This window comes from Pseudomonas sp. HMSC057H01 (assembly GCF_001836405.1).
Classification (GTDB): domain Bacteria; phylum Pseudomonadota; class Gammaproteobacteria; order Pseudomonadales; family Pseudomonadaceae; genus Pseudomonas; species Pseudomonas aeruginosa.
In genome coordinates this window covers 56,090-165,611 of the sequence record NZ_KV828413.1, presented here as the reverse complement: position 1 = coordinate 165,611, position 109,522 = coordinate 56,090, and the positions used below count along the sequence as shown (strand labels likewise).

General features: G+C 67.6%; 101 protein-coding genes and 2 pseudogenes. 67 read left to right on the top strand and 36 right to left on the bottom strand.

Features of this window, described 5'->3' with window-relative positions; genetic code table 11:
- The 9 genes and pseudogenes from vgrG1b to HMPREF2581_RS07250 all read left to right on the top strand — a co-directional run.
- Window positions 1-614, top strand: a pseudogene (gene vgrG1b / locus HMPREF2581_RS07290) (type VI secretion system spike protein VgrG1b); the annotation flags it as partial.
- A 27-nt stretch (window positions 615-641) separates the two neighbouring features.
- Complete coding sequence (locus tag HMPREF2581_RS07285) at window positions 642-1,091, top strand: DUF6484 domain-containing protein (protein WP_003136987.1); 450 nt, start codon at window positions 642-644, stop codon at window positions 1,089-1,091.
- 16 nt (window positions 1,092-1,107) lie between these two features.
- Window positions 1,108-2,220 (top strand): DUF2169 family type VI secretion system accessory protein, encoded by a 1,113-nt coding sequence (locus HMPREF2581_RS07280; RefSeq protein WP_016254347.1) that lies wholly within the window; start codon window positions 1,108-1,110, stop codon window positions 2,218-2,220.
- Window positions 2,217-3,254, top strand: coding sequence for a 3-oxoacyl-ACP synthase (locus HMPREF2581_RS07275; protein ID WP_003136990.1), 1,038 nt, complete (start codon window positions 2,217-2,219; stop codon window positions 3,252-3,254). The genes HMPREF2581_RS07280 and HMPREF2581_RS07275 overlap by 4 nt, the downstream gene beginning before the upstream one ends.
- Window positions 3,254-4,345 carry a PAAR-like domain-containing protein gene (locus tag HMPREF2581_RS07270; protein WP_003136992.1) on the top strand — a complete coding sequence of 364 codons (1,092 nt, stop codon included), beginning with the start codon at window positions 3,254-3,256 and terminating at the stop codon, window positions 4,343-4,345. Before HMPREF2581_RS07275 ends, HMPREF2581_RS07270 begins: the two co-directional genes overlap by 1 nt.
- Before the next feature lie 10 nt (window positions 4,346-4,355).
- The gene (locus HMPREF2581_RS07265) at window positions 4,356-5,276 is read left to right on the top strand and encodes a beta propeller repeat protein (protein ID WP_003136994.1); all 921 of its coding nucleotides are present in this window, start codon (window positions 4,356-4,358) and stop codon (window positions 5,274-5,276) included.
- Between the two features lie 9 nt (window positions 5,277-5,285).
- Window positions 5,286-6,518 carry a TIGR02270 family protein gene (locus HMPREF2581_RS07260; RefSeq protein ID WP_003136996.1) on the top strand — a complete coding sequence of 411 codons (1,233 nt, stop codon included), beginning with the start codon at window positions 5,286-5,288 and terminating at the stop codon, window positions 6,516-6,518.
- A gap of 375 nt (window positions 6,519-6,893) precedes the next feature.
- Window positions 6,894-7,622: a carbonic anhydrase gene (locus HMPREF2581_RS07255; protein ID WP_003083701.1), complete on the top strand. Its 729-nt coding sequence runs from the start codon at window positions 6,894-6,896 to the stop codon at window positions 7,620-7,622.
- Window positions 7,623-7,832: 210 nt separating this feature from the next.
- Window positions 7,833-9,404 (top strand): SulP family inorganic anion transporter, encoded by a 1,572-nt coding sequence (locus HMPREF2581_RS07250; RefSeq protein ID WP_003136999.1) that lies wholly within the window; start codon window positions 7,833-7,835, stop codon window positions 9,402-9,404.
- Here HMPREF2581_RS07250 and HMPREF2581_RS07245 read toward each other — a convergent pair.
- A complete protein-coding gene (locus HMPREF2581_RS07245; protein WP_016254346.1) occupies window positions 9,391-10,029 on the bottom strand; it encodes a hypothetical protein in 639 nt (212 codons plus the stop codon). The two genes, HMPREF2581_RS07250 and HMPREF2581_RS07245, sit on opposite strands and share 14 nt — an antisense overlap.
- 371 nt (window positions 10,030-10,400) lie before the next feature.
- Between HMPREF2581_RS07245 and coxB the strand changes: the two genes are divergently transcribed.
- From coxB to HMPREF2581_RS07225, 4 genes are read left to right on the top strand one after another with little or no spacing between them, the layout of a single operon-like run.
- The gene (coxB, locus tag HMPREF2581_RS07240) at window positions 10,401-11,525 is read left to right on the top strand and encodes a cytochrome c oxidase subunit II (RefSeq protein ID WP_003101203.1); all 1,125 of its coding nucleotides are present in this window, start codon (window positions 10,401-10,403) and stop codon (window positions 11,523-11,525) included.
- Window positions 11,526-11,534: 9 nt separating this feature from the next.
- Entirely contained in the window at window positions 11,535-13,127 is a 1,593-nt protein-coding gene (gene ctaD, locus HMPREF2581_RS07235; protein WP_003083723.1) for a cytochrome c oxidase subunit I, read from the top strand.
- A 10-nt stretch (window positions 13,128-13,137) separates the two neighbouring features.
- Window positions 13,138-13,692, top strand: a complete 555-nt coding sequence (locus tag HMPREF2581_RS07230) for a cytochrome c oxidase assembly protein (protein ID WP_003083725.1) — start codon at window positions 13,138-13,140, stop codon at window positions 13,690-13,692.
- Between the two features lie 10 nt (window positions 13,693-13,702).
- Window positions 13,703-14,590, top strand: a complete 888-nt coding sequence (locus HMPREF2581_RS07225) for a cytochrome c oxidase subunit 3 (RefSeq protein WP_003083728.1) — start codon at window positions 13,703-13,705, stop codon at window positions 14,588-14,590.
- Between the two features lie 15 nt (window positions 14,591-14,605).
- Here HMPREF2581_RS07225 and HMPREF2581_RS07220 read toward each other — a convergent pair whose 3' ends face one another.
- Window positions 14,606-14,815, bottom strand: a complete 210-nt coding sequence (locus HMPREF2581_RS07220; protein WP_003110653.1) for a twin transmembrane helix small protein — start codon at window positions 14,813-14,815, stop codon at window positions 14,606-14,608.
- A 15-nt stretch (window positions 14,816-14,830) separates the two neighbouring features.
- Between HMPREF2581_RS07220 and HMPREF2581_RS07215 the strand changes: the two genes are divergently transcribed.
- The 5 genes from HMPREF2581_RS07215 to senC all read left to right on the top strand — a co-directional run bounded on the left by HMPREF2581_RS07215 (window position 14,831) and on the right by senC (window position 18,917).
- Window positions 14,831-15,625, top strand: a complete 795-nt coding sequence (locus HMPREF2581_RS07215; protein WP_003119510.1) for an SURF1 family protein — start codon at window positions 14,831-14,833, stop codon at window positions 15,623-15,625.
- Window positions 15,600-16,178, top strand: coding sequence for a hypothetical protein (locus HMPREF2581_RS07210; RefSeq protein WP_003101218.1), 579 nt, complete (start codon window positions 15,600-15,602; stop codon window positions 16,176-16,178). The genes HMPREF2581_RS07215 and HMPREF2581_RS07210 overlap by 26 nt, the downstream gene beginning before the upstream one ends.
- Before the next feature lie 64 nt (window positions 16,179-16,242).
- Window positions 16,243-17,316 carry a COX15/CtaA family protein gene (locus tag HMPREF2581_RS07205; RefSeq protein WP_003137003.1) on the top strand — a complete coding sequence of 358 codons (1,074 nt, stop codon included), beginning with the start codon at window positions 16,243-16,245 and terminating at the stop codon, window positions 17,314-17,316.
- A 25-nt stretch (window positions 17,317-17,341) separates the two neighbouring features.
- On the top strand, window positions 17,342-18,256 hold the full coding sequence (gene cyoE, locus HMPREF2581_RS07200; RefSeq protein WP_003083746.1) for a heme o synthase: 915 nt from the start codon (window positions 17,342-17,344) through the stop codon (window positions 18,254-18,256).
- A gap of 25 nt (window positions 18,257-18,281) precedes the next feature.
- A complete protein-coding gene (gene senC, locus HMPREF2581_RS07195) occupies window positions 18,282-18,917 on the top strand; it encodes a cytochrome c oxidase copper chaperone SenC (protein ID WP_003083748.1) in 636 nt (211 codons plus the stop codon).
- A 39-nt stretch (window positions 18,918-18,956) separates the two neighbouring features.
- On the opposite strand, the gene HMPREF2581_RS07190 is transcribed toward senC, so the two are convergent.
- Complete coding sequence (locus HMPREF2581_RS07190; RefSeq protein ID WP_003083750.1) at window positions 18,957-19,409, bottom strand: GNAT family N-acetyltransferase; 453 nt, start codon at window positions 19,407-19,409, stop codon at window positions 18,957-18,959.
- 131 nt (window positions 19,410-19,540) lie between these two features.
- Here HMPREF2581_RS07190 and HMPREF2581_RS07185 point away from each other — a divergent pair, with 131 nt between their 5' ends.
- The 7 genes from HMPREF2581_RS07185 (at window position 19,541) to HMPREF2581_RS07155 (ending at window position 25,349) form a co-directional block, all read left to right on the top strand.
- Complete coding sequence (locus HMPREF2581_RS07185; protein ID WP_003083753.1) at window positions 19,541-20,014, top strand: winged helix-turn-helix transcriptional regulator; 474 nt, start codon at window positions 19,541-19,543, stop codon at window positions 20,012-20,014.
- Window positions 20,015-20,269: 255 nt separating this feature from the next.
- Window positions 20,270-20,998 (top strand): SDR family oxidoreductase, encoded by a 729-nt coding sequence (locus HMPREF2581_RS07180; RefSeq protein WP_003083755.1) that lies wholly within the window; start codon window positions 20,270-20,272, stop codon window positions 20,996-20,998.
- 24 nt (window positions 20,999-21,022) lie between these two features.
- Window positions 21,023-21,610, top strand: a complete 588-nt coding sequence (locus HMPREF2581_RS07175; protein ID WP_003083757.1) for a 2-hydroxychromene-2-carboxylate isomerase — start codon at window positions 21,023-21,025, stop codon at window positions 21,608-21,610.
- Between the two features lie 229 nt (window positions 21,611-21,839).
- Entirely contained in the window at window positions 21,840-23,189 is a 1,350-nt protein-coding gene (locus tag HMPREF2581_RS07170) for a C4-dicarboxylate transporter DctA (protein WP_003137006.1), read from the top strand.
- A gap of 48 nt (window positions 23,190-23,237) precedes the next feature.
- Window positions 23,238-23,924 (top strand): FadR/GntR family transcriptional regulator, encoded by a 687-nt coding sequence (locus HMPREF2581_RS07165; protein ID WP_003083762.1) that lies wholly within the window; start codon window positions 23,238-23,240, stop codon window positions 23,922-23,924.
- Window positions 23,925-24,024: 100 nt separating this feature from the next.
- Window positions 24,025-24,759 (top strand): GntR family transcriptional regulator, encoded by a 735-nt coding sequence (locus HMPREF2581_RS07160; protein ID WP_003110658.1) that lies wholly within the window; start codon window positions 24,025-24,027, stop codon window positions 24,757-24,759.
- Window positions 24,760-24,938: 179 nt separating this feature from the next.
- Window positions 24,939-25,349 (top strand): aegerolysin family protein, encoded by a 411-nt coding sequence (locus HMPREF2581_RS07155; protein WP_003110659.1) that lies wholly within the window; start codon window positions 24,939-24,941, stop codon window positions 25,347-25,349.
- A gap of 31 nt (window positions 25,350-25,380) precedes the next feature.
- Here HMPREF2581_RS07155 and HMPREF2581_RS07150 read toward each other — a convergent pair whose 3' ends face one another.
- From HMPREF2581_RS07150 to HMPREF2581_RS07135, 4 genes are all read right to left on the bottom strand, one after another.
- Window positions 25,381-26,289, bottom strand: a complete 909-nt coding sequence (locus HMPREF2581_RS07150; protein ID WP_003083769.1) for a LysR family transcriptional regulator — start codon at window positions 26,287-26,289, stop codon at window positions 25,381-25,383.
- Window positions 26,290-26,588: 299 nt separating this feature from the next.
- Window positions 26,589-26,870 carry a type II toxin-antitoxin system toxin ParE gene (gene parE, locus HMPREF2581_RS07145; protein ID WP_003083773.1) on the bottom strand — a complete coding sequence of 94 codons (282 nt, stop codon included), beginning with the start codon at window positions 26,868-26,870 and terminating at the stop codon, window positions 26,589-26,591.
- Window positions 26,867-27,094 (bottom strand): CopG family ribbon-helix-helix protein, encoded by a 228-nt coding sequence (locus tag HMPREF2581_RS07140; protein ID WP_003137009.1) that lies wholly within the window; start codon window positions 27,092-27,094, stop codon window positions 26,867-26,869. Before HMPREF2581_RS07140 ends, parE begins: the two co-directional genes overlap by 4 nt.
- A gap of 175 nt (window positions 27,095-27,269) precedes the next feature.
- Entirely contained in the window at window positions 27,270-27,893 is a 624-nt protein-coding gene (locus HMPREF2581_RS07135) for a hypothetical protein (RefSeq protein ID WP_003137011.1), read from the bottom strand.
- Window positions 27,894-27,993: 100 nt separating this feature from the next.
- On the opposite strand from HMPREF2581_RS07135, the gene HMPREF2581_RS07130 reads away from it, so the two are divergent.
- Both HMPREF2581_RS07130 and HMPREF2581_RS07125 read left to right on the top strand, forming a co-directional pair.
- On the top strand, window positions 27,994-28,494 hold the full coding sequence (locus HMPREF2581_RS07130) for an LEA/WHy family protein (RefSeq protein ID WP_003137013.1): 501 nt from the start codon (window positions 27,994-27,996) through the stop codon (window positions 28,492-28,494).
- Window positions 28,495-28,565: 71 nt separating this feature from the next.
- Window positions 28,566-28,907 (top strand): zinc ribbon domain-containing protein YjdM, encoded by a 342-nt coding sequence (locus HMPREF2581_RS07125; protein ID WP_003101229.1) that lies wholly within the window; start codon window positions 28,566-28,568, stop codon window positions 28,905-28,907.
- A gap of 81 nt (window positions 28,908-28,988) precedes the next feature.
- Here HMPREF2581_RS07125 and gabP read toward each other — a convergent pair whose 3' ends face one another.
- The 4 genes from gabP to bauA all read right to left on the bottom strand — a co-directional run bounded on the left by gabP (window position 28,989) and on the right by bauA (window position 33,795).
- Window positions 28,989-30,416 carry a GABA permease gene (gene gabP / locus HMPREF2581_RS07120; protein WP_003137015.1) on the bottom strand — a complete coding sequence of 476 codons (1,428 nt, stop codon included), beginning with the start codon at window positions 30,414-30,416 and terminating at the stop codon, window positions 28,989-28,991.
- 168 nt (window positions 30,417-30,584) lie between these two features.
- Window positions 30,585-32,078 (bottom strand): CoA-acylating methylmalonate-semialdehyde dehydrogenase, encoded by a 1,494-nt coding sequence (locus HMPREF2581_RS07115; protein ID WP_003101230.1) that lies wholly within the window; start codon window positions 32,076-32,078, stop codon window positions 30,585-30,587.
- An 83-nt stretch (window positions 32,079-32,161) separates the two neighbouring features.
- Window positions 32,162-32,449 (bottom strand): beta-alanine degradation protein BauB, encoded by a 288-nt coding sequence (gene bauB, locus HMPREF2581_RS07110; RefSeq protein ID WP_003083790.1) that lies wholly within the window; start codon window positions 32,447-32,449, stop codon window positions 32,162-32,164.
- On the bottom strand, window positions 32,449-33,795 hold the full coding sequence (gene bauA / locus HMPREF2581_RS07105; RefSeq protein ID WP_003101231.1) for a beta-alanine--pyruvate aminotransferase: 1,347 nt from the start codon (window positions 33,793-33,795) through the stop codon (window positions 32,449-32,451). Before bauA ends, bauB begins: the two co-directional genes overlap by 1 nt.
- Window positions 33,796-33,930: 135 nt before the next feature.
- Here bauA and bauR point away from each other — a divergent pair, with 135 nt between their 5' ends.
- A complete protein-coding gene (gene bauR, locus HMPREF2581_RS07100; protein ID WP_003083805.1) occupies window positions 33,931-34,848 on the top strand; it encodes an HTH-type transcriptional activator BauR in 918 nt (305 codons plus the stop codon).
- Window positions 34,849-34,960: 112 nt separating this feature from the next.
- On the opposite strand, the gene guaD is transcribed toward bauR, so the two are convergent.
- Window positions 34,961-36,331: a guanine deaminase gene (gene guaD, locus HMPREF2581_RS07095; protein WP_003137018.1), complete on the bottom strand. Its 1,371-nt coding sequence runs from the start codon at window positions 36,329-36,331 to the stop codon at window positions 34,961-34,963.
- Window positions 36,332-36,651: 320 nt separating this feature from the next.
- Between guaD and HMPREF2581_RS33290 the strand changes: the two genes are divergently transcribed.
- From HMPREF2581_RS33290 to ahpF, 6 genes are all read left to right on the top strand, one after another.
- Entirely contained in the window at window positions 36,652-37,080 is a 429-nt protein-coding gene (locus HMPREF2581_RS33290; RefSeq protein ID WP_170868949.1) for a hypothetical protein, read from the top strand.
- 408 nt (window positions 37,081-37,488) lie between these two features.
- Entirely contained in the window at window positions 37,489-39,060 is a 1,572-nt protein-coding gene (locus HMPREF2581_RS07090) for an ABC transporter ATP-binding protein (protein WP_003137020.1), read from the top strand.
- The gene (locus tag HMPREF2581_RS07085) at window positions 39,060-40,157 is read left to right on the top strand and encodes an ABC transporter permease (RefSeq protein ID WP_003107144.1); all 1,098 of its coding nucleotides are present in this window, start codon (window positions 39,060-39,062) and stop codon (window positions 40,155-40,157) included. The genes HMPREF2581_RS07090 and HMPREF2581_RS07085 overlap by 1 nt, the downstream gene beginning before the upstream one ends.
- A gap of 22 nt (window positions 40,158-40,179) precedes the next feature.
- The gene (locus HMPREF2581_RS07080; RefSeq protein ID WP_003083821.1) at window positions 40,180-41,106 is read left to right on the top strand and encodes an ABC transporter permease; all 927 of its coding nucleotides are present in this window, start codon (window positions 40,180-40,182) and stop codon (window positions 41,104-41,106) included.
- 164 nt (window positions 41,107-41,270) lie between these two features.
- On the top strand, window positions 41,271-41,834 hold the full coding sequence (gene ahpC / locus HMPREF2581_RS07075) for an alkyl hydroperoxide reductase subunit C (protein WP_003083828.1): 564 nt from the start codon (window positions 41,271-41,273) through the stop codon (window positions 41,832-41,834).
- Window positions 41,835-41,978: 144 nt separating this feature from the next.
- On the top strand, window positions 41,979-43,544 hold the full coding sequence (gene ahpF / locus HMPREF2581_RS07070) for an alkyl hydroperoxide reductase subunit F (RefSeq protein ID WP_003137023.1): 1,566 nt from the start codon (window positions 41,979-41,981) through the stop codon (window positions 43,542-43,544).
- 79 nt (window positions 43,545-43,623) lie between these two features.
- Here the strand turns inward: ahpF and ppk2 are convergent, their stop codons facing one another.
- A complete protein-coding gene (gene ppk2, locus HMPREF2581_RS07065) occupies window positions 43,624-44,520 on the bottom strand; it encodes a polyphosphate kinase 2 (RefSeq protein WP_003137024.1) in 897 nt (298 codons plus the stop codon).
- A gap of 454 nt (window positions 44,521-44,974) precedes the next feature.
- On the opposite strand from ppk2, the gene HMPREF2581_RS07060 reads away from it, so the two are divergent.
- Complete coding sequence (locus HMPREF2581_RS07060; RefSeq protein WP_003137026.1) at window positions 44,975-46,324, top strand: 8-oxoguanine deaminase; 1,350 nt, start codon at window positions 44,975-44,977, stop codon at window positions 46,322-46,324.
- Window positions 46,325-46,430: 106 nt separating this feature from the next.
- Entirely contained in the window at window positions 46,431-47,483 is a 1,053-nt protein-coding gene (locus HMPREF2581_RS07055; protein WP_003137027.1) for a nucleoside hydrolase, read from the top strand.
- A 36-nt stretch (window positions 47,484-47,519) separates the two neighbouring features.
- Here the strand turns inward: HMPREF2581_RS07055 and HMPREF2581_RS07050 are convergent, their stop codons facing one another.
- The 3 genes from HMPREF2581_RS07050 to HMPREF2581_RS07040 form a co-directional block, all read right to left on the bottom strand.
- Window positions 47,520-48,368 carry a nucleoside-specific channel-forming Tsx family protein gene (locus HMPREF2581_RS07050; protein ID WP_003083838.1) on the bottom strand — a complete coding sequence of 283 codons (849 nt, stop codon included), beginning with the start codon at window positions 48,366-48,368 and terminating at the stop codon, window positions 47,520-47,522.
- A 34-nt stretch (window positions 48,369-48,402) separates the two neighbouring features.
- Complete coding sequence (locus tag HMPREF2581_RS07045) at window positions 48,403-49,029, bottom strand: nucleoside 2-deoxyribosyltransferase (RefSeq protein WP_003083840.1); 627 nt, start codon at window positions 49,027-49,029, stop codon at window positions 48,403-48,405.
- 149 nt (window positions 49,030-49,178) lie between these two features.
- Window positions 49,179-49,697, bottom strand: a complete 519-nt coding sequence (locus HMPREF2581_RS07040; RefSeq protein ID WP_003137030.1) for a nucleoside 2-deoxyribosyltransferase — start codon at window positions 49,695-49,697, stop codon at window positions 49,179-49,181.
- Between the two features lie 237 nt (window positions 49,698-49,934).
- On the opposite strand from HMPREF2581_RS07040, the gene HMPREF2581_RS07035 reads away from it, so the two are divergent.
- The 16 genes from HMPREF2581_RS07035 (at window position 49,935) to HMPREF2581_RS06955 (ending at window position 69,895) form a co-directional block, all read left to right on the top strand.
- Window positions 49,935-51,032, top strand: a complete 1,098-nt coding sequence (locus HMPREF2581_RS07035) for a BMP family ABC transporter substrate-binding protein (protein ID WP_003137032.1) — start codon at window positions 49,935-49,937, stop codon at window positions 51,030-51,032.
- A gap of 72 nt (window positions 51,033-51,104) precedes the next feature.
- Window positions 51,105-52,067: an isopenicillin N synthase family dioxygenase gene (locus HMPREF2581_RS07030; protein ID WP_003106716.1), complete on the top strand. Its 963-nt coding sequence runs from the start codon at window positions 51,105-51,107 to the stop codon at window positions 52,065-52,067.
- A gap of 104 nt (window positions 52,068-52,171) precedes the next feature.
- Window positions 52,172-53,122: an adenosine deaminase gene (locus HMPREF2581_RS07025; protein WP_003083850.1), complete on the top strand. Its 951-nt coding sequence runs from the start codon at window positions 52,172-52,174 to the stop codon at window positions 53,120-53,122.
- Between the two features lie 196 nt (window positions 53,123-53,318).
- Complete coding sequence (locus HMPREF2581_RS07020) at window positions 53,319-53,864, top strand: RNA polymerase sigma factor (protein WP_003112642.1); 546 nt, start codon at window positions 53,319-53,321, stop codon at window positions 53,862-53,864.
- Window positions 53,861-54,856, top strand: coding sequence for a FecR family protein (locus HMPREF2581_RS07015; protein WP_003137034.1), 996 nt, complete (start codon window positions 53,861-53,863; stop codon window positions 54,854-54,856). The genes HMPREF2581_RS07020 and HMPREF2581_RS07015 overlap by 4 nt, the downstream gene beginning before the upstream one ends.
- Window positions 54,857-55,003: 147 nt before the next feature.
- Window positions 55,004-57,391, top strand: a complete 2,388-nt coding sequence (locus HMPREF2581_RS07010) for a TonB-dependent siderophore receptor (protein WP_003137036.1) — start codon at window positions 55,004-55,006, stop codon at window positions 57,389-57,391.
- A gap of 287 nt (window positions 57,392-57,678) precedes the next feature.
- Window positions 57,679-58,596: a pca operon transcription factor PcaQ gene (pcaQ, locus tag HMPREF2581_RS07005; RefSeq protein ID WP_016254344.1), complete on the top strand. Its 918-nt coding sequence runs from the start codon at window positions 57,679-57,681 to the stop codon at window positions 58,594-58,596.
- Between the two features lie 134 nt (window positions 58,597-58,730).
- Window positions 58,731-59,450, top strand: coding sequence for a protocatechuate 3,4-dioxygenase subunit beta (pcaH, locus tag HMPREF2581_RS07000; protein ID WP_003102187.1), 720 nt, complete (start codon window positions 58,731-58,733; stop codon window positions 59,448-59,450).
- Between the two features lie 10 nt (window positions 59,451-59,460).
- The gene (pcaG, locus tag HMPREF2581_RS06995; protein ID WP_003137038.1) at window positions 59,461-60,066 is read left to right on the top strand and encodes a protocatechuate 3,4-dioxygenase subunit alpha; all 606 of its coding nucleotides are present in this window, start codon (window positions 59,461-59,463) and stop codon (window positions 60,064-60,066) included.
- Window positions 60,067-60,281: 215 nt separating this feature from the next.
- Complete coding sequence (locus HMPREF2581_RS06990) at window positions 60,282-61,121, top strand: IclR family transcriptional regulator domain-containing protein (protein WP_003137039.1); 840 nt, start codon at window positions 60,282-60,284, stop codon at window positions 61,119-61,121.
- 152 nt (window positions 61,122-61,273) lie between these two features.
- Entirely contained in the window at window positions 61,274-62,425 is a 1,152-nt protein-coding gene (gene triA / locus HMPREF2581_RS06985) for a triclosan efflux RND transporter adaptor protein TriA (RefSeq protein ID WP_003137041.1), read from the top strand.
- Window positions 62,422-63,492, top strand: a complete 1,071-nt coding sequence (triB, locus tag HMPREF2581_RS06980) for a triclosan efflux RND transporter adaptor protein TriB (protein WP_003083872.1) — start codon at window positions 62,422-62,424, stop codon at window positions 63,490-63,492. Before triA ends, triB begins: the two co-directional genes overlap by 4 nt.
- Window positions 63,489-66,536: a triclosan efflux RND transporter permease subunit TriC gene (gene triC, locus HMPREF2581_RS06975; protein ID WP_003137043.1), complete on the top strand. Its 3,048-nt coding sequence runs from the start codon at window positions 63,489-63,491 to the stop codon at window positions 66,534-66,536. Before triB ends, triC begins: the two co-directional genes overlap by 4 nt.
- Window positions 66,537-66,734: 198 nt before the next feature.
- Window positions 66,735-67,673, top strand: coding sequence for a LysR family transcriptional regulator (locus HMPREF2581_RS06970; RefSeq protein WP_003083876.1), 939 nt, complete (start codon window positions 66,735-66,737; stop codon window positions 67,671-67,673).
- Between the two features lie 115 nt (window positions 67,674-67,788).
- A complete protein-coding gene (locus HMPREF2581_RS06965; RefSeq protein WP_003083879.1) occupies window positions 67,789-67,974 on the top strand; it encodes a hypothetical protein in 186 nt (61 codons plus the stop codon).
- Window positions 67,975-68,560: 586 nt separating this feature from the next.
- A complete protein-coding gene (locus HMPREF2581_RS06955) occupies window positions 68,561-69,895 on the top strand; it encodes an OprD family porin (protein ID WP_003112121.1) in 1,335 nt (444 codons plus the stop codon).
- A 28-nt stretch (window positions 69,896-69,923) separates the two neighbouring features.
- On the opposite strand, the gene HMPREF2581_RS06950 is transcribed toward HMPREF2581_RS06955, so the two are convergent.
- Window positions 69,924-70,721 (bottom strand): AraC family transcriptional regulator, encoded by a 798-nt coding sequence (locus HMPREF2581_RS06950; protein ID WP_003083886.1) that lies wholly within the window; start codon window positions 70,719-70,721, stop codon window positions 69,924-69,926.
- A gap of 77 nt (window positions 70,722-70,798) precedes the next feature.
- Here HMPREF2581_RS06950 and HMPREF2581_RS06945 point away from each other — a divergent pair, with 77 nt between their 5' ends.
- The gene (locus tag HMPREF2581_RS06945; RefSeq protein ID WP_003137047.1) at window positions 70,799-72,415 is read left to right on the top strand and encodes a gamma-glutamyltransferase family protein; all 1,617 of its coding nucleotides are present in this window, start codon (window positions 70,799-70,801) and stop codon (window positions 72,413-72,415) included.
- 345 nt (window positions 72,416-72,760) lie between these two features.
- On the opposite strand, the gene HMPREF2581_RS32885 is transcribed toward HMPREF2581_RS06945, so the two are convergent.
- The gene (locus tag HMPREF2581_RS32885; protein WP_123903201.1) at window positions 72,761-73,018 is read right to left on the bottom strand and encodes a hypothetical protein; all 258 of its coding nucleotides are present in this window, start codon (window positions 73,016-73,018) and stop codon (window positions 72,761-72,763) included.
- Window positions 73,019-73,086: 68 nt separating this feature from the next.
- Between HMPREF2581_RS32885 and HMPREF2581_RS06935 the strand changes: the two genes are divergently transcribed.
- The 4 genes from HMPREF2581_RS06935 (at window position 73,087) to HMPREF2581_RS06920 (ending at window position 76,925) form a co-directional block, all read left to right on the top strand.
- Window positions 73,087-73,923 carry an outer membrane protein OmpK gene (locus tag HMPREF2581_RS06935; RefSeq protein WP_003102209.1) on the top strand — a complete coding sequence of 279 codons (837 nt, stop codon included), beginning with the start codon at window positions 73,087-73,089 and terminating at the stop codon, window positions 73,921-73,923.
- 241 nt (window positions 73,924-74,164) lie between these two features.
- Window positions 74,165-75,571 carry a uracil-xanthine permease family protein gene (locus tag HMPREF2581_RS06930; protein ID WP_003083900.1) on the top strand — a complete coding sequence of 469 codons (1,407 nt, stop codon included), beginning with the start codon at window positions 74,165-74,167 and terminating at the stop codon, window positions 75,569-75,571.
- Window positions 75,572-75,663: 92 nt separating this feature from the next.
- Window positions 75,664-76,329 carry a TetR/AcrR family transcriptional regulator gene (locus HMPREF2581_RS06925; protein WP_003137048.1) on the top strand — a complete coding sequence of 222 codons (666 nt, stop codon included), beginning with the start codon at window positions 75,664-75,666 and terminating at the stop codon, window positions 76,327-76,329.
- Between the two features lie 5 nt (window positions 76,330-76,334).
- The gene (locus HMPREF2581_RS06920) at window positions 76,335-76,925 is read left to right on the top strand and encodes an IMPACT family protein (RefSeq protein WP_003137049.1); all 591 of its coding nucleotides are present in this window, start codon (window positions 76,335-76,337) and stop codon (window positions 76,923-76,925) included.
- A 6-nt stretch (window positions 76,926-76,931) separates the two neighbouring features.
- Here the strand turns inward: HMPREF2581_RS06920 and siaD are convergent, their stop codons facing one another.
- From siaD to HMPREF2581_RS06855, 13 genes are all read right to left on the bottom strand, one after another.
- The gene (siaD, locus tag HMPREF2581_RS06915) at window positions 76,932-77,759 is read right to left on the bottom strand and encodes a biofilm formation regulator diguanylate cyclase SiaD (RefSeq protein WP_003083910.1); all 828 of its coding nucleotides are present in this window, start codon (window positions 77,757-77,759) and stop codon (window positions 76,932-76,934) included.
- A 6-nt stretch (window positions 77,760-77,765) separates the two neighbouring features.
- On the bottom strand, window positions 77,766-78,146 hold the full coding sequence (gene siaC / locus HMPREF2581_RS06910) for a biofilm formation regulator SiaD modulator protein SiaC (RefSeq protein ID WP_003083913.1): 381 nt from the start codon (window positions 78,144-78,146) through the stop codon (window positions 77,766-77,768).
- 26 nt (window positions 78,147-78,172) lie between these two features.
- The gene (gene siaB, locus HMPREF2581_RS06905; RefSeq protein ID WP_003083916.1) at window positions 78,173-78,715 is read right to left on the bottom strand and encodes a biofilm formation regulator kinase SiaB; all 543 of its coding nucleotides are present in this window, start codon (window positions 78,713-78,715) and stop codon (window positions 78,173-78,175) included.
- Window positions 78,716-78,723: 8 nt separating this feature from the next.
- A complete protein-coding gene (gene siaA, locus HMPREF2581_RS06900) occupies window positions 78,724-80,715 on the bottom strand; it encodes a biofilm regulation protein phosphatase SiaA (RefSeq protein WP_003083920.1) in 1,992 nt (663 codons plus the stop codon).
- A gap of 262 nt (window positions 80,716-80,977) precedes the next feature.
- On the bottom strand, window positions 80,978-82,027 hold the full coding sequence (locus HMPREF2581_RS06895; RefSeq protein WP_003137050.1) for a protein-glutamate methylesterase/protein-glutamine glutaminase: 1,050 nt from the start codon (window positions 82,025-82,027) through the stop codon (window positions 80,978-80,980).
- A gap of 19 nt (window positions 82,028-82,046) precedes the next feature.
- Window positions 82,047-82,649, bottom strand: coding sequence for a chemoreceptor glutamine deamidase CheD (gene cheD / locus HMPREF2581_RS06890; RefSeq protein WP_003137051.1), 603 nt, complete (start codon window positions 82,647-82,649; stop codon window positions 82,047-82,049).
- Window positions 82,650-82,654: 5 nt separating this feature from the next.
- On the bottom strand, window positions 82,655-83,497 hold the full coding sequence (locus tag HMPREF2581_RS06885) for a CheR family methyltransferase (protein ID WP_003083930.1): 843 nt from the start codon (window positions 83,495-83,497) through the stop codon (window positions 82,655-82,657).
- A gap of 69 nt (window positions 83,498-83,566) precedes the next feature.
- On the bottom strand, window positions 83,567-85,606 hold the full coding sequence (aer2, locus tag HMPREF2581_RS06880) for an aerotaxis transducer Aer2 (RefSeq protein WP_003137052.1): 2,040 nt from the start codon (window positions 85,604-85,606) through the stop codon (window positions 83,567-83,569).
- A gap of 35 nt (window positions 85,607-85,641) precedes the next feature.
- The gene (locus tag HMPREF2581_RS06875; protein WP_003083938.1) at window positions 85,642-86,127 is read right to left on the bottom strand and encodes a chemotaxis protein CheW; all 486 of its coding nucleotides are present in this window, start codon (window positions 86,125-86,127) and stop codon (window positions 85,642-85,644) included.
- Window positions 86,114-88,033: a chemotaxis protein CheA gene (locus HMPREF2581_RS06870; protein WP_003137053.1), complete on the bottom strand. Its 1,920-nt coding sequence runs from the start codon at window positions 88,031-88,033 to the stop codon at window positions 86,114-86,116. The genes HMPREF2581_RS06875 and HMPREF2581_RS06870 overlap by 14 nt, the downstream gene beginning before the upstream one ends.
- Window positions 88,034-88,060: 27 nt before the next feature.
- Window positions 88,061-88,426, bottom strand: a complete 366-nt coding sequence (locus HMPREF2581_RS06865; RefSeq protein ID WP_003083943.1) for a response regulator — start codon at window positions 88,424-88,426, stop codon at window positions 88,061-88,063.
- Between the two features lie 197 nt (window positions 88,427-88,623).
- A complete protein-coding gene (locus HMPREF2581_RS06860; protein ID WP_369810458.1) occupies window positions 88,624-89,643 on the bottom strand; it encodes a methyl-accepting chemotaxis protein in 1,020 nt (339 codons plus the stop codon).
- Between the two features lie 343 nt (window positions 89,644-89,986).
- Window positions 89,987-90,922: a LysR family transcriptional regulator gene (locus HMPREF2581_RS06855; protein ID WP_003137057.1), complete on the bottom strand. Its 936-nt coding sequence runs from the start codon at window positions 90,920-90,922 to the stop codon at window positions 89,987-89,989.
- Window positions 90,923-91,038: 116 nt separating this feature from the next.
- Between HMPREF2581_RS06855 and HMPREF2581_RS06850 the strand changes: the two genes are divergently transcribed.
- Window positions 91,039-91,791 carry a 3-oxoacyl-ACP reductase family protein gene (locus HMPREF2581_RS06850; RefSeq protein ID WP_003083953.1) on the top strand — a complete coding sequence of 251 codons (753 nt, stop codon included), beginning with the start codon at window positions 91,039-91,041 and terminating at the stop codon, window positions 91,789-91,791.
- A gap of 99 nt (window positions 91,792-91,890) precedes the next feature.
- Here the strand turns inward: HMPREF2581_RS06850 and atsA are convergent, their stop codons facing one another.
- The 3 genes from atsA to HMPREF2581_RS06835 all read right to left on the bottom strand — a co-directional run bounded on the left by atsA (window position 91,891) and on the right by HMPREF2581_RS06835 (window position 96,041).
- Window positions 91,891-93,501, bottom strand: coding sequence for an arylsulfatase AtsA (gene atsA / locus HMPREF2581_RS06845; RefSeq protein ID WP_003137060.1), 1,611 nt, complete (start codon window positions 93,499-93,501; stop codon window positions 91,891-91,893).
- A gap of 87 nt (window positions 93,502-93,588) precedes the next feature.
- A complete protein-coding gene (locus tag HMPREF2581_RS06840; RefSeq protein ID WP_003137062.1) occupies window positions 93,589-94,428 on the bottom strand; it encodes an ABC transporter ATP-binding protein in 840 nt (279 codons plus the stop codon).
- On the bottom strand, window positions 94,425-96,041 hold the full coding sequence (locus HMPREF2581_RS06835; RefSeq protein WP_003110981.1) for an ABC transporter permease: 1,617 nt from the start codon (window positions 96,039-96,041) through the stop codon (window positions 94,425-94,427). The genes HMPREF2581_RS06840 and HMPREF2581_RS06835 overlap by 4 nt, the downstream gene beginning before the upstream one ends.
- A gap of 266 nt (window positions 96,042-96,307) precedes the next feature.
- On the opposite strand from HMPREF2581_RS06835, the gene HMPREF2581_RS06830 reads away from it, so the two are divergent.
- On the top strand, window positions 96,308-97,369 hold the full coding sequence (locus tag HMPREF2581_RS06830) for an ABC transporter substrate-binding protein (RefSeq protein WP_003112655.1): 1,062 nt from the start codon (window positions 96,308-96,310) through the stop codon (window positions 97,367-97,369).
- Window positions 97,370-97,391: 22 nt separating this feature from the next.
- Here the strand turns inward: HMPREF2581_RS06830 and HMPREF2581_RS06825 are convergent, their stop codons facing one another.
- The gene (locus HMPREF2581_RS06825; protein ID WP_003137064.1) at window positions 97,392-98,750 is read right to left on the bottom strand and encodes an OprD family porin; all 1,359 of its coding nucleotides are present in this window, start codon (window positions 98,748-98,750) and stop codon (window positions 97,392-97,394) included.
- Window positions 98,751-98,997: 247 nt separating this feature from the next.
- On the opposite strand from HMPREF2581_RS06825, the gene HMPREF2581_RS06820 reads away from it, so the two are divergent.
- On the top strand, window positions 98,998-99,723 hold the full coding sequence (locus tag HMPREF2581_RS06820; RefSeq protein WP_003137066.1) for an acid phosphatase: 726 nt from the start codon (window positions 98,998-99,000) through the stop codon (window positions 99,721-99,723).
- 23 nt (window positions 99,724-99,746) lie between these two features.
- On the opposite strand, the gene HMPREF2581_RS06815 is transcribed toward HMPREF2581_RS06820, so the two are convergent.
- A complete protein-coding gene (locus HMPREF2581_RS06815; protein WP_003137069.1) occupies window positions 99,747-100,664 on the bottom strand; it encodes a LysR family transcriptional regulator in 918 nt (305 codons plus the stop codon).
- Between the two features lie 350 nt (window positions 100,665-101,014).
- On the opposite strand from HMPREF2581_RS06815, the gene HMPREF2581_RS06810 reads away from it, so the two are divergent.
- The 7 genes and pseudogenes from HMPREF2581_RS06810 to HMPREF2581_RS06780 form a co-directional block, all read left to right on the top strand.
- Window positions 101,015-103,387: a TonB-dependent receptor gene (locus HMPREF2581_RS06810; RefSeq protein ID WP_003083968.1), complete on the top strand. Its 2,373-nt coding sequence runs from the start codon at window positions 101,015-101,017 to the stop codon at window positions 103,385-103,387.
- 40 nt (window positions 103,388-103,427) lie between these two features.
- Window positions 103,428-104,330: a TauD/TfdA dioxygenase family protein gene (locus HMPREF2581_RS06805; RefSeq protein ID WP_003110976.1), complete on the top strand. Its 903-nt coding sequence runs from the start codon at window positions 103,428-103,430 to the stop codon at window positions 104,328-104,330.
- Window positions 104,331-104,397: 67 nt separating this feature from the next.
- On the top strand, window positions 104,398-105,297 hold the full coding sequence (locus HMPREF2581_RS06800; RefSeq protein WP_003137071.1) for a TauD/TfdA dioxygenase family protein: 900 nt from the start codon (window positions 104,398-104,400) through the stop codon (window positions 105,295-105,297).
- Window positions 105,298-105,943: 646 nt separating this feature from the next.
- Window positions 105,944-107,062, top strand: a complete 1,119-nt coding sequence (locus tag HMPREF2581_RS06795; protein WP_003083972.1) for a Re/Si-specific NAD(P)(+) transhydrogenase subunit alpha — start codon at window positions 105,944-105,946, stop codon at window positions 107,060-107,062.
- 75 nt (window positions 107,063-107,137) lie between these two features.
- Complete coding sequence (locus tag HMPREF2581_RS06790; RefSeq protein ID WP_003083974.1) at window positions 107,138-107,446, top strand: NAD(P) transhydrogenase subunit alpha part 2; 309 nt, start codon at window positions 107,138-107,140, stop codon at window positions 107,444-107,446.
- Window positions 107,446-108,882 (top strand): NAD(P)(+) transhydrogenase (Re/Si-specific) subunit beta, encoded by a 1,437-nt coding sequence (locus tag HMPREF2581_RS06785; protein WP_003083975.1) that lies wholly within the window; start codon window positions 107,446-107,448, stop codon window positions 108,880-108,882. Before HMPREF2581_RS06790 ends, HMPREF2581_RS06785 begins: the two co-directional genes overlap by 1 nt.
- Window positions 108,883-109,225: 343 nt before the next feature.
- A pseudogene (locus HMPREF2581_RS06780) lies at window positions 109,226-109,522 on the top strand (energy transducer TonB); the annotation flags it as partial.

The following is a 109,522-nucleotide window of genomic DNA, read 5'->3' as shown; positions in this document are numbered from 1 at the left end:
ATCGCACCGAGACCGTGGACAACAACGAGACCATAACCATCGGCGTCGACCGCACCGAGAAGGTCGGTAACAACGAGAAGATCAGTATCGGCGCGAACCGCACCGAGGACGTCGGCAGCAACGAGACCATCAGCATCGGCGTCGACCGCACCGAGAAGGTCGGCAGCAACGAGAAGATCAGCATCGGTGCCAATCGCACCGAGGACGTCGGCAACGACGAGACCATCAGCATCGGCGCGAACCGTAGCGAGTCGGTGGGCAACAACGAGACGATCAGCATCGGCGCCGACCGCAGCGAGTCGGTGGGCGCCAACGAGACCATCGACATAGGCGGCAACCAGAGCACCAGCATCGGCAAGAACGAGTCGCGCAGCGTCGGCCAGGGCCGCGATACCTCGGTGGGCAAGGACGATAGCCTGGACGTGGGCAAGAGCTTCACGCTCAATGCCGGCGACTCGATCACCCTGGTCACCGGTGCCGCCAGCATCCGCATGAAGAAGGACGGCAGCATCGTCATCAGCGGCAAGAACATCACCATCGACGGATCCGGGGCGATCAACATCAAGGCCGACAAGAACGTGGTGGTGAAGGGACGCAAGATCCTCCAGAACTGAAGCGGCGCAGAGCCAGGGAGTCAGCGCATGAGTGTCGAGATCCATCTACCTGGGGCCACGACGGCCCTTCCCGCGCGCCTGGACGGCGTGGTCATCGGCGTCCTCCTCGACGTGCCGGACGCCGCCGCTCCGGTGGTCGCCTATCCCGGTTGCCCGAGCGAGCACGGCCTGGCGGCGGCCACCACCACTCAGCTCAGTCGCGCCGACATCGGCGCCCAGGTAGCGCTGATGTTCGTCGCCGGCGATCCGCGCCAGCCGCTGCTGATCGGCCGCATCCAGCGCCTGCCGCAGGAAGCGCTGGCGCAACTGGACGGCGAGCGCCTGGAGTTCAGTGCCGAACGCGAGATCGTCCTGCGCTGCGGCAAGGCCAGCATCACCCTGACCCGCGCCGGCAAGGTGATCATCCATGGCGCCTACCTCTCCAGCCGCTCCACCGGGGTCAACCGGATCAAGGGCGGTTCGGTGCAGATCAACTGAGCGCGGCGGGCCGGACATGGAACTGTTGAACGCCACCCCGCTGGCCGCCGCCTACAACCAGGGGCTCGACGCCGAAGGCCGGGAGTCGCTGGTGGTGATCGCCAAGGGCAGTTTCGACCTGCCGCTGGACGGTCGCGAGGCGCGCCTGCTGGACGAGCAGCAGGCGCTGCTGATGGTCGATGAATTCTATGGCGAGCCGGGGCTTTCCGCGCCGCGCCGGGAGTGCGAGTTCGTTCCCTTCAAGCCGTTCTGCGATGTGCTGGTGCTGGGCAGCGCCCAGGCGCCCGGCGGGCGGCCGGTACAGCAGTTGACCGCGGGCATCCGCGTCGGCCGGGTGAGCAAGGCGCTGGCGGTGCATGGGCCGCGCCAGTGGGAACCGGGATTGCTCGGTGCCGGCGCGGGCGTCGCGCAGCCGTTCCAGCGCCAGGACATTTCCTACGCCAGTGCCTTCGGCGGCAGCCATGCCTCGCCGGACAACCCTGATTTCATGGATTGCTACATGGCCAATCCGGCCGGATGTGGCTGGTTTCCGCGCAGCGCCGACACCGCCGAGATCGTCGGCACGCCGATGCCGGCCACGGAAAAACTCGGCGAGCCGGTGGACAGCCCCCACGGCCGCTTCACGCCGATGGCGCTCGGCCCGCTCGGTCGCCACTGGCAGGCCCGGGTCGGCTTTGCCGGCCGCTACGACGACGCCTGGCTGGCCGAGCGCTTCCCGTTCCTGCCCGCCGATTTCGACGAGCGTTACTTCCAGTCCGCGCCGGCCGACCAGTGGACCGACCATCTGCGCGGCGGCGAGGAGGTCCTGCTGCTCAACCTCACCGGCGAGGAGCGCGCGGCCTTCCGCGTGCCGCGCAGGGAGGTGCCGGTTACCTTCTTCCTGAAAAAGGGTGGCCACGAAACCGCGCAGGCACGGATCGATACCCTGCTGGTGGACTGCGACGCCCGTCGCGTGGAAGTCACCTGGCGCATTCGCCGGCCGTTGAAGCGCAACCTGTTCGAGATCGCCCAGGTGCTGGTCGGCAGCAAGTCCGCCGCCTGGTGGCGCGCCCGCGAGCTGGGCAAGGACTACTACCCCTCGCTTGCCGCGTTGGCACGCAGCCGCCAGGCCGAGGAGGACGAGGCATGAGCCAGGCCCTGAGCATCGTCGCCTCCGGCATGGTCAGCGCGGTCGGCCTCAGCGCGCCGGCCAGCTGCGCGGCGATCCGCTGCGCCCTGGACAACTTCCAGGAAACCCGTTTCATCGACCAGGGCGGCGAATGGTTGCTTGCCGCCAGCGTGCCGCTGGAGCAGCCCTGGCGCGGCCGCGCCAAGCTGCTGAAGATGGCTGCGCGAGCCATCGACGAGGCCTTGCGCGGCCAGCCCGATCTCGATTGCACGGAGCTGCCGCTGCTGCTCTGCGTCGCCGAGGGCGACCGTCCCGGACGCTGCGCGGGGCTCGACGAGTCTTTCCTGCGTGACCTGGAAGGCGAGCTGGGACGACGCTTCCATCCCTCCTCGGCACTCATCGCCCGTGGCCGGGTCGGTGGCGCGGTGGCCCTGCTCAACGCGCGCAAGCTGATCCAGGGCGGCTGCCGGCAGGTCCTGGTGGCCGGCGTCGACTCCTTCGTCAGCGGCCCGACCCTGGCCGCCTACGAGGCCCGCGAGCGGCTGCTGACCAGCCAGAACTCCAACGGCTTCATTCCCGGCGAGGGCGCCGCCGCCGTGCTGGTCGCCGCGCCGCTCCACGAGGAGGCGCCGCAGCTGCTCTGCATCGGCCTCGGCTTCGGCATCGAGAAGGCCACGGTGGAGAGCGAGGACCTGCCGTTGCGCGCCGACGGCCTGACCCAGGCCGTGCGCGCCGCCCTCGCCGAGGCTGGCTGCGGCCTGGAGCAGATGGACTACCGGCTCACCGACATTTCCGGCGAGCAGTACTACTTCAAGGAGGCCTCGCTGACCCTGAGTCGCAACCTGCGCGTGCTCAAGCCGAAGTTCGACCTCTGGCACCCCGCCGACTGCATCGGCGAATGCGGCGCCGCCATCGGTCCGGCGTTGCTCGCCGTGGCCCTGGCCGCTTCGTGCAAGGGCTACGGCGACGGGCCGAACGTGTTCTGCCACCTGGGCAACGATGCCGGCGAACGCGCCGCCGCGCTGCTCAGCTATCGACGGGTGAGGGCTGCCTGATGGCCAACGAGGTGTACGCCAACAACATGGAGATCTCCTGCAAGGCGGCGAGCGGCAAGTCCATCGCGGCCTTCCCGGATGTCTGCTTCACCCCGCCGCAGGCGCCGCCGACGCCGTTGGGGGTACCGATCCCCTACCCCAATACCGGCCTGTCCAAGGACACCACCAAAGGCACCCGGACCATTCGCATCACCCGCAAGGAGGTGATGCTGAAGAACAAGAGCTACTACAAGACCAGCTACGGCGACGAGCCGGGGCGGGCGCCGAAGAAGGGCATCGTCACCAGCAAAATCAAGGGCAAGGTGTACTTCACCTCCTGGTCGATGAACGTCAAGTTCGAAAGCAAGAACGTGGTTCGCCACCTCGACCTGACCACCCACAACCACGCGTCCTTTCCCGGCAATACGCCACCCTGGATCTATTCCGACAAACAGACCATGGCGCTGCACAAGGATTGCGAGGAGGACGTGCAGAAGGAGAAGACGGCTTGCGCCGGCAAGAAGACCAAGGCGGAGAAGTGCGCCGACGATGGCTGCAAGAAAGCCAGGAAATGCCTGTTGGTTTCCTACAACCAGGGCAAGAGAAAGAGCGGCATCGGCTGCTGTCCCGGCGAACAGCCGCACCACCTGATCGAGGCGCATTGCTTCTACGAGGTGGGCAAGCGCGGCGAGGGCGACAGCATGTTCTTCAACGCGCCTGCGGGCAAGCAGCCGTACAAGGACACCGAGTCGCCCTGCGTGTGCGCCGAAGGGCCCCGGCATGCGGGCGAACACGGCCAGTACCATGCCTTCCAGCAGGCTCTGGAGGCCAAGCACCACGAGAAGTCCGGCGGCTGGACCTACGCGGATGCGCGCAACGCCGGGGTCAAGGCGAACAAGGCGGTGAACGAACAGTGCAACGACAAGTGCACCGCGGCTCAGTTGGACAGTTATCACAAGGAACGCTGTGGGGTGACCGACAGCACGCCGCTCAGGACCGACCCGCAGGCGGGGACACGCTCGGTGGGTACGCTGGACGCCAAGCAAACCGCTGCCCTGCAGGCGGAAATCGGGGCGATGAGCGGCATGTCGGCGGCCGGCGGTTCACTGTAAGGAGTAGAAAGTGTCGTTCGAGAAAAATCATTTCAGCTATCTGCATGGCGTGGTGCAGAGCCGCACGACGATCCGCGCGGTGGCCCAGATCGATCAGTTGACCGAACAGGGAGCGGCCAACGCCACCCTGATCAAGTGGAATCTCTCGTCGCCGCCGCCAGCGGCGTTCAACCTGGCTTGGTACTGCACGCGCATGGCGATCCAGAAGGTTCCGCGTGGTGGCGGCATCGAGCTGATCTACATGGGGCCGGATGGGCACATGGGCTACGGCACCGCCAACGGCGATAGCGAGGCGCCGATCTGGCCGGCCGGTGAAGGGCCGGATGTGTACGGCGTCCTGCGCGACCTGCAGGGCATCGGCGATGGCGTCTATGCGGTGGGCATGGGCCGTCAGGTCTACCGTCGCGACCCGTCGGGCGCGTGGCAGCGAAAGGATGCGGGGACGCTGCAGGACCGCGAGCTGATGGATGTCGTCGGCTTCAACGCTATCCATGGCCTCGACGAAGCGGACCTGTATGCCGTGGGCTACGCCGGTGAGGTGTGGCGTTGCGGCAATGGACGCTGGGAGCATTTGGACAGCCCAACCAATGTAATCCTCAATGCGGTGCACATGCTTCCCGACCGCCGCGTGGTGGTGGCGGGCAAGAACGGCTTTCTGATGATCGGCTCGGCGAGTGCCTGGAAGGTCGTCGAGACCGGGCTGGACGCGCAGATATGGGACGTCCAGTACTTCAACGACGACATCTACCTGGCTACCAGCAATGCGCTTTATCGGCTCGATGCACACCATGTCCCGCAGCAGGTGGACATGCGCCTCTGCGGGCCGGTGACCTGTGGCCAACTGCATGCCGGCGACGGCATTCTCCTGTCCACCGGTCGCAAGCACCAGTGTTGGAGCGACGACGGGAGCGTCTGGCATGACCTCACCTGAGTTGCGCCCATGCTGACTTCCGTGGTGCTCGACCAGCACGCCGAGGAAGCCGCCTTCCTTGCCCTGCTCCGCGACTACGCCGTGCGTGCGCCCCATTACGACCTGGAGGAGCTCGCCGAGCTCGATCAGCGCATCGAGGCGCACCTGGACGGCCTGGCGATCGCCGGCCAGGCCGGCCATGACGCCCTGCTCGAGCAACTCGACGCGCACGCCCAGGGCGAGGCGTTCGCCCTCGCGGTGCTGGCCATGCAGGCAGGAGACGATGCGTTGATCGGACGGATGCGCGCCTGTCTTGCGGCGTCTCCGGAAGCCCGGCGCGGTTTCGCCGCAGCCCTCGGCTGGCTCGACTGGGGCCAGGCGCGGCCCTGGGTGGAGCGCCTGCTGGCCTCGCCCGAGCCGCTGTTCCGCGCCATTGGCCTGGCCGCCTGCGGCATGCACCGGCATGACCCGGGGCCGGCGCTGCTGTCCGCCCTTGGCCACGCCGACCCGGCGGTGCTGGCGCGCGCCGCGCGCACCGCCGGCGAACTGCGTCGGCGCGACCTGATGGCGAATATCCGCGCCTACCGCGCCCACGACGACCCGAGCCTGCGCTTCTGGGCCAACTGGGCCACCGCGCAGATGGGCGACGAGGAGGCGTTAGGGCCATTGCGTGCGTTCGCCGGGCAGCCCGGCCCGTTCCAGCTGCCGGCGACCATGGTGCTGCTCGCCTGGCAGCCGCGTGACACCAGCATGGCCTGGATTCGCCAACTGATGCAGGCGGCGGACACGCGGCGGATCGGCATCCAGGCCACCGGCCTGTTCGGCGATCCGGTGGCGGTGCCCTGGCTGATCCAGCAGATGCGCGACGAGAGTCTGGCGCGGGTCGCCGGCGAGGCCTTCAGCCTGATCACCGGCGCCGACCTGGCGTTGCTCGACCTGGAGCTGGAGGCCTTGCCCGACTACGACCCAGGCCCCAACGACGATCCCGACGACGACAACGTCGCCCTCGACGACGACGAGAACCTTACCTGGCCGGAGGCGGAGCGAGTCTCCGCCTGGTGGCGTGACAACGGCGCGCGCTTCGTCGCCGGGCGCGCCTACCTGCTCGGCGAACCTCTGGGCGAGGCGCGCTGCCGCCAGGTCCTGCGCAACGGCCAGCAACGCCAGCGAATGGCTGCGGCGTGCCTGCTGGCGCGCTTCGTGCCGAACCTGCCGCTGTTCCCCACCGGTGCGCCGGTGCGCCGCCAACTGGACCTGTTCTGATAGCTGGCTGGCACCGGGCGGCCAGGTCATGGCCGCTGGCGCGGTGCGCCGGGTTTTCCCATTCGACGAATTTCCCTGCACGTAGCCAACCGGTTGACTGAAACCTTTCACCACTTATGCGGGGCGAATGGAAATGCCACTCGTTTGCCATGATAGCCTGTCGACATCCTCTGGAAATATCGTGAAAAAAGCTGGCAACGTGCGAGATAGAGGGATTTTTTAATTTATGGTTAAGCTTCGGGCATTAGCGTTGAGCACCAGAAGTGACCGATCGGTCACGTAGGTCGCTCTGCGTTTGTTGTGCCTTTTTCCTATGGGGAAAGCGTCGGCAGACGTGGGAAAATTCAATCGATCCATTCATCGAGGTTCCGAACCATGCCAGACCGTATGCGGGGCGTTAAGTCCGATTCTCCAGAGCAGGAAAGCGCTGACGACGCATTGAAAAGGATTGTCGATGGATTCCAGCATTTCCGCCGGGAGGTCTTTCCCGAGCAGCAGGCGCTGTTCAAGAAGCTCGCCAATAGCCAGCGGCCGCGGGCGATGTTCATCACCTGCGCGGATTCGCGCATCGTTCCCGAGCTGATCACCCAGAGTTCCCCCGGCGACCTGTTCGTCACCCGCAACGTCGGCAACGTGGTGCCGCCCTACGGGCAGATGAACGGCGGCGTCTCCACCGCCATCGAATACGCCGTGCTGGCGCTGGGCGTGCACCACATCATCGTCTGCGGCCACTCCGACTGCGGGGCGATGCGCGCCGTGCTCGACCCGCAGACCCTGGAACGCATGCCGACGGTCAAGGCCTGGCTGCGGCACGCCGAGGTGGCGCGCACGGTGGTGGCGGACAACTGCGACTGCGGCGCCAGCCACGACACCCTCGGGGTGCTCACCGAAGAGAACGTGGTGGCCCAGCTCGATCACCTGCGCACCCACCCCTCGGTGGCCTCGCGCCTGGCCAGCGGGCAACTGTTCATCCACGGCTGGGTGTACGACATCGAGAGTGCGCAGATCCGCGCCTACGACGCCAAGCAGGGTCGCTTCCTGCCCCTCGACGGCGAGCATCCGGTGCCGATGGCCACGCCCGCGCCGCGCTACCTGAACTCGTGATAGCGGCGGCCGTGCGGGCCGCCGGATAACAACAGCGTTTTCGCGTCACCTTTCGCCGTTCCTGCCATGGACGACCTCTGGGAAGCCCCGTTCCGGGGCTGAACGGGTCGCTATTACAAGAAAAAACACACTGCGCACACACAACCGGCGCCGGGCCTGGTCCTGGCGTCGCTCCCTCGTCGTGGAAAAAATTCGCAGGAGAACTGTGCCATGCATGTTTCAAAGGTGTTTCCGTCCCTCCGGGACACGTTGCCGCGGGACCTGATGGCCTCCGTGGTGGTGTTCCTCGTCGCCCTGCCGCTGTGCATGGGCATCGCCATCGCCTCCGGGATGCCGCCGGCCAAGGGCCTGCTCACCGGCATCGTCGGTGGCCTGGTGGTCGGCTTCCTGGCCGGCTCGCCGCTACAGGTCAGCGGCCCGGCGGCCGGCCTCGCGGTGCTGGTCTTCGAACTGGTGCGTACCTACGGGGTGGCCATGCTCGGGCCGATCCTGCTGCTCGCCGGCGCCATCCAGCTGCTCGCCGGGCGGCTGCGCCTGGGCTGCTGGTTCCGGGTCACCTCGCCGGCGGTGGTATACGGGATGCTCGCCGGCATCGGCATCCTCATCGTCCTTTCGCAATTGCACGTGATGCTCGACCTGGCGCCCAAGGCGTCCGGCCTCGACAACCTGCTGGCATTCCCCCAGGCGGCGTTCGCCGCGCTCGGTTCGCTGGGCATGGACAGCGGCCTCGACGCGGCGCTGCTCGGGCTGGGCACCATCGCGGTGATGTGGGGCTGGGACAAGCTGCGTCCGCAACGCCTGCGCTTCCTACCCGGCGCGCTGCTCGGCGTGAGCCTGGCGACCCTGGCCAGCCTCTGGCTGGCGCTGGACGTGCGACGGGTCGAGGTACCGGCCAACCTCGGCGAGGCCATCGACTGGCTACGCCCGGTCGACCTGCTGGCCCTGGCCGATCCCTCCCTGCTGCTGGCGGCGGTGGTGGTGGCCTTCATCGCCAGTGCGGAGACCCTGCTCTCGGCGGCGGCGGTGGATCGCCTGCACGACGGCCCGCGCTCGGACATGGATCGCGAGTTGTCCGCCCAGGGGGTCGGCAACATGCTCTGCGGCCTGCTCGGCGCGCTGCCGATGACCGGGGTGATCGTACGCAGCTCGGCCAACGTCAACGCCGGTGCGCGAACCCGCGCCTCGGCGATCTTCCACGGCCTCTGGTTGCTCGCCTTCGTCCTCCTGCTCGGCAGCCTGCTGCGGCAGATTCCGGTGGCGAGCCTGGCCGGGGTGCTGGTCTATACCGGGGTCAAGCTGGTCGATTTCAAGGCCCTCGGCAACCTCTCTCGCTACGGCCGGATGCCGATGCTGGTGTACGCGGCCACCGCCCTGGCCATCGTCTTCACCGACCTGCTGACCGGCGTGCTGGTGGGCTTCGCCCTGACCCTGCTGAAGCTGGTGCTGAAGGCGGCGCGGCTGAAGATCGCCCTGCGCTACACCGGCGAGCATGAAGCCGAGCTGCGCCTGAGCGGCGCCGCGACTTTCCTCAAGGTGCCGGCGCTGTCGCGGGTGCTCGACGAGGTCAAGCCGGGGACCACCCTGCACGTACCGATGGATAACCTCAGCTATGTCGACCATGCCTGCATGGAGCTGCTCGAGGATTGGGGGCGGATGGCACCGGTGCAGGGCTCGCGCCTGGTGATCGAACCGCGCGCCTTGAAGCGTCGCCTGGAAGGGCGCCTGCGCGGCAGCGTCGGGTTGGGCGGCGCGCGCAATGGCGGGGCGGTCAGCCCAGGCTGAGTTCCACCCCGAGCTGCTTCGACAGGCACGGCCACTGCTGCCAGGCGGCGACCACCCGCGGGTTCTTCAGGTTCTCGCGGTAGGCGCGGGCCGAGTCGGCGTCGAAGGTGGTGGCGTCGAGCATGTTCTCCACTGCATGGTGGACGGCTTCGTCCAGCCGGTTGGCGAAGGGCTCGCCGATCAACTGGTGGGCCACCAGGTTGGCCACGGTGGTGTCCAGTGGGATCAGCGCCTGGCCGAAGTGGGCGATGTAGCGGTCGTTCACTTCTTCCACCAGGCGGTGCGCCAGGTAGGCCTCATCGAGCAGGGCGTCGAGGCCGTCGTGGCCGGCGAGCAACGCCGGCGGGGTGAGGAAGAACTGCTCGGCGACCTTCAGCACCGGCTTGATCCGTTCCTCGATGCCGGCTTCGCGGGCCACGCTGTTGGCGGCGTCGAGCAGGTCCGGTACCTGTTCGACGTAGGCGTGGACGAAGCGGGTGAGTATGTCTTCCGTGTTCTCGCCTTGCGGCTGGATGGTGCGATGCAGGCGGGGCAGGCAGCTGGCTATCAGATCAGCCAGGTGACCGTGGCGGGCTTCGCTGAGGTGCGCCTGCTGGATGAGTTCACGGAGGGCAGCGGTGTTCATGGGTTCTCCCATACAACGGGGATGGTGAAGAAGAGGAGAAACATAGCCGGCGGCGCGCGCCGGCTAAGACGCGATTGTCATAATCGCTTCGTGGTTATGCGAGGATGATATATCAGGCGGCCACCATTCGCCTGCAAAGCCACGCCGCTCGCGGCTTTTAGAGAAGAATCGGCACTTTCCAGCGACGTTTTTACGCTGCGTTGTTATGTCGCAGCCGCTGTCTATACTCCCACTCGAATGCTGAACCTGATGAACCCGGCCTGCCTTGCTGTGTGCCGAGGTGCGACGGTCAAAGTTCGTTGTCTTGGCGGTCCACCCCTTGGCCGTTGGCGTCTGCCGGCGGGATAAAAACAACGATAAGGGGAACCCGAATGCTGCGACATCCACGAGTCTGGATGGGCTTCCTTTTGCTCTCGGCGATCAGCCAGGCGAATGCCGCCTGGACGGTCAACATGGCCCCGGGCGCTACCGAGGTGAGCCGGTCCGTCTTCGACCTGCACATGACCATCTTCTGGATCTGCGTGGTGATCGGCGTGCTGGTCTTCGGCGCGATGTTCTGGTCGATGATCGTCCACCGCCGCTCCACCGGCCAGCAGCCGGCGCATTTCCACGAGAGCACCACGGTGGAAATCCTCTGGACGGTGGTGCCGTTCGTGATCCTGGTGGTGATGGCGGTGCCCGCCACCCGCACCCTGATCCACATCTACGACACTTCCGAGCCGGAGCTGGACGTGCAGGTCACCGGCTACCAGTGGAAGTGGCAGTACAAGTACCTGGGCCAGGACGTCGAGTACTTCAGCAACCTGGCCACCCCGCAGGACCAGATCCACAACCGGCAGGCGAAGGACGAGCATTACCTGCTGGAGGTGGACGAGCCGCTGGTGCTGCCGGTGGGCACCAAGGTGCGCTTCCTGATCACCTCCAGCGACGTGATCCATTCCTGGTGGGTGCCGGCCTTCGCGGTCAAGCGCGACGCCATCCCCGGCTTCGTCAACGAGGCCTGGACCAAGGTCGACGAGCCCGGCATCTACCGCGGCCAGTGCGCCGAGCTGTGCGGCAAGGACCACGGCTTCATGCCGATCGTGGTCGACGTCAAGCCCAAGGCCGAGTTCGACCAGTGGCTGGCCAAGCGCAAGGAAGAGGCGGCGAAAGTCAAGGAACTGACCAGCAAGGAGTGGACCAAGGAAGAACTGGTCGCGCGCGGCGACAAGGTCTACCACACCATCTGCGCCGCCTGCCACCAGGCCGAAGGCCAGGGCATGCCGCCGATGTTCCCGGCGCTGAAGGGCTCGAAGATCGTCACCGGGCCCAAGGAGCACCACCTGGAAGTGGTCTTCAACGGCGTGCCCGGCACCGCCATGGCGGCCTTCGGCAAGCAGCTCAACGAGGTCGACCTGGCCGCGGTGATCACCTACGAGCGCAACGCCTGGGGCAACGACGATGGCGACATGGTCACCCCGAAAGACGTCGTCGCCTACAAGCAGAAACAACAATAGGAGACCGCCATGAGTGCTGTGATCGATACGCCCGACCACCATGCCGGCGACCACCACCACGGACCGGCCAAGGGCCTGATGCGCTGGGTGCTGACGACCAACCACAAGGACATCGGCACCCTCTACCTGTGGTTCAGCTTCATGATGTTCCTGCTCGGCGGCTCGATGGCCATGGTGATCCGCGCCGAGCTGTTCCAGCCCGGCCTGCAGATCGTCGAGCCGGCGTTCTTCAACCAGATGACCACCATGCACGGCCTGATCATGGTCTTCGGCGCGGTGATGCCGGCCTTCGTCGGCCTGGCCAACTGGATGATCCCGCTGATGATCGGCGCGCCGGACATGGCCCTGCCGCGGATGAACAACTTCAGCTTCTGGCTGCTGCCGGCGGCCTTCGGCCTGCTGGTCAGCACCCTGTTCATGCCCGGCGGCGGTCCCAACTTCGGCTGGACCTTCTACGCGCCGCTGTCGACCACCTTCGCCCCGCACAGCGTGACCTTCTTCATCTTCGCCATCCACCTGGCCGGGATCAGCTCGATCATGGGCGCGATCAACGTGATCGCCACCATCCTCAACCTGCGCGCCCCGGGCATGACCCTGATGAAGATGCCGCTGTTCGTCTGGACCTGGCTGATCACCGCGTTCCTGTTGATCGCGGTGATGCCGGTGCTGGCCGGCGTGGTGACCATGATGCTGATGGACATCCACTTCGGCACCAGCTTCTTCAGCGCCGCCGGCGGCGGCGACCCGGTGCTGTTCCAGCACGTGTTCTGGTTCTTCGGCCACCCCGAGGTGTACATCATGATCCTGCCCGCCTTCGGTGCGGTCAGTGCGATCATCCCGACCTTCGCGCGCAAGCCGCTGTTCGGCTACACCTCGATGGTCTACGCCACCGCCAGCATCGCCTTCCTCTCCTTCGTGGTCTGGGCGCACCACATGTTCGTGGTCGGCATCCCGGTCACCGGCGAGCTGTTCTTCATGTACGCCACCATGCTGATCGCGGTGCCCACCGGGGTGAAGGTGTTCAACTGGGTGACCACCATGTGGGAGGGTTCGCTGACCTTCGAGACGCCGATGCTGTTCGCCGTGGCCTTCGTCATCCTGTTCACCATCGGCGGCTTCTCCGGACTGATGCTGGCGATCGCCCCGGCGGACTTCCAGTACCACGACACCTACTTCGTGGTCGCCCACTTCCACTACGTGCTGGTGCCCGGCGCGATCTTCGGCATCTTCGCCTCGGCCTACTACTGGCTGCCGAAGTGGACCGGCCACATGTACGACGAGACCCTCGGCAAGCTGCACTTCTGGATGAGCTTCATCGGCATGAACCTGGCGTTCTTCCCGATGCACTTCGTCGGCCTCGCCGGCATGCCGCGACGGATCCCCGACTACAACCTGCAGTTCGCCGACTTCAACATGGTCTCGTCGATCGGCGCCTTCATGTTCGGCACCACCCAGCTGCTGTTCCTGTTCATCGTCATCAAGTGCATCCGCGGCGGCAAGCCGGCCCCTGCCAAGCCCTGGGACGGCGCCGAGGGCCTGGAGTGGAGCATCCCTTCGCCGGCGCCCTACCACACCTTCAGCACCCCGCCCGAGGTCAAGTGAGGAGCGCGCCATGAGCGATGCCAAGGTCGATACCCGCCGCCTGGTCGGCCGCCTGCTGCTGGTGACCGTGCTGATGTTCGCCTTCGGCTTCGCCCTGGTGCCGCTCTACGACGTGATGTGCCGCGCCCTGGGGATCAACGGCAAGACCGCCGGCAGCGCCTACAGCGGCGAACAGCAGGTGGATGTCGGGCGCGAGGTGAAGGTGCAGTTCATGACCTCGAACAATATCGACATGGTCTGGGAGTTCCGCTCCGCCGGCGACCAGTTGGTGGTGCATCCCGGCGCGGTGAACCAGATGGTGTTCTACGCGCGCAACCCGAGCGACAAGCCGATGACCGCGCAGGCCATCCCGAGCATCGCCCCGGCCGAGGCCGCCGCCTACTTCCACAAGACCGAATGCTTCTGTTTCACCCAGCAGGTGCTGCAACCCGGCGAGAGCATCGAGATGCCGGTGCGCTTCATCGTCGACCGCGATCTGCCCAAGGATGTGCGGCACGTGACGCTGGCCTACACCCTCTTCGATATCACTGCGCGGAAGCCGCCCGTACCGGTTGCGGGACGATAAGGAGAACAACATGGCAAGCCACGAACACTATTACGTCCCCGCCCAGAGCAAGTGGCCGATCATCGCCAGCATCGGCCTGCTGGTGACGGTGTTCGGCCTGGGTACCTGGTTCAACGACCTCACCGCCGGCCACAAGGAATCCCATGGCCCGTGGATCTTCTTCGTCGGCGGGCTGATCATCGCCTACATGCTGTTCGGCTGGTTCGGCAACGTCATCCGCGAGAGCCGCGCCGGACTCTACAGTGCGCAGATGGACCGCTCGTTCCGCTGGGGCATGAGCTGGTTCATCTTCTCCGAGGTGATGTTCTTCGCCGCCTTCTTCGGCGCGCTGTTCTACGTCCGCCACTTCGCCGGTCCCTGGCTCGGCGGCGAGGGTGCCAAGGGCGTGGCGCACATGCTCTGGCCGAACTTCCAGTACAGCTGGCCGCTGCTGCAGACCCCGGACCCGAAGCTGTTCCCGCCGCCGAGCGCGGTGATCGAGCCGTGGAAGCTGCCGCTGATCAACACCATCCTGCTGGTCACCTCCAGCTTCACCGTGACCTTCGCCCACCACGCCCTGAAGAAGAACAAGCGCGGCCCGCTCAAGGCCTGGCTGGCGTTGACCGTGCTGCTGGGGATCGCCTTCCTGATCCTGCAGGCCGAGGAGTACGTGCACGCCTACAACGAGCTGGGCCTGACCCTCGGCGCCGGTATCTACGGCTCGACCTTCTTCATGCTCACCGGCTTCCACGGCGCCCACGTGACCCTCGGCGCGCTGATCCTCAGCATCATGCTGATCCGCATCCTGCGCGGTCACTTCGATGCCGAGCACCACTTCGGCTTCGAGGCCGCCAGTTGGTACTGGCACTTCGTCGATGTGGTCTGGATCGGCCTGTTCATCTTCGTCTACGTGATCTGACCGCCACCGGGGGAATCAGAAATGCCAGGGCGCGTGGCTGTTCAGCTCGCCGCTGTAGAAGCCCCAGGCGACCAGCGCCAGGGTCGCCGCGGCGAGCACCACGCGGACGGTCAGCGAATTGACCACGCGGGAACCATGGCCCTGGTCCTTGACCAGGAAGAACAGGCCGCTGAACAGGCTCACCAGGGTAGCCAGCAGTAGCAGGACGATCGCCACTTTCAACATGATGGGACTCCGGCGATGGGGGGATTCATGCAGTATAGCCAGCGCCTCGGGGAGGCCGGACGCAATGACAGACGCAGCATGCGTGGCGCGTTCCGCCCCGGCCTGCTGCCGACCCTGGTAGTCCTCGGCCTGCTGCCGGTGCTGCTCTGGCTGGGCACCTGGCAGTTGCAGCGGGCCGACGAGAAGCGCGCCCTGCTGGCCAGCTACGAGGCCCGGCGCGGCGCCGAGCCGGTGTCGCCCGGGCAGCTAGAGGGGCTGCGCGACCCGGCGTACGTCCGCGTGCGCCTGCACGGCCGCTTCGACGAGCGGCATACGCTGCTGCTGGATAACCGGCTGCGCAACGGGCAGGCCGGGGTCGAGGTGCTGCAACCCTTCTACGACCAGGCCAGCGGCCTCTGGCTGCTGGTCAACCGCGGCTGGGTCGCATGGACTGACCGACGTTCGCCGCCGACGCTGGAAACCCCCGACCGCGTCCTCCTGCTCGACGCCTGGACCTACCTGCCGCCACCCGGCGGCCTGCACCTGGCCGACGCGCCGGCCGGCGGCTGGCCGCGCCTGGTGACCCAGCTCGACATCCCGGCGCTGTGGCAGGCCTTCGGTCGCGCCGGGCTGCCCTGGGAAATCCGCCTGGAACCGGGCGACGCCAGCTTCGACACCGACTGGCCCCTGGTCTCGATGCCGCCGGAGCGGCACACCGGCTACGCCGTGCAGTGGTTCGCCCTGGCGACGGCCCTGCTCGCCCTCTATCTCTACCTCGGTGTGCGCCGCGCACGGGAGAAAAACCATGAGTCTCGCGATTCCGATGCCTGAACGTCCGCGCCGCGCCCGCGGCCGCCTGCAACTGCTGGCGATCATCGGCCTGGTGGTGGGGCCGATGCTGCTCGCCAGCGCCATGTACAAATGGAATTTCTGGGTGCCACAGGGGCGCAGCTACAGCGGCGCGCTGATCGGCAACGGCCAGACCCCCGCCGACCTCGGCGTGCAGGGACGCAGCCAGGGCGAGCAGTGGCAACTGCTGGTGACCGCGCCGGGCACTTGCGGCGAGGACTGCCAGCAACTGGTCTACCTGGCCCGCCAGGTCAACATCGCCCTCGGCCGCGAAGCCTCGCGCGCCGGCCACGCCCTGGCCGCCAGCGGCGAGCTGCCGGCGGACTTCGCCAACCTGGTGAGGCAGGACTACCCGCGCCTGCAGCGCTACGGCCTGGACCCGGCCCTGTACGACAAGGCCGGCGGCGGCGAGCGGCCGCTGCTGTGGGTGGTCGACCCGCACGGCAACCTGGTGCTGCGCTACGACGCCAAGGCCAACGGCAAGAAGCTGCTGAAGGACGTGCAACTGCTGCTCAAGCTCTCGCATATCGGTTGATCGGCGTGGCCGGCGCGGTTCCCGGCCCGATGAGGACAGAACGACAAGAAAAAGGGGCCCGCGAATGTCAGGCGCAACCCGCAAACCCGGTTTCACCGTCGCCGTGCTGGCGACCCTGCTGGCCGCCGTGGTGGTCCTGCTCGGCGCCTATACCCGGCTGACCCACGCCGGCCTCGGCTGTCCGGACTGGCCAGGCTGCTACGGCTTCGTCCACGTGCCGCTGAGCGAGGCGCAACTGGCCCACGCCGAACTGCACTTCCCCGACGCCCCGGTGGAGGCGCAGAAGGGCTGGAACGAGATGATCCACCGCTATTTCGCCGGCGCCCTCGGCCTGCTCATCCTTGGCCTGGCGTTGCATGCGCTGGTCCGCCGCGGGCGCGACGGCCAACCGCTGAAGCTGCCGCTGCTGCTGCTCGCGGTGGTGATCGCGCAGGCCGCCTTCGGCATGTGGACGGTGACCCTCAAGCTCTGGCCGCAGGTGGTCACCGCCCATCTGCTCGGCGGCTTCACCACCCTGGCGCTGCTCTTTCTCCTCGCCCTGCGCCTCTCCGGACGCTTCGCGGCGCGGCGCTACCCGGCGGCGACCCGCGGCCTGGCGGGGCTGGCCCTGTTCCTGGTGATCGGCCAGATCGCCCTCGGCGGCTGGGTCAGCAGCAACTATGCGGCGGTGGCCTGCATCGACCTGCCCACCTGCCATGGCGAGTGGTGGCCGCGGATGGACTTCGCCAACGGCTTCCACCTGACCCAGCACATCGGCCCCAACTACCTCGGCGGCCAGCTCGACAGCGACGCGCGCACGGCGATCCACATGACCCACCGGATCGGCGCGCTGTGCGTGACCCTGGTCCTCCTGCTGCTCGCCTGGCGCCTGCAGCGCAGCGGCCTGGTCTGGCCGACCGCGCTGATGCTGCTCGGCCTGTCGCTGCAGATCGGCCTGGGCATCAGCAACGTGCTGCTGCACCTGCCGCTGCCGGTGGCGGTGGCGCACAACGGCGGTGGCGCCCTGCTGCTGCTCAGCCTGGTGCTGGTCAACTATCGCCTGCGCGCGCCGGCCAGCGTCCGCGCGCCGGCACCGTCGCCGCAGCGCGTGCGCCGCACGCTGCCGCCGGCGCAAGGTTCGCGGCTGAAGGCCGCCTGACAGACAGAAGGATGGAGGTAAGGATATGGCCACCGTCATCGATCGCCACAGCCAGCCGACCTGGCGCGACTTCCTCGAACTGACCAAGCCCAAGGTCGTGGTGCTGATGCTGATCACCTCGCTGATCGGCATGCTGCTCGCCACCAAGGCGCCGCTGGATGGCTTCGTGCCCTGGCAGGTGCTGATCTTCGGCAACCTCGGCATCGGCCTTTGTGCCGGCGCGGCGGCGGCGGTCAACCATGTGGTGGACCGGCGCATCGACTCGATCATGGCGCGGACCCACAAGCGGCCGCTGGCCGAGGGCCGGGTGTCGCCGAGCATGGCGCTGGGCTTCGCGCTGCTCCTGGCGCTGGCCGGGATGGCCGTGCTGCTGGCCTTCACCAACCCGCTGACGGCCTGGCTGACCCTCGCCTCGCTGCTCGGCTATGCGGCGCTCTACACCGGCTTCCTGAAGCGCGCCACGCCGCAGAACATCGTCATCGGCGGGCTCGCCGGGGCGGCGCCGCCGCTGCTCGGCTGGGTCGCCATCACCGGCCACCTGAGCGCCGAGCCGCTGTTGCTGGTACTGATCATCTTCGCCTGGACCCCACCGCACTTCTGGGCGCTATGCATCCACCGCAAGGACGAATACGCCAAGGCCGACATCCCGATGCTGCCGGTGACCCACGGCGAGCGCTACACCAAGCTGCACATCCTGCTCTATACCCTGGTGCTGTTCGCGGTGAGCCTGATGCCGTTCGTCATCCACATGAGCGGGCTGGTCTATCTGCTCTGCGCCCTGGCCCTGGGCGCGCGCTTCCTCGACTGGGCCTGGGCGCTCTACTGTGACAGCCGGCCACATGCGGCGATAAAGACCTTCAAGTACTCTATCGTCTACCTGTTCCTGCTGTTCATGGCGCTGCTGGTGGACCACTATCTGCCGCTGAAGCTGCTTCTCTGATCCCACTCTAGAGCCTTGCCCACCCATGACTCGAGTCAACAAGACCGTCCTCGTCCTCGTCGCCCTGGTCGCCCTGGTCCTCGGCCTCACCGTGCACAAGGTGCTCACCGCCCAGCGCCAGGCCGATCCCACCGTGCTGCTCGACGCCGGCATCGTGATCCTGCCGCAGACGCGCAAGGTGCCGGCGCTGGAGTTCACCAACCAGGACGGCCAGGCGGTCAGCACCGCCAGTCTCAAGGGTCGCTGGCACCTGCTGTTCTTCGGCTACACCTTCTGCCCCGATGTCTGCCCGACCACCCTCGCCCAGCTCCGCGAATTGCAGGGCAAGCTGCCGCAGGAGGTGCGCGACGACCTGCAGGTGGTATTCGTCAGCGTCGATCCGAACCGCGACACGCCGCAGCAGATCAAGCAATACCTGGGCTACTTCAACGCCGGCTTCCAGGGGCTCACCGGTACTCCGGAGAACATCCAGAAGCTGGCCAACGCCATGAGCATCCCCTACATCCCCGCCGACACCAGCAAGCCCAACTACACCGTCGACCACAGCGGCAACCTGGTGATCATCGGTCCGGACGGCGAGCAGCACGGCTTCATCCGCGCGCCGCTGAACAACGCCAAGCTGGAAGCCCAACTGCCCGGCGTGCTCAAGCCGCAGGCCTGATTCCCTTCCCTCCCCCCACCGTCCGCGGCGCTCCGGGCCTCAGGCCCGGCGCATGCCGATGTGCGGGATGTCGTCTTCCAGGTAGACCTCGGTGACCGCGACGAAGCCATAGCGGCCGTAGTAGGCCTGCAGGTGGGCCTGGGCCGAGAGGTACACCGGGGTATCCAGCCAGAGGCGCTCCGCCGCCTGCAGCGCGCGTTCCATCAACTGGTGACCAAGCCCCTGGCCGCGCGCGGCCGAGGAACTGACCACTCGGCCGATCACCACCTGGCCCTCGTGGCGAACCGGGTCCAGCAGGCGCAGGTAGGCGAGCAACTGGCCGTCGCGCCAGGCCATCAGGTGATGGGTATCGCCGACCAGGTCGAGGCCGTCGACTTCCTGGTAGGGGCATTTCTGTTCCACCACGAAGACCTCGGTGCGCAATTGCAGCAGTGCGTAGAGTTCCTTCAGGGTGAGGTCGGCGTGGTGCTTGCAGGTCCAGTCGAGCGACATGGTCGGGATTCCGGGACAGGGGACAGGAACGCGGTTATGCCATGGGCGGCGGGCCGCTGGAAAGGCGTGGCCGGTCGGTTTCGTTTCAGAACCCACGCGGCTATCCTTTGCCGAACGGCTGGAGGTGTCTCATGCGTTGGGAAGAACTGAGCGAACAACCCTGTTCGCTGGCGCGGGTGCTGGCGATCCTCGGCGATCGCTGGACCCTATTGGTATTGCGCGACTGCTTTCTCGGCGTGCGCCGTTTCGACGACTTCGAGCGCAGCCTCGGCGTGACCCGCCACGTCCTCGCCGACCGCCTCAAGCGCCTTGTCGAAGCGGAGATACTGGCCAAGGTGCCCTACCAGGAACGGCCGCTGCGCGAGGAGTACCGGCTTACCGAGAAAGGGATGGAACTGTACCCGGCCATCCTTTCCCTGGTGAACTGGGGCGACCGCCACCTCGCCGGCGTCGAGGGGCCGCCGCTGGAGCATGTGCACAAGCATTGCGGCCAGCACATGCATGGCGTGCTGGTCTGTTCCGAATGCGGTGAGCCGCTGCACGCGCGGGACGTGACGGTACGCGAGGGGCTGTTCTGGAAGGGGCGCCTGCTGCGGCGCGGCTGAGCGTTCCAGGCCTGGCCGCCGACGCGAATCGGCGGATAACGCCGATGGCGTTACGGCAGGAAGGACGCTGTCGTACCAGGCTCCGCCGACCGGTCCCCGCTCTTCAGGGAGAGGACGTGCCGGGCAGGCCGGGACAGGCAGAGTAATTGGTGCGCGGATATCACTCGAGCCCTTGCCAGTTGACAAGTTCCTTTTAAGAACTAACTATCGTCTCTATTGGGTTCTAAAAAAGAACTAACAAGAGAGGCCTCTGCAATGACCCAGCGCAAAGCGGTTCTGGTAATGGGCGCCGGCGACGCCACCGGTGGCGCCATCGCCCGGCGGTTCGCCCGCGAGGGCTACGTGGCGTGCGTCGCCCGGCGCAACGCGGAGAAGCTGGAGCCGCTGGTGCAGGCCATCCGCGACCAAGGCGGCGAGGCCCTGGCCTGCGGCTGCGACGCACGCCAGGAGCAGCAGGTGATCGACCTCTTCGCCCGCATCGAGGGTGAGGTCGGTGCGCTGGAGGCGGTGATCTTCAACGTCGGCGCCAACGTCTGGTTCCCGATCACCGAAACCACCGAACGGGTCTATCGCAAGGTCTGGGAGATGGCCGCCTTCGGCGGCTTCCTCACCGGCCGCGAGGCGGCGCGGGTGATGCTGCCGCGGCAGCGCGGAACGATCATCTTCACTGGCGCCACCGCCTCGTTGCGCGGCCGCGCGCATTTCGCCGCGTTCTCCGGCGCCAAGTTCGCCCTGCGTGCCCTGGCCCAGAGCATGGCGCGCGAGCTGGGGCCGAAGGGCATCCACGTCGCCCACCCGATCATCGACGGCGCCATCGACACCGACTTCATCCGCGAAACCCTGCCCGAGCTGTACAAGCGCAAGGAGCAGGACGGCATCCTCGATCCCGAGCACATCGCCGAGACCTACTGGCAGATCCACTGCCAGCCGCGCGACTGCTGGGTACACGAACTGGACCTGCGCCCCTGGATGGAAACCTTCTGATCCCCGCCACGGAAAGAGCCACGCATGAGCAAGCAAATCGAGTTCTTCTTCGACTTCGGCAGTCCCACCACTTACCTCGCCTGGACCCAACTGCCGCGCATCGCCGCCGCCCATGGCGCGAGCATCGCCTGGCGGCCGATGCTGCTGGGCGGCGTGTTCAAGGCCACCGGCAACCATTCGCCGATCGAGGTGCCGGCCAAGGGGCGCTACACCCTCCACGACCTGGCGCGCTATGCGAAACGCTACGGCGTGCCGCTGGCCTTCAACCCGGCCTTCCCGATCAACACCCTGACGCTGATGCGCGGCGCCCAGGGCTATCTCGGCGGCGAAGGGTTCCATCCCTACCTGAAAGCGGTGTTCGAAGCGTTGTGGGTACGACAGCAGAACCTCGGCAAGCCCGAGGTGGTCGCCCAGGTGTTGGCGGAGGCCGGGTTCGATCCGGATGAGTTCCTCCGCCTGGTTGGCGACGAGCAGGTCAAGGAGGGGCTCAAGGCGACCACCGAAGAGGCGGTGCGGCGCGGCGTCTTCGGCGCGCCCAGCTTCTTCGTCGGCGACCAGTTGTTCTTCGGCCAGGATCGCCTCGATTTCGTCGCCGAGGCCCTTGCCGGCTGACCTCCCCTTCCCCGCGGCGAGCCGCTCTGGCCCGCCGCCTTGCGCCATCCGAGCGCCCTTCTCCCGGCTGCGGCCCGCGCGTGCCGCGGTTCCTGGCCATTCGTCGCGCCCGCCGATAGCGGCTTGTCAGGCCGACTTCTTTGCGTATAGGCTGAACTGGTCAGACCGGTAATACCACAATAAAAATGCGTTCATCGCCCGCCTCCGCGAGGCCCGATGGAAGCGCCGAATGGAGACTCCTGCGATGTTCATCAAGCGCTGTTCCCGCTCGATATTCCTGCAAGTCGTGATTGGCCTGGTGATAGGCGTCATCTGCGGGGTCGGCATTCCCGACCTGGCCGTGCAGATGAAGCCGCTGGGCGATGGCTTCATCAAGCTGATCAAGATGCTCATCGCACTGATCGTCTTCTGCGTGGTGGTCAACGGCATCTCCGGCGCCGGCGACCTGAAGAAGGTCGGCCGCATCGGCCTGAAGTCGGTGATCTATTTCGAAATCCTCACCACCATCGCCCTGGTCCTCGGCCTGGTGGTCGCCTACAGCCTGGGCCTGGGCAGCGGCGCCAACATCCATCTCAACGAACTGCCCGCCGGCGACGTCGCCCTGTATACCGGGCGCACCCAGGAAATCCATGGCCCCGTGGCATTCCTCATGGGCCTGATCCCGACCTCTGTGTTCAGCGCCTTCGCCGAGAACGACATCCTCCAGGTCCTGCTGTTCTCCGTGCTGTTCGGCAGCGCCCTGAACCTGGTCGGCGAGCAGGCCAGCGGCGTGGCCCGCCTGATCAACGAATTCAGCCACATCGTGTTCCGCATCATGGGCATGATCGTGCGCCTGGCACCGCTCGGCGTGTTCGGCGCGGTGGCCTTCACCACCGCCCGCTACGGCGTCGACTCGCTCAGCCACCTGGGCGCGCTGGTGCTGGTGTTCTACGCCACCTGCCTGGTCTTCGTCATGGCGGTGCTCGGTAGCGTCCTGCGTCTCTCCGGGGTGCGCATGCTGCCGTTCCTGCGCTACTTCCGCGAAGAGCTGATGATCGTGATGGGCACCGCCTCCTCCGACGCGGTGCTGCCGCAGGTGATGCGCAAGCTCGAGCACATGGGCATCCGCAGCTCCACGGTAGGCCTGGTGATTCCCACCGGCTACTCGTTCAACCTCGATGGATTCTCGATCTACCTGACCCTGGCGGTGGTGTTCATCGCCCACGTCACCGGCACGCCGCTGGCGATGACCGACCTGGTCACCATCCTGCTGGTTTCGCTGGTGACCTCCAAGGGCGCCCACGGCATTCCCGGCTCGGCCCTGGTGATCCTCGCCGCCACCCTCACCGCGGTGCCGGCGATCCCGGTGGCCGGCCTGGTGCTGGTGCTTTCGGTGGACTGGTTCATGGGCATCGGTCGCGCGCTGACCAACCTGATCGGCAACTGCGTGGCCACCGTGACCATCGCCCGCTGGGAAAACGACATCGATATGCCGCGCGCGCAGGCCATACTCGACGGGCGCCTGGAGGCGCCGGCCAAGGCCGACGGCGAGCCGCTCAAGCGCAGCGCGGTGGCCGGGGAAGGCAAGCTGCATGGCTGACGCGCCGAGGCGCGTTGCACGTCCGATTGGCAAGTAAAGGGAGGCGACATGTTTTCTTCGTCCAAGCTGGTCAACGCGGTTGCCCAGCGCCTGCTCGACACCATCGAGCAGGGTCGCTGGGTCGCCGGCCAGATGTTGCCCGGCCAGCGCGAGCTGGCTGAGCAGATGGAAATCAGCCGGCCGAGCCTGCGCGAGGCGATCATGGTCCTGGAGACCCTGGGCGTGGTCCGTTCGCTGCCGGGCAAGGGCGTGATGGTCCTCGAACGCAGCGAGCCGCTGCGCGAGGTCGCGGCGCCCGGCGAGGCGACCATGGAAGACGTCCTGCAACTGCGCTATGCGCTGGAGCCGTTCATCGTCGGCATCGTCGCGCAGAGCGCCGGGGCGGCGGAGATCAGCGAACTGCGGCTGTTGCTGCTGGACCTGCGCGAAGCGGTCGAGGATGGCGACCCGCAGGCTCTGGTGGAGGCCTACACGGCCTTCCACCGGCGCCTGGTGAAGCTCACCTCGAACCCGATCTTCCTCAGCGTTTCCGAACAGATCGGCAGCGCCCTGGAACGCAGCGACAACCTGGTCCGCCGCCAGCCGGAATACGCCGAGGAGATCCTCCAGGAACACGACGCCATCCTCCGCGCGATCCGCCAGCACGACAGCGAGCGGGCGAGCCAGGCGATGCGCCAGCACATCCTCAACGAAGGCGCGCGCCTGAACATCGACCTGCGCTTGCCGCAGGTCTGATCGCCCGCGCCAGGGTTCCAACCCGGGTCCGTCGCGGCGCCCGGACGGCTTTCGTCCGCGGCCTGCGATGGCCCACAAGCACGACTCGACAGGTGTGAACATGGTCGGATTCGACGCACGTACCCAGCAGGGCGCCGCGCTGCGCCCCACCAGCCATTTCGTCTACGAAAGCATCTACACGGCGATCCTGGAAAAGCGCCTGGCGCCGGCCGCCAAGCTGAGCAAGGAAACCCTCGGGCAGATCTTCCGGGTCAGCAACGGCACCATCCAGCGTGCCCTCACCCGTCTCGCCGAGGACGGCGCGGTGGTGATGCCGCCGAAGGAGGTCGCCAGCGTCGCCCGCCCGGACGAGCGCCAGGCGCGGCAGGTGCTGGACGCGCGCCTGCTGGTGGAAAGCGAAGTGGTGCGGCAACTGCCCGCGGGGCTGGATCCCGCCGCCCTTGCCGAGCTGCGGGCGCTGGTCGACGAGGAGCAGGCTTGCCTCGCGGCCCGCGACAGCGCCGGGCTGATCCGTCTCGCCGGGCGCTTCCACCTGCGCCTGGCCGAACTGACCGAGAATCCCTTGCTGCAGGGTTTCGTCCGCGGCCTGGTGGCACGCGCCTCGCTGGACATCGCGCTGAACAAGGGGGCGGTCTATACCGCCGAGGCCTGCGCCGCGCAGCGCGCCTTGCTCGATGCCCTGGAGGACGGCGACAGCGCGGCGGCGGCTGCGCTGATGGACGCTTACCTGCGAGGCCTGTTCGCCCGCATGCGCTTCCTGCCGCCACCTACCACCGACCTGCGCGAGGCATTCGGCATGAAGGCCCCTCGTGGGGAAAAACGCCGGAGGGCCTGACCTCCCCGGCCGCCGCCTACCAGATCTGGCAGGCGGTGGTGGCTGGTGGCCAGCCTATAGTGAAGCGGGTCAGGGATGGCGCCGTGCTGGTCGAAGTAGCCAAGGGTCCGTTGTGAGCGCCCGGTCCTGTCCGTGACGTCCTACAGGAAGCTGTGAACGCATGGTTAACGGAGATCGACATGGCATACGCAGAATGGATCGCAGTGAAGGTCGTGGTATCCAAATCCATCGGCACGGTGGGCATCCGCAACGCCACCTTGCAATGGGGCAAGTTCTACCGCTACACCAACAAGGACGACGAGATTTCCACCGAGGAAGTCAGCAGCATGAACGTGCAGGCCGGCAGCCCGCAATGGATCGCCTCCTGCGGACGGGAGAACGCTTCGTCCGGCACCCAGGGCAGCTTCGACTGCTACGACGGCAACACCAAGATGGGCACCTTCAGCTGGGATGACCCGTGGAAATCCGGCGCCACCAACACCTGGGGCTTCACGCCGGCATCGGCGGACTATGCCGGCATCACCAGCGGCGGCAACGCCACGGGCACGGATATCGGCGAGGTCACCCTGACCCTCGGCCGCTTCTCCTGACGGTACCTGGAGCTGGCCGGCAGTCCGTCGGTCAGCTCCAGCGCTCATCCCCGTCCGTGGCGAACGCTCGCCGCAGCGCCTCGATGGCGACCTTCACCTTGGCCGGCTGGGCCTCGCGCCGTGGCGTCACCGCATAGATGCCGAGCCCGGGAATCCTCCACTCCGGCAATAGCTGTTGCAGGCGCCCGTCGTTCAGCGCGTCGCGCACCTCCGGCAGCGGCTGGTAGGACACGCCGAGTCCGTCGAGGGTGAACTGACGCACCGCGAGCATCCCGTTGGCGGCCACCCGTGGCTCCAGGCGCAGTTTGCAGACTTCCCCGCCCGGCCCGCTGAGCGTCAGGTGGTTGAGGTGGTTCGAGGTGTTCAGGGAAATCCAGTCGACCTCGGTCAACTGCTCCGGACGGTTGATGGGCGCCCGTTGGCGCAAATAGGCCGGCGCCGCGCAGAGCACGCTGCTCCAGTCGCCGAGGTGGCGCGCCACCAGGCTGGAGTCGGCGAGATTGCCGACGCGGATCGCCAGGTCGATGCGCTCGGCGACCAGATCGATGCGCTCGTCCTGGAAGAACAGTTGCAGGCGCAACTGGCGGTGGTTCTCCAGCAACGGTTTCAGCGCCTGGGTGATCAGCGTGCCGGAGAACCCCACCGGCGCCGCCAGGCGCAACTCGCCCACCGGCGCATCGCGCCATTCGCCAAGCCGCCGCTCGGCTTCCTCGGCGATCGCCAGCATCTGCGCGCAACTGCGATAGAACGCCTCGCCGGCCTCGGTCAGGGTCAGCCGGCGGGTGGTGCGATGCAGCAAAGTGACCTGGGCGCGGCTCTCCAGCTTGCGGATCTGCTGGCTGACTGCCGAAGGGGTCATGCCCAGGCTCTGGGCCGCGGCTGCCATCGAGCCCTTGTCCACCACAGTGGCGAAGATCGCCATGCCTTTCAGCGAATCCATGCCGGTTCCTCCTTGCGGGAGACTGCGCCTGGGGAAAAATCACCGGAAAAAGCGCGAGAAAGCATGCCCAGCGGGCGAGGTCGTCGGGTTTCGGAAAAATACGGATGCGTATGGGAGCGAAGCATAAGTCAGTTAAAGAACTAATCAGGTTGCAGTGGTCGCAAGTTGGTCGCTCTCATTTGTCTGGTCGAGAAATGTCCATTTCTTGTGAGTTATGGATGTTTTGTCCGAAATAAGTAACTACGTACAAGTCAAGGTAAATATTCGTTTTGAAACATCTTGTAACCGTGTGACCACTTTCAGGGGGTAATTTCGACCCTGTCGATGCGCAAAATCTGGATTTCCTTGCCTTTTACCCGAAAAGGGGCGCTGAACGGCCAGCGCTCCAGGGTCAGGGTGCGTACGCCTGGCACCTCGCTGGGCCGCCCTGCCCCCTGGTTGGCTACCTGCTGCAGCGGTTTCACCTGCTCGACGATGTCCTGGACGGCTTTCAGGGCTTTTTCCGGGCCGATCAGCACGACGTAATGGTCGTAGATGGCGTCCAGGTCGGCGGCCGCCTTGCGGGTCCACTTCAGGCTCATTGCAGCCCCCAGCGCTTCTCGATCTCGGCGTGCTCCAGCAGGCGACCGGCATTGGCATCGGCCAAGCCTTCATCGATGGCAGCGACCTGCCACTGCTGCCTTTCCAGGTACTGCGCGAGCGCCTGCCGCAGGTGATACGGGCGGTCGCGGTGGGTGGCGCGGGCCAGTTCGTCGAGGGCCGCGACCAGGGCGTCATCGGCGCGGAACGAGACTACGGTGCTCATTTTCTGATCAGCTTCGTTTTCGTTGTATACGGTGTTTACAGTGAAAACGAATGTATACGAAAGCCCTCGGGCGAGCAATCGCCAGGCTGTTTCGTCCGACGAAAAAACCTTTATCGATCAGTGGGTTGAATGAGGAGCCCGCCCCGGGCGGGGCGGGCGGAAGGGTAGCGCGGGATTACCAGGCCTGGTTGAAGTGGAAGCCCTGCCTGGGCGAGAAGCGGGTGTTGACGAGCTTGTAGCCTTCCTCGCCGCGTGGCTTGACCAGCGAGACCTGGCCGACCTGCGGTTGGGTGATCTGTTGCAGGGTGGTCAGGCTGGCCTGCTTGAGCACCTCGGGGTTCTTCGCCCAGTCCTTCACTTCGCGTGGCTTGACCTCGACGGTGACCAACCAGCCCTTTTCCACGGCCGGGCCGTAGTCGTCGGGCTTGGCGGGGTCCACCGAACGGACGCTGACGTCGAAGCCGCTGCTGTAGCAGAAGGCCTTCGACTCGGACTTGTAGTCCTCGCGGCCGGCGGGCGTGAGGTCGTAGGAATCGCCGTCGCGGCGCAGCAGGCCGACGCCGACCAGCGCGTCGTAGACCGCGGCGTTGCCTTTCGCCGGGCCGGGGCCGGAGAAGCTGTCGGAGAGCGTCACCGGGAAGGTCTTGAACAGGGTGGAGCTGGCGCAGGCGGGTTTGTCGAAGCCGCGCTCGGCGAGCAGGCGGGCGATCTCCTCGCTGGACGGAGCGGAGTCCGAGCAGGCGGCGAGGAACAACAGTGGGAGGGCGGCGACGAGGCCGCGCAGAACGCGTGTAGGCATGGGCATGTCCTTTGTCCATTGGCGCAGCCGGACCGGCTGCGCGGTGAATTCTAGCGGCTGTGGCACCATGGGCGCACATTCGACCCAAGGAGGAGAACCCATGCGCCTGCCTGCGAACCTCGGCCGCCTGCTGCCGGCCCTGTGCCTGGGCGTCCTGTTGAGCGCCTGCAGCACCTTCGGCCAGCGCGATCCGTTGCGTATCGACCTGGTCGGCCTGGAACCCCTGCCGGGGCAAGGCATGGAGATGCGCTTCATGGTCAAGCTGCGGGTACAGAACCCCAACGACGAGCCGATCGAATACAACGGCATCGCCCTCAACCTCGACGTCAACGGCCAGCCCCTGGCCAGCGGCGTCAGCGACCAGACCGGCGAGGTGCCGCGCTTCGGCGAGCGGGTGGTGAGCGTGCCGCTGACCGTCTCCGCCTTTTCCGCCTTCCGCCAGGCCTGGGGCCTGAGCAACAACGCGCCGACCCGGGGCATGCCCTACGTGGTGAAGGGCAAGCTCGCCGGAGGCCTGTTCGGCACCGTGCGCTTCAGCGAAAAGGGCACCCTCGACTTCTCCGGGCCGGCCGTCGGCGCGCCGAAGACCAAGGGGCTCTGAGGCGGTTCGGCAGGGGAGCGAGAAACCCTATATAATCTGCGGTTTTCGTCCCCTGCTGAAGAGAGAATGCCGTGAGCACGCTGCCGCCCTGTCCCCAATGCAACTCCGAATACACCTACGAGGATGGTGCGCTGCTGGTCTGCCCGGAGTGCGCCCATGAATGGTCGCCGAACGAGGCCGCTACGGCGTCCGATGATGGCAAGGTGATCAAGGATTCGGTGGGCAACGTTCTCCAGGACGGCGATACCATCACCGTGATCAAGGACCTGAAAGTGAAAGGCTCCTCGCTGGTGGTGAAGGTCGGCACCAAGGTGAAGAACATCCGCCTGGTGGACGGCGACCACGACATCGATTGCAAGATCGACGGCATTGGCGCGATGAAGCTGAAATCGGAATTCGTCAGGAAGGTCTGAGACGACCTTGCCTGAAGAAGCCCGGCCATTGGCCGGGCTTTTCTTTGGAGGGCTGTCTGGGTTCTTCCCCCGGTGGTGGACTCAGACCCGCGCCGTCTTCCCGGCGTAGTCCTCGCCGAGGCGCGGCTTGCGTCGCGCGTTGAGCAGCCCGAGGCAGACGGTGAAGATCGTCAGCAGAGCGGTGGCGAACACCTCGTGACGGTGCTCCGGCATGATCAGCATGATGCTCAGCGCGGCGACGATGAACAGGATCACCGCCCAGGTCAGCCAGGGATACAGCCACATGCGGAACTCGATGGGCTGGCCGCTGACCTGCAATTGCTTGCGCATGCGCAACTGGGCCACGGCGATCACCAGGTACACCAGTAGCGCCACGGCGCCGGAGCTGGCGAGGAGGAAGGTGAAGACCTTCTCCGGTGCGAAGTAGTTGACGATGGTGGTGAGGAAGCCCACCGCGGTGCTGGCCAGCACCGCCGGGCGTGGTACGTGGGCGGTGTTGGTCAGCTTGAGCACGCTCGGGGCGTCGCCGCGCTTGGCCAGGGAGAAGACCATCCGCGACGAGGTGTAGATCGCCGAGTTCAGGCAGCTGGCCACGGCGACCAGTACCACCAGGTCGACGATCAGCTTGGCGTGCGGGATGTCCAGCAGCTCCAGGGCGCGCTGGTAGGAGCCGACCTGGATCAGCAGCGGGTCGTTCCACGGCACGATGGAGATCACGATGAAGATCGACACCAGGTAGAACAGGCCGATCCGCCAGATCACCGAGTTGGTGGCGCGGGTGATCTGCTTCGCCGGGTCCTTGGACTCGGCGGCGGCGATGGTGACGATCTCGGTACCCATGAAGCTGAACATGGTCGTCAGCAGGGCGCCGAGCACCGCGCCGTAGCCGTTCGGCACGAAGCCGCCGTGGCTCGCCATCAGGCTGGACAGGCCGCTGACCTCGCGTTCCGGCAGGCCGCCGACGATGGCCACCGCGCCGAGCACGATGAAGGCGATGATGGCGATCACCTTGAGCAGCGCGAACCAGAATTCGAACTCGCCGTAGCGGGCCACGCTGAAGAGGTTGGTGACGGTGAGCAGGAAGGTCACCGCGAGGGCGAAGATCCAGGTGTCGATGGCCGGGAACCAGGCGTTGAGGATGGCCGCGGCGGCGATCGCTTCGAGGGGGATCACCAGCACCCAGAACCACCAGTAGAGCCAGCCGATGGTGAAACCGGCCCAGCGGCCGATGGAGCGATCGGCGTAGGTGGAGAAGGAACCGGTATCGGGGGAGGCGACCGCCATTTCGCCGAGCATGCGCATGACCAGCACCACCAGGGTGCCGGCGATCAGGTAGGCGAGCAGGGCGGCCGGGCCGGCGGCGGCGATGGCATGGCCGGAGCCGACGAACAGGCCGGCGCCGATCACCCCGGCGATCGACAGCATGGTGACGTGGCGTTGTTTCAGGCCGGGCGCGAGCGAGGCGTTGCGCTTGTTCGGCAGTTGTGAAGCCAGTACGACTTTGGACATCGTTGAGACCCTTTAATTGTTCTTGGGCAAGGTCTGGGCCGCCTTGTGGGCGACGCCATGGGTGCGGCCGTGGGTGAGGTTTCACGGCGGTGGAACGTTGCGGACTCCTGATTGCGGAAAAAGAAAAAAGGCATGGTCGTTACCGACCATGCCTGTTGTCGTCAGCCTTCAGAGGCTGGGGAAGGCGAATTGCGAGGCCTCGTGGCTGGCCCGCTGCGGCCAGCGCTGGGTGATGGCCTTGCGCCGGGTGTAGAAGCGCACGCCGTCCGGGCCGTAGGCGTGGAGGTCGCCGAACAGCGAGCGCTTCCAGCCGCCGAAGCTGTGGTAGGCTACCGGCACCGGCAGCGGGACGTTGACGCCGACCATGCCGACCTCGATCTCGTCGCAGAACAGGCGGGCGGCCTCGCCGTCGCGAGTGAAGATGCAGGTGCCGTTGCCGTATTCGTGGTCGTTGATCAACTGCATGGCCTCTTCCAGGCTGTTGACGCGAACCACGCACAGCACCGGGCCGAAGATCTCTTCCTTGTAGATGGTCATTTCCGGGGTCACCCGGTCGAACAGGCTGCCGCCGAGGAAGAAGCCGTTCTCGTGGCCGGCGACCTGGTAGCCGCGGCCGTCCACCACCAGCTCCGCGCCCTGGGCCACGCCGCTGTCGATGTAGCCGGTGACCTTGGCCTGCGCGGCGGCAGTGACCAGCGGGCCCATGTCGAGGCCGCAGGAAGTGCCGGCGCCGATCTTCAGCGCCTTGATCTGCGGAACCAGCTTGGCGATCAGCGCGTCGGCCACCTGGTCGCCGACGCATACCGCCACCGAGATCGCCATGCAGCGCTCGCCGCAGGAGCCGTAGGCGGCACCCATCAGCGCGCTGACGGCGTTGTCGAGGTCGGCGTCGGGCATCAGCACCGCATGGTTCTTCGCGCCGCCCAGGGCCTGCACGCGCTTGCCGCGCTTGGTGCCCTCGGCATAGATGTATTCGGCGATGGGGGTCGAGCCGACGAAGCTGATGGCTTTCACTTCCGGCGCCTGGAGCAGGCCGTCCACGGCTTCCTTGTCGCCGTGCACCACGTTCAGCACGCCCTTCGGCAGGCCGGCTTCGTGGAACAGCTCGGCGATCAGCAGGGTGGAGCTGGGGTCGCGCTCGGAGGGCTTGAGGATGAAGGTGTTGCCGCAGGCGATGGCCAGCGGGTACATCCACAGCGGCACCATCGCCGGGAAGTTGAACGGGGTGATCCCGGCGACCACGCCGATCGGCTGGAAGTCGCTCCAGGCGTCGATGTTCGGGCCGACGTTGCGGCTGTACTCGCCCTTGAGGATTTCCGGGGCGGCGCAGGCGTACTCGACGTTCTCGATGCCGCGCTTGAGTTCGCCGGCGGCGTCTTCCAGGGTCTTGCCGTGCTCTTCGCTGATCAGCTTGGAAATCCGCGCCTCGTTCTGCTCCAGCAGTTGCTTGAAGCGGTACAGCACCTGTGCGCGCTTGGCCGGCGGGGTGTTGCGCCAGGCCGGGAAGGCGGCCCTGGCGGCATCGATGGCTTTCTGCAGGGTCTTGCCGTCGGCCAGCGGGACCTTGTGGATGGCTTCGCCGGTGGAGGGGTTGAAGACGTCGGCGCTGCGGCCGTTGTCGGCGACCATTTCGCCGTTGATCAGGTGGTGGAGGGTGCCCATCTTGTCTTGTTCTCTCTTCGCTAGGGGTGACGAAAGGGCCGTGGCCCTTTCCCTTTACCCGCTCCCTGGGGAGCGGGTGCGGATTACTTGATCTCGGTCTCGACGAAGACCACTTCGTGTGCGCTGGCGTTGATCACGTTGTGCTCGACGCCGGCCTTGCGGAAGTAGGCCTGTCCGGCGACCAGCGGCGCGTGGCGGTCGCCCTCGGGGGTTTCCAGCAGCAGCGTGCCGTCGGTCAGCGGTACCACCACATAGTCGTGTCCGTGGCGGTGGCGCCCGGTTTCCGCGCCGGGGGCGAAGCGCCATTCGGTCACGATCACCTCGGCGTTGTCCACCTGCACGGTGGGTACGGCTTGCGGGCGGCCGCTCATCAGGCGATGCCGTTGAGCGCTTCGCCGACCGCGTCGAACAGGCGGTCCAGCTCTTCCGGCCTGGCGTTGAAGGTCGGGCCGAATTGCAGGGTATCGCCGCCGAAGCGCACGTAGAAACCCTGTTGCCAGAGCTTCATGCCGGCCTCGAACGGACGCACGGTCGGATCGCCGTCGCGCGGGGCGATCTGGATCGCGCCGGCCAGGCCGCAGTTGCGGATGTCGATGACGTTCTTCGCGCCTTGCAGGCCGTGCAGGACCTTCTCGAAGTGCGGCGCCAGTTCGGCGGACTGCTGCACCAGGTTGTCCCTGGCCAGGATGTCCAGCGCGGCGAGGCCGGCGGCGCAGGCGACCGGGTGCGCGGAGTAGGTGTAGCCGTGGCTGAACTCCACCGCGTGCTCGGGCAGCGCCTGGTTCATGAAGGTGTCGTAGATCTCGCTGCTGGCGATCACCGCGCCCATCGGCACGGCGCCGTTGGTGACCTGCTTGGCGACGTTCATCAGGTCCGGGGTGACGCCGAAGTACTCGGCGCCGCTGTAGGTGCCCAGGCGGCCGAAGGCGGTGATCACCTCGTCGAAGATCAGCAGGATGTTGTGCTGGTCGCAGATCTCGCGCAGGCGCTGCAGGTAGCCGACCGGCGGTACCAGTACGCCGGCGGAGCCGGACATCGGCTCGACGATCACCGCGGCGATGTTCGAGGCGTCGTGCAGTTCGATCAGCTTGAGCAGTTCGTTGGCCAGCTCGACGCCGCCGGTCTGGGCCATCCCGCGGGTGAACGCCATGCCTGGTTGCAGGGTGTGCGGCAGGTGGTCGACGTCCATCAACTGGCCGAACATCTTGCGGTTGCCGCCGATCCCGCCGAGGCTGGTGCCGGCGACGTTGACCCCGTGGTAGCCGCGGGCGCGGCCGATCAGCTTGGTCTTCTGCGGCTGGCCTTTCAGGCGCCAGTAGGCGCGGGCCATCTTGATCGAGGTGTCGGCGCACTCGGAGCCGGAACCGGTGAAGAACACGTGGTTCAGTTCGCCTGGCAGCAACCCGGCGATCTTCTCGGCCAACTGGAAGGACAGCGGATGGCCGTACTGGAAGCCCGGCGAGTAGTCGAGGGTGCCGAGCTGGCGAGCCACCGCCTCCTGGATTTCCTTGCGCGAGTGGCCGGCGCCGCAGGTCCACAGGCCGGACAGGCTGTCGTAGACCTTGCGGCCCTTGTCGTCGGTCAGCCAGCTGCCTTCGGCGGCGACGATGATCCGCGGGTCCTTCTGGAAGTTGCGGTTGGCGGAGAAGGGCATCCAGTGGGCGCGCAGGTTGAGTTCGCTGGAAACCGGCGGGGCCACGTTGAGCGGCTGGTTCATCGTTCGATCCTCGGGCTTTCTTGTTGGAAGGTTCCGCGCACGCGGCGGCGGAGCGTTGGGATCAAGCTTGGCCCTGACGAAAGGTTAGATAAAGCTTATTCTTCTCACGTTTAGTTTCGACTGGGTAAAACAATAATGGCCAAATCCCGCAACCCGTCGCTCGGCCAGGTCAGCGATTTCGATATCCGCCTGCTGCGCATCTTCAAGACCATCGTCGAGTGCGGCAGTTTCTCCGCCGCCGAGAGCACTCTCGGCCTCAGCCGCTCGGCGATCAGCCTGCACATGGGCGACCTGGAGAAGCGCCTGGGCATGCGCCTGTGCCAGCGCGGCCGCGCCGGCTTCGCCCTGACCGACGAGGGCCGCGAGGTCTATCGCGCGACCCAGACCCTGCTGGCGGCGCTGGAGGGGTTCCGCGCCGAGGTCAACGACCTGCACCAGCACCTGCGCGGCGAACTCAACATCGGCATCATCAACAACCTGGTGACCCTGCCGCAGATGCGCATCACCCACGCCCTCAGCGCGCTCAAGGGGCAGGGACCGCAGGTGCGGATCAACATCGGCATGACCACCCCCAACGAGATCGAACTGGGCGTGCTCGACGGCCACCTGCATGTCGGCGTGGTGCCGTTGATCAGTCCGCTGTCGGGGCTCGAGTACCTGCCGCTGTATGACGAGCACGCGCAGCTCTATTGCAGCCGCGGCCACGCACTGTTCGAACGCGCCGACGGCGATATCGCGGTGGACGAGGTGCTCGCCGCGGACGCCGTGGCGCCCAGCTACCGCCTGCCCGCCGAAGCCCAGGCGCGCCACCAGGAGCTGAACAACAGCGCCAGCGCCTCGGACCGCGAGGGCATGGCGTTCCTGATCCTGACCGGCAACTTCATCGGCTACCTGCCGTCGCACTACGCCGCCGACTGGGTCGCCGCCGGGATGCTGCGGCCCCTGCTGCCGGAGCGTTTCCACTACGCCATCGCGCTGACCATCGTGACCCGCAAGGGACGCCGGCCGAACCTGGTGCTGGAACGGTTCCTGGAGGCGGTGGCGGTGTCGTGAGGGCGCGGATGGAGTGACGCGAGCTTCGGCCGCCCGCCGAACGGCGTCTTTTCTCTACGGCGCGAGGAGGTGGCATGCAGCGACGGGCCGAGCCAACGCGGGAAAGAGGCTCTCAGCCCTTCGCATGGCGCCGCTCCCCCATCACCCAGGTCTCCGCCACCGCGCGGTCGTCGCCCAGGGTGTTCAGCACGAACAGGGTATCGGCCAGGCCGCGCGCATGCTCCATGCGCTGGGCGATCATCGGCGTGGCGGCCAGGTCGAGAGCGACGAAGTCGGCCTCGCGGCCGGGCAGGAAGTTACCGACCAGGCCGTCCAGGTCGAGCGCCCTGGCGCCGCCGAGGGTGGCCAGGTAGAGCGCCTGGAACGGATCGAGGCTGGTGCCGCGCAATTGCTGGATCTTGTAAGCGTCGGCGAGGTTGGCCAGCAGCGACAGGCTGGTGCCGCCGCCGACGTCGCTGCCGATGCCGACGCGGATGCCGTATTGCTGGGCGCGGCCAAGGTCGAACAGGCCGGAGCCGATGAACAGGTTGGAACTGGGACAGTGCGCCAGCGCCGCGTTCTTGTGCGCCAGGCAGCGGCATTCGCGTTCGGAGAGATGGATGCCATGGGCGAACACGCTGCGTTCGCCGACCAGGCCGGCGCGATGATAGACGTCCAGGTAGTCCTGTGCCTGGGGAAACAGCTCGCCGACCCAGGCGACTTCCTTGAGGTTCTCCGAAAGATGGGTGTGCAGGTAGACGCCGGGATACTCGTCCAGCAGGCGCGCCGCCGCGGCCAGTTGCTCGGGCGAGGAAGTCGGCGCGAAGCGTGGGGTGACCGCGTATTGCAGGCGCCCGTTGCCGTGCCAGCGCTCGATCAGCGCGCGGCTCTCGGCGTAGCCGCTGGCCGCGGTATCGCACAGCGCCGGCGGCGCGTTGCGGTCCATCAGCACTTTGCCGGCGATCATCCGCAGGCGGCGCTTCTGCGCGGCCTGGAAGAATGCCTCGGCGGATACCGCATGGACCGTGCCGAACACCAGCGCGGTAGTGGTGCCGTGGCGCAGCAGTTCGTCGAGGAACAGCTCGGCCTGGGCGGCGGCGTAGCCGGCATCGGCGAAGCGCTGCTCGGCGGGAAAGGTGTGGGTTTCCAGCCAGTCCAGCAGTTGGGTGCCGTAGGAGGCGATCACTCCGAGTTGCGGGTAATGCACATGGCAGTCGACGAAGCCGGGCAGCAGCAGGCGCTGCGGATGCTCCTCCAGCGGCAGGTCGGCGGGCAGTTGTGGCAGCAGGTAGGCTGCGTGATCGAGCGCGCGCACGTGGCCGTGTTCGATCCACAGCAGGCCGTCCTCGAAATACTCCCAGGCCTTGTCGCCGAGCTTCGCCGGGTCGCCGAGGAAATGCAGGATCCGCCCGCGATGGGCCGAACTGCTCATCGCGCTCCCGCCGTGGTCGGAGCGCAGGACAAGTGGGGGGACGAAGTTGCCAGCAGGTACTGCATCGTTCATCTCCTCTGCTGCCGGAACGGCGCTTTCGCCTCTTTAGTCCGGGAAATCGCCGGAAATATCCCGTCCTTGGCACGTGATCCCGCGGTGCAGGACGGATGACCGCCTAGCGGTCATCCGTCCTGCACATGGCTGCCGCCATTATGCACTGTGCGCATGCTGTGGATAAGTCTGTGTGTAGCGCGTGTGCGGAGAGATTGCACGAGCCATTGCGGGATGCGCCCATCTGGCTGCCGGCAGGCGATCCGCGAAAAGCGTTCCGGCACCTTGAATCCGCCTTGCGAAATGCCCGGTCGGCAACTGGCGCTTCTGTGGGTTTGTCTGTGGAAAAGCTGTTCGCATTCCCCGTTGAAAAAATGCCTTCGGCGGTCGGGGGAAAGGCGTTGGACGGGGCCGCAGGATTTCTCCCGGTTGGCGAAAGAGCCAGGGAAAAGGCGCTGTGGAATGCGCCACGACGGTGCGTCGCGAAACTGTGGACAGTGGATCCACCCATGGCGCCGCCGAGCATGCTTCCGTCGATCGCCGCGGACTTTCCTGAAAAGCCGGAAAACCCAGTATTCATGGGCGTTCTGGCGTCGAAAGGGGAAGTCCTGGAGACATTTTCACGGGCATTCCCGTTCCGCGGGTTTCCTGTGGAAAAGCTGTTGGCAAACTGTGCCGGAAGCGGGCCGCCGGGGCTGCCCCAGGGATTCGGCCGAGCCATGGCTTGGCCGGGAGAGGTCGTTCTGCCGGGTTCCTCCGAACGGCTGTAGATATCTTGTGGATAAAGCTGTTGGCAAAGTGTTGGAGAAAATGCCTTGCCAGGTCGCGCTCATGGCCTGCCGGGTTGGCTGTTTTCTGTCCATCGCCGATGTTGCGAAAATTGCCGGGACGGTCGGCGCGGGAGGCTTCCCAAGGTCCCGGATGGGCTCCCGACACGCTGTGGATAACTCTGTGAGCAAGGTGGTGATGACTGTTTTGCGACAAATGCTCACGCGGGTGCGCCGCAGGGTTGCCCGCAAATGTGCCGCGGCGTCCCAGGCGTGCCCCGGCTTGGTGCCGCTCGGCGCGGCAGCCTGGCCCGTGGCTCCCGGCGCAAGCCGCGTTCCAGGGCTTTCCTGACCTCCTGGCCAGGTATTTGCACCGGCCGCGGCATCGTCGAGCAACCGACCGGGTCCGCCATGTCCGCACCTTCCTCCTTCGCGCCGCCGCGCCTCGAACTACGCGGGATCAGCAAGCGCTATCCGGGTTGCCTGGCCAACGACCGCATCGACCTGTGCATCGACGCCGGCGAGATCCACGCCCTGCTCGGTGAGAACGGCGCCGGCAAGAGCACGCTGATGAAGATCATCTACGGCGTGACCCGTCCCGATGCCGGCGAGATCCGCTGGCAGGGCGAGCCGGTGCAGGTGCGCGACCCGGCTCGCGCCCGGGCGCTGGGGATCGGCATGGTGTTCCAGCATTTCTCCCTGTTCGAGACGCTCAGCGTGGCGGAGAACATTGCGCTCGCCCTCGGCACCGAGGCGGGCAGCCCGCGCCGGTTGGAGGCGCGTATTCGCGAGGTGTCGCAGCGCTACGGCATGCCGCTGGAGCCTCGCCGGCTGGTCCATGGGCTGTCCATCGGCGAGCGCCAGCGGGTGGAGATCGTGCGCTGCCTGATGCAGGACATCCGCCTGCTGATCCTCGACGAGCCGACCTCGGTGCTGACCCCGCGCGAGGCCGAGGATCTCTTCGTCACCCTGCGCCGTCTTGCGGAGGAGGGTTGCAGTGTCCTCTTCATCAGCCACAAGCTGGCCGAGGTCCGTGCGCTCTGCCAGCGCGCCACGGTGCTGCGCGGCGGACGGGTGGCCGGACAGTGCGTGCCGGCGCAATGTTCCGATCTCGAGCTGGCGCGGCTGATGGTGGGCGACGCCGAGGGCCTGGCGGCGGAGTATCCGAAGGTTACCGGCGGCGCGCCTTTCCTCCAGGTGCGCGACCTGCACTGGCGCAACCCGGACCCCTTCGGCGTGTCCTTCGCCGGCCTCGACCTGGAGGTGCGCAGCGGCGAGATCCTCGGTATCGCCGGGGTCGCCGGCAATGGCCAGGACGAGTTGCTTGCCCTGCTCAGCGGCGAAGTGCGCCTGCCGCGCGCCCAGGCCGAGCGCATCCGCCTCGGCGGCTGCGCCGGCGCGCACCTGGCGCCGGATGCGCGGCGCCGCGCCGGCCAGGCCTTCGTGCCCGCCGAGCGGCTGGGGCACGGCGCGGTGCCGGAGATGAGCCTGGCGGACAATGCGCTGCTCACCGCCTTCCAGCAGGGACTGGTGAAGCGCGGGTTGGTCCGGCGGCGCAAGGTGCTGGCGCTGGCCGAGGAGATCATCCGCCGTTTCGCCGTGAAGGCCCCGGGTGCCGGGGCGCCGGCACGCAGCCTTTCCGGCGGCAACCTGCAGAAGTTCATCCTCGGCCGCGAGATCCTCCAGGCCCCGCGCCTGCTGGTGGCGGCGCATCCCACCTGGGGCGTGGACGTCGGCGCGGCGGCGCTGATCCACCGCGCGCTGATTGCCTTGCGCGATGCCGGTACGGCGATCCTGGTGGTCTCCGAGGACCTCGACGAGCTGTTCCTGCTCAGCGACCGCATCGCCGCGCTGTGTTCGGGTCGGCTGTGCCCGGCGGTCGCCACCGCGAGCGCTTCGCCGCAGCAGGTCGGCGGCTGGATGGCCGGTCAATTCGAGGCGCCGGCGGCGGTCGCCGGCGCCGTTGCCCAAGGGAGCCTGTGATGCTGTTGTCCCTGGAACCGCGCGGCCGGCAGTCGCGCTGGATGCTGCTGGCCTCTCCGCTGCTGGCGGGGTTGCTGACCCTGGTCTGCGGCGCGCTGCTGTTCGCCTGTCTCGGCCACGATCCGTGGCAGACCCTGCATACCGTGCTGGTACAGCCGCTCAGCGACCTCTATGGGCTCGGCGAGCTGCTGGTCAAGGCCATGCCGATCCTGCTCTGTGCCCTCGGCCTGGCACTGGCCTACCAGGCGCGCGTGTGGAACATCGGCGCGGAGGGCCAGTTGCTGGTCGGCGCCCTGGCCGGCAGCGCGGTGGCGATCCAGTTGCTCGACTGGCAGAGCCGCTGGGCGCTGGCCTGGGTGCTGCTCGCCGGCACCGCTGCCGGGGCGCTCTGGGCCGGGTTCGCCGCCTGGCTGCGAACGCGCTTCAACGCCAACGAGATCCTGACCACCATCATGCTCAACTACATCGCGCTGAACCTGCTGCTGTACGGCGTGCACGGGCCGTTGAAGGACCCGGATGGCTTCAACTTCCCGCAGTCGGCGCTGTTCGGCGAGGCCAGCCGCCTGCCGGCGCTGTTCGAGGACAGCCGGGTGCACCTTGGCGCATTGTTCGGCCTGCTGGCGCTGGCGGCGGTCTGGGTGCTGGCGCAGCGCAGCTTCCTCGGTTTCCAGGTCCGCGTGCTCGGCCTCGACCGCCGCGCCGCCGGTTTCGTCGGTTTCCGCGAGAAGCGCCTGGTCTGGTTCGTGCTGCTGTTCTCCGGCGCGCTGGCAGGCCTGGCCGGCGTCTGCGAGGTCGCCGGGCCGATCGGCCAACTGGTGCCGCAGGTCTCGCCGGGCTACGGCTATGCGGCGATCACCGTGGCCTTCCTCGGCCGTCTCAATCCCTTCGGCATCCTCTGCGCCAGCCTGCTGATGGCGTTGCTCTACCTCGGCGGCGAGGCCGCGCAGATGAGCCTCAACCTGCCGTTGGCGCTGACCGGGCTGTTCCAGGGGATGATGCTGTTCTTCCTCCTCGCCTGCGACGTGCTGATCCTCTACCGCCCACGTTTGCACGGACGCTGGCGCAAGCGCCCGGCGCTGCGCGACGCCCTGGCCTGAGCCGAACCGCCGAGGAACCACGATGGATATCGATCTGCTCGACAACCTGCTGTTCGCCATGGTCCGCACCGGTACTCCGCTGCTGCTGGTGGCGCTGGGCGAACTGGTCTGCGAGAGAAGCGGAGTGCTCAACCTGGGCCAGGAGGGGATGATGCTGTTCGGCGCGGTGATCGGCTTCATGGTCGCCTTCTCCAGCGGCAGCCTGTGGCTCGGCGTGCTCCTCGCGGTGCTCGCCGGCATGCTGTTGGCGGCGCTGTTCGCCGGGGTCGCCCTGTACCTGAACGCCAACCAGGTGGCCTGCGGCCTGGCGCTGACCATCTTCGGCGTCGGCCTGTCGTCGTTCGTCGGCGCCGCCTGGGTCGGCAAGCCGCTGCAAGGGTTCGCCCCGCTGGCGCTGCCGGTGCTGGGCGAGTTGCCGCTGCTCGGGCGCATGCTGTTCGCCCAGGACGCGCTGGTCTACCTGAGCCTGGCGCTGTTCGCCGCGGTCGCCTGGATGCTCCTGCGCAGCCGCGCCGGGCTGGTTCTCCAGGCGGTCGGCGAGAACCCCGACGCGGCCAGCGCGATGGGCCTGCCGGTGCTGCGCGTGCGCACCCTGGCGGTGCTCTTCGGCGGCGCCATGGCCGGCCTGGCCGGTGCCTACCTGTCGCTGGCCTACACGCCGATGTGGGCGGAGAACATGACCGCCGGACGCGGCTGGATCGCCCTGGCGCTGGTGGTCTTCGCCAGTTGGCGGGTGTTCCGCGTGCTGCTCGGTGCCTGGTTGTTCGGCCTGGCCAGCATCCTGCACCTGGTGGCCCAGGGGATCGGGCTGTCGATTCCGGCCAACCTGCTGGCGATGCTGCCCTATGCGGCGACCATCCTGGTGCTGGTCCTGCTCTCCCGCGATGCCCTGCGCACCCGGCTGTATGCCCCGGTTTCCCTGGGCCAGCCGTGGAAGGCCGGGCACTGACGAGGGCAGGTTCTTCGATTAGTTGTTTTAACTATTTATATATTCTTCGATAGATTTAGATAATTTCACTGATGGCCTAAATCAATGGGGCATTTTTGCCGAACCCCGTTAAGATTCTCCCAGTCGATTTGAAACACCCCATTCAACTGAGAGAGGAACGACTGATGTCCCTGATCAACACTCAAGTCCAACCGTTCAAGGTCAACGCTTTCCACAACGGCAAGTTCATCGAGGTGACCGAGGAATCCCTGAAGGGCAAGTGGTCGGTCCTGATCTTCATGCCGGCTGCCTTCACCTTCAACTGCCCGACCGAGATCGAAGACGCCGCCAACAACTACGGCGAGTTCCAGAAAGCCGGTGCCGAGGTCTACATCGTGACCACCGACACCCACTTCTCGCACAAGGTCTGGCACGAAACCTCCCCGGCCGTCGGCAAGGCCCAGTTCCCGCTGATCGGCGACCCGACCCACCAGCTGACCAACGCCTTCGGCGTGCACATCCCGGAAGAAGGCCTGGCCCTGCGCGGTACCTTCGTGATCAACCCGGAAGGCGTGATCAAGACCGTCGAGATCCACTCCAACGAGATCGCCCGTGACGTCGGCGAGACCGTGCGCAAGCTGAAGGCCGCCCAGTACACCGCCGCCCACCCGGGCGAAGTCTGCCCGGCCAAGTGGAAGGAAGGCGAGAAGACCCTCGCTCCGTCCCTGGACCTGGTCGGCAAGATCTAAGACCGCGCCGGCGGCATTCGCCGCCAGCCTCTCCGGCGGACGATCCCTCGCGGATCGTCCGCCCTTCACCCAGCCAACGCGCCGTGCAGGGCGGATGTCCCATCCGCCGGGGATACGTTTGCCCGAATTTCGAGGAGCTGAACCATGTTGGACGCCAATCTTAAAACCCAGTTGAAGGCCTACCTGGAAAAGGTCAGCCAGCCGTTCGAGATCGTCGCGTCCCTCGATGACAGCGACAAATCCCGCGAGCTGCTGGGCCTGCTGCAAGACATCGTCGGCCTGACCGACAAGATCACCCTGAAGACCGACGGCAGCGATGCGCGCAAACCGTCGTTCTCGCTGAACCGCCCCGGTGCGGACATCGGCCTGCGCTTCGCCGGTATCCCCATGGGCCACGAATTCACCTCGCTGGTGCTGGCCCTGCTGCAGGTAGGCGGCCACCCCTCCAAGCTCGACGCGGACGTGATCGAGCAGGTCAAGGGCATCGAGGGCACCTTCGAGTTCGAAACCTACTTCTCGCTGTCCTGCCAGAACTGCCCGGACGTGGTCCAGGCGCTGAACCTGATGGCCGTGCTCAACCCGAACATCCGTCACGTCGCCATCGACGGCGCGCTGTTCCAGGATGAGGTCGAGGCGCGCCAGATCATGTCGGTGCCGAGCATCTACCTCAACGGCGAAGTCTTCGGCCAGGGCCGCATGGGCGTGGAAGAGATCCTCGCCAAGATCGACACCGGCGCCGCCGCCCGCGACGCCGAGAAGCTGACCGCCCGCGACGCCTTCGACGTACTGGTGGTCGGCGGTGGTCCGGCCGGCGCCGCGGCGGCGATCTACGCCGCGCGCAAGGGCATTCGCACCGGCGTCGCCGCCGAGCGCTTCGGCGGCCAGGTGCTGGACACCATGGCCATCGAGAACTTCATCTCGGTGCAGGAGACCGACGGGCCGAAGCTGGCGCGGGCGCTGGAAGAGCACGTGCGTCACTACGAGGTCGACATCATGAACCTGCAGCGCGCCAGCAAGCTGGTTCCGGCGAAGAACACCGGCGAGTTGCACGAGGTGCAGTTCGAGAGCGGCGGCAGCCTCAAGGCCAAGACCCTGATCCTCGCCACCGGCGCTCGCTGGCGCGAAATGGGCGTGCCCGGCGAGCAGGAATACAAGGCCAAGGGCGTGTGCTTCTGCCCGCACTGCGACGGCCCGCTGTTCAAGGGCAAGCGCGTGGCGGTGATCGGCGGCGGCAACTCTGGCGTCGAGGCGGCCATCGACCTGGCCGGCATCGTCGCCCATGTGACCCTGCTGGAATTCGACAGCAAGTTGCGCGCCGATGCCGTGCTGCAACGCAAGCTCTACAGCCTGCCGAACGTCGAGGTGATCACCAGTGCCCTGACCAGCGAAGTGAAGGGCGACGGCCAGAAGGTCACCGGCCTGGTGTACAAGGACCGCAACTCCGAGGAGTTCAAGTCGATCGAGCTGGAAGGCATCTTCGTGCAGATCGGCCTGCTGCCCAACACCGAGTGGCTCAAGGGCAGCGTCGAGCTGTCGCCGCGTGGCGAGATCATCGTCGACGCCCGTGGCGAGACCTCGCTGCCCGGCATCTTCGCCGCCGGCGACGTGACCACGGTGCCGTACAAGCAGATCGTGATCGCCGTGGGCGAGGGCGCCAAGGCTTCGCTGAGCGCCTTCGACCACCTGATCCGGACCTCCGCGCCGGAGTGACCCGGCCAGCGACCGTCGAACCAGGGACGCCCGGAGCGCGAAAGCGCCCCGGGCGTTTTCGTTGGCGCGACCGCCCGCCTCAGGCCGGGATATCCAGGTTCGCGTGGCCCGGCGCGGCGGCCGCCTCGGCGTAGACCTTCTCGTCCTCCTCGATCACCCGCGAGGCCGGCCCCACCAGCAACGGGTCGGGCTCATGGGCGATGCGCCGGTCCTTGTCCGGGTAGTCCAGCGCGTGCAGGAAGTGGCGGATGCAGTTGAGTCGTGCGCGCTTCTTGTCGTCGGACTTGATGACCGTCCACGGCGCGTCGGCGGTGTCGGTATGGAAGAACATCGCCTGCTTGGCGGCGGTGTAGTCGTCCCACTTGTCCAGAGACTTGATGTCGATGGGCGACAGCTTCCAGTGCTTGAGCGGATCGTCGCGGCGCGAGATGAAGCGCCGCAGTTGCTCCTCGCGGCTCACCGAGAACCAGTACTTGAACAGCAGGATGCCGCTGTTGCTCAGCATGCGCTCCAGCTCGGGGGCCTGGCGCATGAACTCCAGGTATTGCAGTGGCGAACAGAAGCCCATGACCCGCTCGACGCCGGCGCGGTTGTACCAGGAGCGGTCGAAGAAGACCATCTCGCCGGCGGTGGGCAGGTGCTGGATGTAGCGCTGGAAATACCACTGGCCCTGCTCCTGGGAGGAGGGTTTCTCCAGGGCTACGATCCGCGCGCCGCGCGGGTTCAGGTGCTCCATGAAGCGCTTGATGGTACCGCCCTTGCCGGCGGCGTCGCGGCCTTCGAACAGGACCACCACGCGCTGGCCGGTCTCCTTCACCCAGCTCTGCACCTTGAGCAGTTCGATCTGCAGGTCGTGCTTGGCTTTCTCGTACTCGTTGCGGCGCATCCGCGTGTGATAAGGATAGTTCGCCGGCAGGCTCGCCGAGGTGCTGTCCTCGCTGCTGCCGTGGGGCGCGCTGGCGACCTGCAGGGCCACGGGCTTCTGGCTGATCGCCTGGATCTCCTCGCGGGCCTTCTGCGCCGGGCTGGCCACCCGCGGGCGGCGGGTCGCCGGCTTGCGTGGGGCGCGGCGGGCGGCTGGCCGGGCCGGCTTGGCCGGCTGTGCGGCGGGTTGCTCGGGGGAGGGGGGAGTGACAGTGGGTTCTTCGCTCATGCGGGGCTCCTTCCGTTCTACGTTTTCAGCTATGCAGTCCCCCACTCTATGCCCCTGCCGGAGGTCGTCCGTTGACCCCCATCAAACCGCGCCCGGCTGCCGCCGGGAGGAAAGCCTTACACCTCTCCGACAATCCCTTGTAGGATATCTCCACGCGCGCGGCGTCCCGTCGCCCCGCGGACCTGGATCAGCAGACAGGGTGAACACTGAGCTGGCTCTCATCAACCGAGGGCCGGCAGCGTTCGCGCCGGCCCGCCGATCCGACGAAGGTCCGCACATGTCCCGCACCTGGATTCGCAAACCCCTCGCCATCTTCACCGCCAACGGTCTCGACGCCGCCGGCGGCCTGGTCGTCGAAGACGGCCGCATCGTCGAGCTGCTCGGCGCCGGCCAGCAGCCCGCGCAGCCCTGCGCCAGCCAGTTCGACGCCAGCCGGCACGTGGTCTTGCCGGGACTCATCAACACCCATCACCACTTCTACCAGACCCTCACCCGCGCCTGGGCGCCGGTGGTCAACCAGCCGCTGTTCCCCTGGCTGAAAACCCTCTACCCGGTCTGGGCGCGGCTGACCCCGGAGAAGCTCGAACTGGCCACCAAGGTGGCGCTGGCCGAGCTGCTGCTGTCTGGCTGCACCACTGCCGCCGACCACCACTACCTGTTCCCCGGCGGCCTCGAACAGGCTATCGACGTGCAGGCCGGGGTGGTCGAGGAACTGGGCATGCGCGCCATGCTCACCCGCGGCTCGATGAGCCTCGGCGAGAAGGACGGCGGCTTGCCGCCGCAGCAGACGGTGCAGGAGGCCGAGACCATCCTCGCCGACAGCGAGCGACTGATCGCTCGCTACCACCAGCGCGGCGAAGGCGCCCGGGTGCAGATCGCCCTGGCGCCCTGCTCGCCGTTCTCGGTGACTCCGGAGATCATGCGCGCCAGCGCCGAACTGGCGGCGCGCCATGACGTACGCCTGCACACCCACCTGGCGGAGACCCTCGACGAGGAAGACTTCTGCCTGCAGCGCTTCGGCCTGCGCACCGTGGACTACCTGGATAGCGTCGGCTGGCTCGGCCCGCGCACCTGGCTGGCCCACGGCATCCACTTCAACGCCGAGGAGATCCGCCGGCTCGGCGAGGCGGGCACCGGTATCTGCCATTGCCCGAGTTCGAACATGCGCCTGGCCTCGGGCATCTGCCCGACCGTGGAGCTGGAGGCGGCCGGCGCGCCGATTGGCCTGGGAGTCGATGGTTCGGCCTCCAACGACGCCTCGAACATGATCCTCGAGGCGCGCCAGGCCCTGTACCTGCAACGCCTGCGCTACGGCGCCGAGCGAATCACCCCGGAACTCGCCCTGGGCTGGGCCACCCGTGGCTCGGCACGCCTGCTCGGACGCAGCGACATCGGCGAGCTGGCCCCCGGCAAGCAGGCCGACCTGGCCTTGTTCAAGCTCGACGAGCTGCGCTTCTCGGGTAGCCACGACCCGCTCTCGGCGCTGCTGCTGTGCGCTGCCGACCGTGCCGACCGGGTAATGGTCGGCGGCGCCTGGCGAGTGGTCGATGGTGCCGTGGAAGGGCTCGACCTGGCCGCCCTGATCGCCCGCCACCGCGAGGCGGCGAGCGCCCTGATCGCCGGGTGAGGCGGGCGCCGACGGAGGAGGCGCCAGGCTTCCTCTGTCGGTTCGCATAGGTCGGCGCCTGGCCTGCAACCGGCTAGACTTCGGCATCCCCCACCAGGAGCCGACCATGTCCCGCGCCGCCCGCCCCCGCAATCGCTTTTGCAGCCTTCTGCTAGGACTCTCCCTGCTGATGCCCGCCAGCCTTCCTCTGTCCGCTGCCGAAACGGCGGCGGCGCAATCGCCGCGGACCCTGATCATCGACACCGACCCGGGCGCCGACGACGTGATCGCCCTGCTGTTCGCCATGGCCTCGCCGAAGGAGCTGAAGATCCAGGCGCTGACCACCGTCGCCGGCAACGTGCCGCTGGAAAAGACCGCGCGCAACGCCCGGCTGGCCCGCGAGTGGGGCAAGCGCCCGGATATCCCGGTCTACGCCGGCGCCCCGCGGCCGCTGCTGCGCACGCCGATCTACGCCGCCGACGTACACGGCAGCGAAGGCATCACCGGCGTCGAGGTGCATGAGCCGAAGCAGCCGCTGGCCGAAGGCAACGCGGTGGACTACCTGATCCGTACCCTGCGCGCGGCGCCGGAGAAGAGCGTGACCCTGGCCATGCTCGGCCCGGAGACCAACCTCGCGCTGGCCCTGACCCAGGCCCCGGACATCGTCAAGGGCATCCGCGAGATCGTGATCATGGGCGGCGCCCACTTCAACGGTGGCAACATCACCCCGGCCGCCGAATTCAATATCTTCGCCGACCCCCACGCGGCGGAAATCGTGCTCAAGAGCGGGGCGCCGATCACCATGCTGCCGCTCGACGTGACCCACAAGATCCTCACCAGCCCCGAGCGCATCGCCAAGCTGCGCAACCTCGGCAACCGAGCCGGCAAGACCGTCGCCGACATCCTCGACGCCTACGTCCAGTACGACATCAAGTACTACGGCCTGAAGGGCGGCCCGGTGCACGACGCCACGGTGGTCGCCTACCTGCTCAAGCCCTCGCTGTTCAAGGGCAAGCGGATCAACGTGCAGGTCGACAGCCGCGAGGGCATCACCTTCGGCCAGACCGTGGCCGACTGGTACGGCGGCCTCAAGCAGCCGGCCAACGTCGAGTGGATCAACGAGGGCGATGCCCAGGGGTTCTTCGACCTGCTCACCGAGCGTATCGCCCGCCTGCCCTGAGCGGGCTTCCCGCGGCGCCCGGCGTGGGCGCCGCGCTCAGAACGCGTAGCCGACGTTGAAGTAGTGGCCGATCCCGCTGGAGTCGGTGCGGCGTCCGTCCAGTTGCTCGCCGTCGCGCCACTGGGTCATGTTGCGGTAGACCTTGGCGCCGTAGCCGAACTTCCAGTGTTCGGTGTGATACCAGAGCCCGAGGTAGGCCTGGAAGCCGTTATCGGTACGGTATTCGCGCTCGAAGGCATCGTCCTTGTCGGGCAGCTTCGAGCCGAACTCGTAGTCGAAGAAGCCCTGGAAGGCGATGAAGCGCTTGCCGCCGAACTGCGCCAGCGGCTTGAACCAGTTCATGTGGGCGACGTAGCCGTCCCAGGCGTTCTCGTTGGACGCGCCGTAGTTCTTGTCGATGTAGCGCGCGTAGAGATTGAGCCCCACCGTACCCAGCCAGGGCAGCTCGGTGTTGGTGCCGATGCCCGACCACAGCACGTTCAGCCCCGGTCCCTGGCGCGCGTCGGCGTAGTAGTAGTCGAAGGCGACGAACCATTCGCGGATCGGGCCGATGGAGAAGTCGCGGCCGAGCAGGCGGTCGATGGAGAGACGCGGCTCGATGTCGACGAACCAGTTCTCGCCGTCGGGTACGTCCGAGCTGGCGTCGTCGAAGAGGTTCTTGTAGTCGATGTAGCCGTACAGGTCGAGCACCCCCTTGCGGCCGCCGAACTCCCATTCCAGGTAGCTGTCGTCGGTCAGGTAGGGGCCGCCGCGCTGGTTGAACGCGCGGTAGACGTGCAGGTTGTTCCAGAGCCCTTCGCGGGCGGCGTTCTCGTCGTTGTTTTCGGCGCCGAAGGCGGCGGCCGCGCACAGCGGGGCGGCACAGCACAGCAGGGCTTTGCGCATGGGAAGTCCTTGCCTGGAGTGGGACGGGTCGGACTCAGCCGCGGGATTGCCCGGCGAGTTGCCGGAGAGCCTGCTCGGCGTCGCCGACGACGATCCTGCCGGGCACCGCCAGCATCAGGTTGAGCGGCAGGCCGAACTCTTCCAGGGCCATGCCGTCGCGGTCGCGGGTCGGATCCTCGCCGACCAGCTCCGGGGCGTGCCGGCGGATCCGCTCGGCGTAGCTGCCGGCGTCGTCGACGTAGCCATAGACCGGCTTGCCGAGAGCGGTGGCGTAGCCGACCTCGAAGGCGGTGCCGCTGTCCGGCTCGGCGCCGCGGAAGAAGTTCAGGTTGGCCAGCACCGCGTCGGCGCGTTCGATCAGGCCGATGTTGGCGCGGTAGATCCAGGCCGCCTGTTCGCGCGGCTCGGCGAGCTGTTTCGGCAGCGCGTTGTCCAGCGGGTAGAGGCCTTCGAAGCCGTAGCGTGCGCACAGTGCCTTGAGCGCTTCGCCGTGGGCGACGGCGTCGGCGCGGAACACGTCGGGACCGGCCAGATAGAGTTTCCGCGGTCTGGCCGCGGCGCGTACGCCCGGCAGGCTGCCGAGCAGGGCGCCGGCGGGCAGCAGCAGGGCCGCCAGGCGCAAGAAGGTACGACGGCTGCTGGAACCGTTGGATCGGCTCATCGGATGCTCCCCCCAGGATGCCGGACGCCCCGCGCGGGGGCCGTTGTTGTCCGGGGATTATGGGCAGCAAGCGACATGCCAGGCGGCGCCTACCTGTCAGCAGATAGGCGGCGGCTCGCGTGCTTATTCCGGCGCTCGGCGCGGGCGCTTCAGGCGTTCCCGCCGAGTTCCTCGGCGAGGCGTCGCAGGGCCTCGCGCGGACCGCCGGCGACCAGCCGCGAAGGCACCGCCAGCATCAGGTTCAATGGCAGGCCGAAACCCTCCAGTTGCCAACCGTCGCGGTCCTCGCCGGGGCGCTCGCCGAGCCATTCCGGGGCCAGCCGGGCGAGGCGCTCGGCGTAGGCGCCGGCATCGCTGAGGTAGGCATATACCGGCTTGCCCAGGGCCAGGGCGTAGCCCACTTCGAAGGCGGTGCCGCTGTCCGGCTCGCTGCCGCGGAACGGTTCGAGGTTGGCCAGCACGCAGTCGGCGCGCTCGATCAGGCCGACATTGGCGCGGTAGACCCAGGCGGCCTGGGCGGCCGGCTCGCGGATGTCGGCGGGCAGGGCGTGGTCGAGCGGATAGAGGCCGAGGAAACCGAACTCGGCGCAGAGCGCCTTGAGCATTTCGCCGTGGGCCTCGGCGTCGGGGCGGAAGACGTCCGGCCCGGCCAGGTAGATCGCGGTCATCGCGTGCGTGCCTTGTTACGGAAAGCCAGCGCCCATGGTAGGCCATCGTGGCGGCGCCGGCATGCACCAAGCGATGGCGCGCTGCACCGTCCTGCAGCCGCGCCGGCATGGCGCGGCACGCAGAAGCGCGGGCTTGAGCGGAGTTGTCCGGGTGGTCAGGTAATTGCATCGGCGGGCGGGCTGAACGCGAAGCCACGCCCGATGGCCAACCCTGCACTCACCGGAGCACGCCCATCCATGAAACACCGTCCCACGCAATCCCGCATGTCCGTCCTGCGCCGCCTTGCCGTCGTCCTCGGCCTCGGCGCCTGCGCTCTCGCCGCCGAGGCCGCCGAACCACTGAAGATCGGCTTCGTCTATGTCGGCCCGGTCGGCGACCACGGCTGGACCTACCAGCACGAGCTGGGCCGCCGCGAACTGGTGGAGCACTTCGGCGACAAGGTGAAGACCAGCTTCGTCGAGAACGTCGCCGAGGGCGCCGACGCCGAGCGGGTCATCCGCAACCTGGCGAAAGACGGCTACGGCCTGGTCTTCACCACTTCCTTCGGCTACATGAACCCCACCGCCAAGGTGGCCCGACAGTTTCCCAAGGTGACCTTCGAGCACGCCACCGGCTACAAGCGCGACAGGAACCTCGGCACCTACCTGTCGCGCTCCTACGAGGGACGCTACGTCGGCGGCTTCCTCGCGGCGAAGATGACCCGCAGCCACAAGATCGGCTACATCGCCTCGTTTCCGATTCCCGAGGTGATCCGCGACATCAACGCGATCCAGCTGGCGCTGGACAAATACGACCCGCAGGCCGAACTCAAGGTGATGTGGGTGAGCACCTGGTTCGATCCGGGCAAGGAGGCCGACGCGGCCAACGCGCTGATCGACCAGGGCGTCGACGTGGTGTTCCAGCACACCGATAGCCCGGCGCCGATCCAGGCCGCCGAGCGTCGCGGGGTGTACGCCGTGGGCTACGCCTCGGACATGCAGCACTTCGGTCCGAAGACCGTGCTCACCTCGATCGTCAACGACTGGGGCCCGCACTATATCCGCTCGGCCCAGGCGGTGATGGACGGCACCTGGAAATCCGAGGACTTCTGGGGCGGCTTGGCCGAGAGTACGGTGGTCCTGCCGCTGAACCAGGAGGTGCTGCCGGCGCCGGTGCGGGAAGAGGCGGGCAGGCTGATCGAGTCGATCCGCAGCGGAGCCTTCCACCCCTTCACCGGGCCGATCCGCGACCAGTCCGGCAAGGAGCGTTTCGCCGCCGGCGTCAGCGCGACCAATGCCGACCTGGCGTCGATGAACTATTACGTGGAAGGCATCAAGGCCGACCTGCCGAAGTGAGCCCTGGCCTTGTATGGAAAAAGTCGCCGAGCGCAGGCACTTTCCGTACAGGGCCCATCGAGGAGAGCGCGATTGGACCGTCTACCCATCATCGACATCGCCCCGCTCTACGGCGCCGACCGTGGCGCCTGGAACGACGTGGCGCGGCGGATCGACCAGGCCTGCCGCGAGTGGGGCTTCTTCTACATCGCCGGACACCCGTTGCCGGCCGCGCGCTTCGAAGCCCTGCTGGCGGCGGCGCGGGAGTTCTTCGCGCTGCCTGTCGAAGAGAAGCTGAAGATCGATATCACCCGTAGCCGCAACCATCGCGGCTATGGCGCGATCGCCACCGAGCAGCTCGACCCGGCGTTGCCCAGCGACTTCAAGGAGACCTTCGACATGGCCCTGCACCTGCCGGCGGAGCATCCCGACGTGCGCGCCGGCAAGTCCTTCTACGGGCCCAACCGACACCCCGACCTGCCCGGTTGGGAGGCCCTGCTGGAAGGACACTATGTCGACATGCTGGCGCTGGCCCGTACCGTGCTGCGCGCCCTGGCCATCGCCCTGGGGATCGAGGAGGACTTCTTCGACCGCCGCTTCGAGCAGCCGGTCAGCGTATTCCGCCTGATCCACTATCCGCCGGCCGCCGCCCGACAGAGCGCCGACCAGCCCGGCGCCGGCGCGCACACCGACTACGGCTGCGTGACCCTGCTCTACCAGGACGCCGCCGGTGGCCTGCAAGTGCAGAACCGCCAGGGCGAATGGATCGACGCGCCGCCCATCGACGGCACCTTCGTGGTCAACATCGGCGACATGATGGCGCGCTGGAGCAACGACCGTTACCGCTCGACCCCGCACCGGGTGATCAGCCCGCGCGGGGTGCATCGCTACTCCATGCCGTTCTTCGCCGAACCGCACATGGACACCGAGATCCGCTGCCTGCCGGGCTGCTTCGACGCGGACAACCCGCCGAAGTATCCGCCGACCACCTGTGGCGAGTGGCTGACCTCGCGCTTCGCGCAGACCTATGCCTATCGGCGCGGCGAAACGGCCTGAGCCGCCCGTCGCGCGCGGGAGCGGCTCGCGGGTTTGCCGCGGGCCTGACTCCCGGGACAGGTTAAACTTGCCGGCCAAGACCAGCCTGATCGAGAACCCACCCCATGTACGAATGGCTCAACGCCTTGCCCAAGGCCGAACTGCACCTGCACCTGGAAGGTACCCTGGAGCCGGAGCTGCTGTTCGCCCTCGCCGAGCGCAACCGCATCGCCCTGCCCTGGAACGACGTCGAGACCCTGCGCAAGGCCTACGCCTTCAACAACCTGCAGGAATTCCTCGACCTCTACTACGCCGGCGCCGACGTGCTGCGCACCGAGCAGGACTTCTACGACCTGACCTGGGCCTACCTGCAGAAGTGCAAGGCGCAGAACGTCGTCCACGTCGAGCCGTTCTTCGACCCGCAGACCCACACCGATCGCGGCATTCCCTTCGAGGTGGTGCTCGCCGGCATCCGCGCCGCGCTGCAGGACGGCGAGAAGCTGCTGGGCATCCGCCATGGGCTGATCCTCAGCTTCCTCCGCCACCTCAGCGAGGAACAGGCGCAGAAAACCCTCGACCAGGCGCTGCCGTTCCGCGACGCCTTCATCGCCGTCGGCCTCGACAGCTCGGAAGTCGGGCATCCGCCGAGCAAGTTCCAGCGGGTCTTCGACCGCGCCCGCAGCGAAGGCTTCCTCACCGTCGCCCATGCCGGCGAAGAGGGGCCGCCCGAGTACATCTGGGAAGCCCTCGACCTGCTCAAGGTCGAGCGCATCGACCACGGCGTGCGCGCCTTCGAGGACGAGCGGCTGATGCGGCGGCTGATCGACGAACAGATCCCGCTGACCGTCTGCCCGCTGTCCAACACCAAGCTCTGCGTGTTCGACGACATGAGCCAGCACACCATCCTCGACATGCTCGAACGCGGCGTGAAGGTGACGGTGAACTCCGATGACCCGGCCTACTTCGGCGGCTATGTCACCGAGAACTTCCATGCCTTGCAGCAGAGCCTGGGAATGACCGAGGAGCAGGCCAGGCGCCTGGCGCAGAACAGCCTGGATGCGCGCCTGGTGAAGTGAGGGGCGGCGCGCCGGGCAACCCGGCGCGCGACCCGCAAGGCGTTTCGTCGTCGCCGGCTTCTCGGTATTGATGATAAGCATTATCATTTGCGGGCTGCTCAGCATTCCCATGGCGCCGCCCCGGCGCCGGCTTTCGTGCAGCCGTCCCTCACCGATGCCCGACCGCGACCTACCCTCCGGCCCGCGCCCGGATGCCTTGCCGGCAGACGGCGAGGCGGCGCGCCGCGCGGATCTGCTCAAGGCCTTCCTGGCCCAGCGCCAGCGCATGGAAAGCCTGGTCAGCCGCTGGGTCGGCTGCCGGGCGACCGCCGCCGACCTGGTCCAGGAACTGTTCCTGCGCTTCTGGCGGCGCCCGGCCGCCCCGGTGGAGGAGCTTGGCAGCTACCTCCTGCGCAGCGCGCGCAACCTGGCCATCGACCACTTGCGTGGCGAAGGATCGCGGCAGCGGCAACTGGACGACTGGCTGCCGGAGCAGCGCCAGGGCGAGCCGGTCGGTCCCGAGCAGGCGCTCGAGGCCGGCGACCAGTGGCGCCGGGTCGAGGCCGCCTTGCGCGGCCTGCCCGAGCGGACCCGGCGGATTTTCCTGCTCAATCGCATCCACGGCCGCACCTACGCGGAGATCGCCCAGGCCATGCAGCTTTCCCAAAGCGCCGTGGAAAAACATATGATGCGCGCCCTCGACGCCTGCAAGGCGAGCCTGGCCGGCCCGGCCGGCGAGCAGGCAAGGAGCGCCCAGCCATGACCCGACCCGATAGCGACGCCGCGCCCTACGATCCCGTCCTCGAGCAGACCGCCCAGGTCTGGCTGGTGCGCCTGCGCGGTACGCCGGATGCGGCGACCCGGCGGGCCTTCGAGGACTGGCTGGCGCAGCGGCCGGCGCATGCCGAGGCCTATGCTCGCGCCGAGGCGCTCTGGCGCCTGACGGAAATACCGGCGAGCCGCCTGGCCATCGAAGAGGCTGATGCCCTGGAAGCCTACCTGCGGCCGCGCCGAGCGTCGCGCAACCCGCGGCGCTGGGCCTACCCGCTGGCCAGCGTCGCCTGCCTGCTGGCGATGCTCTGGCTGGGCGGCTGGTGGCAGCCCGGCGACTGGCTGCAGGACTGGCGTGCCGACTATGTCGCCGCGCCGGGACAGGTCGCCGAATGGAAGCTGGCCGATGGCTCCTACCTGAGCCTGGACGCCGGCAGCGCGGTGCGCGTGCGTATCGACGGCGGCCAGCGGCGGGTCGAACTGCTGCGCGGCGCCGCCGCGTTGCGGGTGAAGCGCGACACGCTGCCATTCGTGGTCGAGGCCGGCGAAGGCCGGGCGCGGGTACTGGGCACCGAGTTCGAGGTCCGTCGCGGCGCCGGGGCGACCCGCGTCACCGTGCTGCAAGGGCGGGTCGCGGTGAGCGCCGGCACGGGCGCGGGCGCCGCCGAGGAAGTGCTGAGCGCCGGCCAGCAGGTCGGCTTCGCCGACGGCAGGCTGGGCCGGCCCGTGGCCATCGACGCCGCCGCCGCGCTGGCCTGGCGCCAGGGCTGGCTGAGCTTCTACCGGCGGCCGCTGGCGGAAGTGCTCGACGAACTCGCTCGCTACTACCCTGGACGCATTCTCCTGCTCGACGACGCGCTCGGCCGCCAGCCGGTCAGCGGCAGCTTCCGCAGCGACGATCCCGAAGCCGCGCTGAAGTCGCTGCAGGCGGTGCTCGGCTATCGCCAGCAGATCCTGTTCGGACGCCTGGTGGTGATTCGCTGACGGCGGCCCCGCTCCGTTTGGCCGCAGGAATCTTTCCCGGCGAAGAATTTTTTTGCGCTGGGGGGTGAGGTAAATCCGGCGCCGCTTCGTGTAGTGCTCATGACCGCGATTGATTCGCATTAGAAAAGCGACCGACACGAGCAACCCATGACCCCGTTCCCGCGCTTCGCCCTGCGTACTCTCCCCGCCCTGTTCCTCAGCCTCGGCTGTCTCGCCGCCACCGCGCAGGCCGCCGAGGCGGTTCGCTATCGCTTCAGCCAGGCTGCCGCGCCGCTGGCCCAGGCGCTCAACGCGTTCAGCCGGGCCAGCGGGCAGACGCTGCTCTACACCGCCGAGCTGCCGCCGCAGGCGACCGCCCCGGCATTGCACGGTTCGCTGGACGCGGAGGAGGCGCTGCAACGCCTGCTGCAGGGCAGCGGCCTGCGCGCGCGGCGGATCGACGAGCGCACCCTGACCCTGGAACCGATCCCCGCCAGCGGCGCGCTCGACCTCGATGCCACGACGGTGTCCGCCGCCGCCCCGGCGCAGGGCTACCGGCCGGCGGCCAACGCCTCGATCAGCCGCGGCGATGCGCCGCTACTGGAAATCCCCCAGGCGATCAGCGTGGTCCCGGCACAGGCGCTGCAGGACCAGCGCCCGCGCAACCTTGACGACGCGCTGGGCAACATCAGCGGCATCACCCAGGCCAACACCCTCGGCGGTACCCAGGACGCGGTGATGAAACGCGGCTTCGGCGACAACCGCGACGGCTCGATCATGCGCGACGGCATGCCCTCGGTGCAGGGCCGCAATTTCACCGCCACCGCCGACCACGTCGAGGTGCTGAAGGGGCCTGCATCCCTGCTCTATGGCATCCAGGACCCGGGCGGGGTGGTCAACGTGGTGAGCAAGAAGCCGCAACTGCAACAAGCCAACGCCCTGACCCTGCGTGGCTCGGCCTACGCCCACGGGCGCAACGGCAGCGGCGGCCAGCTCGACTCCACCGGCCCGCTGGGCGACAGCGGACTGGCCTACCGGATGATCCTCGATCATGAGGACGAGGATTACTGGCGCGACTTCGGCAAGAGTCGCGAGACGCTGGTGACGCCCTCGCTGGCCTGGTACGGCGAGGACACGACGGTCAACCTGAGCTACGAGCACCGCGAGTTCACCACGCCGTTCGACCGTGGCACGGCCATCGACCCGCGTACCAACCGCCCGCTGGACATCCCGCGCAGCCGGCGCCTGGACGAGCCCTTCAACATCACCGAGGGCCGTTCCGAGCTGACCCGCCTGGATCTCGAACGGCAGCTCGACGACACCTGGAAGGCCCACTTCGGCTACGGCTACAGTCGCGAGACCTACGACGACAACCAGGCCCGGGTGATGGCCGTGAATGCCGACGGCACCCTGACCCGGCGCATGGACGGCACCCACGGCGCGGTCAGCAGCGACAGCTTCGCCACCCTCGGCCTGAGCGGAACGCTGCAACTGGCCGGGATGCAACATGACCTGCAATTCGGCATGGACCACGAGAAGCGCAAGATCTTCCGCGCCGACCTGCTGCGCGACAGCAAGACCAGCCGCTTCGACTACCTCGACCCGGTCTATGGCCAGGTGGTGCCGTCGACCCGGGTGGTCGCCGGCGACAGCGACCAGACCGACAAGCTGCGCAGCGACTCGCTGTACTTCCAGGACTCGATCCACCTGGACGAACGCTGGATCCTGGTCGGCGGCGCGCGCTACCAGATCTACGACCAGCTCGCCGGGCGCGGCCGGCCGTTCAACGCCAACACCGACATCAACGGGCAGAAATGGGTGCCGCGCGGCGGCCTGGTCTACCGCCTGAGCGACGAGGTTTCGCTGTACGGCAGCTACACGCGCTCGTTCAAGCCGAACTCGACCATCGCCCCGCTGAGCACCGGCGAGACCATCGATTCGGCGATCCTGCCGGAGGAGGCGACCTCCTGGGAGCTGGGCGCCAAGCTGGATGTGCCGGGGCGTCTCAGCGGCACCCTGGCGCTGTTCGACATCCGCAAGAAGAACGTGCTGGTCAACGAACTCGACGGTGCCGGCAACAGCAGCGTGCGCGCCGCCGGCCGGGTCCGCTCGCGCGGCCTGGAGCTGGACCTCACCGGCCAGCTCAGCGAACGCTGGAGCCTGATCGGCAGCTACGCCTGGCTCGCCGCGGAAGTCACCGAGGACCCGACCCTGGAGGGCAAGCGCCTGCAGAACGTGGCGCGCAACACCGCGTCGCTGTCGGCGGTCTACGAACTCGGCCAGCTCTTCGGCGGCGACCGCCTGCGCCTGGGCGGCGGCGCGCGCTACGTCGGCAAGCGCCCGGGCGACCCGGCCAATTCCTTCGACCTGCCGTCCTACACCGTGGCCGATGCCTTCGCCAGCTACGACACCCGCTTCGGCGGACACGGCGTGAAGTTCCAGCTCAACGTGAAGAACCTGTTCGACCGCACCTACTACCCGTCCAGTGCCAATCGCCTGTACGTGGCGATGGGCGAGCCTCGGCAGTTCCAGCTGTCGACGACGGTGGAGTTCTGAGTCGGCGCTCGTTCCAGGTGGGGTTCCCCGGCGTCCTCCTGGACGTGGAGGCCCCCCCTGAAGGGCGAAGGGTCGGCGCGATGCTGCCCGACCATGCTCCATCCGGTTCCTTCTTCCCCCAGGGAAGGGATTGCCCGGCACGTGAGTCGTTCCGCTATCCAGTGCCTTCTCCCATTGGGGAAAGGAAGGCGGAGTACCGCCTGGCACGACCTCGCCGCACGCCACACCTCGTTCCCAACCCGCCCGTTGGGTACCATGCCCGCACCACTCGCCGCCACGGCCGCCCCATGAACCTCGACAACCGCATCAAGTTCCGCCACCTCGCCTGCTTCCTCGAAGTCGCCCGCCAGCGCAGCTTCGCCAAGGCGGCGGATGCCGTGGCGGTGTCGCAGCCGGCGATCTCCAAGACCCTCAAGGAACTGGAGGAAATCCTCGGCGCGCGCCTGTTCGAACGGAGCAAGGCCGGCGCCGAGCTGACCGAGGCGGGCGTGACCTTCCTGCGCTATGCCGGCCCCTGCGTGCAGGCCCTGCGCGACGGAGTGAACACCCTGCGCGGTCACGAGGCGCAGGTCGAGACGGTGCGGGTCGGCGTGCTGTCGACGGTGGAGAGCCTGGTGGTGCCCGAGGTGATCCGGCGCCTGCACCGGCGCCACGGTGCGCTGGTGGTCAGCGTCGCCACCGGCCCCAGCGCCTACCTGCTGGCGCAACTGAAGGTCGGCGAGCTGGACCTGGTGGTCGGGCGGATGACCGATAGCCCGGACATCCAGGGCCTGACCTTCGAGCACCTGTACAGCGAGTCGATGATGCTGGTGGTGCGTCCCGGCCACCCCTTGCTCGCCGCGCCCCTCGGCGTCCTGCAGCGGCTGGCCGAATTCCCACTGGTGCTGCCGCTGGCCGGCACCACCATCCGCCGCCACGCCGACAGCCTGTTCGTGCAATGGGGCATCCCGCTCGCCGGACAGCGCCTGGAGACCCTCTCGCCGACCCTCAGCCGCAGCTATGTGTTGCGCAGCGAGGCGATCTGGGTGGCGCCGCGCGACGCCGTGCGCCTGGACGTCGGCAACGGCGAGCTGGCCGAGCTGGACCTGGGTATCCGCGAACCGGGCGGTTCGGTCGGGCTGTGCCACAACGCGGCCTTGCCGTTGCCGCTGGGGGCGCAATGGTTCAGCGCGGTGTTGCGCGAGGTGGCCGCCGAGTTGCACTGATAAAGCATAACCAAATGGTTATGTATATGGCTGGATAATTCACTGTCCCCGCCCCGCCTCCTGCGCAAGACTTCGTTTTCCATGCCTGAATCCACAAGCCTGGCGACCGATAACGCGAATAACAGGAGCCCGACATGCACGACGCCGAAAGCCGTCGTTTCGTCATCCGTGACCGAAACTGGCACCCCAAAGCCTTGACCCCCGACTACAAGACCTCCGTGCCGCGCTCGCCGAGCCAGGCGCTGGTGAGCATCCCGCAATCGCTCTCGGAAACCAGCGGGCCGGACTTCTCCCACCTCAGGCTCGGCCGCCACGACAACGACCTGCTGCTCAACTTCGACCACGGCGGCCTGCCCCAGGGCGAGCGCATCATCATGTTCGGCCGGGTCTTCGACCAGTACGGCAAGCCGGTCCCGCACACCCTGGTGGAGATGTGGCAGGCCAACGCCGGCGGGCGCTACCGGCACAAGAACGACCGCTACCTGGCGCCGCTCGACCCGAACTTCGGCGGCGTCGGCCGGACCCTCACCGACAGCGAGGGCCACTATTACTTCCGCACCATCAAGCCCGGGCCCTATCCCTGGCGCAACGGCCCCAACGACTGGCGTCCGGCGCACATCCACGTGTCCGTCAGCGGCCCGGCGATCGCCGCGCGGCTGGTCACCCAGATGTACTTCGAGGGCGACCCGCTGATCCCCAAGTGCCCGATCATCCGCACCCTTGCCGACCCGGAGGCGGCGCAGAGCCTGATCGGCCGGCTCGACATGAGCATGGCCAACCCGATGGATTGCCTGGCCTACCGCTTCGACATCGTCCTGCGCGGGCAGCGCAAGACCTTCTTCGAGAACGCCTGAGGAGCCGACCATGAGCCACGAACTGCTGCGGGAAACCCCTTCCCAGACCGCCGGTCCCTACGTCCACATCGGCCTGGCGCTGGCCGCCGCCGGCAACCCGACCCGCGACCTGGAGATCTGGAACCGCATGGCCCGCGAAGGCGCGCCGGGCCAGCACATCCTCCTGCTCGGCCACGTCTACGACGGCAACGGCCACCTGGTGCGCGACTCGTTCCTGGAGTTCTGGCAGGCCGACAGCGAAGGCCGCTACCAGGAGCGCTACGATCCGGAGCGACCGTTCAACAGCTTCGGCCGCACCGCCACCACCTTCGATGCCGGCGAGTGGACCCTGCACACGGTCAAGCCGGGGGTGGTGCGTAACGCCCAGGGCGTGCCGATGGCGCCGCACATCAACGTCTCGCTGTTCGCCCGCGGCATCAACATCCACTTGCAGACCCGGCTGTACTTCGATGACGAGACCGAGGCCAACGCCGCCTGTCCGGTGCTCAACCTGATCGAGCAGGCGCCGCGTCGCGACACCCTGCTCGCGCGGCGCTGCGAAGTGGACGGACAGCTCGCCTACCGTTTCGACATCCGCATCCAGGGCGACAACGAGACGGTGTTCTTCGACTTCTAGGCGCATCGATCGCGCGGGACGCGCGGGAAGGAAGGGCGCCCTTGCCGGAGCGGCAAGGGCGTACCCAGAACCCGCCGATGGGTACCTGACATTACTCCCGGAGGGCGATGGGTAGCCCCGACAGTACTACAGTCGGAGGCGCTCCGGTCAATTGCGATGATCGAACGAGTGTCCGATAATCGGCGAGCCTTTCCGTGACCCGAGCCCGAACGTCCATGAGCGAACTCCCGGAACACTCCGCCACCCTGGCGCCGCCGACCGTCCTTTCGCCAGCCAAGCGCATCAAGGCCTTCACCGGCGATCCCAACTTCATGACCTCGCTGGCCCGTGGCCTGGCGGTGATCCATGCGTTCCAGGAGCGCAAGCGGCACCTGACCATCGCCCAGATCAGCCACCGCACAGAGATACCCCGCGCCGCCGTGCGTCGCTGCCTGCACACGCTGATGCAGCTTGGCTACGCCACCACCGACGGGCGCACCTACTCGCTGTTGCCGAAGGTGCTCACCCTCGGTCACGCCTACCTGTCGTCGACGCCGCTGGCGATCACTGCGCAGCCGATCCTCGACCGCCTCAGCGAACAGCTCCACGAAGCCTGTTCGATGGCCACCCTGGAGGGCGACGACGTGCTCTACATCGCCCGTTCGGCCACTCCCCAGCGGCTGATTTCGGTGGACCTCAACGTCGGCAGCCGGCTGCCCGCCTATTGCACCTCGATGGGCCGCATTCTCCTCGCCGCGCTGGACGACGACGCGCTGCACGCCTACTTCGGCGGAGTGGAGATGCAGGCCAAGACCAGCCGTACCCTGTATACCCCCGAGACCCTGCTGCCGTGCCTGGTGGAGATTCGTCGCCAGGGCTGGTGCATCGTCGACCAGGAGCTGGAAGTCGGCCTGCGCTCGCTGGCGGTGCCGGTACGCGACTCCGCCGGCCATGTGCTCGCCGCGCTGAACGTCGGCACCCATGCCGGGCGGGTCTCCCGCGCCGAACTGGAAAGTCGCTTCCTGCCGTTGCTGCTGGAGGCCAGCCGCGAGCTGAGCGCGCGCCTGTTCACCTGACGCCGGAGGCGATCCCCTCCACAAGTTTGGAAAAGGAACCCCCGCTTCCATCTGATAGTCGCAATCCTTGGGGACGCGGCTAGAATCCCTGCCAATTCTGGGAGTTTCCGGCCGTATCGGCCGGTATCTGTATGGATCGCGAAGGGGAAGGCATGTCAGACGCCAGAGGCGCTTTTCATTCCAAAGGTCGCTGGTCGCGGATGGCGCTGCCCGCCATCCTGTGCGCCAGCCTGCTTGTCGGTTGCGGCGCCGAGCCGCCCGCCGAGGAACACGTCCGTGTGCTGGCGCAGACGGTGAAGATGGCCGAGTTCGCCTCGGCCACCTCGATCACCGGCGACATCCAGGCACGGGTACAGGCCGACCAGTCGTTCCGTGTCGGCGGCAAGATCGTCGAGCGCCTGGTCGATGTCGGCGACCACGTCGCGGCTGGCCAGGTGCTGGCGCGGCTCGACCCGCAGGACCAGCGCAGCAACGTGGAGAACGCCCAGGCGGCGGTCGCCGCGCAGCAGGCGCAGTCGAAGCTCGCCGACCTCAACTACCAGCGGCAGAAGGCGCTGCTGCCCAAGGGCTACACCAGCCAGAGCGAGTACGACCAGGCGCTGGCCTCGGTGCGCAGCGCGCAGAGTTCGCTGAAGGCCGCCCAGGCGCAGTTGGCCAACGCCCGCGACCTGCTTTCCTATACCGAGCTGCGTGCCTCCGACGCCGGGGTCATCACCGCCCGCCAGGCCGAGGTCGGCCAGGTGGTGCAGGCCACCGTGCCGATCTTCACCCTGGCCCGCGACGGCGAGCGCGACGCGGTGTTCAACGTCTACGAGTCGTTGTTCAGCCACGATGTCGACGGCCAGCGGATCACCGTCAGCCTGCTCGGCAAGCCGGAAGTCACCGCCAGCGGCAAGGTCCGCGAGATCACCCCGACGGTGGACGAGCGCAGCGGTACGCTGAAGGTCAAGGTCGGCCTCGACTCGGTGCCGGCGGAAATGAGCCTCGGCAGCGTGGTCAACGCCAGCGTCGCCGCGCCGGCCGCGCACAGCGTGGTGCTGCCCTGGTCGGCGCTGTCCAAGGTCGGCGAGCAGCCGGCGGTCTGGTTGCTCGATCAGGAAAGCAAGGTGCGCCTGCAACCGGTGCGGGTGGCACGCTACGCCAGCGAGAAGGTGGTCATCGACGGTGGCCTGGAGGCGGGCCAGACAGTGGTCACGGTGGGCGGCCAACTGCTCCATCCGGGCCAGGTGGTCGAGGTGGCCCAGCCGCCGCAGCCGACCCAGAGCACCGCCAGCCGCGACGCCGTGGGCGGAGGCCAGCCATGAAGCCGTTTTCCCTCGCCGGCCTGTTCGGCTTCGCCCTGCTCCTCTCCGGCTGCGGCGACGAGCCGCCGCCGGCACCGCCGCGGCCGGTGCTGACGGTGACCGTGAAGACCCTGAAGAACGACGACCTCGGTCGCTTCGCCGGGAGCATCCAGGCGCGCTACGAGAGCGTGCTCGGCTTCCGCACCAACGGACGGATCGCCTCGCGCCTGTTCGACGTCGGTGACTTCGTCGGCAAGGGCGCGCTGCTGGCAACCCTCGACCCCACCGACCAGCAGAACCAGTTGCGCGCCAGCCAGGGCGACCTGGCCAGCGCCGAGGCGCAGTTGATCGACGCCCAGGCCAATGCCCGGCGCCAGGAAGAACTGTTCGCCCGCAGCGTCACCGCCCAGGCGCGCCTGGACGATGCGCGGACCCGCCTGAAGACCAGCCAGGCCAGCTTCGACCAGGCCAAAGCGGCGGTGCAGCAGGCCAGGGACCAGCTTTCCTACACGCGCCTGGTGACCGATTTCGACGGCGTCATCACCACCTGGCACGCCGAGGCCGGGCAAGTGGTCAGCGCCGGCCAGGCGGTGGTCACCCTGGCCCGGCCCGAGGTGCGCGAGGCGGTCTTCGACCTGCCCACCGAGGTCGCCGAGAGCCTGCCGGCCGACGCGCGCTTCCTGGTCAGCGCCCAGCTCGACCCGCAGGCCAGGACCACCGGCAGCATCCGCGAGCTGGGTCCGCAGGCCGACGCCTCGACCCGCACCCGTCGCGTGCGCCTGAGCCTGGCGCAGACGCCGGAGGCGTTCCGCCTCGGCTCGACCATCCAGGTCCAGCTGAGCAGCGCCGGTAGCGTGCGCAGTGTGCTGCCGGCCAGCGTGCTGCTGGAGCGGGACGGCAAGACCCAGGTCTGGGTCGTCGATGGGAAACAGTCCAGCGTGGCCCTGCGCGAGGTACAGGTGCTCAGCCGCGACGAACGCCAGGTGGTGATCGGACAGGGCCTGGCCGACGGCGACCGGGTGGTCCGCGCCGGAGTCAACAGCCTCAAGCCCGGCCAGAAGATCAAACTCGACGAGGATGCGCGATGAAGGGCGGTTTCAACCTGTCGGACTGGGCCCTGCGCCACCAGTCCCTGGTCTGGTACCTGATGGCGGTATCGCTGGTGATGGGCGTGTTCTCCTACCTCAACCTGGGGCGCGAGGAGGATCCCTCGTTCGCCATCAAGACCATGGTCATCCAGACCCGCTGGCCGGGCGCCACGGTGGACGACACCCTGGAGCAGGTCACCGACCGCATCGAGAAGAAGCTCGAGGAGCTGGACTCGCTGGATTACGTGAAGAGCTACACGCGACCCGGCGAATCGACGGTCTTCGTCTACCTCAAGGACACCACCAAGGCCGGCGACATCCCGGATATCTGGTACCAGGTGCGCAAGAAGATCTCCGACATCCAGGGCGAATTCCCCCAAGGCATCCAGGGACCGGGTTTCAACGACGAGTTCGGCGACGTGTTCGGCAGCGTCTACGCCTTCACCGCCGACGGCCTGGACTTCCGCCAGCTGCGCGACTACGTGGAGAAGGTGCGCCTGGACATCCGCTCGGTGAAAGACCTGGGCAAGGTGCAGATGATCGGTGCGCAGAACGAGGTCATCTACCTCAACTTCTCCACCCGCAAGCTGGCCGCCCTCGGTCTCGACCAGCGCCAGGTCGTGCAGAGCCTGCAAGCGCAGAACGCGGTGACCCCGTCCGGCGTGGTCGAGGCCGGCCCCGAGCGCATCTCGGTGCGCACCTCCGGCAACTTCCGTTCGGAAAAGGACCTGCAGGCGGTCAACCTGCGGGTCAACGATCGTTTCTACCGGCTGTCCGACCTAGCCAGCATCAGCCGCGATTTCGTCGACCCGCCGACCTCGCTGTTCCGCTACAAGGGCGAGCCGGCCATCGGCCTGGCGGTGGCGATGAAGGAGGGCGGCAATATCCTCGAGTTCGGCGAGGCGCTCAATGCGCGCATGCAGGAGATCACCGGCGAACTGCCGGTCGGGGTCGGCGTGCACCAGGTGTCGAACCAGGCCCAGGTGGTGAAGAAGGCGGTCGGCGGTTTCACCCAGGCGCTGTTCGAGGCGGTGGTGATCGTCCTCATCGTCAGCTTCGTCAGCCTCGGCCTGCGCGCCGGGCTGGTGGTGGCCTGCTCGATCCCGCTGGTGCTGGCGATGGTCTTCGTGTTCATGGAATACACCGACATCACCATGCAGCGGGTTTCCCTCGGCGCGCTGATCATCGCCCTCGGCCTGCTGGTGGACGATGCCATGATCACCGTGGAGATGATGATCACGCGCCTCGAACTGGGCGACTCGCTGCACGACTCGGCGACCTACGCCTACACCTCGACGGCCTTCCCGATGCTCACCGGGACCCTGGTGACGGTGGCCGGCTTCGTGCCCATCGGGCTCAACGCCAGCTCCGCCGGCGAGTACACCTTCACCCTGTTCGCGGTGATCGCCGTGGCCCTGCTGCTGTCGTGGATCGTCGCGGTGCTGTTCGCCCCGGTGATCGCCGTGCACATCCTGCCGAAGACTCTCAAGCACAAGTCGGAGCAGAAGAAGGGGCGCATCGCCGAGCGTTTCGACAGCCTGCTGCACCTGGCGATGCGCCGGCGCTGGACGACCATCTTCCTCACCGCGCTGCTGTTCGGCGTGTCGCTGTTCCTGATGAAGTTCGTCCAGCACCAGTTCTTCCCGTCTTCCGACCGTCCGGAACTGCTGGTCGACCTCAACCTGCCGCAAAACAGCAGTATCCACGAGACCAGGGCGGTGATGGACCGCCTGGAAGCGACGCTGAAGGACGACGAGGACATCGACCACTGGAGCGCCTACGTCGGCGAAGGCGCGATCCGCTTCTACCTGCCGCTGGACCAGCAGTTGCAGAACAACTTCTATGGCCAACTGGTGATCGTCACCAAGGACTTGGAGGCCCGCGAGCGCGTCGCCGCGCGCCTGCGCGATCGCTTGCGCAAGGACTATGTCGGCATCAGCACCTACGTGCAGCCGCTGGAGATGGGGCCGCCGGTGGGACGGCCGATCCAGTACCGGGTCAGCGGACCGCAGATCGACAAGGTCCGCGAGTACGCCATGGGCCTGGCCGGCGTGCTCGACGGCAACCCGAACATCGGCGATATCGTCTACGACTGGAACGAGCCCGGGAAGATGCTCAAGATCGACATCGCCCAGGACAAGGCGCGCCAGCTCGGGCTGTCCTCCGAGGACGTGGCGCAGATCATGAACAGCGTGGTGACCGGCAGCGCGGTGACCCAGGTGCGCGACGACATCTACCTGGTGAACGTCATCGGCCGCGCCGAGGATAGCGAGCGCGGCTCGCTGGAGACCCTGGAGAGCCTGCAGATCGTCACGCCCAGCGGCACCTCGATCCCGCTCAAGGCGTTCGCCAAGGTCAGCTACGAGCTGGAGCAGCCGCTGGTGTGGCGCCGCGACCGCAAGCCGACGATCACGGTGAAGGCGTCGCTGCGCGGCGAGATCCAGCCCACCGACCTGGTCGCCAAGCTGGCGCCGGAGGTCAAGCGCTTCGCCGACGGCCTGCCGGCGAACTACCGGATCGAAGTGGGCGGTACGGTGGAGGAGAGCGGCAAGGCCGAGGGCCCGATCGCCAAGGTGGTGCCGCTGATGCTGTTCCTCATGGCGACCTTCCTGATGATCCAGTTGCAGAGCGTGCAGAAGCTGTTCCTGGTGGCCAGCGTCGCGCCGCTGGGGCTGATCGGCGTGGTCGCGGCGTTGCTGCCGACCGGCACGCCGATGGGCTTCGTGGCGATCCTCGGGATTCTCGCGCTGATCGGCATCATCATCCGCAACTCGGTGATCCTGGTGACCCAGATCGATGCCTTCGAGAAAGACGGCAAGACGCCCTGGGAAGCCGTGCTGGAAGCCACCCACCACCGCACCCGGCCGATCCTGCTGACGGCGGCGGCGGCCAGCCTGGGGATGATCCCCATCGCCCGCGAAGTGTTCTGGGGGCCGATGGCCTATGCGATGATCGGCGGCATCGTTGCCGCCACGCTGCTCACGCTGATCTTCCTGCCGGCGCTGTACGTCGCCTGGTACCGGATTCCGGAACCGGGACGCTGAGCGCGACGGAAGGGGAAGGGGGCGCCGCCGTAGCAGAGTCTGTGCGGGGGGAAGGAGAGCGGACGGTGGGTGGGCCATCCGCCCCGACGCCGGGCAGGGTATGCCCGGCGTTGCTACGGCGACGGCGGCCAGTATAGGCAGCCCGGCGCCAGGGAAAATCCGACCAATTTACGAATCTGTTTTGCAACCGAGGTAATAGTGGACACATTGCAAGGCATGCGCGTGTTTGCCAGGGTGGTGGACAGCGGCAGCTTCACTTCCGCCGCCCAGGCCCTGGACCTGTCCACCGCGCAGGTATCGCGGCTGATCTCCGACCTGGAGGCGCACCTGCAGACGCGCCTGCTGCACCGCACCACCCGGCGCCTGGCCCTGACCGAGGCCGGCGAGCGCTACCTGGAGCGGTGCCGCGGGATCCTCGAGGACATCGAGGTCGCCGAGGCCGAAGCCGCCGGCGCGCACATCCGCCCCTGCGGCCGCTTGCGCGTGCAGTCGCTGATGGGCATGGGCCAGCATCACCTGGTGCCGATGATCGCCCGCTACGGCGCACTGTTCCCCGACGTGGTGATCGAGCTGACCCTGTCCCAGCGCAACCCGGACATGCTCGAGGAAGGCCAGGACGTGCTGATCACCGGCGAGCGCCAGTTGCCCGACTCGGAGTTCGTCGCCCAGCGCCTGGGCAGCATCCACAGTGTGCTCTGCGCCAGTCCCGGCTACCTGCAACAGCACGGCGTGCCGCGCTCGGTGGACGACCTGGAGCGCCACGTCTGCCTGCGCCTGCAGGATCCGGCCTACCCGGAGGGCTGGATCTTCGCCGACGAGCAGGGCGAGCGCACCGTCAGCCCGCAGAACACCTTCATGGTCAATGTCGCCGAGGTCATGGCCCAGGCGGCCAAGGCCGACCTCGGCATCGCCCTGCTGCCCAGCTACGTGGCGGCCGCGGCGCTGCGCAACGGCGAGCTGCTACGGGTGTTGCCCGGCCATGCCATGCACGAGCGGACCATCTATGCGCTGTATCCCTCGCGGCGTTACCTGGACGCGAAGATCCGCACCTGGGTCGATCTGTTGCAACAGGAACTTCCCCAGGCATTCGCCCGCGACGAAACCACCATGCAAAGTTCAAGTTACTGGGCACAGTGAAGGATTGTTGTTATTGAGGTAATACTCTCTCGTCTGTTTGGCTATTTTTCCGAGCATGGCGGTTAACTAATATGGCGCCTGTCCCAAGTGAACAGGGTGTCATCGGAGACCCGCCATGAATCGCCAGATCCTTGCTGCCGCCATACTCAGTTTGTTTTCCCTCGCATTTTCCCAGGCCGGTTTCGCCGAAGAGTCCTCGCTGATGACCAACCGCATGGTCGACGCCAACCAGCAGGCCATCGAGCACCAGCAGGAACTTTCCGCCTCCGCCGCGCAGGCCGGGGCCCGCAGCGACTCCTGATCTAGCGCATGGCGCCAGCCGCGCCATGGCTTCCCCCGGGTACTCGGGAAGCGTGAGCCTGGGTACCCTGTCCTTGCGCCGCATATGATATGCGGCGTTTTTTTTGCCTTCCTGACCGTTCGGAGAATTCTTGCAGAATATGTAAAAGACTTTCGTTGGATATCGGGTTTTTCCGATAGTGGCAAAAAAATATAATCGCGCCAGCTCAATGGATAATTGTCGCTGGCTGTCGACGATATTCGTTCTGTCTTCATCGATCTCGCCATGCAAGAGCGGGACGTGGAAAGCCTAAAGCCCGATGAGTCGAAGAGACTTTCAATAGAAGAGTCCGACTGTGTTCCAACCGGTTTCCAGTGTCCGGAAATACACTGGCAAGACTTCCCGACGCCGAACTTTGATTGCTCCTATTCGACGTCTTCTCAAGGCCGCTGATACCAGCGGCCTTTTTTTTCGGGTTGCGCCCGGCTGGGCGCCCCATGGGAGCGATCGCCCGCGCGACGCCAGCAGAAGCGTCGCCGGGAACGACACCACAACACGCTTTCCGGCCTTGCCGGATTTCACCACGCTGTAAGAAGGAGCAACCGCAATGAGGAATCTGTTCGCCTTGACGCCGATGGCGCTGGCGCTGTGCACCGCGTCCGCCGCCTGGGCCGATGAGGGGGAAGCCAAAGAAGGCTTCATCGAAGGCTCCAGCCTCCAATTGCTGACCCGCAACTACTACTTCAACCATGACCGCCGGCACGCTTCCGGGCACGACAGCAAGGAATGGGCACAAGGCTTCATCGCCACCTTTCAGTCCGGCTACACGCCCGGCGTGGTCGGCTTCGGCGTCGACGCCTACGGCATGCTCGGGCTGAAGCTCGACGGCGGCGGCGGTACCGGCGGCACCAGCATCCTGCCGATCACCGCGCCGAGCAAGGAAGGCTACGAATCCGGCAAGGCGCCCGATGAGTTCTCCAGTGGCGGGGCGGCGCTGAAGATCCGCGCCTTCGACACCGAGCTGAAGCTGGGCGACCAGTTCCTCAGCAACCCGGTGGTCGCCGGCGGCGAGTCGCGCATGCTGCCGCAGACCTTCCGCGGCGTGAGCCTGACCAACAACAGTTTCGAGGACCTGACCCTCACGGCTGGCCAGGTCAGTTTCACCAAGTACTACAACCAGAGCGGCCACCGTCGCCTCGGCTCGTACTACGGCGAACTGCCGGGCGACCGCGACAGCCATCATCTCAGCTGGCTGGGCGGCACCTGGGGCGGTATCGAGGGCTTCACCAGCAGCCTGTACGCCGCCGAACTGCAGAACGTCTGGAAGCAGTACTACGCCGACGTCGACTACACCTACGAGATCGACGACAACTGGTCGCTGAACCCCGGCGCGCACTACTACAAGACCGTCGACAGCGGCGACTCGCTGCTCGGCCGGATCGACAACAACACCTACAGCCTGCATTTCGCGGTCGGCTACAAGCAACACACCGTCACCGCGGTGCTGCAGAAGGTCAACGGCAACACGCCGTTCGACTACATCAACCAGGGCGACAGCATCTTCCTCGACAACTCGCAGCAGTATTCCGACTTCAACGGTCCCAACGAGAAGTCCTGGAAGCTGCAATACGACTACGACTTCGTCGCCCTCGGCCTGCCCGGCCTGAGCGCCTCGGCCTCGTACTCGCGCGGCAAGCTGGACCTGACCCGGGTCGATCCGGACAGCCCCGGCTACGGCGGCTGGTACAGCGCCGACGGCAAGAACGCCAAGCACTGGGAACGCGACCTCGACCTGCAGTACGTGGTCCAGGGCGGTCCGGCCAAGGACCTCTCGCTGCGCCTGCGCTGGGCCACCCACCGCGGCACCGGCGGCTACAGCGCGGTGGACAACGACATCGACGAATACCGGGTGATCGTCGACTACCCCATCGACGTGTTCTGAGCCCCGCGCGCTGGGCCCTTCGCCGGGCTCAGCGCTGGCGGAACAGTTCGCCGGGAGTGAAGCCGAAGAGTCCCTTGAAGGCGGCGATGTAGGCCGAGGTCGAGTCGTAGCCGCTGTCCAGGGCGGCGCCGGTGACGCTGTCGCCGGCCTCCAGCGCGTTGAGCGAGGCGAGCAGGCGCTGGCGTTGGCGCCAGAGCCGGTAGTTCATCCCGGTCTCGCGCTGGAACAGGCGCGACAGGGTCTTTTCCGAGGTGCCCAGGCGCTGCGCCCAGTCGCCCATGGTCAGGCTCTGGGTCGGTTCGTCGATCAGTGCCTGGCACAGCCGCAGCAGGCGCGGCTCGCGCGGCATCGGCAGGGAGAAGGCGACCTCCGGCAGCAGGCGTAGCTGGTCCAGCAGCACCTGCACCAGCCGCGATTCGGCGCTGTCGCCCTCCGGGTAGTCCACCGGCAACTCGCAGAAACTCTTGATCAGCTCGCGCGCCAGCGGCGTCACCTCCAGCACCCGGCAACGCGTCGGCGCCCAGGCGCAGGCGTCGCCACGGATGTACAGGCTGCGCATCTCGGCGCGGGTGGAGGTGACCACCTCGTGTTCCAGTTGCGCCGGAATCCAGATCGCCCGCTGCGGCGGGGCGAAGAAGCTGCCCTCGGCGGTATGCACGCCGAGCACGCCGCTGATGGCGTAGGAAAGCTGCACCCAGGCGTGCCGGTGGCGCGAGGTCCAGGAGCCGGCGCGCAGGCTTTCGGCGCGCGCGTAGACCGGCCGTGGCAGGCGGGCGAGGGTGGGAATCGGGCGGTGCAGTTCCGCAGGCTGTCCGTTCATCGTCATGACTTGGCGTCGTGTCGCTAGTCGGCAGAGTCTGGCAGGGCTAACCTGCCGCCTCAAGTTTCCCGGAGCCCACGCCGATGCTCGACTTCTCCGCCCACGCGCTTCCCTACGCCTCGCAACGTTCGCCGGTCCATGCCCGCCGCGGCATGGTCGCCACCTCGCAGCCGCAGGCGGCGCAGGTCGGGTTGGAGATATTGCGCCGTGGCGGCAACGCCATCGACGCGGCGATCGCCACCGCCGCCGCGCTGACGGTGGTCGAGCCGACCGGCTGCGGGATCGGCGGCGACGCCTTCGCCCTGGTCTGGACCCGCGGCCGCCTGCACGGCCTGGACGCCAGCGGGCGCGCGCCGGGCCTGCTCGATCGCGAGCGGGTGCGCGCCGCCGGCCACGAGCGGATGCCGCTGTACGGCTGGACGCCGGTCACCGTGCCGGGCTGTCCGGCGGCCTGGGCCGAACTGTCGCGGCGCTTCGGCAAATTGCCGTTCGAACAACTGCTGCGGCCGGCGATCGAGCTGGCCCGCGATGGCTTCCCGGTCTCGCCGGTGATCGCCCGCCTGTGGCAAAGCGGCCTGGACAAGTTCCGCGCGGCGTTGCCGCAGCGGCCCGAGCTGCGGGCCTGGTTCGACGAGTTCCTCATCGACGGCCGGGCGCCGCGCGCCGGCGAGGTGTTCCGCCAGCCGGGCCAGGCCGACACCCTGGACGAGCTGGCGCGCAGCCAGTGCGAAAGCTTCTATCGCGGCGAGCTGGCCAGGACCATCGTCGGCCACGCCGAGCGCAGCGGCGGCTACCTGCGCGCGGAGGACCTGGCCGGCTACCAGGCGAAGTGGGTCGAACCGATCTCGCTGAACTACCGTGGCTATGACGTCTGGGAGATTCCGCCGAGCGGCCAGGGCCTGATCGCCCTGATGACCCTGAACATCCTCAAGGGCTTCGAATTCGGCGAGCGCGACTGCGCGCGGACCTGGCATCGCCAACTGGAGGCGATGAAGCTGGCGTACGTCGACGGGCTGCACTACATCAGCCAGCCGCAGTCGATGCGGGTCTCGGTCGAGGAACTGCTGCACGTGGACTACGCCGCCAGCCGCCGCGCGCTGATCGGTGAGCGCGCGCTCGATCCCAGCCCCGGCCAGCCGAAGCCGGGCGGTACGGTGTACCTGGCCTGTGGCGACGAGGAGGGCAACCTGGTCTCGTTCATCCAGAGCAACTACCACGGCTTCGGCTCCGGCGTGGTGGTGCCTGGCACCGGCATCGCCTTGCAGAACCGCGGCGCCGAGTTCAGCCTCGATCCGGACCACGTGAATTGCCTGGAGCCGGGCAAGCAGACCTTCCACACCATCATTCCCGGTTTCCTCAGCAAGGACGGCGTGCCGCTCGGCCCGTTCGGCGTGATGGGCGCCTATATGCAGCCGCAGGGCCACGTGCAGATGGTGATGAACCTGGTGGACTTCGGCCTCAACCCCCAGGCCGCCCTCGACGCGCCGCGCTGGCAGTGGCTGGGCGGGCTGCGCGTCGGCATCGAACATGCCGCGCCGCGCGCGCTGGCGGCGGAGCTGGCGCAGCGTGGGCACCAGGTGGAGATCGCCTACGACTCGACCAGCTACGGGCGCGGCCAGATCGTCCTGCGCGACCCGGCCAGCGGCGTGCTCTGTGGCGGCACCGAGCCGCGCACCGATTCGCAGATCGCGGTGTGGTGAGGGGACCCATGTGGGTGAGGCGGGGAGACCTGTCCGGCGGATAATGCCCAAGGCGTATCCGCCCTGCGGATGGCGAAGCAAGAAGTCCCGGCAGGCATAGGCTGCCAGGCGACCCGTACTCGAGCGCGCTCCGCTACGCGACATCGAGAGCGCTTTCTGGATGTCATGCCACCGGAGTCTCCCAGGCCCTGGCGAATTTACGTCCGGGCGTCCTGAAACCCGACGAAAAACCCCATTCGGGGATGAATTCCGCCCGCCGTCTCTGGCATCATCCGCGCCGCTTCTCGCCCGAACGCCGGGGCGGTGATGTGTAGAAATACCACGCAGTGTTTTGTGTACAAAATCCTACTGATTCTTTTTGTCACAAAACGCTTTTGTGTATCCAGTTTTCTTCGCGCTGCCATCCCAAAGTCGAGCACGCCCCTCCCGACCATGCACCAGCGCAAGGCAGAAACTGTCCTTGGGGTCAGGTTTTTGCCGTCGTAGAGAGGTTGGAGGCATTTCGCCGCCTTTGTCCAGAACACTGAAAAAACAGGCGTTCCCTTCGCCGTTGGAAACCCGGCGAAGCGCCCGCGCCGTCTTGGCTTCGTTCTTGCTATCCATGGCGAGGCCTGACCGCTCGGACAGGTTCGCCCACTAGAAAAAAAGCTATTCACTCCAGGAGCGTTTCAATGAGCCGCACACTCGCCACCGTGATGCTAGCCGGGGGGCTGCTGGCCGCAGGCCAGGCTGTCGCCGAAGACCATGACATGACGCCGACCCACGAGACCGACTCGGGGCCGCTGCTCTGGCACAACGAGAGCCTGACCTACCTCTACGGCAAGAACTTCAAGATCAACCCGCCGATCCAGCAGACCTTCACCCTGGAACATGCCAGCGGCTGGACCTGGGGCGACCTGTTCATCTTCTTCGACCAGATCAACTACAACGGCAAGGAAGACGCCAGCAACGGCAAGAACACCTACTACGGCGAGATCACTCCGCGCCTGAGCTTCGGCAAGCTCACCGGAGCGGACCTCTCCTTCGGCCCGGTGAAGGACGTGCTGCTGGCCGGCACTTACGAGTTCGGCGAAGGCGACACCGAGGCCTACCTGCTCGGCCCGGGCTTCGACCTGGCGATCCCCGGCTTCGACTACTTCCAGCTCAACTTCTACTACCGCAAGCCCGACGGCAACCGCGTGCGCGCCGGCGCCTGGCAGATCACCCCGGTGTGGTCCTACACCATTCCGGTGGGCAACTCCGACATCCTCATCGACGGCTACATGGACTGGGTGATCAACAACAAGAGCGCCAGCACCAGCCGCCGCAACCAGAGCGACTACCACGCCAACCTGCACTTCAACCCACAGGTCAAGTACGACCTGGGCAAGGCCCTCGGCTACGAGCCTAAGCACCTGTACGTGGGCCTGGAGTACGACTACTGGTCCGACAAGTACGGTGTGAAGGACTCGCAGTACTTCACCACCGACCAGAACACCGCCAGCTTCCTGGTCAAGTACCACTTCTGAGTCCGTCGCGCGGGGCTGCCGGCCCGGCCCCGCCAGCGCGCCCCGTCATTGCGCGCCGTGCTTCGGCACGGTGCGCGACGGTCGCCTTCGTCGTCCTTGCGTTTGCCTCCCGTTGTTCGCTCGACCCACGCCGGGCGCGCCCTGCAGCCTGAGCGGCAGGAATAAGCTGATCACCTGGACAGCTTTTTGCAGAAGCCGTGCATCCTCCTCCTGTCCGAGGAGCGCCACTTGAGACGGCCCGATGCATAGCGAAGACCAACGCCCCAACGACCTCATCTACGGCCTCGACGACCGGCCGCGCCCGCTTCCCGCCTTCCTTGCCGCGCTACAGCACGTGCTGGCCAGCTTCGTCGGCATCGTCACTCCGCCGCTGGTGATCGGCTCGCTGCTCGGCCTCGGCGAGCACCTGCCGTACCTGATCAGCATGGCGCTGATGGTTTCCGGCGCCGGCACCCTGATCCAGGCGCGCCGGCCGTTCGGCATCGGCGCCGGGATGATCTGCCTGCAAGGCACCAGCTTCGCCTTCCTCGGCGCCGTGCTGGCCGCCGGGATGCTGGTGAAGCAGCGCGGCGGCGGTCCCGAGGAGATCCTCGCGATGATCTTCGGCGTGTGCTTCTTCGGCGCCTTCGTGCAGATCGTCCTCAGTCGGTTCCTCGGCCATCTTCGCCGGGTGATCACGCCGCTGGTCACCGGCATCGTCATCACCCTGATCGGCGTCAGCCTGATCAAGGTCGGCATCACCGACCTCGGCGGCGGAGCCGGGGCCACGGACTTCGGCGCACCGGCCAATCTCGCGCTGGGCGCGCTGGTGCTGCTGAGCATCGTCCTGCTGAACCGCTCGCGCCTGCCCTGGCTGCGCCTGGCCGCCATCGTCATCGGCCTGGCGCTGGGTACCCTGGCGGCCTGGGCGACCGGCCTGTTCGTTCCGCGGGCGTTGCCCGAGCTGCCGCTGGTCAGCCTGCCGCAGCCGTTCCGCTTCGGCTTCGCCTTCGACTGGATGGCCTTCCTGCCGGTGGCGCTGATCTACCTGATCAGCAGCATCGAGACGGTCGGCGACCTGACCGCCAACTGCATGCTCTCGCGGCAGCCCCTGGAGGGGCCGGCGTATCTGCAGCGGTTGCGCGGCGGAGTGCTCGGCGACGGCGTCAGTTGCCTGCTGGCAGCCACCTTCAGCGCCTTCCCGAACACCACCTTCGCGCAGAACAACGGGGTGATCCAGCTCACCGGGGTGGCCAGCCGGCACGTCGGGATCTATATCGGCGGCGTGTTGCTGGCGCTCGGCCTGTTCCCCTGGATCGGCGCGATCCTCCAGCAGATCCCCAAGCCGGTGCTCGGCGGCGCCACCCTGGTGATGTTCGGCAGCGTCGCCGCCGCCGGCATCCGCATTCTCGGCCAGACCGCGATGGACCGCCGCAGCGTGCTGATCATCGCCGCCTCGTTCGGCGTCGGCCTCGGCGTGGCCGCGCAGCCGACCCTGCTCGACCAGATGCCGGCGGTGGTGAAGACCCTGTTCGACTCGGCGATCACCAGCGGCGGCATCACCGCCATCCTGCTCAACCTGCTGCTGCCCGAGGAGCGCGTTGCCGAAGCGGCGCAGGCCAGCGCGAAGGGCGGCGCCCTGGCGCGCTGGCGCAAGCCGCTGGGTTGATACGGGCGTTTGCAAATTTTTCCGCGCCTGGCTTGTGTCCCGCGGCCGGGCTGGGGTATCAACGCGGGGATCACGCCGATGGAAACCTGCGCATGACCCTGACAGTGCCCGCCCACGACCCGGCCGCCCGCGACAAGCCGGCCGGGCGCATCCGCCAGAAGAACGAGGAGGCGATCCTCGCCGCGGCCGAGGAGGAGTTCGCCCGCCACGGCTTCAAGGGCACCAGCATGAACACCATCGCGCAGAACGTTGGCCTGCCCAAGGCCAACCTGCACTACTACTTCGGCAACAAGCTGGGCCTCTACACGGCGGTGCTGAGCAACATCCTCGAACTCTGGGACAGTACCTTCAACACCCTCTGCGTCGACGACGATCCGGCCGAGGCGCTGGCCCGCTACATCCGCGCCAAGATGGAGTTCTCCCGCCGCTACCCGCTGGCCTCGCGGATCTTCGCCATGGAGATCATCAGCGGCGGCGAGTGCCTCACCGCGCATTTCAACCAGGACTACCGCAGCTGGTTCCGCGGCCGCGCCGCGGTATTCGAGGCCTGGATCGCCGCCGGCCGGATGGACCCGGTGGATCCCGTGCACCTGATCTTCCTGCTCTGGGGCAGCACCCAGCACTACGCCGACTTCGCCAGCCAGATCGGCTTGGTCACCGGCCGCAAGCGCATGTCCAGGCAGGACTTCGCCGCCGCCGCCGACAACCTGGTGCGGATCATCCTCAAGGGCTGCGGACTGACCCCGCCGGCGGCCTGAACGCGATGCCGAGCACCCTGCAAGGCCTCGCCGAATACCGCGAGGAAATCCGCAAGAGCCGCTTCCACACCATCGCCGCGCCGGTGGCCGACGAGGACGAGGCGCAGGCGTTCATCGCCGCCCACCGCGACGCTTCCGCCGGACACAACTGCTGGGCCTGGAAGTGCGGCGCGCAGTACCGCTTCAGCGACGACGGCGAACCCGGCGGCAGCGCCGGGCGGCCGATCCTGGCGGCCATCGAGGGACAGGACATGGACTGCGTGGTGGTGCTGGTCAGCCGCTGGTTCGGTGGCATCAAGCTCGGCACCGGCGGCCTCGCCCGCGCCTATGGCGGCGGCGCGGCCAAGTGCCTGCAGCAGGCGCCGCGCAGCGAGCTGGTCGAGCGCTGCCGGGTGCGCTTCGCCTGTGCCTTCGCCGACCACGCGCTGCTCAAGGCGCGCAGCCTGGCGCTGGGCGCCAGCGTGGCGGCGGAAGACTACGGCGCCGACGGCGTCGTCCTGACCCTGGAGTTGCCGGTGGCGCGCTTCGAGGCGCTTCAGGCGCTGCTGGTGGACCTCAGCCGAGGCCAGGTGCGGCCGCAGCGGCTGGACGCCTGAGGAGGCTCAGCGCGCTGGAGCCGGGCGGGAAGGGGCAGGAAGCGGCGGGAGCGCGGCGAACACGCATTTGTCGCGGCCGCTGCGCTTGGCGTCGAGCAGTGCGGCGTCGGCGCGATTGACGGTCTGCGAATAGGTTTCGCCGATGCGGTGTTCGGTGACGCCGACGCTGGCGGTGACGCTCAGCGCCTCGGTGCCGACGCGTACCGCCAGGGTCCGTACGCTGTCGCGCACCCGCTCGAGTACCGGGCCGGCGTCCTGCAGGCGGGTCTGCGGCAGCAGCAGGAGGAATTCCTCGCCGCCCCAGCGGCCGCAGAGGTCGTATTCGCGCAGCTCGGACTCCATGGCCCGGGCGATTTCCACCAGCACCCGGTCGCCGCTGTCGTGGCCCCAGGTATCGTTGACTTGCTTGAAGAAGTCCACGTCGAGCATCGCCAGCACGTAGCTCTGGCCGTGGCGCTGGGAGCGTTCGTTCTCCTCCCTGAGGCGCTCCAGCAGCATGCGTCGGTTGGGCAGGCCGGTCAGCGGGTCGCGGATCGAGGCTTCCTTCAGCGCCAGGTTGAGGTCGCGCATCATCTGCTGGTAGCGGTCGGAGATCCGCGCCACCTTTTCCAGGCGCCGCAGTTGCTTGTGGTAGCGCTCGGACAGCGACAGGTTCTGCTCCCGCGCCATCGACTGGAAACCGTCGGAGATCCGGGCGATGCGCTCCAGCCGCACCAGTTGCTCCAGCGATTGCTGGCGCAGGCGGGCCAGCGCCTGGTGCAGCGGATGCCCGTGGAACTGCGGATCGGCCAGCAGGCCGTCGATCCAGGCGTCCAGTTCGCGTTCGCGGCTCATCGTCGGCTACTCGTCGTGGGCCTGGATGGCGAAGGGGAAGCTGCAATCCTCGCGGAACTCCTCGGCCAGCTCGGCGACCCGTTCGTTGCGCCGGTCGTAGTGCCAGCGCAGGCTGACCGGGCGACCGCCCTGGTGGGCCTCTTCGAGCAGGTCGAGGATGTCCATCATGGCCTTGATCGAACTGGTGTTCAGGTACAGCAGGCGCAGGTCCAGTTCCAGCGGCCGCTGCCCGTCGGCGAGGAAGCGCTCGACCCAGTCGATCACCTGGCCGAACAGTTCATAGGAGTTTTCCGGGTAGGAATCGCCTTGCATGGACAGGCGTCCGGCCTGCCAGTCGCCCTGGATGGCGGGCGTGGACTGGGTGCCGGGTATGTGCAGGTCACTCATGATGGTGTTCTTCCTAAAACACGGGGTCAGATCACGGCGCGCAGGCTGAAGAAGGCGCGCCCGTCGGGCTGTTCCTTCAGCGATGCGGCCAGTGGTTCGCTGGACTTGCGGGCGATGTCCAGCAGGCCGAGACCGGCTCCGCTGGCGCAGCCGCTGTCGCGCGGGCGGCGTAGCTGCTCCTTGTAGGCGGCCTTGAGGGCGGCCTTGTCGAGGTTGGCGATGGCCTGGATGCTGCGCACCAGGCTCTGGCCGTCGTCGCGCTCCACCAGGTTGCCGGCGGACACCACGTAGTGGCCGTCCTCGTTGCGGGCGATGGCTACCGTGGCCGCCGCCTCGTGTTCGCCGTAGCCCTTGAGATTGGCGTAGTGGCGGATGTTCTGGGTCATCTCGATGTACACCGCGAAGACGTCCATCGCTTCGCTCGGCTTGGCCTGTTCGGCGTGCAGGTAGTTGCGCAGCGCGTGGCCTATCTCCTCGATCAGGCTGCGCGAGATCGGTCCGTTGAAGCAGAGCAGGATGCGTTGGCGGGTGTAGCTTTCACGCATGGCCAGCAGGTCTAGCGTTTCCATGGGTGCCCCTAGTCGAATCGGAAGGACAGGATGGTGATGTCGTCGCGTTGCGGGTGCTCGCCCTGGTACTCGGCGAGCGTCGCCACGAAGGCCTCGGCCTGCTCGGGGAGCGGCTGCCGCGCGTGGTCGCGGAGCATGTCGGCGAAGCGCCGGCTGCCGAAGCCGAAGCCGTGTTCGCCGCCGGCCTGGTCGAGGAAACCGTCGGTGCTCAGGTAGAAGGTCCAGCCCGGCGCCAGCGGTACCTCGATGTTGCGGTAGTCGCCACGGCGCTTGTCGCCGATCGCCCGGCGCGCGCCCTTGAGTTCCTGGACCTCCTCGCCGTCGCTGGCGTACAGCGAGATCTTCGCCCCGGCGAAGGCCAGCTGGCGGCGCCGGCGGTCGACCCAGACCAGCCCGGCATCCATGTTGGTGGCCAGCGCCTGGGGGATCTGCTCCTGGCTGAGCATGCTGCGCATCGCCTGGTCGGTCTCGCCGAGGATCGCCGCCGGGTCGCGGCTGCCCACCGCCTCGATGGCGTGGTCGATGGCGGCGCGGGCGAGCATGGTCATCAGCGCGCCGGGCACGCCGTGACCGGCGCAGTCGACCACGCCGATCAGGTAGCCGTCGGCCTGCTCGCGGTACACGTAGAAGTCGCCGCCGACCACGTCGCGCGGTTTCCACAGGATGAAGTGATGCTCGCCGAGGGTGGCGCTGAGCTGGCGGTCGGGGAGGATCGCGCGCTGGATCAGGCTGGCGTAGTCGAGGCTGTCGCCGATCTTCTTCTGCGCGGCGGCCATCTCGCGGTTGGCTTCCTCCAGCGCCTGGGTGCGCTCCTGGACCTTGTCTTCCAGCTCGGCGGTGTGCCGGCGGACTTGGTCGGCCATGCTGGCGAAGGCCTTCGACAGCGAGCCGATCTCGTCCTGGCGCGCCAGCGGCAGCGGCGTGTCGTAGCGCCCGGCGGCGATCGCCTTGGCCGAGCGCTTGAGGCTGCGCAGGGGGCGCAACAGCAGGCGCTCGACGGCATAGGCGAAGCCCAGCAGCAGGGCCACCAGCAACAGCAGGAACGTGCCCGCCAGCGGCCAAAGCCAGCGGTTGTCGAGGACCTGGGCGGCGTGCAGGTCGACGGCGGTGAGCACGTACCAGCGCAGTTGGGGAATGTAGGCCACGGCGAAGAGTTGCTGGCGGCCGTCGAGGCCGGCCCACAGGCAGTGCACCGAGCCGGCCTTGGCGCGGGCCAGGCGCATGGCCTCGCGCAGGGCGTCGCGCTGTTCCGGCTGGTCGAGCAGGTCGAACACCCGGTGGCGTTCGCTGGCGCCGCCGGCGGCGGAGCTGTAGGCGATCAGGCGGCGGTCCGGGTGGGCCTGGATGGCGCCGTCGTCGCCGACGATCATCGGCGTCACGCCCGGCTCGCGGGCGATGATGAAGTCGTCGAGGAAGCCGCTCAGGTCCAGGCCGCTGCCGGCCAGGCCGATGGGCCGGCCCTGGTCGCGGATCACCAGGTTGAACCAGACCTTGGTCAGGTTCAACTTGCTGTCGACATTGACGTTGATGTTGTAGGCGGCGCTGTTGCGCAGGGTATTGAAGTACCAGGCGTCTTCCGGGTCGCCGGCCTCCAGGGTGTAGCGCGGCCGTTCGCTGTAGGGTTGGCTGCCGTCGTTGAAGTAGTAGTGCTGGGAGCCGCTGGCGATGATGAAGTAGGCGTGGTCGCGGAAGTCGCCGCGGTAGCCCTCGGCCTCGCGGAAGAACAGCGCGCGGCGCGCCGGGTCGTCTTCCTTCAGCAGCCAGTCGCGGGTCACCACCGATTCGGCGAAACGGCGCGACAACGCCAGTTCGCGGGAGACCGGGGCGAGGATCTTCTGCCGGTGCAGCAGGGTGAAGTTCTTCGCGTAGGCCAGGCCGAAGTGCGTACGGATGTCGTCCATCGCGCGCCAGCCCAGCAGCACCGCCGGGACCAGTGCCAGGGCACAGGCCAGCAACAGCGCCACCACCGATTTGCCGCGCAACCCCCAGTTCGCCGCCATGGCTATCCCTATCAGTTTCTCGCCCGGCCCGCGGCCGAAATCATGGATCGAAAGCGTGTGTCGAACTTTTGGCGAAAGGGCCAATTGTGCAGATGTGCATTATTTCAGGCAACGTAATTTGGTTTTATTTCGCCATTAATTTGACGTCACAATGATGGCGAGCAGGCAAAGGCCCGTGGTTCGGGCCTGTCGTCGGCGGGGTCTCGGCGGGGGAGGTTGCGGGGGGCGGCGAAAAAGCGCAGCGGGCCGGCCAGGATCCCGCTCAGAGGCGGTTGCCGCTGCCGCGCCGGGCGGCTTGCTGGAGCAGCGCGGCGGCGATCCGTTCGAGCGGCAGCACGTCTTCCGCGGCGCCCAGTTCCACCGCTTCGCGGGGCATGCCGTAGACCACGCAGGTAGCCTCGTCCTGGGCCAGGGTGTAGCCGCCGGCCTGGCGGATCGCCAGGAGCCCGCGCGCGCCGTCCTTGCCCATGCCGGTGAGCAGGCCGGCGAGCAGGTTGCGCCCGGCGCAGCGAGCCAGCGACTCGAACATCACGTCCACTGCCGGGCGGTGGCCGTTGACCTGCGCCTGGCGGTTCAAACGCACCACGTAGTTGGCGCCGGAGCGCTGCACCTCCATGTGGTGGTCGCCCGGCGCGACCAGGGCGTGGCCGGGCAGTATGCGGTCGCCGTCGCGCGCTTCGCTGACGCTGAGCCGGGTCAGGCGATCCAGGCGCTCGGCGAAGCTGCGGGTGAAGCCGGGAGGCATGTGCTGGGTGATGACCACCCCGGGACTGTGCGCCGGCAGGCCGAGCAGCACTTCCTTGAGCGCCTCGGTGCCGCCGGTGGAGGCGCCGAGGGCGATGATCTTCTCGGTGCTGAGCAGCGGCGCTGCGCTTTCCGGCGGCGCCGGCGCGTCCGCCGCACGGCGGCGCAGGCGGGCGCGGGCGACGGTCTTGAGCTTGGCGCGGATTTCCTCGGCATAGGCCTGCATGCCTTCGGCGATGCCCAGCCGGGGCTTGGCGATGAAGTCCACCGCGCCCAGTTCCAGCGCGCGCAGGGTGGCTTCGGAGCCGCGCTCGGTGAGCGAGGAGATCATCAGCACCGGGGTCGGCCGCGCCTTCATCAGCTTGTCGAGGAAGGTCAGGCCGTCCATCCGCGGCATTTCCACGTCGAGGCTGATCACGTCCGGCGCGTACTGCTTGATCAGGTCGCGGGCGACGAAGGCGTCCGGCGCACAGCCGACCAGGCGCAGCTCCGGGTCGGCCTGGATGATCTCCTTGAGCAGGCTGCGGATCAGGGCGGAATCGTCGACGACCAGGACACTGATGGGCATGGCGGGCTCTCCCGGAGAGTCAGAACAGGTCGATGGGGCCGCCGTCCGCGTTGCGATCGATACGGCGGCGGTAGTCGCGTTCACGCTGCAGCACGGTGTCGTTCTTCAGCTCCACCAGGGACTTCACCAGGACCCGGCCATTGCGCGGGAAGAAGTAGATCTTGCGCGGGAAGGCCTCCAGCACGTCGCTGGCGAGCAGCGGGATACGCTCGGTGGCCAGGTAGTCGAGGGTGAACTCGACGTTGCGCTGGCCGATGGCGGCGCTGATCTGGCGCAGTACCGAGCCGCCGCCGAAGACCTTGGCCTGCAGGCGCTCGCGGTTGGCGCCGAGGGCCAGCATGCGGTTGATCAGCAGTTCCATGGCGTGGCTGCCGTAGCGCGCCGACGGCGAGGCCGGGTCGCCGCCGAGGCCGCGCTCGGGGAGCATGAAGTGGTTCATCCCGGCGATGCCGTTGAGCGGGTCGCGCAGGCACACCGAGACGCAGGAGCCGAGCACGGTGACGATCACCAGGTCTTCGCCGCTGGCGAAGTACTCGCCGGGCAACAGCTTCACCGCATCGCAGGCGAAGTACGGATCGTAGTAGCGGTTCAGCGGCGCGCCTTCCCGGGCCTGGAGATTCATCGCGATCAGGCCGGGCTGTAGACGGTCTGGCCGACGGGCCGCACCAGGTGGCTGGCGTGGACGAAGTTCTCCGAATGCCCGGCGAAGAACAGGCCCTCCGGCCGCAGCAGGGCCACCATGCGTTCCAGCAGGCGGGTCTGGGTCGGCTTGTCGAAGTAGATCATCACGTTGCGGCAGAAGATCGCGTCGAGTTCTCCGGCGATCGACCAGTCCGCTTCCAGCAGGTTGATCTGGCGGAACTCCACCAGTTGCCGCAGTTCCTCCACCACCCGCGCCTTGCCGGCGTTGGGCCCGGTGCCACGGAGGAAGAAGCGTTTCTTCAGCGGCGCCGGCATCTGCTCCAGGCGCTCCAGCGGATAGACGCCCAGGCGGGCGCAGTCGAGCACCCCGGTGTCGATGTCCGAGGCGACGATCTTCACCGGCGGATCGAAGCTGCCCAGCGCCTCCACCAGGGTGATGGCGATCGAATAGGGTTCCTCGCCGGTGCTCGCCGCCGCCGACCAGATGCGCAGCGGGCGATGCCGCTGCAACTGGCGGCGGGCGAGGTCGGCGAGCAGGGGGAAGTGGTGGCGTTCGCGGAAGAATGCGGTGAGGTTGGTGGTCAGCGCGTTGACGAACAACTGCTGCTCGCCCGGCTCGCGGTCGAGGTGGGTGAAATATTCGGCGAAGCTGCCGAGCCGCAGCAGGCGCAGGCGCCGCGAGAGGCGGCTATAGACCAGTTGCGCCTTGCTCTCGGCCAGGCTGATGCCGGTCAGCCGGTAGAGCCGCTCGCGTACTTGCTGGAAGTCCTCGCGGGTGTAGTGGAACTCCTGGTTGCCGAACACCGGCGAAGGCGTGGAGGTGGGCATTGGCGTCGGGTTTCCCTGGTCGACCCTAAGGGCTTGCCGCCCTCCGCCTGGCGGAGGCGCGGCGTGGTCTCAGAACTCTTCCCAGCCGTCTTCCTTGCGCGCCTTGCTGGCCCGCGCCATGCCGCTGCGGGCCAGCGGCGCCGGCGCGCTGGGGCGTGGCGCGGACGGCCGCGCGCTGGCGAGCTGGACCACGCTCGGCGGAGTGTCCAGCCTGAACACCGCCACCGACTGGTTGAGCAGGCCCGCCTGCTCCTGCATGGCCTCGGCGGCGGCCGCGGCTTCCTCCACCAGCGCGGCGTTCTGCTGGGTCATGTCGTCCATCTGCGAGACCGCGCTGTTCACCTCTTCGATGCCGGTGCTCTGCTCGGCGGAGGCGGCGGCGATCTCCGACATGATGTCGGTGACCCGGCGGATCGCTACCACGATGTCGCTCATGGTCTGTCCGGCCTGGGCCACCAGGGTGTTGCCGTTCTCCACCTTGTCCACCGAGTCGGAGATCAGCGTCTTGATCTCCTTGGCCGCGGCGGCGGAACGCTGGGCGAGGGTGCGCACTTCCCCGGCGACCACCGCGAAGCCGCGGCCCTGCTCGCCGGCGCGGGCTGCCTCGACCGCGGCGTTGAGGGCGAGGATGTTGGTCTGGAAGGCGATGCCGTCGATCACCCCGATGATGTCGGCGATCTTGCGCGCCGACTCGTTGATCGAGGACATGGTGCTGACCACCTTCTGCACCACGGTGCCGCCCTGGGTCGCCACTTCCGAGGCATTGGCCGCCAGCGAGTTGGCCTGGCGGGCATTCTCGGCGTTGAGCTTCACCGTGCTGGTCAGTTCTTCCATGCTCGAGGCGGTTTCCTCCAGGCTCGACGCCTGCTGCTCGGTGCGCGCCGACAGTTCGGCGTTGCCGCTGGCGATCTCGCTGGCGGCGGTGTTGATGGTGTCGGCGGCCTCGCGAATCTGCCCGAGCATCCGCGACAGGCTCAGCGCGGTCTCGTTGGAGAAGTCCTTGAGCTGGCCGAAGGTGCCCTGGTAGTCGGCCTCGATGCGCTGGGTGAGGTCGCCCTGGGCCAGCGCCCCGAGCATCCGCGAGACGTCGCGCAAGCCGCGGTCGGCGGTATCCACCAGGCTGTTCAGGTCCTTCGCCAGCCTGAGGAAGAAGCCTTCCTTGCCGGCCTCCTCGACGCGCTTGCTGAAGTCGCCGGCGGCCGCCGCCTGCACCAGTTGCGAGACTTCCTGCTCGGCGCGGTGTTCCTCGGTGCGGTCGGTCCATTGCACGGCGGAGCCGAGGCGTTCGTTGGCGTCGTTGAACACTGGCACCACGTCGAGGGAGAAGCGCCGGCCGCCGAGGTTGAGCTCGGCCTTGTGCACGCCGGTGAGGTTGGCCAGCAGGTGCCGCTGGTGCGCCGGGTTCTTGTGGAACACGTCGATGTTGGCGCCCAACAGGCGGCCGGCGTCGAAGTTCGGCAGTTGCTTGCGGATATCCGCTTCGGCGCGGCCGAGCATCTCGCTGACGGTGCGGTTCATGTAGATGATGTTGAGGTCGTTGTCGGCGATCATCACGTTGGCCGAGACGTTGTCCAGCGCGCTCTTGATCCGCGCGTTGTAGGCCGCCGTGGCCAGTTGCGCCGAGGTCGCCTCGGCGGCCCCGCGCAGGCGCTCGCGAACGCCGTCGATGGCTTCGGTGATCTGCGCCTTCTTGCCCGGCAGGCGGTCCATCAGCGGCTCGAAGTTGCCCTGGCCGTAGGCGGTGACCACGCTGACCACCTTCATCTTCACCGCGATGTGCGCGGCCACCAGTTCGTTGACGCCCTTGGCGATGCGCGCCGCGCGGCCTTCTAGGCGTTCGGCGGGAATCGTCTGGTCGATCCAGCCGGCTTCGTGCTGGCGGCTCATCTCCGCCAGCCCCGCCTCCAGGCTTTCCACCTGCTGGAGTTCGGCGCGTTGTTCGCGCAGTTGCCGCTGTAGCGCCCGCAGGCTGTCGTAAAGACGCTCGTAGCCGGGCGCCGGGGCCTCGCCGACGGCGGTGTCGAGCTGGCCGTCGGCGAACGACTGGAGGAGCGTGGCGATCCGGTCGGCGCGTTGCTGCGCCACCGCATGTGCATTGAACAGACCCATTTCGATATCCCCTGCCTATCCCTCGTTGGCGCCGCTCAGGCCGCGGCTTCGTCGACCAGCGCCATTTCGCGGCTGGTCATCAGTCTCTCGATGTCCACCAGGATCAACATGCGCTCGCCCGCGGTGGCCAGGCCGAGCAGGTATTCGGTGTCGAAGCTGGCGCCGAACTCCGGCGGCGGCCTGATCGCGTCGCCGCCCAGGGCGATCACGTCGGATACCGAGTCCACCACCACGCCGACGATGCGCCGGCCGATGTTGAGGATGATCACCACGGTGAACGGGTCGTAGGTGACCTCGGCGAGGTGGAACTTGATGCGCAGGTCGACGATCGGCACGATCGCCCCGCGCAGGTTGATCACGCCCTTGATGAAGGGCGGCGCGTTGGCGATCGCGGTGACCTGGTCGTAGCCGCGGATCTCCTGCACGCGGAGGATGTCGATGGCGTACTCCTCGCGGCCCAGGGTGAAGGTCAGGTATTCCTGCGCCGGGCCGTTCGCCTGGCTTGCCTCAGTGCCGTTCATCGGCGGTGTCCTCCCGCGCCGCCAGGCGTGGCAGCGCATCGACGTCGAGAATCAGGGCGACGCTGCCGTCGCCCATGATGGTGGCGCCGGCGATACCCTCCACGCGGCGGAAATTCTGTTCCAGGCTCTTGATCACCACCTGCTGCTGGCCGACCAGTTCGTCCACCTGCAGGGCGAAGCTGCGCCCCTCGGACTCGAGGATCACCACGATGCCCTGCTCCGGCGCCGGCGCTTCGCCGCCGATGCGCAACAGCTCGTGCAGGCTGAACAGCGGCAGGTACTCGCCGCGTACGCGGATCATCGCGTTGTCTTCGCCGCCGAGGCCGCGCACGTCGTCGCTGCGCGCTTGCAGCGACTCGACGATGTAGGTCAGCGGAATCACGTAGTTGACCGCTTCGACGGCGACGATCAGGCCGTCGAGGATCGCCAGGGTCAGCGGCAGGCGGATGCCGATGCGAGTGCCCATGCCGGGCGCCGAGTCGATGTCGATGCGCCCGCCCATGGCACCGATGTTGCGCTTCACCACGTCCATGCCGACGCCGCGTCCGGACAGCTCGGTGACCGTCTCGGCGGTGGAGAAGCCGGGCATGAACACCAGTTGCCAGACCTCGGCGTCGCTCATCCCGTCATGCACCGGCAGGTTGCGCTCGCGGGCCTTGGCGAGGATGCGCGGACGCGACAGGCCGCGACCGTCGTCGGAAACCTCCACCACCACGCTGCCGCCCTGGTGGCTGGCGGCGAGCTTCACCGTGCCGCTCGCCGGCTTGCCGGCGGCGAGGCGTTCGGCGGGCGTTTCGATGCCGTGGTCGATGCTGTTGCGGACGATGTGGGTGAGCGGATCGCTGAGTTTCTCGATCACGCTCTTGTCCAGTTCGGTGTGCTCGCCGTGCAGGTGCAGCTCGACCTGCTTGCCCAGGCGCGTGGCGGTGTCGCGCACCAGCCTGGGGAAGCGGCTGAAGATGAAGTTGATCGGCAGCATGCGGATCGACATCACCGATTCCTGCAGGTCGCGGGTGTTGTGTTCGAGCTGGGCCAGGGCGTGCTGCAGGCGCTCGTGGCGGCTCGGGTCGAGCTGCTCGCCGAGCTGGCCGAGCATGGCCTGGGTGATCACCAGTTCGCCGACCAGGTTGATCAGGCTGTCGATCTTTTCCACGCTGACCCGGATCGAGCCGGACTCGCCGTCGCCACGCACCGGCGCGACTGCGCCCCTGGCCGGCGCGGCGACGGCTTGCGCGGGCGCGCTGGGCGCGGCGGGGCTGCCGGGGGCGCCGTCGAACAGGCCGAAGGCGCGTTCCTCCGTGGGCGGGGAGCCCGGCGCGTCATCGAAGAGGCCGAACGCTTCGCTCGCGGCCGGTGCGCCGGGCGCCTCGTCGAAGAGCCCGAACGCTTCCGGCGCGGCCGCTCGTTCCGGAGCGCCCGGGCCTTCGTCGAAGAAGCCGAAGGCATCGTCGTCCGCGGTTTCCCTGGCGGGCGCGTCGTCGAACAGGCCGAAGCCTTCCTCCGCCGCTTCCTGCTCCGGCGCACGCAGCCAGCCGCGCAGCCGCTCGACCGTCTCCAGCAACGGCACCCCGGGGTCGGGACGGCCGCTGCGATGGGCGTCGAGCAGGCGCTGCAGCACGTCGCGGGCTTCGAGGAAGGAGCTGATCATGTCCGGCCGCAGGTGCATCTGGCCGCAGCGGATGCGGTCGAGCAGGGTCTCCAGTTCGTGGGTGACGGCGGTGATGTCGTCGAAACCGAACATTCCGCTGGAACCCTTGATCGAATGCGCGGCGCGGAAGATGCCGTGCAGCGTCTCGCTGTCCGGCCGGTCCAGGTCGAGACCGATCAGGAGGAGTTCGAGGGTGGCCAGGTGTTCCTCGGTTTCCTCGAAGAACACCTGGAGAAACTGGCTCATATCCTGGGGCATGGGACCTCCCCCGCGGGGGAACGGGAATCAGGGCAGGACCTTGCGCGTCACTTCGAGCAGTTTCGGCGGGTCGAACGGCTTCACCAGCCAGCCGGTGGCGCCGGCGCTGCGTCCCTGCTGCTTCATCGCGTCGCTCGATTCGGTGGTCAGCATGAGGATCGGCACGCTGCGGTAGCCGGCCAGGTTACGCAGGCTGCGGATCAGCGATAGGCCGTCCATGTTCGGCATGTTCTGGTCGGTGAACACCAGGCTGTAGCTCTTGCTCTGGGCCTTGCCGAGGCCTTCCTTGCCGTCCGCGGCCTCGTCTACCTCGTAGCCGGCGGACTTCAGGGTGAAGCTCAGCATCTGGCGGATAGACGCCGAGTCGTCGACGATCAGAATCGGTTTGCCCATGGTCTTGCGTCCTCACGGTGTCCCTACCGCAGCGCCAAGTTCGGCGGCGAAGGTGGTGTGTGCCAGGTGGCTGTGACGGAGGGCTCTGATGGCCCTTTGCTAGTTCCAGTAAAGACAATGTCCGGTGGATTTCAATTATTGGCGCCGGTTTCTCGTCGGATAGTTATCCGGTTAGACGGATTGGCTATCGATACCCCTCAGAACAATTCCACTTCGCCCACGTTGACGCTGTTCTGGCTCACCGGGCTGGGCAAGGGCCGGCGCAGTTCCTCGACCTCCCGTGCGACCCGTTCGGGCCATTCCTGGCGCGGCCGCGCCTCCAGCGCGCCGAGGCCGAGGGCGAAGGCGCCAAGACGCGCATGGTGCTTGCGCATCTGGCCGAGCAACTGGCTGCCCATGTCCTGGAATTGCAGGGCGGTGACCGCCGCATCGACGCCCTGGCCGACTTCCAGCGAGAGCCGGTCCAGTTCGTGGATGACCTTCAGGGTGTGCCGGTTCATCGCCTCCAGGTCATCGAGCATGCCCTGGATCTTCTGCTTGGAATCGAGGGCGAAGGACATGTCCTTGTCGGCCAGTTGCGAGATCGCGCTCTCGGCGTCCTGGATCTCGTGGTGGACCACGTCGACGTGCTTGCGGATGGCGGCGGAAAACTCCGTGGAGCGGGTCGACAGCGCGCGCACCTCATCGGCGACCACGGCGAAGCCGCGGCCGCTCTCGCCGGCTCGGGCGGCCTCGATGGCGGCGTTGAGGGCGAGCAGGTTGGTCTGCTTGGCGATGGCGTCCATGTCCTGGGTCGACTGCAGGATCTCGGTGATCTTCAGGCGCACCTGGTCCATGCGTTCCACCAGTTGCTGCGAGGTCCGGCTGGTTTCCAGGGTAGCCTCGACGAACAGGCTGAGGGTCTGCTGGGTGGTCCTGATGAAGTCCTGGAAGTTGATGCCTTCGTCGACCTGGCCGCGCCCGTCGTAGCGCTCGATCAGTGAATGGGACAGGCCGCGCTGGGTATCGATGCGTTCGGCGAGGCCGTGGAAGCTGTCGCTGAGCTGGCGGATCGCCGAATGCAGCAGTTCATCGATCTGCCGGGCGTGGCCGTCCAGTTGCGCGGTTTCGTCGGCGAGCGCCCGTTGCGCCGCGCTCCAGGCCGGCGAAGCGGCATCCGCCTGCGGGCTGGCATTCGCTACCGCTTGCCGAGGGTCGCGCAGGAGGAGGAAGAGCATGGCCAGGCTGGCGAACCAACCGAGCGCCAGGGCCAGCCAGACGCCGAGGCCGACGGCATGCAGCCCGGCGCACAACGCCCAGGGTAGGGAAAGCAGGCCCAGCTTCAGCAGCAGGGGCCGGGATGGTAACGAAACACCGAGGGACTCGCGCATGCTGCACTCCATGTGCCGGATCGGAGCAGGGCTTCCAGGTGGTCCCGGGACCGTGCGGAAGACACCTTCCAAGCTCGTCGGCGGCGTTTTCTAAAACTAGAGTCCCAATCGGTAATGTCAAACTGCCGTTTTTCCGGCGAGGCCGGTGCCAGGGCCTTTTCCCGGTTGCCGAAGCGACGGATGGCTGGCGCTAGCCGGTTGGGAAGGCGGAGAAGCGCCGGGCCAGGTCCTGGCGGCGGAAGTAGTCGACGACGAAGTCGACGAAGACCCGGGTCTTGGCCGGTAGCAGCTTGTTCGCCGCGTAGTAGAGGCTGGTGTTGCCGGCGTCGACGTACCAGTCCGGCAGGACCCGCACCAGGGCGCCGGACTCCAGGTAGGCATAGGCGTGCTGCATGCATACCAGGGTGATGCCCAGGCCCATGGCGGCGACCTCGCAGGTGGCTTCCGGGTCGCTCATGGTCATGCGTTCGCGCAGCTCGATCGGCGCCTCCTCGCCGTTGCGCCGGCGCAGCGGCCAGGAGCGCACGCGGCCGGTCTGCGGCGAGCGGATGCGGATCCCGTCGAAGCCGCCCAGGTCGCCTGGATGGCGGATCGGCGGCTTGTCGCGGAGGTAGGCGGGCGAGGCGAGGAGGATCAGGTGGCCCGGCGTCAGGTTGCGCGCCACCACCCCGGGAGGAGGCAGTTCGAAACCGCCGCCGATGGCGGCGTCGAAGCCTTCGCCGATGAGGTCGACCTGGCGATTGTCGAAATGCCAGTCGGGCACGATGTCGGGATAGCGTTCGAGGAACTCGCCGAGCAGCGGCAGGATGTAGTCGCGGCCGAAGGCCAGCCCCATGCTGACCTTCAACGTGCCGCTGGGTTGGTTGCCGACGCTGGAGACGTTGGCGAGAGCGGTCTGGATGCCCTCCAGGCTGCCGCCGACCTCTTGCAGGAAACGCTCCCCGGCTTCGGTCAGGGTCAGGCGCCGGGTGCTGCGCTGGAACAGGCGCACGCCGAGGTTGCTTTCCAGGCGGGCGACGTTCTTGCCCACCCCGGCCGGCGTCAGGCCCAGGCGCCTGGCGGCCTCGGCGAAGCTGCCGGCCTCGGCGCTGCGGACGAAGCACTGGATATTGCTGAGGGTTTCCATGGGAAAGGGCCCGCATAAACCATTGGTATCGGCTGAATATAGCGATTACCCGCTACCAGGTCTGCAATGGACGGCGGAAACTCGGGGCCTGTCTATCCACTCCGATGGAGATTTCCATGTCCGTATCCTCTGCATCCCTCGCCGGCAAAGTCGCCTTCGTCCAAGGCGGTTCCCGCGGCATCGGCGCCGCCATCGTTCGCCGGCTGGCCGCCGAAGGCGCCAGCGTCGCCTTCACCTACGTCAGCTCGGCGGACAAGTCCCGGGCCCTGGCGGCCGAACTCGAAGGCGCCGGAGCCAGCATCCTGGCCCTGCATGCCGATAGCGCCGACGCGGCGGCGCTCGTCGCCGCCGTCGACGAAGCGGCGGCTCGCTTCGGACGCATCGACATCCTGGTCAACAACGCCGCTGTCCTCGCCCTCGGTTCGGTGGAAGAGCTGCCGCTGGCCGACTTCGAGCGGACCCTGGCGATCAACGTGCGCAGCGTCTTCGTCGCCACCCAGGCGGCGGTCAAGCACATGGGCGACGGCGGGCGGGTGATCAGCATCGGCAGCACCAATGCCGAACGCATGCCGTTCGCCGGCGGCGCCACCTACGCGATGAGCAAGTCGGCGCTGGTCGGCCTGACCAAGGGCCTGGCCCGCGACCTCGGCCCGCGCGGGATCACGGTGAACAACGTGCAGCCGGGTCCGGTGGATACCGACATGAACCCGGACGACGGCGACTTCGCCGAGACCCTCAAGGGCCTGATGGCGCTGCCGCGCTACGCCCGCAGCGAGGAAATCGCCAGCTTCGTCGCCTACCTGGCCGGGCCGGAAGCGGCCTACATCACCGGGGCCAGCCTGACCATCGATGGCGGTTTCTCGGCCTGACCCGGGGCGCCTCGTTCCGCCCGGCGAAGTAGCCCCTCTCCCCGACCTTATGGCCAGACGTTCCCTCCTGAAGGGAGAGGGCGAGGGGAGAGGTTCCGCTTATCGCACCAGGAAAGGCGAAGCCCCCTCTACGACACCGGTCTCGCTGACGTAGCGCTTCCAATGCTCGATCAGCTCCGCCAGCTTGCCCGGCTGGCTGTCAGCGAGGTCGTGGATCTCGCCCGGGTCGCGGGCCAGGTCGTAGAGCTGCCAGGTGGCCGGGCCCACCGGGGCCGGCAGGTACACCGCCTTCCAGTCGCCCTGGCGGATCGCACGCATGCCGAACAGCTCCCAGCCGGTCACGGTGTTCTCGTCGTGGGCCGCCTCGGTCTCGCCGGAAAGCCAGCCCAGCCACGACCTGCCGCGCGGTTCGGCGATCTCGCGGCCGCGCCAGCGCTTGCCTGGGTGGCGGACACCGGCGAGGTCGAGGAGGGTCGGGGTGACGTCCATCACCGTGGCGAAGGCATGGCTGATCGCGCCCTGCCGGCTTAGCCGCGGGTAGCGCACCAGCGCTGGCACGCGAATGCCGCCCTGGGTGGTGAACGCCTTGTACAGGCGCGACGGCGCGGTGGCCGCCTGGGCCCAGCGCGGGCCATACCAGACGTAGGAATTGGCGCGGCCGATGTTCTCCAGGCTGTTGTCGTAGTGCCGGTCGAGAAAGCCCAGCAAATCCGGGCCGAATTTCGGAAAGGCCTCCAGCAGGGCGCCTTCGGCGCCGTTGTCGGACATGAACAGGACGAAGGTGTTGTCCAGCTCGCCCTGCCGACGCAGGTAGTCCACGACCCTGCCGATGTTCCAGTCCATGCGCTCGACCATCGCCGCGTAGACCTCCATCGCCCGCGCCGACTTCGCCCGTTCCTCGTCGTCCAGGGCTTCCCACTCGCGGCTCAGGGCGAGCACCGGATGGGCTTCGACGTCCGCCTCCACCAGGCCCAGCTCCTTGAGCCGGGCCAGGCGTTCCTGGCGCAGCGCCTCTGGGCCGGCGTCATAGCGGCCGCGGTACTTCTCGACGATCTCCTGCGGCGCCTGTAGCGGCCAGTGCGGCGCGGAGAACGGCAGGTAGGCGAAGAACGGCCGGCTCTGGTCGCGCTCCTTGAGGTAGTGCAGCAGCTTGTCGCCGAAGGCATCGGAGGAATAGAAACCCTCCGGCAGCGTGTCGAGGTAGCGCTCGTCTTCCACGTAGAGCGCCGGCGTGCCCTTGAGGATGCGCGGAGTGCTTTCGTCGTAGGGAGGCTCGAAGCCGTAGTGGTTGGCGGCGCCCGGCAGCAGCGAGAAGGAACGCTCGAAACCGCGTGCATGGGGCGTCTGTTCCGGCTTCAGACCGAGGTGCCACTTGCCGGCCATGAGGGTCTGGTAGCCGGCCTCGCGGAGCAGCTCCGGCAGCGCCACCACGCGCTCGTTGAGATGCCCTTCGTAACCCGGCTTGCCTGCCAGTTCCGGGGTCAGCGCCTCGGCCATGGTGCCGATCCCGGCGATGTGGTGGTCGGTGCCGGTGAGCAGCATCGAGCGGGTCGGCGAGCAGGTCGAGGCGGTGTGGAAGTCGGTCAGGCGCAGGCCGGCGATGGCCAGGGCGTCGAGGTTCGGCGTGGCGATCTCGCCGCCGAAGGCGCCGATATCGGAGAAGCCCAGGTCGTCGGCGACGATCACCAGGAAGTTGGGGCGTTTGCTCATGCGCGGGTCTCGTCTGGATGGGAGGAGAGGGTGGGGCCCTCGCCCCCGCCCTTCCCGCAGGGGGAAAGGGCCAGGGCAAGGGGCTTTTCAGCAAGCGAGGAATTCGAAGGGCAGGTTTTCCACCCGTCGCGGCGGCGGCGCGACGTACTCGCCGTCGGCGGTCAGTTCGTGCAGCAGCGCTTCGCGCTGGCGCAGGAAGTCGAAGCCACCGCGCTCGCGCGGGTGCGCCAGGTCCACCTCGACCACCCGCCTGATCCGCCCCGGGCGCGGCTCCATCACCACCACCCGGTCGGCCAGGTAGAGCGCCTCCTCGACGTCGTGGGTGACCAGCAGGGTGGTGATGCGGGTGCGCCGACGGATCGCCAGCAACTCTTCCTGCAACTGCTGGCGGGTCAGTGCGTCGAGGGCGCTGAACGGCTCGTCGAGCAGCAGCAGGCGCGGGCTGGCCACCAGGCCGCGGGCGATCGCCACGCGCTGGGCCATGCCGCCCGACAACTGGTGCGGGTAGGCACGCTCGAAGCCGTGCAGGCCGACCAGGCGGATGTATTCGTCGATCCGCGCCGCCTTGTCGGTTTCGCCAAGGGCTTCGTTGACCAGGCCGAGGGCGACGTTCTGCTGCACCGTCAGCCAGGGGAACAGGCGGTGCTCCTGGAACACGATGCCGCGTTCGCCGCCGATGCCGGCGATTGGCCGGCCGTCGACGCGGATCTCGCCGTCGTAGTCGCGGTCCAGGCCGATCAGCAGGCGCAGCAGGGTCGACTTGCCGCAGCCGCTGGCGCCGACGATGGCGATGAACTCGCCCTCGCCGATCTCCAGGTCGAACTGCTGGATCGCTTCCAGTCGCCGGCCGTCCACGGCGAAGTGCTTGCGCACCTGGCGGAAGCTGACCAGCGGGGTGCCCGTGGCGGGTGCGGTGAATGCGTTCATGCGTGTCTCCAGCGCGTGGCGCGCGCTTCGATGCGTTGGCCGAGAGCATTGAGCAGGGCGCCGGTGAGGCCGACCAGGAGCATGCCGGCACCGATCAGGTCCATGCGGAACAGTTGCTGGGCGCCGATCATCAGGCTGCCGATGCCGCCGTCGGAGGGCATGAAGTACTCGGCGCCGATGGTTCCCAGCCAGGCGTAGATCAGCGCCAGGCGCAGGCCGGCGAACACCGACGGGGCGGCACCCGGCAGGACCAGCCGGAGCAGCCGTCGCCAGGGACCCAGGCGCAGCACCCGGGCCGCCTCGCCGAGGCTCGGCGGCAGGCTGGCGATGCCGCGCTGGGTGGCCAGCAGCAGCGGGAAGAAGGCGGCGATTGCGACGAACGTCAGCTTGGCCGGTTCGCCCAGGCCGAACCAGGCGGTGAGCAGCGGCACCCAGGCGAAGATCGCCACCTGCCGCAGTGCCGCGAAAGTGGGGCCGAAGAAGCGTTCCGCCGGGCGCCACAGGCCGAGCAGCAGGCCGCCGAGGAAACCCAGGCCGCCGCCCAGCAGGAGGCCGCCGAGCGTGCGCTTCAGGCTGTCGAACAGGGCGCCCGGCAGGCTGCCGTCGAGCGCTCCGCTCCAGGTCGCCCGCGCCACTTCCAGAGGGCTGGCGAGGATCGCCGGATCGACCCATTCGGCGCTGCTCGCCGACTGCCACAGGAGCAGCAGCGCCAGCGGCGGCAGCCAGACCTGCAGGCGCTGCCAGCCGCGTCCCGGCGGGCGCCGGCGGAATTCGCCGGTGGCGGCTTGCGGCCAGTGCAGCAGGCGGCGGTCGAGCCACTGGATGGCGCGGTCCATGCCCACCCCGACCAGGCCGATGACGAGGATGCAGACGAACACGATGTCGAGCATGAACAGTTGCCGGCCCTGCACCATCAGGTAGCCGATGCCCTCGCTGGAAGCCAGCAGCTCGACCGCCAGCAGCGAGGTCCAACCCTGCGCCAGGGCCAGGCGCAGCCCGGTGAGGAAGGCCGGCAGCGCCGCCGGCAGGATCAGCCGCCAGACCAGCAGGCGTGGCGGCAGGCGCAGCACCGCGGCGGCTTCGCGCAGCTTGGGCTGGGCGTCGCGCACGCCGACCAGGGTATGGATGGTCACCGGCACCACGACCGCTTTCACCAGCACCACCAGCTTGAGCAGTTCGCCGATGCCGAAGAACAGCATGAACAGCGGGATCCAGGCCAGCGTGGGGATCTGCGCGAGGGCGCTGAAGGTGGGGAAGACCAGGCGCTCGGCACGCGGACTGAAGCCCAGCCAGGCGCCTAGCGCGGCGCCGCTGGCGACCCCGGCGAGCAGGCCCCAGGCCAGGCGCCGCAGGCTGATCGCCAATTCGCTCCAGAGTTCGCCGGCGAGCAACTCGCGGGCGCTCTGCCAGACCAGCTCGGGAGTCGGCAGCACCTGGGCCGACATCCAGTGGCGATGGCTGGCGACCCACCACAGCAGCGCCAGCCCGAGGGGCAGCAACCAGGGCAGCAGGCTGTCCCCCAGGCGCCGGGCGAAAGCCGCGGAGGGCGGCGGCGCCAGGCGCGGCAGGGGCCGGCTCCAGGCGGGCGAAAGGGTTTTATCGATATTCTTCATGGGAATATAAATCGCCGCATCAATGCATTTTTTCGCTAAGAAGGGTCATTTAAAGAAAGGCGCCAGGCAGCGGCAAATGCATTTGGAGAATATTTTCCATGCTCTGGCTGCATATGACGCGGAGAGGCCCGTGCGGCCTGTCATACTGCTTATGGTTATAAAAAAATGAATTTCTATTATTTATTTTCGAGGCGCCGCTGTGCATAGCTAGCCGCTCACCCGCTCCCGGCGGGAATCCCTCTCTTCCCGTTCCAAGGAGCCGCCCCATGAAAGCGCTTACGTCTTCCCTGCTCGGTCTGTTCGCCGCGCCTGTCCTCGCCGGCCTGCTCGGTGCCTACGTGCCGCTGGCGAGCGCCGCTCCGCCGAAGGAAATCCGCATCGCGGTGCCGGACGTCAGCGCCGGCAGTTCGCACTCGGGCGGCGGCGTGGTCGACGTGCTCTACACCCGGCAGTTGCTGGAGAAGGAGTTCGCCAACGACGGCATCGCGGTGAAATGGAGCTTCTTCAAGGGCGCCGGTCCGGTGGTCAACGAAGCGTTCGCCAACGGCCAGGTGGACTTCGCCTACCTCGGCGACCTGGCGGCGATCATCGGCAAGTCCGGAGGCCTGGACAGCCGCCTGCTGGCCGCTACCGCGCGAGGGGTCAACCACTATCTCGGCGTGCAGCCGGGCTCCGGGATCAAGACCCTGGAGGATCTCAAGGGCAAGCGCGTAGGCATCTTCCGCGGCACCGCCAGCCAGTTGTCGTTCGACAATGCCCTGGCCAGCGTTGGTCTCAGCGAGAAGGACCTGAAGGTGATCAACCTCGATTTCAGCGCCGCCCTGTCCGCCCTCGCAGCCAGGCAGATCGATGCCACCTGGGGCCTGGCCGGACTGTTCGCCCTGCGCGACCGCGGGCTCGCGGAAATTCCGCTGAGCACCCGCGACTTGAACGGCGCCGGCACCCTGCAGGCGCTGCTGGTCGGCTCCGGGGCTTTCGTCGATGCCCATCCGGACATCACCGAGCGGCTGCTCAAGGTGCAGTTGCAGGCCCAGGACTGGCTGGCCCGCGAGGAGAACCGCGACGCCTACATCGAACTGGTGTCGAAGCAGGCCAGCTACCCGGTGGTGATCCTGCAGAGCGAGTACCGTGGCCGCAAGCTGGGCGACGCCCTGTCGCCGCGCCTGGACGCCGATTTCCTTGGCCGGCTGGATGCTTCGATCCAGGCGGCCAAGCGTTTCGGCCTGATCCGTCGCGAATTCAGCGCCGAGCAGTGGGCCGCGCCGGAACTGCTGGAGGCGGCCGGCAAGCTGGCGAAGGCCAAGGCCGTGGCGCAGGCGGCGGAGTGACGCCGAGCCGCGGCCCGGGGCGTCACCAGATCGAGCGGGAGTAATCGACGACCAGCCGGGTTTCGTCGATGTCGCCGTCGAGATAGCTCGCGTTGCCCCGGTGCCAGGCCTGCGAGGTGCGCAGCGCGAGGCCGGCGAGGGGGCCCGCCTTGACCCGGTAGGCGAAGCCGAGGTCGCTTTCCCGGTGCCGCCCGTCACGCCCGTAGAGTCCGGCGTAGATGCTCTCGGCGGCGCTGCTGGCGCTGGCCCCGGCACGGCCGCGGGCATGCAGCGCGTGCAGGCTGAGCCCAGGCAGGCCGAGCGCGCCGAGGTCCAGGTCATAGCGTAATTGCCAGGAACGCTCGCCCGGTCCGTTGAAGTCGGAGTAGCCCACCGAGTTGGCCAGTACCATGGATGCGCTGGAGCGCCCGTCGCCGAAGGCCATGTAGTCGAACGGCTGCTCGCCGTGGACACGCTGGTAGGCCAGGGTGATGCGCTGCGGTCCCTGTTCGTAGCCCAGGGCCAGGGAGCTGGCCAGGGTGTCGATGCGGCCGAAGCGGCTCTGGCCGCTGTCGCGGGTGCGGTAGGCGTCGAGGTCGACCCGCAGCGCGCGCTCCCCGCCCAGCGGCTGGCGATGGCTGGCGCCGAAATAGGCCTGCTGCCAGATGTCGTCGAAGCGCGAGGCGTAGAGCGACAGTTGCAGCCGCTCCGTGGCCTGCCATTGACCGCCGAGGAAGCCGACCGCGTCGAGGCGCACCGGATAGGCGCCGAGGCGTCCGTAGACGGTGCTGATGTCGCCACGGACCTTGGATTCGCCGGGGCCGGAGGCGGCGGTGAAGCGCCCGCCCTCGAGCAGCAGCCCGTCGAACGAGCGATCCTCCAGCAGCAGGCCGTAGGCCATGCCGGACAGCGTGCGGTTGCTGCTGGCGGCGAACACCGGCGCGCTGGTGGTGGTCTGGCCGTACTTCAGGCGGGTTTCGCCGTGGCGTAGCCTGAGGGCGCCGCCGACCTTGCCGTAGCGATGGTCGGGATGGCCGTCGGCGCCGACCGGCAGGTTGCCGGTGCCGGTGCGGCCGCCGCCGCTGTCCAGTTGCAGGCCGAGCATGGCATGGGCGTCGAGGCCGAAGCCGAGGCTGCCCGGCGTGTAGCCGGAGGCGAACTGGAGGCGCAGGCCCTGGGTGGTTTCCTCGCGGTAGCCGTTGCGCTCGCTCCTGGGCTTGAAGCGGTTGCGCCCGGCGTTGTTCGGGCTGTCGCGGTAGTCGCGGTTGAAGTAGTAGGTGCGGGCGAGGAACTGCAGTTCGCTGTCCTCGACGAAGCCCCCATCCCCGGCCGTCGCGGCCGCCCCTTCGGAAAGCGTGCCGGCGACCAGGCCGGCGAATACAGCGCGTCTGAGATTTTGCATTTATTGTTTTCTCCCACCTGAGTGCCAGGTGGGCGCAGTCTCGGAAGTCGCTCCGCAGGCCGCTTGTGTTTCCCTGCCTCGGCTTTTGCCGGGGCCTGCCATTGGCAGGGGCTGGCATGTGCAACGGCAGGCCGGGTCAAGCATTTCGGAAGTCACCGACGGAGAGTGTGGCGTCGGCCGTCATCCGCAACGGCCGTGGGCGGGAGCCTAGGCTCCCGATGCAACCTCGCCTCAGGGAATACGCTTCATGAACAACAAGACCCTATGCCCTTCGCTCTTGCTCTGCCTTTCGCTGCTCGCACCGCTGTCTTGTCTCGGGGAGACCGCCGCCGCGCCCTATCCGCTGGCCCACCCACCGCGCCTGGCCGACTACCTTCCGCCGCCGCCGGCGGCGAACTCGGCTGCGGCCGTCGCCGATCTCGGCGCGGTGCTGGAGGCGCAACGCCTGCGCACGCCCGAACAGGTACGCCGGGTACGCGCCCACGACCAGTGGGAGGACAACGTCTTCCCCTTCGCCGGCGACCTGCTGGGCGCGTCGTTCGACAAGGAACGCCTGCCGCTGACCCGGAGCTTCTTCAACCGCGCCCAGGAAAACCTGGTCGAGGTGCTGATGCCGGCGAAGAAGCACTTCGCCCGCCCGCGTCCCTACGAAGTGACACCGAAGGTGAAGCCGGTGCTGCCGCCGCCGGAGGGGGAGTCCTATCCCAGCGGCCACACCATGGACAGCTACTTCAAGGCCTCGCTGCTGAGCATGCTGGTGCCGGAGCATCACGATGCGTTCTTCGCTCGCGCCGAGGAGCATGCGCAGAGCCGGGTGCTGGCCGGCGTGCACTTCCCCAGCGACCTGGAAGGCGGGCAGACCGCCGCCGCGGCGCTGGTGGCGAGCCTGCTGGCCGATCCGGCGGTGGCCGCCGACTTTGCCGCGGTGCGCGAGGAGCTGCGCGGCGCGCTGGGGTTGCCGAAACTCCAGTAGAGGAAGGGAAACCGCGCGGCGGCTCAGGCCGCCGCGTGTTGCGCCTGGTCCAGTTCCACCAGCGTCTCGATCATCGCCTTGGCCGCCGCCGAAAGCCGGTAGCCGCTGCGGCTGATGATGCCGCAGCGGGCGCTGAGGCTATCCAGGTTCTGCGGCAGGTTGCGCCACTGTAGCGGTTGCAGTTCGCCGCGCTGCAGGTAGGGGCGCAGGGTCTCGTCGCTGGCGATGCCGATGGCGTCGGTCTGGCGGACGATGCGGATCAGCGCGTGCATGTTCTCGCAGCGGATGTTGGCGGCGAAGTCGATCTTGCCGCTGAGGTTCGCCAGCAGCTTGCGGATGCCCGGGGGAATCAGGGTCGAGGCCAGCGGGTAGTTGAACAGGTCGTTGGTGGACAGGCTGTCCTTGCCCAGCAGCGGATGTTGCGGACGGCAGAAGAACTGGCCGCGGCGCGGGGTCAGCGGGCGCGTCTGGAAGTTCGGGTCGGCCTCGAAGTCGCGGATGTCGGCGACGAAGAATTCGATCTCTTCGCGGAGCAGGGCGCGGCTGAGCTTTTCCCAGTTGTCCACGTCCAGGCTGATCTGCACCCGCGGGTGGCGGTTGATGAAGTCGGCCACCGCGTCCGGCACCAGTTGCTGGGCCGGCGCCGGCCCGCTGCCGAAGCGCAGCTCGCCGGTATCCAGCTTGTTCAACTGGGCGATCTCGTGGATCAGGTTGGCCGACCCCTGCACCAGGCTCAGCGCGTGTTGCAGCACCACCTGGCCTTCCGGCGTCGGGCGCAGGTCCTTGCTGCCACGGTCCACCAACTGGCAGCCAAGCTCCTGCTCCAGGCCCTGGATGCTGCGGCTGAAGGCCGGCTGGGTGATGCCCATGGCGTCCGCCGCGCGGACGAAACTGCGGTGTTCGGCGAGGGCGATGAAGTAACGCAGTTGGCGCAGATCCATGATGCTTTACCGGCATTGGAAATATTGGACAAAGGCATTTGCCGTTCGGGATGTGCTGGTTTTAAATGCAAGCTCTTATTCCGTCAACAAAGAACAAATTAGAAAAATATGCGATTTAGTAATAAGCATAGATAGACCCCAGGAGCTGAACATGGTCCACCGTGCCTTTGCCGCGCCACCTCCGCCGTTCCGAATGCCCTTCCGCGTCGCCGGCGGCTGTCGTCCCTGACAGTCGCCCGGGGCTGAGCCGTCCGCCGGCCCCCCTTCGAACCTTTCGCCAGATCGCTGCCTTGCGCGGCATGGCCGCCTGCTGCCTGCGTCCGGCTGTGCCGGAACCGAGGACATTCACGATGAAGTATCACTACCGCTTGCCGCTCCGCCGAACGCCGCCCGGCGGCTCCGACTACGCCCTGGCCCTGCTGCTCGCCCTCGGCGGTGCGTTGCCGGCCAGTGCCGCCGATGCTCCCGCGCCCGCCGAGGAGGCGCCGCCGCTGGCCGGCAGCGCACCGGCCAAGGCCGATACGGCCCTGGGCAAGGTTACCGTCACCGCGCGTCGCCGCGAGGAGGATTCGCAGAAGGTACCGACGCCGATCACCGTGCTCGGTGGCGAGACTCTCGAGGCCCAGCGCATCTCCCGGGTGCAGGACCTGCAGCAGGTGCTGCCCAGCGTCAATGTCGCCTACATCCATGCGCGGCAGTCGAGCGTCGCCGTGCGCGGCATCGGCAACAACCCCGCCAGCGACGGCCTGGAAGGCAGCGCCGGGATCTACCTCGACAACGTCTACCTGGGGCGGCCGGGAATGGCCGTGTTCGACCTGCTGGACATCGAGCAACTGGAGCTGCTGCGCGGTCCGCAGGGCACCCTGTTCGGCAAGAACACCACCGCCGGGGTGCTGAACATCAGCACCCGCGCGCCGACCTTCACTACCGAGCGCACCGTCGAGGTCTCCGGCGGGCAGGACGGCTACTTCCAGGGCCGCGGCACGGTTTCCGGGCCGCTCGGCGAAACCCTCGCCGGACGCCTCTCGGCCTATCGCACCCGCGACGACGGCTACATCAAGAACATCCACGACGACAACTATCTCAACGGCGGCGAGCGCCAGGGCGCGCGCGGGCAATTGCTGTTCGAGCCGAACGAGGACTTCAGCCTGCGCTGGATCGCCGACTACAACGAGGAGGATTCGAGCAACGGCAGCATGGTGGTCTACGGCGCCGCCGAGCGTTTCTGGCAGCGCGCCGCGCTGGTCGGCGCTTCGCCGTTGCGCGATCCGCAGCGCAAGAAGGTCAACATCAACGGCCGCCAGCACGTCAGCGTGCACCAGGGCGGCAGCTCGCTGGAGGCCAACTGGAACCTCGCCGGCGGCTACCGCCTGACCTCCATCAGCGCCTACCGCTACTGGCACTTCACCCCGGCCAACGACGAGCAACTGAACGTCTCGGCGATCAACGACACCGGGGTGGAAGTGCACGACCGGCAGTTCTCCCAGGAGATCCGCCTGGCCTCGCCCACCGGCGGTGCCTTCGACTACGTGGTGGGCGCCTACGCGTTCAGGCAGAACCTCGGCAACAAGACCTTCACCTCCTACGGACCGTTGGCCGACCTGTACCTGCTCGGCGCCAATCTCGGCGCACTGAACGACACCTACTCGAAGGCCAACGGCAAGATCGAGACCGACAGCTTCGCGCTGTTCGCCCAGGGCACCTGGCACCTCAGCGAACGCCTGGACTTCACCGCCGGCCTGCGCGGTACCTACGAGGAGAAGAACGCCAAGGTCGAGCGCTTCGCTCCGCTGGGCGGCGCGGCGGTCGGCGGGGTCGGCGCGGCGGTGCGCAACGGCCAGCTCGGTGCCTACGATTCCGGCGATCTCAGCCAGTACAACTTCGCCCCTTCGGCGTTGCTCAGCCTCAGCTACCAGTTCAGCGACGACCTGCTCGGCTACGCCAGCCTGTCCCACGGCGAGAAGTCCGGCGGGGTCAACCTGGCGGTGGGCAGCGCGCCGAGCGCCGGCGCCGATTCGCTGCTGGTCGGACCGGAGCGCGCCAACGACGCCGAGCTGGGCCTGAAGAGCACGCTCTTCGACCGGCGCCTGCTGCTCAACGCCAACCTGTTCTGGACCGGCATCCACGGCTACCAGGCCACCACCCTGTACCAGGCGCCGGGCTCGACGCAGTTGGTGCAGGTGCTGGCCAACGCCGGCAGCGTGCGCTCGCGCGGCCTGGAATTCGAGGCCACCGCGCTGCCGTTGCGCGGCCTGACCCTGAACTTCAACGGCTCTTACAACGACGTCACCTACCTGTCGTTCAAGGATGCCCCGTGCCCTGCGGAAGTCAGCACCCGGCCCGGCGCGCCGAGCAGTTGCGACCTCAGCGGGCAGCGCGTGGTCGGCGCCTCGAAATGGATCGCCAACCTCAATGGCGAATACCAGTGGCGCCTCGACGACCGCTTCCAACCCTACGTCAGCGCCAGCTACGCCTACCGCTCCGCGGCCGAGGGCACGCTGGACAACTCCGACCTTTCGAAGATCGACGGCTACGCCCTGGTGAACCTCGCCGCCGGCCTGCGCAGCGATCTCGGCGACGGCCAACTGGACACCTCGGTATGGCTGAAGAACGCCTTCGACAAGGACTACTACCTGAGCGCCTTCGCCAGCATCAACGGCTCCTACACCGCATCGGTGGGACAGCCGCGCACGCTCGGCGTATCGCTGCGCTACGACTTCTGAGCCTTCACCCACGCAGTACCCCACGCATGAGGAACATGACATGAGCAATGCAGCACAAGCCCTCGCCACGCCGGTACGGCTCGACGTCCGGCCGGTCGCCGGACGGATCGGCGCGGAGATTCGCGGCGTGACCCTGTCCGGCGAACTGGACGCCGCCACCGTCGAGGCGATCCAGGCCGCCCTGGTACGCCACAAGGTGATCTTCTTCCGGGACCAGAGCCATCTCGACGACCAGACCCAGGAGGCCTTCGCCCACTTGCTCGGCGAACCGGTCGCCCACCCCACAGTGCCGTCCCGCGAAGGCACCCGCTTCCTCCTCGAGCTGGATGGCGCCGAAGGCCGCCGGGCCAACTCCTGGCATACCGACGTGACCTTCGTCGAGGCCTACCCGAAGGCCTCGATCCTGCGCAGCGTGGTGGCCCCGGAGTCCGGCGGCGACACCGTCTGGGCCAACACGGCGAGCGCCTACGCCGACCTGCCGGCGGAGCTGCGCGAGCTGGCCGACCGGCTCTGGGCGGTGCACAGCAACGAGTACGACTACGCCGGGGTCAAGCCCAGCGCCTCGCTGGAGCAGTTGGAGAACTACCGCAAGGTGTTCACCTCGACCGTCTACGAGACCGAGCACCCGGTGGTCCGCGTGCATCCGCAAAGCGGCGAGCGGACGCTGCTCCTTGGCCACTTCGTGAAACGCCTGAAGGGTCTTTCGCAGCATGACTCGGCGCACCTCTTCGCGGTGCTGCAGGGGCACGTCACGCGCCTGGAGAACACCGTGCGCTGGCGCTGGCAGGCCGGCGACGTGGCGATCTGGGACAACCGCGCGACCCAGCACTACGCGATCGACGACTACGGCGACCAGCCGCGCGTAGTGCGCCGGGTGACCCTCGGCGGCGACGTGCCGGTAGGCATCGACGGGCAACGCAGCCGGACGATCCGGAAGGCATGACGGACCCGGCCCTCTCCTCGCCGGGGAGGGCGACCACAGGCAGAACGAACCCGCGAGGACCCCTTACATGAGCCAATCCGCCACCGCCCGGCAACCCGAACCCGAGGTCGCCGAGGCATTCCGCATCACCCCCCTGGAGGCGCCGCTGGGCGCCGAAGTCCGTGGCCTCGACGCGCGCCGGCCGCTGGCGCCGGAGCAGGTCCTGGCGCTCAAGCAGGCGCTGCGCGAGCACCACATCCTGGTGTTCCGCCAGCAGCACCTCGACGATGAGCAGTACTTGCGCTTCGCCACCCTGTTCGGCTCGGTGTTCCAGCCGCCGGCGGACATCCCGGTGCTGTCCTCGGGTGGCGACGGCAAGGTGCCGGAGATCGTCAAGGTGGCCAACACCGGCGACGGCGAACTGGGCAACTTCGCCCTGCCGGCACACATCGACCACCAATGGACGCCGGTGCCGTCCTCCGGCTCGTTGCTCTACGCGCTGGAGGTGCCGTCCAGTGGCGGCGAGACGCGCTTCACCAACCTGGCGCGCGCCTACGAGAGCCTCGACGAGGCGACCCGGCGCGAGATCGATGGCCTGCGCCTGATCAACTACAACCCCTTCATCCGCCTGCGCGAGGGCGGCTACGGCGGCGGTTTCGCCACCTACCGCACGCCGGACATCGAACCGATCCAGGGCAGCGAGCACCCACTGGTACGCACCCACCCGGAAAGCGGCCGGCGCGTACTGTTCCTCAGCGCCCACACCGAGGTGGAGATTCCCGGCTACGACCCCGCGCGGGGCCAGGCGCTGATCGGTCGCCTGCGCGAACATCTGGCGCGCCCGGAACTGAGCTACAGCCACGCCTGGTCGGTGGGCGACATCGTCTGGTGGGACAACCAGGCCGTGCTGCATGCGCGCAACGCCTTCCCGGCCAGCGAGCGGCGGCGCCTGAAGCGCATCAGCCTGGCGGGCAGCCGTCCGTTCTGAACCGGCATCCCCCAGCGTGCGCCGGCTCCTCCGTTGCCGACCGACGCCGGTCGCTGCGCACCGCTCTGGCGAGCCCCTTCCGTTCCGGCGAATAGCTAGCAGAACTGCGACATGCTGTCGCAGTTCTGCCATTTCTCCGCGTCTATCCTGCCCATAGGGCAATTCGCCTTTGGTCTAACGAGCTGGCCTGCAGCGCCCATGGAAAGGCGATCCTGACTTTGTAGTCAAAGTTTTGCTTTGCTACTTTGGCCAGGCATCAGGGATTGCTGATACAGCGTATTAAAAACATTAATTACCCCGGCATTCCGCGGCGCTGGCAGGATATTTTCCCGTCGAAGCCGTAGCGGCTTGACCTGATAGCCGGTCATTCACGGCAGGGATGTCATATTCTCGCGCGGGCTTCCCCGGATAGGCTGCACGCCAGTCAGGACGCGCCCGGCGGCGATGGGCGGGAATCGTTGGTCGGTTTATGACTTGTAGTTTCTATGTCGTATGCCTTCAGAACTTGTTGAAGGCTTTTCGGCTCGATTGCACAATGCCGCGCCAAGGTTCGTTCGCGAATCGCGGTATGTGAGCTAGACCTCCGCAGCCGGTGCGCCATCCGCAGTGCCCCGGACTACTCGACAATCACGCAGGAGATTCGTGAGTGCAGATCGGTGTCCCCCTCGAGACCCATGCCGGTGAGACGCGGGTTTCCGCCACCCCGGAAACCGTCAAGAAGCTGATCGGCCAAGGCCACCAGGTGATCGTCCAGAGCGGCGCCGGCGTCAACGCCAGCCAGCCGGACAGTGCCTATGAAGCCGCCGGCGCGACGATCGGCAGCGCCGCCGAGGCCTTCGGCGCCGACCTGGTGCTGAAGGTGGTCGCGCCCAGCGCCGCCGAGCTGGCCCAGATGAAAAGCGGTGCCGTGCTGGTCGGCATGCTCAACCCCTTCGACAACGAGAACATCGCCCGCATGGCCGAGCGCGGCATCACCGCCTTCGCCCTCGAGGCCGCGCCGCGTACCTCGCGGGCGCAGAGCCTGGATGTGCTCTCCTCGCAGGCCAACATCGCCGGCTACAAGGCGGTGATGCTCGCCGCCAACCACTACCCGCGCTTCATGCCGATGCTGATGACCGCCGCCGGCACCGTGAAGGCCGCCCGCGTGCTGATCCTCGGCGCCGGCGTCGCCGGCCTGCAGGCGATCGCCACGGCCAAGCGCCTGGGCGCGGTGATCGAAGCTTCCGACGTGCGTCCGGCGGTGAAGGAGCAGATCGAGTCGCTCGGCGCCAAGTTCGTCGACGTGCCCTACGAGACCGACGAAGAGCGCGAGTGCGCCGAAGGCGTCGGCGGCTATGCGCGGCCGATGCCGGCCTCGTGGATGGAGCGCCAGGCCAAGGCCGTGCACGAGCGCGCCAAGCAGTCGGACATCGTCATCACTACCGCGCTGATCCCCGGCCGCAAGGCGCCGACGCTGCTGCACGAGGCGACCGTGGCGGAGATGAAGCCGGGCTCGGTGGTCATCGACCTGGCCGCCGCCCAGGGCGGCAACTGCCCGCTGACCGAGGCCGACCAGGTCGTGGTCCGGCACGGCGTGACCATCGTCGGCCACAGCAACCTGGCCGCGCTGGTACCGGCGGACGCCTCGGCGCTATACGCGCGCAACATCCTCGACTTCCTCAAGCTCACCCTGAACGCCGAAGGCTTCAGCGTGAACCTCGAGGACGACATCGTCGCCGCCTGCCTGATGTGCCGCGACGGCCAGGCGGTGCGCAAGAACGGCTGAGCCGCTGCGTCGGGAAGCTTCGATAACGATAAATGCGCACGCCTCGCGCCTGCGCCCTGAAGACCGGTGAAAACGATGGATATCATTTCTGACGGGATCTACAACCTGATCATCTTCGTGCTGGCCGTGTACGTCGGCTACCACGTGGTATGGAACGTCACCCCTGCCTTGCACACCCCGCTGATGGCGGTGACCAACGCGATTTCCGCGATCGTCATCGTCGGTGCCATGCTCGCCGCCGCCCTGACCGTGACCCCGCTGGGCAAGGCCATGGGCACCCTCGCCGTGGCCTTGGCCGCGGTCAATGTGTTCGGTGGCTTCCTGGTCACCCGGCGCATGCTGGAAATGTTCAAGAAGAAAGCGCCGAAGGCGGGGGGCCACTGATGAGCATGAACCTGGTCACCCTCCTGTACCTCATCGCCTCGGTCTGCTTCATCCAGGCCCTGAAAGGCCTGTCGCACCCGACCACCTCGCGCCGCGGCAACCTCTTCGGCATGGTCGGCATGGCCATCGCCGTGGCCACCACCGTCGGCCTGGTGTTCAAGCTGGGCGCGGAGATCGCCACCACCGGCGTCGGCTACATCGTCGTCGGCCTGCTGGTCGGCGGCACCGCCGGCTCGATCATGGCCAAGCGCGTCGAGATGACCAAGATGCCCGAGCTGGTCGCCTTCATGCACAGCATGATCGGCCTGGCCGCGGTGTTCATCGCCATCGCCGCGGTGGTCGAGCCGCAGTCGCTGGGGATCGTCGCGCACCTGGGCGACACCATTCCCACCGGCAACCGCCTGGAGCTGTTCCTCGGCGCGGCCATCGGCGCCATCACCTTCTCCGGTTCGGTGATCGCCTTCGGCAAGCTCTCCGGCAAGTACAAGTTCCGCCTGTTCCAGGGCACCCCGGTGCAGTTCTCCGGGCAGCACCTGCTGAACCTGGTGCTCGGCCTGGCGACCCTCGGCCTGGGCCTGGTGTTCATGTTCACCGGCAACCTCACCGCCTTCGCCGTGATGCTGGCGCTGGCCTTCGTCCTCGGCGTGCTGATCATCATCCCCATCGGCGGCGCCGACATGCCGGTGGTGGTGTCGATGCTCAACTCCTATTCCGGCTGGGCCGCGGCGGGGATCGGCTTCTCGCTGAACAACTCGATGCTGATCATCGCCGGCTCGCTGGTCGGCTCCTCGGGTGCGATCCTCTCCTACATCATGTGCAAGGCGATGAACCGCTCGTTCTTCAACGTCATCCTCGGCGGCTTCGGCGCCGAAGCCGACGCCGGCGGCCCGGCGGGCTCCAAGGAGCAGCGTCCGGTGAAGTCCGGTTCGGCCGACGATGCCTCGTTCCTGCTGACCAACGCCGACAGCGTGATCATCGTCCCCGGCTACGGCCTGGCGGTGGCCCGCGCCCAGCACGCGCTGATGGAACTGGCGGAGAAGCTGACCCATCGCGGGGTCACCGTGAAGTTCGCCATCCACCCGGTCGCCGGGCGCATGCCGGGGCACATGAACGTGCTGCTGGCCGAGGCCGAGGTGCCCTACGAGCAGGTGTTCGAGATGGAGGACATCAACTCCGAGTTCGGCCAGACCGACGTGGTCCTGGTGCTCGGTGCCAACGACGTGGTCAACCCGGCGGCGAAGAACGATCCGAAGTCGCCCATCGCCGGCATGCCGATCCTCGAGGCCTACAAGGCCAAGACCGTGATCGTCAACAAGCGCTCCATGGCCAGCGGCTACGCCGGCCTGGACAACGAGCTGTTCTACCTGGACAAGACCATGATGGTGTTCGGCGACGCCAAGAAGGTCATCGAAGACATGGTCAAGGCGGTGGAGTGATTCCCCGCTGAGTCCACCAGAACCCCGGCCCAGGCCGGGGTTTTTCGTTTTCGCGGGTTGTCCGCGCAGCGTTCTCCGCCGCTTCCAACGGCGAAAACACCAGCCTTTCAGGAATATTTTTCATGCCCGCAAGGCATGGGTTTTTCGTCGGATCGCTGTAGCCCGCCAACCACGCGGCCTGTGGCGTGATGGGCGAAACCCATAGCTCCAGAAGTTATTTCCATAACAAAAATAATTACTTCAGGCGCTAAGCCTCCTTGCCAATCATGCAACTCCCTGCGCCGCTAGGACTCCAGCACGGACCTGAGCGGCCATCGAGTTCGTCAGTGCAAGGAGCTTTTCCATGGCAACCCCCCAGCCCGTCGATGCCCGCACGCAGCCCTGGCGCGAGACGCCCGGCGGCGACCTGGTGGCGCTCGGTCGGCCGGTTCGCCAGGCGTTGCACCTGGTTCGCCACAACCCGGCACAGGGTCGGGTGCTCAGCCGGCGCGAGACGATCCTGCTGGTCCTGTTCGCCCTGACCCTGCACGGAGCGGTGATCCATTGGCTGAGCCAGCAGAGAACCCCGGCGCTGCCCGAGGTGCCGCCACAGGTGCCGCCGATGACCATCGAGTTCACCGCCCCGGCGCCGCCGGTGGTG

Bases quoted from the DNA above. Each gene is read 5' to 3' on its own strand.
- HMPREF2581_RS07205 (WP_003137003.1), top strand. From the start codon at position 16,243: ATGTCAGGCGCAACCCGCAAACCCGGTTTCACCGTCGCCGTGCTGGCG.
- triA (WP_003137041.1), top strand. From the start codon at position 61,274: ATGTCAGACGCCAGAGGCGCTTTTCATTCCAAAGGTCGCTGGTCGCGG.
- HMPREF2581_RS07165 (WP_003083762.1), top strand. From the start codon at position 23,238: ATGTTTTCTTCGTCCAAGCTGGTCAACGCGGTTGCCCAGCGCCTGCTC.
- HMPREF2581_RS06950 (WP_003083886.1), bottom strand. From the start codon at position 70,721: ATGACGATGAACGGACAGCCTGCGGAACTGCACCGCCCGATTCCCACC.
- HMPREF2581_RS06830 (WP_003112655.1), top strand. From the start codon at position 96,308: ATGAAAGCGCTTACGTCTTCCCTGCTCGGTCTGTTCGCCGCGCCTGTC.
- bauR (WP_003083805.1), top strand. From the start codon at position 33,931: ATGGCCAAATCCCGCAACCCGTCGCTCGGCCAGGTCAGCGATTTCGAT.
- HMPREF2581_RS06800 (WP_003137071.1), top strand. From the start codon at position 104,398: ATGAGCCAATCCGCCACCGCCCGGCAACCCGAACCCGAGGTCGCCGAG.
- HMPREF2581_RS07180 (WP_003083755.1), top strand. From the start codon at position 20,270: ATGACCCAGCGCAAAGCGGTTCTGGTAATGGGCGCCGGCGACGCCACC.
- HMPREF2581_RS07160 (WP_003110658.1), top strand. From the start codon at position 24,025: ATGGTCGGATTCGACGCACGTACCCAGCAGGGCGCCGCGCTGCGCCCC.
- HMPREF2581_RS06895 (WP_003137050.1), bottom strand. From the start codon at position 82,027: ATGCCCATCAGTGTCCTGGTCGTCGACGATTCCGCCCTGATCCGCAGC.
- HMPREF2581_RS06810 (WP_003083968.1), top strand. From the start codon at position 101,015: ATGAAGTATCACTACCGCTTGCCGCTCCGCCGAACGCCGCCCGGCGGC.
- senC (WP_003083748.1), top strand. From the start codon at position 18,282: ATGACTCGAGTCAACAAGACCGTCCTCGTCCTCGTCGCCCTGGTCGCC.
- HMPREF2581_RS06930 (WP_003083900.1), top strand. From the start codon at position 74,165: ATGCATAGCGAAGACCAACGCCCCAACGACCTCATCTACGGCCTCGAC.
- HMPREF2581_RS06935 (WP_003102209.1), top strand. From the start codon at position 73,087: ATGAGCCGCACACTCGCCACCGTGATGCTAGCCGGGGGGCTGCTGGCC.
- parE (WP_003083773.1), bottom strand. From the start codon at position 26,870: ATGAGCCTGAAGTGGACCCGCAAGGCGGCCGCCGACCTGGACGCCATC.
- HMPREF2581_RS06870 (WP_003137053.1), bottom strand. From the start codon at position 88,033: ATGCCCCAGGATATGAGCCAGTTTCTCCAGGTGTTCTTCGAGGAAACC.
- HMPREF2581_RS07085 (WP_003107144.1), top strand. From the start codon at position 39,060: ATGCTGTTGTCCCTGGAACCGCGCGGCCGGCAGTCGCGCTGGATGCTG.
- triB (WP_003083872.1), top strand. From the start codon at position 62,422: ATGAAGCCGTTTTCCCTCGCCGGCCTGTTCGGCTTCGCCCTGCTCCTC.
- HMPREF2581_RS07155 (WP_003110659.1), top strand. From the start codon at position 24,939: ATGGCATACGCAGAATGGATCGCAGTGAAGGTCGTGGTATCCAAATCC.
- HMPREF2581_RS07010 (WP_003137036.1), top strand. From the start codon at position 55,004: ATGACCCCGTTCCCGCGCTTCGCCCTGCGTACTCTCCCCGCCCTGTTC.
- HMPREF2581_RS07210 (WP_003101218.1), top strand. From the start codon at position 15,600: ATGAGTCTCGCGATTCCGATGCCTGAACGTCCGCGCCGCGCCCGCGGC.
- HMPREF2581_RS07225 (WP_003083728.1), top strand. From the start codon at position 13,703: ATGGCAAGCCACGAACACTATTACGTCCCCGCCCAGAGCAAGTGGCCG.
- HMPREF2581_RS07170 (WP_003137006.1), top strand. From the start codon at position 21,840: ATGGAGACTCCTGCGATGTTCATCAAGCGCTGTTCCCGCTCGATATTC.
- guaD (WP_003137018.1), bottom strand. From the start codon at position 36,331: ATGAACGATGCAGTACCTGCTGGCAACTTCGTCCCCCCACTTGTCCTG.
- HMPREF2581_RS07275 (WP_003136990.1), top strand. From the start codon at position 2,217: ATGAGCCAGGCCCTGAGCATCGTCGCCTCCGGCATGGTCAGCGCGGTC.
- HMPREF2581_RS06840 (WP_003137062.1), bottom strand. From the start codon at position 94,428: ATGAACGCATTCACCGCACCCGCCACGGGCACCCCGCTGGTCAGCTTC.
- HMPREF2581_RS07015 (WP_003137034.1), top strand. From the start codon at position 53,861: ATGACCCGACCCGATAGCGACGCCGCGCCCTACGATCCCGTCCTCGAG.
- HMPREF2581_RS07260 (WP_003136996.1), top strand. From the start codon at position 5,286: ATGCTGACTTCCGTGGTGCTCGACCAGCACGCCGAGGAAGCCGCCTTC.
- HMPREF2581_RS06820 (WP_003137066.1), top strand. From the start codon at position 98,998: ATGAACAACAAGACCCTATGCCCTTCGCTCTTGCTCTGCCTTTCGCTG.
- HMPREF2581_RS07270 (WP_003136992.1), top strand. From the start codon at position 3,254: ATGGCCAACGAGGTGTACGCCAACAACATGGAGATCTCCTGCAAGGCG.
- HMPREF2581_RS06855 (WP_003137057.1), bottom strand. From the start codon at position 90,922: ATGGAAACCCTCAGCAATATCCAGTGCTTCGTCCGCAGCGCCGAGGCC.
- HMPREF2581_RS06815 (WP_003137069.1), bottom strand. From the start codon at position 100,664: ATGGATCTGCGCCAACTGCGTTACTTCATCGCCCTCGCCGAACACCGC.
- coxB (WP_003101203.1), top strand. From the start codon at position 10,401: ATGCTGCGACATCCACGAGTCTGGATGGGCTTCCTTTTGCTCTCGGCG.
- siaD (WP_003083910.1), bottom strand. From the start codon at position 77,759: ATGAGCCGCGAACGCGAACTGGACGCCTGGATCGACGGCCTGCTGGCC.
- HMPREF2581_RS07130 (WP_003137013.1), top strand. From the start codon at position 27,994: ATGCGCCTGCCTGCGAACCTCGGCCGCCTGCTGCCGGCCCTGTGCCTG.
- HMPREF2581_RS07150 (WP_003083769.1), bottom strand. From the start codon at position 26,289: ATGGATTCGCTGAAAGGCATGGCGATCTTCGCCACTGTGGTGGACAAG.
- HMPREF2581_RS07190 (WP_003083750.1), bottom strand. From the start codon at position 19,409: ATGTCGCTCGACTGGACCTGCAAGCACCACGCCGACCTCACCCTGAAG.
- siaA (WP_003083920.1), bottom strand. From the start codon at position 80,715: ATGGCGGCGAACTGGGGGTTGCGCGGCAAATCGGTGGTGGCGCTGTTG.
- HMPREF2581_RS06875 (WP_003083938.1), bottom strand. From the start codon at position 86,127: ATGAACGGCACTGAGGCAAGCCAGGCGAACGGCCCGGCGCAGGAATAC.
- HMPREF2581_RS07035 (WP_003137032.1), top strand. From the start codon at position 49,935: ATGAAACACCGTCCCACGCAATCCCGCATGTCCGTCCTGCGCCGCCTT.
- gabP (WP_003137015.1), bottom strand. From the start codon at position 30,416: ATGTCCAAAGTCGTACTGGCTTCACAACTGCCGAACAAGCGCAACGCC.
- siaB (WP_003083916.1), bottom strand. From the start codon at position 78,715: ATGGAAACGCTAGACCTGCTGGCCATGCGTGAAAGCTACACCCGCCAA.
- ctaD (WP_003083723.1), top strand. From the start codon at position 11,535: ATGAGTGCTGTGATCGATACGCCCGACCACCATGCCGGCGACCACCAC.
- HMPREF2581_RS06790 (WP_003083974.1), top strand. From the start codon at position 107,138: ATGGATATCATTTCTGACGGGATCTACAACCTGATCATCTTCGTGCTG.
- HMPREF2581_RS07220 (WP_003110653.1), bottom strand. From the start codon at position 14,815: ATGTTGAAAGTGGCGATCGTCCTGCTACTGCTGGCTACCCTGGTGAGC.
- aer2 (WP_003137052.1), bottom strand. From the start codon at position 85,606: ATGGGTCTGTTCAATGCACATGCGGTGGCGCAGCAACGCGCCGACCGG.
- HMPREF2581_RS06990 (WP_003137039.1), top strand. From the start codon at position 60,282: ATGAGCGAACTCCCGGAACACTCCGCCACCCTGGCGCCGCCGACCGTC.
- HMPREF2581_RS06850 (WP_003083953.1), top strand. From the start codon at position 91,039: ATGTCCGTATCCTCTGCATCCCTCGCCGGCAAAGTCGCCTTCGTCCAA.
- HMPREF2581_RS06965 (WP_003083879.1), top strand. From the start codon at position 67,789: ATGAATCGCCAGATCCTTGCTGCCGCCATACTCAGTTTGTTTTCCCTC.
- HMPREF2581_RS06955 (WP_003112121.1), top strand. From the start codon at position 68,561: ATGAGGAATCTGTTCGCCTTGACGCCGATGGCGCTGGCGCTGTGCACC.
- HMPREF2581_RS07090 (WP_003137020.1), top strand. From the start codon at position 37,489: ATGTCCGCACCTTCCTCCTTCGCGCCGCCGCGCCTCGAACTACGCGGG.
- cyoE (WP_003083746.1), top strand. From the start codon at position 17,342: ATGGCCACCGTCATCGATCGCCACAGCCAGCCGACCTGGCGCGACTTC.
- HMPREF2581_RS07115 (WP_003101230.1), bottom strand. From the start codon at position 32,078: ATGGGCACCCTCCACCACCTGATCAACGGCGAAATGGTCGCCGACAAC.
- HMPREF2581_RS06835 (WP_003110981.1), bottom strand. From the start codon at position 96,041: ATGAAGAATATCGATAAAACCCTTTCGCCCGCCTGGAGCCGGCCCCTG.
- atsA (WP_003137060.1), bottom strand. From the start codon at position 93,501: ATGAGCAAACGCCCCAACTTCCTGGTGATCGTCGCCGACGACCTGGGC.
- HMPREF2581_RS07135 (WP_003137011.1), bottom strand. From the start codon at position 27,893: ATGCCTACACGCGTTCTGCGCGGCCTCGTCGCCGCCCTCCCACTGTTG.
- HMPREF2581_RS07025 (WP_003083850.1), top strand. From the start codon at position 52,172: ATGTACGAATGGCTCAACGCCTTGCCCAAGGCCGAACTGCACCTGCAC.
- HMPREF2581_RS06925 (WP_003137048.1), top strand. From the start codon at position 75,664: ATGACCCTGACAGTGCCCGCCCACGACCCGGCCGCCCGCGACAAGCCG.
- HMPREF2581_RS06885 (WP_003083930.1), bottom strand. From the start codon at position 83,497: ATGCCCACCTCCACGCCTTCGCCGGTGTTCGGCAACCAGGAGTTCCAC.
- HMPREF2581_RS32885 (WP_123903201.1), bottom strand. From the start codon at position 73,018: ATGGATAGCAAGAACGAAGCCAAGACGGCGCGGGCGCTTCGCCGGGTT.
- HMPREF2581_RS06920 (WP_003137049.1), top strand. From the start codon at position 76,335: ATGCCGAGCACCCTGCAAGGCCTCGCCGAATACCGCGAGGAAATCCGC.
- HMPREF2581_RS06945 (WP_003137047.1), top strand. From the start codon at position 70,799: ATGCTCGACTTCTCCGCCCACGCGCTTCCCTACGCCTCGCAACGTTCG.
- HMPREF2581_RS06865 (WP_003083943.1), bottom strand. From the start codon at position 88,426: ATGGGCAAACCGATTCTGATCGTCGACGACTCGGCGTCTATCCGCCAG.
- HMPREF2581_RS07080 (WP_003083821.1), top strand. From the start codon at position 40,180: ATGGATATCGATCTGCTCGACAACCTGCTGTTCGCCATGGTCCGCACC.
- HMPREF2581_RS07215 (WP_003119510.1), top strand. From the start codon at position 14,831: ATGGGGGGATTCATGCAGTATAGCCAGCGCCTCGGGGAGGCCGGACGC.
- HMPREF2581_RS07050 (WP_003083838.1), bottom strand. From the start codon at position 48,368: ATGCGCAAAGCCCTGCTGTGCTGTGCCGCCCCGCTGTGCGCGGCCGCC.
- HMPREF2581_RS07280 (WP_016254347.1), top strand. From the start codon at position 1,108: ATGGAACTGTTGAACGCCACCCCGCTGGCCGCCGCCTACAACCAGGGG.
- siaC (WP_003083913.1), bottom strand. From the start codon at position 78,146: ATGAGTGACCTGCACATACCCGGCACCCAGTCCACGCCCGCCATCCAG.
- bauA (WP_003101231.1), bottom strand. From the start codon at position 33,795: ATGAACCAGCCGCTCAACGTGGCCCCGCCGGTTTCCAGCGAACTCAAC.
- triC (WP_003137043.1), top strand. From the start codon at position 63,489: ATGAAGGGCGGTTTCAACCTGTCGGACTGGGCCCTGCGCCACCAGTCC.
- bauB (WP_003083790.1), bottom strand. From the start codon at position 32,449: ATGAGCGGCCGCCCGCAAGCCGTACCCACCGTGCAGGTGGACAACGCC.
- HMPREF2581_RS07245 (WP_016254346.1), bottom strand. From the start codon at position 10,029: ATGAACACCGCTGCCCTCCGTGAACTCATCCAGCAGGCGCACCTCAGC.
- HMPREF2581_RS07055 (WP_003137027.1), top strand. From the start codon at position 46,431: ATGTCCCGCGCCGCCCGCCCCCGCAATCGCTTTTGCAGCCTTCTGCTA.
- ahpC (WP_003083828.1), top strand. From the start codon at position 41,271: ATGTCCCTGATCAACACTCAAGTCCAACCGTTCAAGGTCAACGCTTTC.
- HMPREF2581_RS07255 (WP_003083701.1), top strand. From the start codon at position 6,894: ATGCCAGACCGTATGCGGGGCGTTAAGTCCGATTCTCCAGAGCAGGAA.
- HMPREF2581_RS07230 (WP_003083725.1), top strand. From the start codon at position 13,138: ATGAGCGATGCCAAGGTCGATACCCGCCGCCTGGTCGGCCGCCTGCTG.
- HMPREF2581_RS06860 (WP_369810458.1), bottom strand. From the start codon at position 89,643: ATGCTCTTCCTCCTCCTGCGCGACCCTCGGCAAGCGGTAGCGAATGCC.
- HMPREF2581_RS07285 (WP_003136987.1), top strand. From the start codon at position 642: ATGAGTGTCGAGATCCATCTACCTGGGGCCACGACGGCCCTTCCCGCG.
- HMPREF2581_RS06825 (WP_003137064.1), bottom strand. From the start codon at position 98,750: ATGCAAAATCTCAGACGCGCTGTATTCGCCGGCCTGGTCGCCGGCACG.
- HMPREF2581_RS07060 (WP_003137026.1), top strand. From the start codon at position 44,975: ATGTCCCGCACCTGGATTCGCAAACCCCTCGCCATCTTCACCGCCAAC.
- ahpF (WP_003137023.1), top strand. From the start codon at position 41,979: ATGTTGGACGCCAATCTTAAAACCCAGTTGAAGGCCTACCTGGAAAAG.
- HMPREF2581_RS07185 (WP_003083753.1), top strand. From the start codon at position 19,541: ATGCGTTGGGAAGAACTGAGCGAACAACCCTGTTCGCTGGCGCGGGTG.
- pcaH (WP_003102187.1), top strand. From the start codon at position 58,731: ATGCACGACGCCGAAAGCCGTCGTTTCGTCATCCGTGACCGAAACTGG.
- HMPREF2581_RS06785 (WP_003083975.1), top strand. From the start codon at position 107,446: ATGAGCATGAACCTGGTCACCCTCCTGTACCTCATCGCCTCGGTCTGC.
- cheD (WP_003137051.1), bottom strand. From the start codon at position 82,649: ATGAATCTCCAGGCCCGGGAAGGCGCGCCGCTGAACCGCTACTACGAT.
- HMPREF2581_RS07140 (WP_003137009.1), bottom strand. From the start codon at position 27,094: ATGAGCACCGTAGTCTCGTTCCGCGCCGATGACGCCCTGGTCGCGGCC.
- pcaQ (WP_016254344.1), top strand. From the start codon at position 57,679: ATGAACCTCGACAACCGCATCAAGTTCCGCCACCTCGCCTGCTTCCTC.
- pcaG (WP_003137038.1), top strand. From the start codon at position 59,461: ATGAGCCACGAACTGCTGCGGGAAACCCCTTCCCAGACCGCCGGTCCC.
- HMPREF2581_RS06805 (WP_003110976.1), top strand. From the start codon at position 103,428: ATGAGCAATGCAGCACAAGCCCTCGCCACGCCGGTACGGCTCGACGTC.
- HMPREF2581_RS07175 (WP_003083757.1), top strand. From the start codon at position 21,023: ATGAGCAAGCAAATCGAGTTCTTCTTCGACTTCGGCAGTCCCACCACT.
- HMPREF2581_RS07250 (WP_003136999.1), top strand. From the start codon at position 7,833: ATGCATGTTTCAAAGGTGTTTCCGTCCCTCCGGGACACGTTGCCGCGG.
- HMPREF2581_RS07040 (WP_003137030.1), bottom strand. From the start codon at position 49,697: ATGACCGCGATCTACCTGGCCGGGCCGGACGTCTTCCGCCCCGACGCC.
- HMPREF2581_RS07045 (WP_003083840.1), bottom strand. From the start codon at position 49,029: ATGAGCCGATCCAACGGTTCCAGCAGCCGTCGTACCTTCTTGCGCCTG.